This window comes from Cupriavidus sp. SS-3 (assembly GCF_035818815.1).
Classification (GTDB): domain Bacteria; phylum Pseudomonadota; class Gammaproteobacteria; order Burkholderiales; family Burkholderiaceae; genus Cupriavidus; species Cupriavidus taiwanensis_C.
This window is the reverse complement of sequence record NZ_JAYLVT010000021.1, coordinates 1-115,343: the sequence shown is the minus strand read 5'-3', so window position 1 is coordinate 115,343 and position 115,343 is coordinate 1. Positions and strand designations below refer to the sequence as shown.

The following is a 115,343-nucleotide window of genomic DNA, read 5'->3' as shown; positions in this document are numbered from 1 at the left end:
CATCTGGCCGACCTTCAGAACGCAGGCTGCTTTTCTGAAGCAGCGTCGCTGGCCAATGCCTCCGCCCGTCCGATTTGCTTCCGAGATGCTTTTGGCCACGCGTGGGATGGTCACGGCGATCTGCCGGACTGACTACAGCGCGCCGTAAACGCTGGCCAGTCGATCGAGCATTTTCGTGTAAAGCCATAGGGTGCTTGCGGGCCAGCGGCCCGCTTGGCTCACCTTGCATCGAACACCAAGAACAGTTCCCCCAAACTCCATGCCAGACGATACTTCTTCGAGGACGATGCATTACGACCGTACAGAAGCGCAACGAATCATCGAGGCTTACCGTGAGATCTTTCCTCGCATTACCCCGGAGTTAGCGAGCTACTGGGATACCGCGCGTACGCGCCCATGGGCATACCTAACGTCGGATTTCCATCGGGCAACGCTCGAAAAGTACGAGTCCTTCAGCACAACCGTCGAGAAACTCGATACCGAGGTGCAGAGCGGTCGCGCCATATCGGCGCCGGAGCTGGCCGCCCGCATGGTAACGCTTTGCAGGCAGCACGACCTTGGCTTTAGCTTCGGCATCAGTCCCTGGACGGACCACGCTCTGCATCGTACCTACGGCAAAGCCCCGGGGCGCCGCCTGGTCATCATCGTGGGCCACGACTGGTATCCGATCGTGCCCAAGCGTGAGGGTAAGCCACACAGGCTGAACTGGCCCATGCGGCAGGACGGCCTGCATCTCTTGCCAGACAACGACGAGGCCGTCGCAAGACGCTATTTCGCCGCCGTGACCGAGCCCCTACTGTCCGGGAAACTGGGCAACCTCCTATTCGTCAATATCTACCCGGACTACCGCGCGCCCGAGGAGCGTGTCACTGGCCCGGTGAAAGCGGGCTACGCTGGCTGTTTGAACGGCTTCGAGGCACTGCTGGCCGGCACGCGCCCGCATTACCACCCCGACGACGTAACGATCATGTCCTGGGGAGACTCGCCCTGGCGACTGTTGAGACAACGCACGCGGGTCCACCGGCCGGGGGGAATCATGGCCATCACCGAGCAGTTGGCAGGCGGAATCCTGGAGTTTCAATCCGGTGGCCACGCATATCAGTATCTGCCATTCGCCCATCCCAGCGAAGCCCGCAATGCCCACATCGCCTTCCATCTGGCTCATCAACGTTTGGGGTTCGCGAGATTGGGATTTGGAAGCCCTATGTCCACCCCCACGCCGCGCGAACGCCCGGTTCGCTGGGGCCGACGGCCGCCCCTGATTTTTACCACGGCCTAGGGCGAGGGTGCGGATCATTCAAGGCATCGCTTGGCACCGCCACGGTCAGCGGCTCTGACTGTGCCGTTGCTGCCATACGCCGCGACGAAAGTGCCCTTTGATGCATATCGATCGCCATTCACCATTCCGAGCGCCGCTTCTTCTGGTATGCGAGGCCGTCGATCTTCTTGTCCTTCCATAGCCCGAACACATCAGGCCCAAGCGCCAGCTTTCGCTGCGAAATGTACCTCTTGATGGCATCGCGGACGACAGCCGCCCGTGAACGATGTTCGGCCTCCGCTATTGCCGCTAACGCCTCTATTTGCGTATCAGGTAAGTTGACAAAGATTCGGCCCACATCTGTCTCCGATTGCGCAATATGCACCATATACCACACTGCAAGCATATTCAAACTTGGGTTCCCAGCAGAATCGCAGAATTTGCATCCGAAGCCGGCGCACGCGGGCTTTGCGTTTTCACATACTTATGCAGTAGCACGGCAGTTGTTGCAAGTCTTCGTTTCTGGCCAGCCACACGACCGGTGCTGGCGAGACCGATTCTTGTGTAGGGTGCGGAGAAAAAGCTCCTCATCCTCGCCTTGTTTCCATCCAATAAGCGAGTCACAGGGGAAAAGCTCTAGGGATAGATCGATTGGGTAATAGCCTGGCACAGGCCGACTTCCTCGGCTCGGATTTTCTCTGTTCAGCATGATGACGGTCTTGTCGCGGTCTAGGAAGTAGTCAAAGAATGCCCTAATAGACTTGGGCTTTACCGAACTGAACAAAGCTTTCGCGGTAGTCGATCGGCTATGAATGTGTCCTCGTTGTAGTTCTCGCTTAGGCTTCTGGAAATCGTTTGCAGAAAAAATGTCGAGTGCAGCAGGCGTGATGCCCACAACTCGCCACGACCAAGGCTTGGAGCCCATGAGGCTCGTAAGCATCCGCGTTGCGTCGCCATAGTGCAGCTGGTCGGGGCAGGCTTTCAGCGCCTCAAATTGGGCGGGATAGACCGAGTACAGCGCTCGTCGGAGATTCTTGTCAGTATGGATCGTGTTCATGGTGATGCGATCGACGTCAATCGATCAATTTTCTGCCGATTCGCAGTCGGTTTCCAATTGCATTGGCTGTCCGCGCTTTCTTTACATTTCTGGCCCGTCCCTAGTTGCGATAGTTGCCCGATGGTGCGCTGTAGGGCCGAACTATCGGAGTGGGCAGCGTCGGGGGGCAGTGACGACGGGCTAGGTGTCAGGACTGGTCATCCATGGAGCCGTTTTGTCTGACCGCGTCAGAGTCAGCACCACCACTCGACTCACGCACTTGCTCTTCCGGCCATCGGCGTCGCCTTTGGGCTATGGCCTCTCGCTCGCGGCGGCGATCCGATGAAGAAAATGAATCGACCTTGAAACGCGTGTTCCCGCGCGCAAGCCGAGAAAAATCTTCTCGAAACTTCCGAATATCACCGGCCGCTTGAACAAGAGGATCGTTGCCCAGTTGGCTAATGCCAATCTTATCAGCTAGATTCAAGGTGTAACTGTTCTCCTCTCGCAAAGCATCCGTCGGTGAGCGGCGCCAACTGATCTTGACGGTGTACGCCTTGTCTTTTATCGCCGCGTATTCTGCGACATAGCTGGAAAGACCTTGACTAGGTTTGAGTACGCTGATTCGTTGAAACGGGATGTCAAGGTCACCGCGAGCTTCTCCGTTCTCCAGCGGGGGATCAAATTCGATTTCAATATCGTAGGCCGTGGCATTGCCGGTATTGTCGACGTTGAGATCGAAATGCCGAACTGACCAACGGTTCACGTCCAGCGTGGCCACCACGTGGGGCTGCGAGGTGGCTTCCGCCATTCGTTTTGTCTCTTTTGCCAAGACTGTAGTGACGCGCCAGAGAAAGAAGGTAGCTACTGCAGTGACCACGGCCCCTAGTGCCCCTACGAATGCGTAAATATCTGTCATTGCCATCATTTGTTTCCTTCAAGTTTTAGCCTGACTTGGCAACGAAGAATGACTCTGCCCTGTGGTGATGCGCTGGACGCGCGTGCAGTTGCGCGGAAACGGTCGCGGACCCGGTCATCACTGACCTACCATATAGCGTCGCTTACGAAGGCAAGATCGCCCAGCGTCAGCTTTCATCATTCGCCGGCGGGAGCCGCTCCAGGAGGCCCTGCTGGAACGAACTCACCCTGGGGCCGTCTTTCTGGTCCCATTGGCAAATGACCGGATGGCCGAATTGGAACGTCTTGCCGATGTGTGCTGTCTTGTTGGCCACGACTTTTCTTGGCCCGTGTTGATGTGACGCACCCGGTCGCCAACCCGCAACTCCGCGGCGATCATGACGTCGATTTTCTGGACGACACTCTCCGAGCGCCGGCGGCCGGCATCGGTCAAGGCAACCTTCGCCCCACTGAACGCCGGTATGCTGAGGATCTGCCGCGAGCATAGACGATTGGCAATCGCCAGCAGTTCCGTGTCGCTAAACGGCAGTTGTGCGGCCTCGGCCGCTAGATAGAGGTTCACTTCCCTCGCGTTGCTCTTTGCAATGCAATACAGCACCTGCGATTCCGCCTCGTTGAGCGGAGACTCTAAATGGGCTTTCCGCGCTCGTCCATCGGTTCGCGCAGCTTTGATGGAAGCGTAGATGGGTGTAACCATCCAGACTGCGATCTGCACGCCGAGGGCCATGACCAAGATGGGAGGCACCCATGTCCATCCGACGGGCAACGGATCTATGTCGTTTGGCCAAAAGCGCCTCCCGACCAGATAGCCGATTAACGCAATGAACACCGCGCACACCGGCGAGCGTCCCAGTTTCAAATGCTTGAGCAGATCCAGTATTGGCCCCAAAGTAGCCCCTCCCTATTTCTTTGAACTTAGTCAACTTTGTCTTACCACGCGCAGTAGCGGGCTAGGTTTCGGAACCATTGCAATCGACAATATGCCAATCCCTTCCCTGAAAAGCCTCTAGATCTCCCTTTCCCAGGGCATCGCGTCGCAACGCCAAACACAGCATATGGGAAGGGCGGGTCATGGCAACGTAGTGCAATTTCAGACGTTCCTGTAGTGTCGGAGTTTCTGCCGTATTGTCGCTCTTCCCTTTTGGCTTCTTTCCGGTAAGCCACGGTAGCAGTGCCTTCAGTTGGTGCGTCTTCTGAAAGGACTCGAGGACTAGCGTCGCGGTATGCGTCTCCCCTTTCACCCCGTGAATCGATGCGAGGCGAATCGACACTTTTGGATTTTTGTCAGGGTACTGAAATTGATTGACCGTACGTTTCACGTCAACATTCTCTAGCACAGTCGATTCTTCTGTCCACGCGAGAAATTGGAGGGCCGTCCCTTTGGTGATCGCCCCTCCAATGACCCCAGCGGCTAAGGCAATCAAACTTGGGCGGATCGTGTCCTGCCATTGGTCCGCAGACACATAGCCTCGCTGTACGATGAAGGTATCCAGAATCGTCAGATAGCTCCGGCGATCCCCGTCGCTGCTGAGTAGCGTAAGCAGGTGCCGATGAGCGTGGCGTACAGGCGGGATGGTTTGATCTGGACTTGAGAGTTCGATGAGCTTGAGCATCGCCTCCGCGCAACATCGCGTCACTGGATGGGTGCTTCGGGTTTCCTCCAACTCCAGCTTTGCGCGCGCGAGAAACTGGAGGAACGATGCCGGTTTGGGCTGACGACCGGCGAGTTCGGGAAGGTAGTCAGGCGCATAGTGCCCCATGAACCGTGGCAGATGGTCATCTTTATCCGACCGATGAACTCCAGCTACCGCTGTGAACTCGCCTCTCGCGAGCGCCTCGTGATCAAAGGATTTGAGCAAATGGCGCGCATACGCGGGAAGCACATCCAATACCGACGTGTCATCGAACAGAAAGAGTGTGTTCTTGCAGGTGGCGTGCTGGACTTTCGCTGGCGTTGGTCCCTGCCCAACAAGCGCTTGGGGCCGAACCCCCAGCGGCGCAGACACCAAGGCAATCTCGTTCCCAAACCGAAAGCTATTCGGCAGATCAGCCTTTTCGGATCCCGGAAAGCAATCGGTTACTGCACCCCCTGCCTCCGACGCATGATAAATCGCTTGGTTAGAATCGCCGAAGCGTTGACGAATCACAGGATCCTCGCCGTCCACGAGCAGTCGGTGCAGAAATGCTGCTTGCAATTCGCAATTGTCTTGGACTTCGTCAATAAAAACGAAGGGGAAGCGACGACGAATCGTGCTGATGACATGCGGTTGACGATCGAGCAACTCCGATGCCCAAATGAACATTTCATCAAAGCAATAGTACCCCGCCGCTGTCGACGCCCGGCATGCGTCAAGCATGGCTTTGTATGTGGGCGTTGCACTGGCGTACTCTTCCTTCGGTCCTCCCGTGTAATCTGGCCTGGTGTACGTTAGGGACCACCATCCCATATACTTTTTGCCGAGACCGAGTTGAATGTTCCGTGGGATCCGGCGCCATCGATCCTGCAGTGCAATTTCGGTATCAATCGCCCTGATGGGGAATCCCTTGGAACGCAGCCAAGGCACTGCCAGGAACTCATTCACGAACGAATGAATTGTGCCAACGAAGTGTGGGTGGCGCAGCAGGCGTACGCCTGCGCTTGATGCGCTCAAGCGATCGCCAATTTCAGTCCTGGCGGCATTGGTATGCGATAGCACACAGATCCCATTGCGACTCGATGTCCATCGATTGGCGAGAATTGCGAGTTTCGCGACCAGCAAGGTTGTCTTCCCGCTACCAGGACAGGCCTCGACATCGAGCGTGCCCAGGGACCGCATGACGGCAAGCCGGGGATCCTCGCTCCCCTCCGCCGAGAAGGCGCTATCTGGCAACCCCATGATGGCACAGGCCCACGCGATTTCCGTATCGCTGATAGGGCTGAGGCTTGGCGCAATCGGTTCACGCAAGATCGGCCCCCAGTGTCATCGCTGGGCGGTTCGCGTCGTCAAGCGCGTCGTCTGCAGCCTTGGCCTCGGGCGCCGACGTAGGTGGCGGTTCAAACGGCTCAGTCACATGAGCGATAGCATCCCGGATATATTGAGGAAGGCGCCAAAGCAAACGATCCCGCGCCTTCTCGTCCCGCCGCACGTTCGACTCCAACAGTTCCGCCAAATACTGGGCGGCAATCGCCTTCGACACGCCACCGGATCGGGCGAAGGGCTCGTACACGTGCGAGCAACGTTCCTCTTGCGACAGGCTAGCGATCGTCTTGTAGGCATGCAAAGCCACCCACATAACCCGAAATGGCGTTGTCTTCTTCTCGTTCAGCTTGTCATCGGCGTCGGCCAGGGCAGCCGACAACCACAGTTCCTTCTCCAAGCCGAAGTATGCAAGATCGTACTCGAGCGTCCATTCGTCCGCCACGAATGTGCGAACGTGCTGCTCTTGGGCTTTCTCGCGGATCTTTTGCCGCCTCGCATCCAGACCTCCCGTTGGAAAGTCGCTCTTTACCCTCCAGCGGCGCTTCGAACCCGGCAGCGCGGGTATGGTCGCGTTCGCCTCGATCTTCCCCACAATTTGTGGCGCACAATCGGGCATCACATCCATGTCGGTAATGCATGCGACCGGGACTTTTAGCTCGTGGTTAGCCTCTGGCTTTCGACGCATGAAGATACGACCATAACGGCTAAGTCCGACACCCCCCACATTGACGACGGACACTCCAAACCGTTCGAAATCACGTCCCACAAGCCTTGCTAGCGTCGGAAGTAGGATGTTTTCAGCATCCCCCTCGACGATGACGACCCCACGGGCGAAGAACAGGTTTGCCTTCGTCACATCAAGGAACCGTTGCAGGAAACGGTAATCGGTTCTCTCAAGCTTCGTCTGCCCCTCGCCCATCGGATAGGCGCGACCGTCCCGTACAAGTACGAGGTTATCCAGTTTCACGTGGGAAGCCAGATTCGGACTGTGAGTGGTAAGGATGACTTGAATTTGCTGGCCATCCGGCCGCTCCTTAGATGCCTGATCCGCGAGGAAACCCATCAGCCGCAGCTGACGTTGTGGATGCAAGTGAGCCTCCGGTTCCTCAATTATGAGCAGGGGAAAGCCATCCTCCTCCGTGCCTAGAAGCAGAAGCTCACAGGCCATAAACAGGACATTGTTCGAACCCAGGCCACGAGAGTGTGCGTCTTCCGACAGGTCGCTTGAGCCCAATGCGACTTCAAGCTTCTCGAGCAGCGTTCGCAACCGGGTACTGTCGTCTCGATGTCCGTTAATGCGGACGCGCGCATTCAGAATATCTCCAGAGAAGGACAGATGCCTGAGATAGTCATCATTCAGCCGTTGCCGGGTCACTGTGACACCGCGCGACGTTTCGATCAGGTAATTCGTGTAGTCGCCGACGCCTAGCACACTAAGATCTTCTGGCTTCAGCGTGTGGAGCGCCTGGACGTCAAACTCGACGCCGTCCTTGATCTCCTTTGTATGCTGCAGTATCTGGGATAGCCGCGACCCACGCCCTGCCGACATGGCGCGCTCGGCGTCACGCAACGGCCGTAGATAGGTTGCCTGAAGCTGGAAGCGGGCTTCCGAGTCCAGTGAGGGGCCGTCACCAATGGCTCCCGTCCGCCATTCAACCGGCAGGTATCTGCGCAATCCAGAGCCACCCTCCGTCCGCCGAGCAATCCATGTCACAATGAGACGCGGATCGGCAAGGCCGTCTTCGTGGTAGGTCAGATACTCGGCAAATGCGGCTCTGTCGCTTGGCGTCAACGCCGAAAACGTGAGCTGAATTCTGATGTCCCTGGCACGCGCCCCCAGGGGCGTCTGATGAAAATCGGTACTATCCAGTCTGAGCGACTCCTGGTCACGCGTGCCAATCACCAGACGTAGCGCATCGATGATGGCCGTCTTCCCCGCGTCATTTTCCCCGACTAAGGCTGTCAGGCCGGGATTCAGCGACAGCTCAAAGGCTTCATCGCCTGCACCAAACCGGCGAAAATTTTCGATATGAATCTTGGAGATATACACGAATTTGACCTTCTCAGATTCTGGTGACGCAGCAAACCGGTTTAGTACAGGGATCGGTGTTGTCTGCTCAACTCGCGGGAGCCAGGTGGTGCAACAGAACCCGTAGCTTGCCTAATAGCTCGTCAAAAGTTACCACCTCGACATTCTTGCACGCGTTGCGAAAAATTTCGAAGCTGCGCCGCTGCCGTTCCTCCGTTGGCGTCAAGCCGGCAATAATCACGCATTTCGTCGCGTCGGGCCGGGAATCACGCAGCTCCGGCCGAATCTGGTGAGCAAGCCAGTTGCTGTGCAGGGCACTCTGCTGGTACAGCACCTGCGTAATGGCCCCGCTCAGCTCGGCACTTGGTCCATACACCTCGCTGTTCCGGTACGCGGCGTTAAGCATGAGCATGGTCGAAGGCTTCTTGATCTCGACAATCGCCAGCGATTGCCCCAGTTCCCCGAGCAAGAAATCTCCAACTTGCGCCCCTGAGCCACTCAAACTCGACCCTTGGGCGTGAAACTGGGTATGAAGCAGACGAACGGGCCGAGCGAACAGCATCGTCAAGATGAAGATGTTGTTCTCGAAAAATGACTGCCACCGGCCTTCAGGTAGCGTCTGTGCCAGCATCCCCTCATAACGCTCGATCATGCTGGCCAAAGTTACCCGCTCGATTTCGGCATGGAGCTCCATTAGCTCCTCCGGTGCTTCATGGGCAATCAGCGCGGCATTCTCTCGCACGGCCCGAACGGTAGCGCGCCGCTGCGCGCGAACTGCCGCAGTCGATTGACGCGTTCGATCCAGACGCACCTCGACGAGTTCGCCGGTGGCTCCGACTTGGATGATCGGCGGAAAGCGCTCGGGGATTAACTGGGTCAGCAGGGTATTCCGGATGTGGGTGGTCTTCGCCAACTGGACACGACTGCGCACATGCCGATTCGCCCTTTCCAGCGCGCGCCGCAGCATGTCCAATTCTCGCTCGGGCATCACAACCGCGCTGCCTTCGAGCTTGGTCTCACCGTCTTTGGTCACGATGAGCGTGTCGACACCAGAAATCTGCTGGATGCCCAACCAGATTGCATCCAGCTCCTTCGTCAGTCCAAGGCCGTAAGCGCAATCATTGGAGGCACGCCAGGGCAGCGCCGCTTCAATGAGCGACACCGCGGCCACAGGACTATCGGGCATCGCATGCTCTTCGCCACCCTGAAGGATGATCGTCCGAATGCGCCCATGCCGAGGCGTCAGATAGCGCTGCGCATGGGGATTGGTGTGAACGGGATACGTCAGGATGCTTTGCGGCAGAATCCGCGCCAGCAGATGCCACTGCCCCTCCGGCTGCGAAATCCAATCATCCGGACCCTGTTCCGACCGTGCAAAGGTCTGCACGTAGAGATCCCTACAGGCAGCACTTCCATCGGCACCCACTGCCAGCCGGAAGCTTGGATTCATGACTTGGCTGTGATCGTAGACGGCGGCTGACTCGGCGCCACTCACTGGTTCACCTTCCATATGTTCCCCTCACGCGGGTTCTGTTTCGCAACGGATCACTCGGCTAGTCACGATGGGCTGGGAAGGCAGTCCCAAGCTGTCGTGCCCGCCTCACTTCGTCACCGTGCAGATAGGTTGAGGTCGTAGAAATTGAGGCATGACGCAGGTTGTCCCGAACCGTCGTCAGTTCCGCGCCTCGGGCCAGCGCGTGGGTCGCATGGGTATGTCGCATCCAGTGTGGGCTCGCGTGTTTTAGCTTCTCAGCCACAGCCGGATGGTCGTTGGCGATCAGCGCGCCAGCCTGTGCGAAAAATCGCCGCACCACATGCCACAGACGCGTGCTGGTGATACCGGCCTCCGTGTCCTGGCCCAACCCGCCGACGAGCGGCGTCGTAGGGTCCCATCGCGCCGCCGACACCGGCAGGGCGCGCGCGACGAGGTAATGATCCAGCGCCGCCCGGGCCAACGGCGGCAGCGCAACCCGGCCGGCGCGATTGCCCTTGCCGATCAGCTTGAGCCAGGGATCGCCCTGGCCGTCGGTCTCGATGTCACCGAGGCTTGCACCGACCAGCTCGCTGGCGCGCAGCCCGGTGGCGTAGCCAAAGTCCAGCACAAAACGCAGCCGCTGCGCGGCCGGCGCGTCCCAGCCATACGACCACTCCAGGCCGTCGGCAAGGGTGCGAATCAGCAGCCATTCGCCTTCGGTGAAGGCATGCGAGCTGTCCAATGCCGCCGTGCGTCCCCCGCCCCGCACCTTGATGCCGGCAAACGGATTGGCCAGCAGATAGCGTTGCTGGATCAGCCAGCGGAACATCGCGCCCAGGATGGACATGGCATGGGCGGTGGAGCGGGCCGACAGGCCGCCGGTGAACGGACGCCAATCGGGCGCGCTCCGCGGTCTGGCTGACCCAACCCAGCGCGCATGGGGCGCCGGGCGCCGCAGGAAGCTGCGGTAGGCCGTCGCATCCTCGGTGGTGAGCGACGATAACGGCCGCCCGCGTTCGATAATCGCCCACAGGATCAGGCGCTCGGCCTCCTTGCGGTAAGTCCGCTGGGTGGCCGGCGATTCGTGCAGGGCCAGCCACGCCTGGATCGCCGCATAGTCATTGTCCGCATTGAGGGTGCAAGTTGCGCGTGGCGCGCGGAACTTCCCCTGCGACCCATTCACTTCATGCGGCAGTCGCAGTTGCTCCCATGGCACGACCATGCCCCGCGGTGTCTGGGCAATCAGCGCCCGCGCGCGGTCGGTCAGTTGCGGATGCCGGGCGAAGAACGCCTCAACCTGCCGGGCCCCGGCCGTGCCCAGGCCCGGGATTGCGGCCCACCAGCGGCGCCGGCGCGGCACCCGCACGGTCAGGGCCGCCAGCGTGTCGATGCCCTGCGCCCGCAGCGCCGCGACCGCGCGCGGCGCCAGCCACAACCCGATGTCGTCGCTGATGGCCGGTGCCGGCGGCGGCAGCGTGCGCAGCGCCTCGATGGCCTGGTCCGCTGCCCTGCCCTGCTCCGCCCGCTCGGTCGCGGGCATCTCAAACAGTCGGGCCAGGTCCTCGCGCTGGCGGCTGCGGGCATACCCCGCCAACTGGCGCCGGATCCGACCCAGGAGGCCGCGCGACGACTGCCCTTGCGCCCGCGCCTCGCCCAAGTAGCGGATAACGGCTTCCCGGCTCGACAGACCCGTATGCCAGGCGCGTAGCGCGGCGAGGGCGGCGGCATCCGGGAAGCCGGCTTGCGCACTCGGTGGCGGGTCGGTCAGGGTGAGGCGGGATTTCATGCTCGCAAGTTTAGCGCAAGTATGCTGCTATTACGATAAGGATACTTATCGTAATAGCTGTCATTGCTCGCATGATTGCAGAATGATAGCTGCCGATTCCAACCTGGCTTCGAAGGGCAGGTGCGGCTAGTTCCGCGTACTGGTGATGCTCTAGTACTCGATCGGTTCCAGAAGGCGTGTGACCACTGATGCCGCAGTGCTTGCCGCCGTGCCGCTGGCCCGAGGTAAGGGACGCCGGTCCAGCGTGGCACGCGGCCAAGATTGCGGAGTGCGGCGGCCTGTGTACCGTCAACCCCAGGGATGACGGCGTAATGATCCGCGTCGGCAACGACGCGCTCGAGATCGAGCCAATTTCCCCGTCGAATCGCTGCACAACACGTACCCTATCGGCCCATCTGCTGTACGAGAACAGCGATCCATTTTTGCTGCCCGAGTCAGGCGGCACTCTAAACGTCGCTGATGCGTGTTTACACGCTATCGATGATAGGGTCGTCAGGGAGACCGTGCCGTTCCGTCGCAACCGGACCGCTTCCTGACCCGACTGGAGCGGAACCTCATCGAGCGGATCGCCACGACACTCGGGGAGCAAGCCGGAAAGTTTCACCTGTCCCTGCGACAATATGGCTGGAATGCAGCGCTAGCAGACCGTCGGCAGAAGCGGCGGATCGAAGCGCCCTGCCGCTTCCAGTTCGTCCGGCGTCAGCCCGTAGTCCGCCATCTGCGCCTGGATACAGCAGATCGCGTCCGCCCGCTCAGTGTTCGGCTTGGCTTCGGCTTTTCGCCAGTCGTAAGGCGTCCCCTAGTAGGGCAACAGATCGCGCAGTTGGGCCAGGTGTGCCCCCTGGGTCCGATCGGCTACCGTTTCCTGCTCCGGCCACGGTGTTGCCGTGACGCGTAGGGCATAGATTCGCGAGCGCGGCTTCCGGAACCTTCACGTGGAAAGGACGGATGAGTTGCTTCAAATCGCCGTAGGGGCAGATTCCGCCATCGAAGATTGAGGCAATCGTGCGAAAAGAAGCCCCGCGGCGAGCCTCGGGGCATAAGCTCGCTGAGGCGAGCATGGAGACAACGGCTACCGACTTCTGGCATGCACGCGTTCACTATGCTGTACCCGAGGAAAATTACCAATCACTCTGTGCGGACTCTCCCGTACTTTGAAACATCTCGGCAAACTCCCGCCGTGCAGCCGCGCTGTGGCATTCCAACGTACGGAACTCCCTGTCTTTTCGGTTGAGTTGGCGGGCGTCGTCGCCGTAGCATTGCCGGCATTGGCACGGGGATGGCGTGGCCGGGAACTCCCGGGTCGCGCCTGGCAATGATATGACAAGGCAACCATGACCGAACATCACGCGACAAGCACGAACGCCGCGCGTGCGCAGGCCGTACTGCAAGATGTCGAGCGCCGCTGGAACACCGCCGCACTGACATGGAATGCCGACGCGCTGACCGCGCTGTACGCGCCCGAGGCGCTGTTCTTTGGGGGCCGCCCGGGCCACGCTGTGGGCCAGGCGGCGATCCTGGGGTACTTTGCCTCGTACACCGGGACCCTGCGCTCGGCATCGATGTCTCTGGCCGATCAGACCCTGGTTGAACTTGGCGCGGACACGTTGCTGGCGCAGGGGCATGCAAACTTCCGCTTCGTGCTCGTAGACGGGCGCGAAACCGAATCGGCGCTGCGGACAACTTGGGTGCTGGTCAAGCGCCTGGGCGTGTGGCAGATTCTGCAGCACCACTTTTCCCCGACACCGGAAGCACCGCCTATCCAATAGCCGGCGCACCCCTCATCGAGAAGACCCGATGCACGAAGACCAAGCGCCCGCCGACCATTCCGCGCCAACGTTTGCCAACGAATTGCCGCCGTCGGCACCACGACGCCACCTGCATACCCGCGCTGTCATCATGCAAGGCTTTCGCCGTGATGACGGCTTATGGGACATCGAAGGTGAGATGAAGGACAGCAAGACCGCGCCCTGGCCCAGTTGGGAAAGCGGTGAGCAACCGCCCGACGTGCCTATACACCACATGCGGGTCCGCATCACGCTGGACAACACTTATACCGTCCGGGCCATCGCTGCAGTACTGCCTTCGATTCCTTTTCGCGAATGCACCGGGGGCATTCCGCCGCTGCAAGGCTTGGTTGGCGCAAGCATCGCGCGCGGCTGGCGCAAGGCGCTGGAGATCACATTGGGCAGCATCCGCGGCTGCACGCATCTGCGCGAACTGCTCATGAATCTCGGTACCGTGGCCTACCAGACCGTGGGCGGCGAAACGCGGCGCCAGGAATGGGAAGCCCTGCCCGAACCCCACATCAGACCTCCGGCGGCGACATCGCCCAAGCCGCATTGGGACAAGTGCCTCGGCTGGCGGCTTGACGGCGAAGTGATCAGGCGGTTAGCCCCGGATTTCTACCAACCCTCCGGCAACGCTTCGGCGGGCACCAATCCAGCCGCTCCGGACTAACCATCGACGCTGGCGGCCGCCGCCGTGCCAGGTACACCGTGGAATTGCGGCTATCCACAATGAATGCAGGAACTTTGCTCCTTCTAAACAAGCGCGCAATCAAGACTTCAGCGCAAGGACGTTCTTAAACCCACTCCGCAACAAACCACTTGACCGCGCCGCCACGAAAACTGGCGCAAGCCACATCCATCACCGCGTTGGCAAGCCATCGAAGCGGGACCCAATGATGGCATTTTTCTTAGTACGGAACTTGGCGAGGCCACCGCTTGACGATGCCCGCCGGCGGCGTCGAAACTCGTTTGCGCCAACGTCTCACCGCAACTGCGCGGACGACAACGACGAGCTTGCGCGCCGCCTAGCGGCCACTACGAAGGAGAAGCGTGCAGCCACACGCAACCGACGACGATTGTCCTATCGAGCGCCGTGTTGCCACGCACCCTTCACCCAGTTCCTTCAGCACGATCTGCAGCGCACGATGAAGATCGTCACCGACCTCAAGCTGGCAAAGGAGTGAATATCCTATGGGCAAGACCATTATCGAACACCTGGCAGAGTTCTCGGTGAATACCGAAATCGCGCGGCTGCCACCGAATGTCGTTGAAGAATGCAAGCGCGACGTACTCGACGCCATCGGCTGCGCGCTGGCAGGCATTGAACATCCGAAGGGGCGCATCGGCATTGAGGCCGGCCGGCGGCTGGGTGGCACCGGAGGCAGTGCGACAATCATCGGTACATCTCGCAAGTCCACCCCGCACGGCGCGGCATTCGCCAACGGCGAGCTGATCAATGCGTTGGACGCGGACTCCGTGCTGCTGCCTGGCCACGTGAGTCCCTACGTGCTGCCGGGCGCCTTCGCGTCCGCCGAGGTGCACCAGCGCTCGGGAAGTGATCTGATCGCCGCCATCGCCGTATCGCACGAGATTTCCTACCGGTTGGGCGCCGCCATGAGCGGTTATCGCGACACCAAAGATGGTAAGGCCGCGAATACATCGGTCGTTGGCTACAGCAGCACGATTTTCGGCGCGACGGCGTCGGCTGCCAAGCTCAAGGGGCTTAACGTAGACCGGCTGGCCAATGCACTGGGCATCGCCGCCGCCACAGCGCCGGTCAACTCGCAGCGCGCCTGGTTCATGCACACGCCGACCGCGACGATCAAATACCAGATGGCCGGCGCATTGACCAATGCCGCGCTGTCGGCCGCGGACATGGGAGATCTTGGCCACCGTGGTGACCTGAAAATGTTGGATGACGAAGAATTCGGGTATCCGCGCTTTGTCGGTACCTCGCGCTGGTCACCTGAGCTTCTTACCACCGGACTCGGCGAAGAATGGCGCTTCCCCGCCTTCCAGATGTTCAAGCCTTATCCGCACTGCCGCGTCATGCACGCACCCCTGGACCTACTGATCGATCTCGTGGCACAGCACGACATACGCGTCGAGGAAATCAAGGGAATCACTTCCTACGGAGAGGGCTGGGCCTACGAGCTGCCTTGCTTCACAAACCGCGAGATCACCGAGCTGCATGACGCGCAGTTCTGCTTCGCGCATGGCCTGGCTGTCGCTGCTCACCGCATCCCACCCGGCAGACAATGGCAGGATCCGTCCGTCGTGTTCGACCCATCGGTCATGACCCTGATGCACCGGGTAAAGCTGGAAACACACCCGACCTACTTCCAGTCCATTTCGGCGGACATCACCAGCCGCCCGTCACGCGTTGAGATCCGTGCACGTGGCCAGACGTTCGCTGCCGAGAAGCATTACCCCAAGGGCACGCCTTCGGCCGACCCGCAGACCTACATGGCCACGGAGGAACTGGTTTGCAAGTTCCGCACCTTCGTCGATGGTCTTCTTTCAGCCGCAACCATCGACACGGTCCTGGACAGCGTCCTGCACCTGGAGCAGGTCGATGACTTTGGCAGGATCATGCGCCTGCTCGCGCGGCAGTAGGTAAAGTAGAACGCCCCCCTTCCCACGCGTCGTACCGACTCATCTCCCAAGGCAGCGCGCTGTCCACGGGTTCTGGTCGGCGCAATGCGCGCGACCGCTAATGTCTCCTTCAATGGCCCGCGTCATGCTCAGAGAAGAAGTTCGCTGATTCAGAGGCGACTTCGGCAGCGCCATTATCGCGTTGCACGTCGCTTCTTGACGTTTCGCCGCCTATTCTCCAAAGCCGATTTCTCGGCCTCCAGGAGGCCTCTCTTTTCAATCAGGAAGTCCATCAGTACGCGAACCTTGAGGGGCATCTGAGCGCGCGAGGGAACATAGAGGTAGAACCCCGCAAAAGGCTTGCACCACGGCTGAAGGACGCGCATCAATGAACCGTCCGCGATCAGATGGCGCACCGCAATATCCACATGTTGGACGAGTCCGGCGCCTTGAAGGGCCATGCGGATCATGCTGTCGTCATCATTGGTGATCAAAGATCCCTGAGGCACTACAACGAACGCATGGCCATTCGGTTCCGGGGAGCTGAACTCCCACCGAAAGATGGCTCCGCTCGATGTGTGTCGGTACGCCACGCAGTCATGCTCGGCCAGATCTGCGGGAGACTCCGGCACACCGCGGCGCTCGAAGTAGTCAGGCGAGGCAACGACGGCCATCTCCAACGACGGCGAAATCGGGACAGCCACGACATGTTGCGCCAGGCTTTCTCCCATGCGGACGCCTGCGTCACATCCATCCGCCACAATGTTGGAGAACCCGTCATCCAGCAAGATTTCCAGCTTCAACTCGGGATAGCGCGCAAGGAATTCAGCAAGATGCGGTTCAATCAGGTTCCGGGATGCAATCCTCGATGTGTTGATTCGCAACAGACCCGAGGGGGACGTATTGGCTTCGCCCACGCTGCGCACGGCTTGCTCGATCGTCCCGAACGCCGGGCGGATCTGGTCGAACAGACGCTGCCCCTCCTCTGTCAACGACATGTCGCGCGTCGTGCGGTAGATGAGCTTGACATTCAGTTGCTGCTCCAGAGTTTTAAGGCTCTGCGACAGCGCGGCACGCGTGACCCCCATCTCCGCTGCAGCCTTCGTGAAACTACCGTGCTGTGCAATGAGGGAGAACCAAGCGAGCGCAGGTATTTTGGATGGATCCATCGTGCGTCATTGTTAAGCCAGGCTTACATGTGTAGTAGATGTCAGCGCCTTGTCGCTTGTCAATACGCTTCCTACCATACGAACTCAAGCGACAGACTCTCGGGCAATGTCCCAGGGTGAAATGGGCGTCCCATATGACACCCCGGAGGTCTGAAGCTGTGATGAATGCGTGCTTGCTTTCCACCGAACCTCGGGATATCCCTATGCAAAAAGTCAACTTCAAGAACTTCAACGGCCAAAGCATCACCCTGGCCGCCGTAATCAACTTTCCGGAGGGCTTCGACAAGAGCAAGAAGTACCCGGCCATCGTCGTGTCGCACCCGGGAGGCGGCGTGAAGGAGCAGACCGCCGGCCTCTACGCCAGGAAGCTGGCGGAAAAGGGCTTCGTCACCATTGCTTACGACGCCTCCTACCAGGGCGAAAGCACGGGCGAGCCCCGGCAGTTGGAAAATCCCTACGTTCGTACCGAAGACGTAAGTGCGGTGATCGACTACCTGACCACGCTGCCTTACGTGGACCACGCGAACATTGGCGCCATGGGCATCTGCGCCGGCGCGGGGTACACCGCCAACGCTGCAATCAACGACCGCCGGATCAAGTCCGTCGGAACGGTGAGCGCGGTCAACATCGGTTCGATGTTCCGCAATGGCTGGGAGAACAACATCAAGGACTCCGATGCCGTAGCGGTGCTGGAACTCGGCTCGAATGCCCGCACTACCGACGCTGGCAACGCGGCCAGGAACGAGAGTTTCCCGCTGGCCCCCATGCGCAAGGAAGATGCCCCGAACAAAGAGTTGGAAGAAGCATGGGAGTATTACCACACGCCCCGCTGCGAGCATCCGAACGCCCCCGGCTTCATGACTACCCGCAGCCTGACGCAAATCGTCTCCTACGACGCCTACAATAAGGCCGAGGCCTTCCTCACCCAGCCTATCCAGAGCGTGGTGGGCAGCGTGGCCGGCAGCAAGTGGATGAGCGACGATCTTCTCGCTCGCGCAGCCAGCAAGGACAAGCACATGCATATTGTCGAGGGCGCCAACCACATGTCGCTCTATGACGTGCCGAAGTACGTGGATGAGGCCGTATCCGTGCTTACCCCGTTCTTCCAGCGCACCCTGAAGTAACCCCTCCGGCGCGGCTGCGTGTATGAAGCCGCGCTCCCCCCTTCTAAGCAGCTACAGCACGAGACCTGTCTGTCTGGTGCCGGCACGGACGCCGACATACCCTCCATTTCGGCATCGCGCATTTTCACGGCCCTGGGTATTGCTCGCTGCGTCTTTGAAGAGCGGAATCTGAGCCGGTTCTCTCCACACTGAACCAGAACCCGATCAGGAGATAAGCATGTCATCGACCACTATCAAGCACGTCACCTACAAGAACCTCGGCTGGGACACGGCCGCCGACCTTTACCTGCCTCCGAGCTTCGACGAAAGCAAGAGGTACTCCGCCATCGTCAGCACGCACCCTATCGGCAGTTGCAAGGAGCAGACAGCGGGTAACATCTATGCAGCCGGGCTCGCCAAGGAAGGGTTCATCGTGCTGGTGCACGATGCCAGCTTCCAGGGCGCCAGCGGTGGCACGCCACGCTTTATCGAGGACCCGGCGATTCGCGTCTCTGACATACGTTTCGCCGTCGACTATCTGCAATCCCTGCCCTACGTCGATGAGCAGCGCATCGGTGCCATCGGCGTGTGCGGCGGTGGCGCCTACACGATCCATGCGGGTATCACCGACCATCGCCTCAAGGCACTGGTATCGATCACCGGCGTCAACTTCGGCCGCCTGATCCGGGAAGGGTTCGCCAACTTCAAGCCGCTGGAGTCCATTGAGAACATGGCCAAGCTGCGCACCGCCGAGGCGAAGGGCGGCGACCGCAGCGTCGTCAACCTGCTGCCGGAGTCGGTTGAGGCAGGCAGGAAGGCTGGCGTCACGGACATTGACGTGCTCGAGGCCACCGAATACTACAAGACCTCCCGAGGCCAGCAACCCAATGGCGCCACCAGCCAGTTGATGTCCTTCAGCAGTGCCGCCATGGGCTGGGACGCCTTCCTGAACGCCGAGGTGCTGCTGACCCAGCCACTGATGATCGTCATTGGCGACAAGCCCGGCGGTTTCGGCGCCTACCGCGACGGCTGGGAGATCCACGGCCGTGCTGCCTCCACGAACAAGCAAATCGTCGTGGCGGAAGGCTGGTCGCACTACGACCTCTACGACAAGGCCGAGCCTGTGGCCCTCGCTATGGCGAAGGTAGTGCCTTTCTTCAAGGACAACCTCTAAAGACAGGGGCATGCGGCTGCCCCTGAGCATCGCGGACAACGGCACCTGCATAGGTGCCTGAGCCCATAGCCCATAGAAAAGGAATGCAACCATGAAGAACGTACTCGTGCTCGGTGCCAATGGCCAGATCGCACAATGGGTCGTCAAAGCCCTGGCCGGTGACAAGGATGTCAACCTGACTTTGCTCGTGCGCAATCCCAGGAAGCTCGGAGATACCCCCGCGAACGCCAAGGTCGTGATCGGCAGCGTGCTCGACAAGAGGCTGCTTCAACAGGCAATGACGGGCCAGGATATCGTTTATGCCAACCTCACTGGCGACGACCTAGAAGCGCAAGCAAAGCAAGTGATTGCCGCCATGCAAGCCACCGGGGTCACGCGGCTGATCTTCGTGCTGTCGCTGGGCATCTACGACGAAGTGCCAGGCAAGTTTGGCAAATGGAACAACGCCACGATCGGAGAAGATCTCAAGCCCTTCCGCCGCGCGGCCGATGCCATTGAAGCCTCGAGCCTGCAATACACCATCCTGCGTCCTGCCTGGCTGACAGACGAGGACGAGGTGGACTATGAGCTGACGGTCAGGAATGAGCCGTTCAAGGGTACAGTCGTCTCGCGCAGGAGCGTGGGTGACCTTATCACCAGGATCATCGAATCGCCAGCGCTGCACCTGGACGAGAACTTGGGCGTGAGCAAGCCAAACAGCGACGGCGACAAGCCGTTCTTCATGTAAGGGACGTATTGCGGGCATGTGCATCAACTGTGCGTTCCAGCAGTGCAAGCCCCCACAGCCGGCGCGGGTGCTGGTCGATGACCGCGAAACCCACCCTGTACTGCAATGCGTGCCGTGACCAAGCGGAAATGATTCACGGCGCTTTTGCATCTGGCAGCAACGCCACCTCTCATGCAAGAACAACCATGAAACGCCGCATGACGCTTCTGCACTGGTTCCTTATCGCGCTGGGCCTCGCCTTGATAGCGGCACTGGGTGTGCTGCGCTCTGTTACCTGGATCGAGAGTCGCCAGGCACGCCAACTAGAGGAAAAGGGCCCGTATGTGCCCACCGCCACCGCGCCGACCTCGCGCACTGCAGTGGTGTACTTTTCTCGCTCAGGCAATACGGCGTTGGCCGCGCGCCACGTGGCCAAACGGCTGGATGCCAGGCTGTTCGCATTGGAGGCACCCGACTACCGGCTCGGACTGATCGGACTGGTGCATGCGCTCCATGACGCGAACGCGCTCAAGAGCAAGCCGAAGGCGCTCCCCGATATCACCCCACGCACAATCGACCTGACACCGTTCGATACCGTCTGGATCGGCTCGCCAGTGTGGCTGTACAGCCCTGCGCCGCCCATCTGGGCCTTTGTCGAGAATAATCGCTTCGACGGCCAGCGCGTGGTGCTGTTCAACACCTACAATAGCCATTTTGGCGACGATTATGTCGCGGCCTTGAGAGACAAGGTGATGGCGCACGGCGCGCGTTCCTTCGAGCATCGCCATGTGCTCCGCGGACGAATGACGCGCCAACTCACGCCCGACGAGATGCTGCGCGCCATCGACGACGAATGGTTCGCAGCTCAATCCGGGCGTTGATGTTCTTTCAGGGAGGCAAAGCGAAGGGATCCTGAGTCTGCTTTGCAGATGCCCCGCAGCCTTGGGGAAACGCGCCCGCTGGCGCCAGCAGGGGCCAGCCACAGGGCAGCCGCGAGCGTCCTCTGCCGCGCCGTTCCGGATCCCCACTTCCGGAACGGCGCAAATATGCGCTCAACCTCACTGCCTGAGTTCGATCAGCAAGTCCTTCGCGGCCACCCGGTCGCCCTGCTGCACATGCACTGCGGCAATCTCACAATCGCGCTCGGCCGCGATGTGGGTCTCCATCTTCATCGCTTCCAGCGCAAGCAGCGTCGTGCCTGCGGCCACGCGCTGTCCCGGCTGCACCGCCACGGTCACAATGGAGCCCGGCATCGGCGCGGCGATATGCAGCGGATTGTCGGGATCGGCAACGATCCGGCGGTGACGCGCCGGACCGGCTTGCTCGGCGCTGCGCTGTTCGATCAGCGCCGTACGTGATTGCCCGTTCAGTTCGAACTGGACCTTGATGTTGCCCTCCTCGGCATCGGGATGCATCCCCTGCAGGGAAACCATCAAAGTCTTGCCCGCCGCGATGTCGATGGCCACCTCTTCCTGGGGCTGCAGGCCGTACAGGAAGGCCGGCGTGGGCACGACTGAGGTATCGCTATAGGTCCGGACGTGCGCGTGGTAGGCGACCGCCTGCTTGGGGTACATCAGGTAAGACGCAAGCTGCCGGTCGTCAATCGATTGTTCGCACGCCGCTTCCGCCTCGGCGCGTGCGGCATCGAGGTCCACTGCCGGGATCTGGTCGCCTGGCCGGTAAGGCGCGGGCGGCTCGCCGCGCAGGACTTTGCGCGAGAGTTCCGCGGGGAAGCCGTCGGGCGGGAAGCCCAGCTCGCCCTTGAACAGCGACACCACCGACTCGGGGAACGCAATCTCCTTGGCCGGATCGCAGACATCGGCGGCGCTCATGTCGTTGGCCACCATCATCAGCGCCATGTCGCCCACGACCTTGGACGTCGGCGTCACCTTCACGATGTCGCCGAACATCTGGTTGACCTCGGCATACGCACGCGACACCTCGGTCCAGCGATGCTCGATGCCGAGCGAGCGGGCCTGCTCGCGCAGGTTGGTGTACTGGCCACCTGGCATTTCGTGGCGGTAGACATCAGCCGTGCCGGCCCGGATCTCCGATTCGAACGGTGCGTAGTAACGACGCACGCCCTCCCAGTACATCGATGCCTCGTGCAGGCGCTCGAGGTCGAGTCCGGGGTCGCGCTCGCTGCCGGCCAGCGCCGCGGCGATGCTCGACAGGTTCGGTTGCGAGGTGAGCCCGCTCATGGCATCGAGCGCGCCATCGACTGCATCACAGCCGGCGTCGATGGCCGCAAGCGCCGAGGCAGCCGAAATACCGCTCGTATCGTGCGTGTGGAAATGCACGGGAAGGCCCGTCTCTTCCTTGAGCGCCTTCACCAGCGCTGCCGCAGCCTGCGGACGACAGATGCCTGCCATGTCCTTGATGCCCAGCACGTGCACGCCGGCCGCCTGTAGTTCGCGCGCGATGCCGACGTAGTACTTCAGGTCGTACTTGGGGCGCGAGCCGTCGAAAATGTCACCGGTGTAGCAGATTGCGCCTTCGCACAGCGCCCCGCTCTCGCCCACGGCGTCGATGGCCACGCGCATGTTTCGCACCCAGTTCAAAGAGTCGAACACGCGGAACACGTCCACGCCGGCGCTGGCGGCCTGGCGGACGAAGAACTTCACCACGTTGTCCGCGTAGTTGGTGTAGCCGACCGCGTTCGAGCCGCGCAGCAGCATCTGGAACAGGATGTTGGGCACGCGCTCGCGCAGTTGCTCGAGGCGCTGCCACGGGTCTTCCTTCAGGAAGCGCAGCGCCACGTCGAAGGTGGCCCCGCCCCAGCACTCCATCGAGAACAGCTGCGGCAGTTCTCGCGCGTAGAACGGCGCGATCGGGAGCATGTCCGCGGTGCGCATGCGCGTGGCGAACAGCGACTGGTGCGCGTCGCGCATGGTCGTGTCCGTCAGCAGCACACGCTTTTGCTCAAGCATCCAGCGCGAGAACTTCTCCGCGCCAAGCTCGCGCAGCAGGTCGCGCGTGCCGGTCGGAAGGGCGCCAGCGGTATCCAGCTTGGGCAGCACCGGGCTGGGCAATGGCAGCGAAGGCAGCGTGCGGCCATTGATTTCCGGATGCCCGTTGACGCACACATCGCCGAGATAGCGCAGCAACTTGGTCGCACGGTCCTGCCGCTTGGCGAAGGCCAGCAGTTCCGGCGTCTTGTCGATAAAGCGCGTCGTGACCTCGCCCGAGCGGAAAGCCTGATGGTTGATGACGTTCTCGAGGAACTGCAGGTTGCACGCGACGCCGCGGATGCGGAATTCGCGCAACGCGCGGTCCATGCGCCGGATCGACTCGGGCGCCGTCGGCGCCCAGGTGGTGACCTTGACCAGCAGCGAATCGTAGTACGGCGTGATCACGGCACCGCCATAGGCCGTTCCGGCGTCCAGGCGCACGCCGAAGCCCGCCGCGCTGCGGTAGGCGGAGAGCCGGCCATAGTCCGGCAGGAAGCCGTTTTCGGGGTCTTCGGTCGTGATCCGGCATTGCAGGGCATGCCCGTTCAGCGAGATGCCCGCCTGTTCCGGCACGCCGGCAGCGCGCACGACGATCTTGCCGTCGGCATCGCGCGTGTTCTCGGTCATGCCGATATGGCCGCCCTCGGTAATGCGGATCTGCGCCTTGACGATATCGACCCCCGTGACCATCTCGGTGACCGTGTGCTCGACCTGGATGCGCGGGTTGACTTCGATGAAATAGAACTGGCCGGAATCGGCATCCATCAGGAATTCGATCGTGCCCGCGTGCGTGTAGCCAACCGCGCGCATCAGCCGCATGGCCGCGTCGCACAGTTCGGCCCGGCCGGCGTCGTCGAGGTACGGCGCCGGCGCGCGCTCCACCACCTTCTGGTTGCGGCGCTGCACGGTGCAGTCGCGCTCGTACAGGTGCACCAGGTTGCCGTGCGTATCGCCCAGCGCCTGCACTTCGACGTGGCGCGCGTTGCGCACCAGTTTCTCGACATAGACCTCGTCATTGCCGAACGCCGACAAGGCCTCGCGCCGCGCGGCCGGCAGCGCGGTCTCGAGATCCTGCTCGTTCTCCAGCATGCGCATGCCGCGCCCGCCACCGCCCCAGCTCGCCTTGAGCATCAGCGGGTAGCCAATGCCGGCCGCCAGGCGCTTGCACTCATCGAGCTCCTTGGGCAAGGGATCGGTCGCCGGCATGACCGGCACGCCCGCCTCGATCGCCGCATTGCGCGCCGCCACCTTGTTCCCCAGCTTGCGCATGACCTCCGGCGACGGGCCGATCCAGCGGATGCCGGCGTCCATCACGGCTTGCGCGAAATCCGGGTTTTCCGAGAGGAAGCCATAACCCGGATGGATCGCGTCGACCTTGGCCTGCCGGGCGATGCGCAGGATGTCGTCGATGTCGAGGTAGGCCGCCAGCGGCTTCTTGCCCTCGCCAACCAGGTAGCTCTCGTCCGCCTTGAAGCGATGGAGCGCCAGGCGGTCTTCTTTCGAATAGATCGCTACCGTCCGGATATTCATCTCGGCCGCGGCGCGCATCACGCGGATCGCGATCTCGGAGCGGTTGGCAATCAGCAGGGATTTGATCGGGGTGTAGTCCATGGGCGAACAAGGAAGCGGGACATGCCGTGCACAAGCGTCACGGCATGTCAGATGATCGGGGATGCAGCGCTGGGCCTGAGGCCCGCGCTGCTGTCAGTTGTAATGGGCAAAAATGGGGTGCGAATCCATCCAGTCGTATTGCCCTGTCGTAGCCGCCCACGCCCAATTTTTTCGCCTTGGCGACTGTTTATTGCTATCGCAACGCTCGCTTCGCGTCTGACCGGCGCGCGGCTTTCGTTCATCGCCGGCAAGCTCGCGGCTGTCCGCGCCGGCTCCATTTCTTTCGTAGTACATCGCGGTGCCTTCCTCTTCCAGATCCAAGGCGCCTGCCCTTCCACGTAACGCGAGAGCCAAGCGACGGCAAATTTGCAGGCACAACCAGATGCGTGCCCGCCCGATCGTCTTGGCGCAAGAATGGGCGTGTAGCCCGGCGGCAATCCGATCGAGCCGCTCCGCTCACATGGCAACCAGATAGGCTCACATCCTTTGACGATGAAGGCCCGCGCGAGACCCTCCTCGATACCCTTGGGAGCACCGGTGGACAAGCATCGTGCGCCCGTTCAGCCCCAGTTCCATGCTTGCCCCTCGCATGCAAAACTGCGTCGGCTCAGCAGCGTCCGGGCAGATGGGTCGCGCAGGTGGACGGGGCTGAAGGGACGCTGCCACTACAGTGACCGTAGTCCGTCATTGCCTGACAACGCTCTCTTCGACTTCACGCCGGCCGACCTGGCACGCCCCTCTGGCCTGGCTTAGCCGAAGCGTCCCCCGCTCACGTGCAGTACCTCGCCGGTAATGAAGCCCGCGCGCTCGGAGGCCAGGAAGGCAACCGCGTCGGCGATATCTCCCGGACGACCAACGCGCTTGATAGGCTGCATCTGTACGGCACGCTCCTTGATGGTTTCGTACGTAGGCAAGGCCTGCACCATCTCCGTCTCGATAAATCCAGGTGCCACGCAGTTCACCGTGACGCCATAGCGCCCTTCCTCGATGGCCAGTGCCTTGGCCATGCCGATCAGCCCTGCCTTCGCCGCCGAATAGTTGGCCTGCGTAGGATTGCCCAAATGCGCGCGCGAGCTGATGTTTATGACGCGGCCCCAGCCCTGCTCAATGAAATGCGGCATCACGGCCCGGGTCGCCAGGAACGCCCCCTTGAGCATGACCTCCATGACGAGGTCCCAGTCTTCCTCGCTCATCTTCACCAGATACTTGTCCCGCGGGAATCCGGCGTTGTTGACGAGGATGTGCACGCCGCCAAATTGGGCAACCGTTTCTTCCACCAGCCGGCGCACGTCTTCAGCCTTGGTGATGTCGGCGATTACGCAATGGGCTTGCAGGCCATCAGCTCGCAGCGCCGCGACAGTCTCTTCTGCCCGCTCGCGGAGCACGTCCGTCACGACCACGCGCGCGCCCTCTTCTGCCAGCCGGCGCGCCGTTGCCGCGCCCAGGCCTCGTGCCGAACCGGTCACGATGGCGACACGATCCTTGATCTGAAGATCCATTTCCTTCCTTTTCATTTGCCGCGGCGGCGGATGCCATCGCGATAGACAGGCAGTCCGGCACCAGCGCCGAACGGACACCGGAATCGTATAAGTCGGGCCGCACCGAATCAATTGGCAATTGGTGAAGCTGCGGTTCGCCGCCCGCGAACACCGGCCGGCCTGGTTCGCGTTCCGGCAATCGCCGGCTCGCGAATCGGCATTTGAGTCGCGCGGTTGCCGCCTCTACCATCAGTTCCAGCGGTATGGATAACGCAGCGCAAGGCGCTGACAAGAGATCAGACAAGCACCCTCCCGGAGTGGTGCGCTGAAAGGGCAACCCGTTCATGACACCTCCCGCACAAATCACGATGACCCTGGAACGGGGCCTTCATGTTCTTCGTGCCTTCCGTGCCGAACGTACGCCGCTCACGAACAGCGAGATCGTCAAGCGCACCGGCCTGCCGAAAGCGACGGTGTCGCGCCTGACCACCACCCTGATCGCGCTGGGGTTCCTGCGCCGCGTCGCCGGCAGCACTCAGTTCGAGCTGGCCCCGGCTTCCCTCCAAATCGGCGACACCTACCTGGAAACCAACCCGGTCACCGATCGCGTGAATCCCTTCCTGCAGGAACTGGCGGACCGACTCAATGTGTCGGTCGCCCTTGCCGTGCCCGATCAGCTCGACATGCTCTATGTCGCACATCGAACCAGTTCGCGCATTGCGACCCTGCGCCTCGGCGTGGGTTCGCTGCTGCCGATGGGTTGGACGGCGACCGGCCGTGCCTGGCTGTGGGGCTTGCGCCCCGAGGTCCGGCATGAATACCTGGAAACGCTCAAGCGCGCAGATCGCGCGCGCATCGCCGAACTCGAACGCGGCCTCGCTGCGGCTTTCGAGGATCTGCAGACCCTTGGGGTCTGTACCTCCCTGGGCAAGTATCAGCGCAACGCTTACGGGATTGCCCTGCCTGTCACGGTGGGACGTTCGGCCACACTGATGTCGCTGAGCTGCGGCGCGGTTGAACTGGAGCCGGACATGGCAGCCATCACAGAACGCCTCGCGCCTGTGCTGAAGGCCGCGGCAGCCGACCTCGTCGAACTGCTGCGGGATGTCGATACGCGGATCTGACGGTCAATCGGTGGCGCCCTCCCCGGGCGCCACTGCGGCATCAGTGGCGCGTGCTCAGGCGCTCCTCCAGGGCATGCGCCGTCGCAGCGAGCCTCGGGCCCAACTCCCGCTCCATCCTGGCGCGATTCATGCGCGCGCTGCGGCCAACGCTGGCCAGCACCACTGACGGATGTCCCGGCACACTGACAGGCACCGCAACCGAAGCCAGCTCGCGCCCGCAAGGCGACATGCAAAAGCCGTACTGGTGGAGCTGTGACATGCCCTCGGCCATCTGCCTGCGCAGCGAAGGCCAGTCACGGCCGCTCTTGCGTTCGACGTTGCTCTGTAGGTAGAAGCGCTCCCGTTCCGGCAATGCGGCGAGCAGCGCCCAGCCCATCGGGGACGAAGCAATCGGCACGCGGATCCCGGCGGCAAGGTGCGTGTCAAGATAGACGTTCTTGCCAATCTGCGATTCATTGACAATGACATCGAGCCGGTCGCGCGCACCCAGGATGACATGCGTATCGCTGGCGTCGGCGAATCTCTGCATCTCGATGCGGGCGGCGCGTTGCACGCTGTCGCCCGAGACGGCCGCGTAGCCTAGGGTCAATGCGGCCGAGGCAAGCCGGAACTTGCGCCGGCTCTCGTCGTAGCGCACGTAGCCGAGTGCTGCCAGGGAATGCAGCATCCGGGACACGGTAGGGGCCGGAATGCCGGTCTCCACGGCAATCTCCTGGTTGCCCATCCACGGATGCTCGGCGCTGAATGCAGCCAGCACGGCCAGGCCGCGGGCCAGCGGCACCACCCGCACGTCACCCTTGTCGAGATTACGGCTCGATTGCTTCGCGCCTTGAACGGTTGCCATGGCTGTCTCCATTGTTGCCGGCCCGGCCTTCATTGGACCGTGCCGTTATTCCCGTCACGCCTCAAGCGTAATCGGCTGGCAGCGAGGCGCCCAGTTGTGTTCCGCGACGCGGCGATTCGCCAACCGCGATCCAGCGCCCCGCGTGCCGGGTGGCTGGCTCCGGGCAACGCCGGCCCAGTCTGCCCCGCCAGCTGAGATCCCGGCGCCCGCCTCAGACCAGGCGCAGGATATCGTCGACCCGGGCACGCTCGGTGCGGTAGCCATTCACAGGGTGTGCCCTGTCGGCGTAGCCGAAGGAGATGCCGCACACCACCTTGCGCCCCTCCGGAATGGCAAAGTACTTGCGGATGAAGCTGGACTGCATGGCCAGTGCTGCCTGCGGCGTGGTGGCCACGCCATGAGCCTGGGCAGACAACAGGAAGGCGCTGACGAAGCCGCCCGCGTCCACAGCGCCATAGGCACCCAGCTCCTCCGGCACGGTGACGATCGCCACATGCGGCGCACCGAACAGGCGGAAGTTTTCGAACGACTGGCTTTCGCGCTGCTCCTTGTCGCCGCGGCCAATCCCCAGCGCTTCATAGAGCTGAAAGCCGGCTTGGCGACGACGGTCGAGGTACACGCCACGGTATTCGTCCGGAAACGGGAAGTCAGAGTCCAGTTCGGGGTGCTTCCGCACCTGCTCCATCAGCGCATTCCTGAACTTTTCAGTGCTCCCGCCCGAAGTAATTACCAGATCCCAGGGTTGCGTGTTGCACCACGAGGCGGTGCCGCGCGCGGCGTCGACGATGCTGCGGATCACGTCCTCCGGCACCCCATCGCGCAAATAGGCGCGGCACGTGGCGCGCCCGAAGATCAAGCGCCGTAGCGCATCAATATCGGCATGGTGTTCGGTCATGGGGACCAGTCCTTCCAGGAGTTAGTTCGTGCCGGGCGGCGGCCCCGGCGATGCTCGCCAACCTTCCCCGAACACGAGAAGGTTGGCGCCATGGCCCATCAGAACGACTTGCTCGGGCCCAGCAGGTTGTGGGCCACGAACCGGTCAATAAGACTTCGGCAGGCCGAGCTTGCGTTCGGCGATGTTCGACAGGATAAGCTGCGGGGTGACGGGCGCAATGTAGCCGATCCAGGCTTCGCGCATGAATCGTTCCACGTGATATTCCTTCGCGTAGCCGAAGCCGCCATGCGTGAGGATCGATGTCTGGCAAGCGTTCATGCAGGCCTCGGATGCCAGCAGCTTGGCCGCGTTGGCCTCGGAGCCGCAGGAGATCCCTTTGTCGTAGAGATCGGCAGCGGCGAGCAGCATGTGGTTGGCAGCCTCGAGCTCTGCCCAGTTGCGGGCCAGCGGATGCTGGACACCCTGGTTCTTGCCGATCTGACGACCGAAGACGACGCGGTCCTTAGCGTATTGCGTGGCAAGCTTGAGTACCGCGCGGCCGATACCGACCTGCTCGGCGGAGACGAAAACGCGCTCTGCGTTCATGCCGTGGAAGATGTACTTCAGGCCCTTGCCTTCCTCACCGATCAGCGAGTCTTTGGAAACCGGCAAATCGTCGATGAACAACTCGTTAGTGTCGACGGCGGCGCGGCCAAGCTTGTCGATCTCCCGAATCTCCACATACTTGCGGTCGAGCTTGGTGTAGAACAGGCTCAGCCCTTCGCCGTGCTTCTTGACCTCCTCGACCGGTGTGGTGCGCGCGAGAATCAGCATGTGGTCGGCGACCTGCGCGGTCGAAATAAAGACCTTCTTGCCCGAGATCAGGTAATTGCCATCGGGCTGCTTCTTCGCCACGACCTTGAGCTTGGTGGTATCAAGGCCCGTGTCCGGCTCGGTGACCGCGAAGCACGCCTTGTGTTCGCCACGGACAAAGGGCGGCAGCCAGGCCTTCTTCTGGGCATCCGTGCCGAAATGCACGACCGGCTGCAAGCCGAAGATGTTCATGTGGATCGTGGACGCGCCCGCTTGCCCGCCGCACTCGGCCACGGTACGCAAGAAGAGCGCAGCTTCAGTCACGCCAAGATTCGCCCCGCCGAACTCCTCTGGCATGCAGATCCCGAGCCAGCCGCCGCTGGCAACAGCCTCGAAGAACTCGTGCGGAAACTCGTGGTTCTTGTCCTTGTTCCGCCAGTACTCGAGCGGAAAGTCCGCACAGATCTTTTCTGCCGCATCAATAATGGCGAGCTGATCGGCGCTGAGTTTGTAGTCCATCGCTTCACTCCATCAGGTGTCAGATCAGGCCTTGTCGGCAGGGCGCAGCATCATCAGGCCGGTGCGCACGGCAGTGCAGACGATTTCGTCGCGCTGGTTCTTGGCAACGTGCTTGAAGGTGACGATGCCAGAGTCCGTACGGCTCTTGGAGATGCGCGTTTCGATGATTTCCGTCTCGACGCGGATGGTGTCGCCGTGGAAGGTGGGCTTGGGGAAAGCAATCTCGCCAAAGCCGAGGTTGCCCAGCGTGGTGCCCAGCGTGGTCTCGTACACCGTGATGCCGGCCACCAGCGCCAGCAGGAACATGCTGTTGACCAGGCGCTGGCCGTAGAACGTATTCTTGCTGTACTCGGCGTCGATGTGCAGCGGTGCGCAGTTGTAGGTCATGGCCGAGAACAGGACGTTGTCGGTCTCGGTGACGGTGCGGCGGATGGCGTGCTCGATCACCATGCCGGGCTTGAATTCTTCGAAGTAAAGGCCTGCCATATTTCTATCTCCTTGGGTGTTCGCAATCAGTTGTTGAACGATTGTGCGAGCTCGATGATTTCGCGCGCCGTCTTCACATGCGCGATGTCGATGTGCTCGCCGTCATAGATGCACGAGGCGCGACCCTCGGCCTCTGCCTTTTCCAGTGCGTCGATCATTCCCTGGTAGAACGCCACTTCCTCCTCGGTGGGACTGTAGGTCTTGTTGACGATCTCGACGTTGGAGGGGTGCAGCACCAGCTCGCCGCTCATGCCAAGCTGGCGGTCGTTGGCGGACGAGACCTTAAGCCCTTCGAGGTCATGCACCTGCTGCCATACTCCGCCGATGGGCAGCTTGCCCGCGGCGCGGGCGGCCATGACGATGCGCGACTTCAGGTACAAGGTCTCGCGCCCTTCGAGCGACCAGACGGTCTTGAGGGCACGGGCCACGTCGGCGTTCTTGGCCGTGGCGCCGACGATGGCAGGCACGCGCTCGTGCTGGGCGATCTCGTAGGCGTATTGCAGCGAGCGGGCGGTCTCCAGCAGCGGAATCACCCGGGTGTGGCCCACCGGCATGCCGGCGCGGTATTCGGCCTCGGCCAGCATGGACGAGACGGTATGAATGTCCTCGGGGCCGCAGGGCTTGGAAATCACGATGCCCTCGACCACCGGATGGACGATGGCCAGGATGTCTTCGAAGTCGTACAGATGTGCGCTGCGATTGATGCGCACCCAGATGCGCGGTTTCTGCCCGGCCAGCCAGTCCAGCCTGGACTTGACGATCTCGCGCGCCTCGACCTTCTGGGCCGGCGGCACGCTGTCCTCCAGATCCAGGATCAGCGCATCCGCTTTGGATGCCACAGATTTCTCGATCCAGCTCGACTTGTTGCCCGGTACGAACATCATGGATCGAATCGGTTTCATGGCACTTACACTCATCCTGGTCTCCTGGTAATGATTGCTGCCTTACAATCGTTAGATGAACGGCAAAAAATTTTTTGGGAAATCCCGTGGCCTTGATGCTAGATGGGCCAGGTCGTTTTGCTCAAGTAGTGACTGGCGAACCACCGATTCGCATTGCGCGAACCGGCGATGCACGGACGGCTTCAGCCCGCCGGATGGCGTCTCGGCAACCGTTGCAGGCAGCGGAACTTGGCCACCACCTCGTTGCGCTGGTTATAGGCGCGACGCTCCAGTTCGATCAGGCCGGCGTCGGGGCGCGCGGGGTCTTCGCGCTTGTCCAGCACCTCGCTTTCAATATGAATGGTGTCGCCGATGAAGACGGGCCGCGTGAATCGCACGTCGCTGAAGGCAACAGTGCCTGACACCGGGCCCCGTGCCAGTCCGGCCGCACCGATGCCGCATGCCAGCCCCAGCAGGAGGATGCTGTTGACGGCACGCATGCCATATGGCGCGGCTTCGGCATACGCCTGGTCCACGTGCAATGGCTCCATGCCATAGGTCAGCGTGCTGAACAGGAGGCTATCTGCCTCCGAGATGGTCTTGCGGATGGCATGCCGGCTGGCACTGCCAATGACAAAGTCCTCGAAGTAGCGGCCGGTCGCGGCGTCGGACATGGGTGCATTCCCTTGAAAGGCGGGACTTGCATGTGCATGCCACGACGCAGCGTCCCGTCACGCTTCAAGGGTAATCAGCAGGCGGCGAGGTGCCAAGTTGTGTTCCGCGACGCGGCGATTCGCCAATCGCGATCCGGCATCAGGCATGCCGAACGGCTCAGGATGACGCCGGCTCAGGCTGCTCGGTCAGCTGGCGGATCAGCATGCGCGTCGCCGCCGTGATCGCCTTGCCGCGACGCGTGCCGATGCGCACGCTGCGGGTCGCCCAGGGTTCGGGAATCCGTAGCATTGTCGAACGCGTGCTGGCCTCGAGCGAGACCATGCACTCCGGCAGGATGGTCACGCCAAGGCCCGCCTCAACCAGGCTGCGCGCCGCCTCGGGGCCATTGATCGTGAACTTGGGATGCAACACCCGGCCGATCTCGCGCGCGGCGCGGTTGACATCGGACATCAGCGTGGTGTTCGGGTGCATGGCAATGAACGGCTCGCGGATCAGGTCGGAGAAGGCGACCTCAGGCTGCTCGCCCAGCGGATGGCCATGCGGCACCAGCGCGACCAGGCGGTCGACGCGATACGGCAGGCTGTCCAGCGGCTCGTCGTCGATATCCGGGCTGACGATGTACACGGCCAGGTCGACATCCCCCGCCACCACCGAACGCACCAGGTTGGTATTGGCGTCCTGTTTCAGTTCCAGCTCGACCAGCGGGAAGTTGCGGGAGAACTCGCCGATCTCGCGCGCCAGGTACTGGATGATGACGGCACCCGTGGTGCCCACGGTGACGTGGCCACGAACGCCTTCGGAGAATTCGCCGAGTTCCCGGCGCATGTCTTCGAGGTTCTCGAACAGCAGCCGCAGATGGCGCGCCAGGACTTCGCCCGCCGCGCTTGGCGCCACGCCGCTGGGATTGCGCTCGAACAGCTGCACGCCGGCAATGTCTTCCAGATCCTGGATGCGCTTGGTTGCCGCGGAGGCGGCAATGTTCTCGCGGATGGCGGCGCGCCGGATCTGGCGCTCTTCCACCACCGTCAGGAACAGCCGCAGGGTGAACAGGTCGACCCGCCGGGTCAGGCCATGCACGCTCAGCGTGCTCATGGTGTCTCCTTTAATACTGGAACCGGTCTGCCGCCGGGTCAGGCGTCGCGCACATGCTGCGCAGCAGCATTGCGCTACGTGCGCCGTGAATCGCACCGCGAGTATACCGTCATGTCAGGCGGACCTGCACGGCTGCCGCGGCTCGGCGCGCGCCGTTCAGCCCGCGCCAACGCCTCCGCTGCCATGCAGGCTGGAGACTTCCTGCAGGTCCAGGTCGTGTTCCAGGTGACGTAGCAGTTCATCGCTGAGCTGTCCGGCGCGATGCATGCCGAGTAGTTCGGCCCTGGCGGCGGCAAGCCCGGCCAGGACCACGGCGAAGTGGGCAGATCGCGCCTCGTCGGGAAAGACGCTGTCCCTGAAGCGCTCGGTCAGTTGCGCCCGGTAGTTGTACTGCTCCCACAGGCGCGGGTGCAGCAGCTTGCCGTCGGCGTCGAATACCAGCGGGCGAATGGCATCCAGCTGCGCCTTCTCCAGCCGAGCCCAGGCCTGGGGTTCGGTCAGCTTGACGACGCCTTCGCCCGCATTCATCTTGCCGACGTCGAACATGCCGATCAGCAGGCCAATGGTCGCGCCCTGGACCAGTACCGTCACCAGGATCACGGCAAATGCCGCCACCAGGATCAGGTCCCTGCCCGGCATCGCCTCAGGCAGTGCCAGCGCAATCGCAAGCGTCACCACGCCGCGCATCCCCGCCCAGCTCACGATCGTTGCCGAGCGCCAGTCCGGCCGCGCCTGGCGCCTGTGCAACAGGCGGTGCCAGACCGGCTTCAGCGCTTCCGTGGCGAACACCCACACGAAACGCGAGAGCACGACAGCCACGATGACGATGGTGACCGGCATCGCAAGATAGGCCACCGCATCGGCTGTGCCACCGAGCCGGCCAAACACGCCGCGCAGCGACAAGCCGATCAGCAAGAAGACCAGCGCTTCGAGCAGGAACACCATCATCTGCCAGAACGCCGTGCCACGGATCCGGGTCGTTGCCGAGAACACCTGGTGCTGATGCCACCCCAGGATCATGCCGGTGGTAACCGTGGCGATGACGCCGGAAACTTCCAGCCATTCGCCGACGATGTAGCTGATCCAGGCCGACAGCACCGATGCCGTGATGACCAGGTACTCGTCGGTCAGCACCCTGATGATACGCACCAACAGCATCCCGACACCGACGCCGACGGCGACACCGCCCAATGCCAGCACCACGAATTCCGCTGCGGCGTGCTGTATGCTGAACGCACCGGTCAGCGCAGCCGCAACCGCGAACCGGTAGAGCACCAGCCCCGTGGCGTCGTTGAGCAGGCTTTCACCTTCCAGCAATGCCATCAGCCGCCGCGGCAACGCGACGCGCTCCAGCACGGCCTTCGCCGCGACCGCGTCGGGCGGCGAAACGATGGCCCCCAGCGCGAAACAAGCAGCCCACGGCAGCCCGGGAACCACGAGGTGGACCGCCACGCCGACGACCAGCGTCGTGAACAGCACAGCCCCGATCGCCAGCATCAGGATGCCGCGCAGGTTGCGCCGGAACTCATCCCAGACGGAAAAGTAAGCACCGTCCATCAGTAGCGGCGGCAGGAAGACGACCAGGACCAGGTCCGGGTCAAGCTCCACGTCCGGCAGCCCGGGTATGAAAGCCATGGCGATGCCGCCGACGAGGAAAGCGGCCGCAGGGGGAAGCCGGAGCCGTTTGGCAAGCAGCTCCAGGCCGATGATGGCGACCAGCGAGAGCAGCACCAGCTTGAAGGCCAGGACCGGCGACATGGCGTTTCCCCCAGGAGTTCGGCGTTCCGGCCATTATCCATGAAGCGCCGACGGCCGGGTGACGCAAGCGGCTGGTGCGTTCGATTTCCGGAACAGATGCGACATGCGAATTGCCGGGGGCGGTACCCAGGGCTCTAATGGTTCGCGGCGAGCGCCCGGCCCCTTCATCGGCCAGCCAGGCTACTCGCCCTGCCGGGGGCGCCCCAAGACGGACTGGCGGGCGACCCCGTGATGGCCAACCTAACCCCGAAGACCCTGCCATGACGAGATTTCCACGCCAGACCTCCGAAGACCCGATGGCCACCCTGTGCCGCATGGCACTGCAAACGCAGTACCAGGACCTGCCGGCAGACGTGATCCGGCATGCCAGACATACGTTGCTCGATGCCATGGCCGTCACCATCGGCGGCTCGGCGATGGACGGCATACCGGCGATCGTCGAACTGGTGAAGGACAAGGGCGGCAAGCCGGAAACCATGCTGCCCTTTTATGGCGGCAAGGTCCCCGCCGCGGAGGCAGCACTGGCCATCGGGCCGATGCCGCGGGCCATGGATTGCGGCGACCTCCATGAAGAGGCCGGGCACGTCAGCGAGTACATTGTCGCCAGCCTGCTGGCCGCGACGGGATTGAGACGGAACGTGACGGGCAAGGAATTCCTTGCGGCGCTGGCGATCGGCCAGGAGACCCTGATCCGGCTGGGCTCGGCCTACAAAGTCATCAGCCGGGCGGTCAAGGCGAACGACTGTGGCGGCCACTACATCTTTGGCGCGGTCGCGGCGGTCGGCAAACTGCTGGAACTGACCCAGGAGCAGCTCGAGAACGCCCAGGGCATCGCGCGCACCATGACCCAGCCACACACGATGGCCATCTACGCTCCCGCGACGCTGATGGTCCGCGTGCATCACGGACTGGTGTGCCAGGCCGCGATCACAGCGTGCCAGCTGGCCTCGCGCGGAATTACCGGACCGCGCCAGGAGGTGCTGCTAGGCGCCAACGGCTACCTGAACACCGTCCGCTGGCAGACCGAACCCGAAGCGCTGACGCGGGATCTCGGCGAGCGCTGGGAACTGGCCAGCATCATCACCAAGGGTTACAGCGCCTGCTATTTCTCGCATTCCTCCATCGACGGCATCCGTGACCAGATGCGCTGCCACGGCTTCGGCGCGACCGACATCGCGAGCATCCATATCGATGTCTCGACGTCTGGCTGGCGCGCGGTATGCGAACCGACTGAGAAGAAATGGCATCCCCGCACCGTGCCGGAATGCCAGTTCAGCCTGCCCTATGCCGTGGCCACTGCGGCGTTCGACGACAAGGTATTCCTGGAGTCTTACACGCCCGCCGCCAGGGGTCGGGAGGACGTCCGCGAACTGATGACGCGGATCACCGCGTCGGAGGATCCCTCCGTATCCGACTGGGCCGCACGGGTGACCACCAGGCTGCGCGACGGGCGTCTGGTCAGCACGGAATACGTCTACGTGAAGGGCCATCCCGAGAACCCGTTCAGCGAACAGGACTTCATCGACAAGTTCAGGCTATGCGTGCCCTATTCCGCGTACCCGCTGAGCGAAGAGATCGTCGACACGCTCATTGACGACATCCTGCACCTGGAACGGATCGACGACGTGGCGCACGCCCTGCTCGCGCCTCTGACACCCGCCGAAGCCTGAACGAACAGACATGGCAACAACGACTGGAGACAACGCTCAAATGGAAACGCTCGAACAACGCGTCATGCCGAAGGTGTTCCGGCGCCTGGTCCCATTCCTGATCATCTGCTACTTCGTGTCCTTCCTGGACCGTGTCAATGTCGGATTCGCGGCCTTGCAGATGAACAAGGACCTGGGACTGAGCGCGACGGCATTCGGGCTGGGGGCCGGCCTGTTCTTCCTGACTTATTTCCTCTTTGAGGTGCCGTCGAACCTGCTGCTGGTCCGCTTCGGGGCCCGCCGCTGGATCGCGCGCATCATGGTGACGTGGGGCCTGGTTTCGGCGGCGACCGCGCTCGTCACTGGGCCGACCAGCTTCTACATCGTGCGCCTGCTGCTCGGCATCGCAGAAGCCGGGTTCTTCCCGGGCGTGGCCTATTTCCTGACGCTCTGGTTCCCGTCGGCCTACCGCGCGCGCGTGATGGGCTACCTGCTGGTCGCGGCGCCGATGTCCACCGTGATCGGGGCTCCGATTTCAGGCGTGCTGCTGAACCTGGAGGGCGTGATGGGCCTGCATGGCTGGCAATGGATGTTCATCCTGGAAGCGCTGCCCGCGGTCATCCTGGGGTTCATCGCGCTGAAGCACCTGAAGGGCGAACCCGCGGATGCCGCCTGGCTGTCGGCGGACGAGCGCAGCTGGCTGTCCCAGCGCATGGCGGCCGAGGATCGTGAGCGTCGCGCCGAGAGCCACCTGTCGGTGGCGCAAGTGTTCTTCAACCCCCAGGTGTGGCTGCTGTCGACTATGGCCTTCGGCTTCTTCCTGACCATCTTCGGCGTGGGCTTCTTCCTGCCCCAGATCGTCAAGTCGTTTGGCCTGAGCAATGTGCAGACCGGGTTCGTGGCCGCGATTCCGTACGTGATCGCCTCGCTGAGCATCGTGTTCTGGGCCAGGCGATCGGACGCAAAGAAGGAGCGGCACCTGCATATTGCGGTGCCCGCGTTTATCGCCGGGGTGGCGCTGATCGCTGCGGCGCTGGTGGACGATTCGATCCTGAAAATGATTGCCTTCAGTGTGGCTGCCTTTGGCATCTTCGGCGCCCTGCCGGCCTTCTGGGCCATCAACACCACCCTCCTCTCCGGCCCCGCATCCGCCGCCGGCATTGCCTTCATCGGGGCGGTCGGCAACCTGGGCGGCTTCGCGGGGCCGTCGCTGCTCGGCCTGTCGAAGGACCTGACCGGAAGCTATGCCGGCGGGCTCGTGATCCTCGCCGCCGTGGCCTTCGTCGCTGCCGCCATCGCGCTGGGGGTCGGCAGGCGCAGCAACCCGTCCGGCATCGCCCTGGCACCATCCGGCGAATAACCCGCTCACCCCGGGGCGCGGCTTCCGCTCACTGTACGGAACCGGAGTCCGCCTCGGATTGACAGCCCCAATGCTTGCGAGGAATCTGGTCACCATGCCAGTGCATGTCGCCATCGACCGGGCGACGCATCAACGACACTTTTCCCAGGGGACGCACCTGTGACTACCACCCAATCCGATTCCAGTTCGCCGGCCAGCTGCCCACCCCTCGAGCAGGCAGTGGTTCGCCTGATCCAGGACCTGACCTTCGACCAGCTCGATGCGCCGGCGCATGCCGGCGTCAGCCGGCTCATGCGCGACCAGCTCGCGCTGCAGATCGGCACCTCGCAGATGCCCTGGTCGCACCAGGTGCTGGCATTCGCCATCGCCCAGCAACGCCCCGGGCGCAGCCGGGTGGCCGCCAGCACCGCCACCATGAGTGCCGCGGACGCCGCCTTCGTCAATGGGGCTTACGGTCATGGCTTCGAGTACGACGACGCCCACGGCGCCAGCGCCAGCCACCCCGGCAGCTGCGTGATTCCCGCGGCGCTCGCGATCGGCGAGGAACTGGGCTCGACCCTGGAGGAGGTCATCACCGCGATCGTGGCCGGCTACGAGGTCTACACGCGGATCGGCGTGCTAGCGGCGCCGGACCTGCTCAAGCGCGGCTATCACCCGCATGCCGTACTGTCCAGCTTCGGCGCTGCGGCAGTCTCGGCCAAGTTGCGCAGGTTCGATGCAGAAACCACCCTGCATGCGCTCTCCATCGCGCTGAGCCATGCGGCCGGCACCACCGAGTACACCTCCACCGGCGGCTCGGTCAAGCGGGTGCACGCCGGCATCGGGACGCGCAGCGGCATGGTCTCGGCCGACATGGCGCAGGCTGGAATCACCGGGCCGCGCGCCTTCCTGAGCGGCAACAAAGGCTTGTTCCGCACCTTCCTGCAACGTGGCCCGGGCGATCGGGCCGAGGAGCGGTTCCGCCTCGACCAGCCGTTCGAGATCGGCACGGTCTGGCTCAAGGCGTACTGCGCCTGCTATTGCACCCATGCGTATATCGACGCCATCCGCCCGTTCGCGGCGCGCCGCGCCGACATTGCCGATATCCAGGCCCGCATCCATCCCGCCTTCAACGTGGTCGTCGGCACCGCCAACGCCAATGCGTATGAGCCGAAGAACATCGAGCACGTCCAGTTCAGCCTGCCGACACAAATGGCATTTGCCGTGCTCGGCATGGGCAATGGCTACAAGGTGCACCGCGACTACCTGGACGGCAAGCTCGACATGGGCCCCGTGAAGGAAGTCGCACGCGGCATCGGCATTTCGGAAGCACCGGAACTCGAGCAGCGCTACCCCGGCAAGTTCGTCGCCGATGTCACGGTGACTTTCCGCGATGGCTCGTCCGAGCATGTCTTCGTAGAGGACCCGATCGGCTCGCTGGCCAACCCCATGTCGGAAGCTGAGCAGGACGCGAAGTTCGTGGAGCTGACGGTTGACGTGCTCGGCGAAGACCGGGCGCAGACGCTGCTGGCGACACTCAGGAAGATGGATCCGCGCATCAAGGCAGCAGACCTGATGGCCTTGACGCAGTAAGTCATGGCATCGGGCAGGACGCGCGCCGACCCGGCCCAGCGTGCCAGGTTGGCCGCTAATGATAGTCAGGAGATAGCAATGCAGCAGCACTCCGTCAGCCGCCCGTCCGGCAGCGACGTCGACACCCTCACAAGACTGATGTCCGAGCGCTTCACGTGCCGCGCATACCTGGACAAGGCCGTGCCGGACAAGGTGATCCGAAGCATCGTCAACGTTGCGAAGAAGAGCGCATCCTGGTGCAACGTGCAGCCCTGGCACCTGGTCATCGGCTCGCAGGCGACTACGGAACAGTTTCGCAATGCGCTGGTCGAGCACGCCGCCAGCTCGCCCGAGGTCGATTCGGACCTGCCCTTCCCGGAAGAGTATCGCGGCGTCCACGCCGAACGCAGACAAGAAACGGGTTACCGGCTCTATGAAGCGCTGGGCATCGAGCGCCACGACCGCGAGCGCCGCGCCAGCCAGGGCTTCGAGAACTTCAGGCTGTTCGGGGCGCCGCATGTGGCGATTGTCACGATGGCCGCGGATCTGGGACCGTACGCCGCTGTCGATTGCGGCGGGTTTATCGCATCGTTCCTGCTGGCCGCACACGCGCACGGTGTCGCCACCACGCCGCAGGGGGCGCTGGCACGGCATGCCAGGTTCGTGCGCTCGCACTTTGGCATCGGCGACGACCGCAAGATGATCTGCGCGATTTCGTTTGGCTACGCGGATCCCGATCATGCGGCGAACAGCTTCAGGACGAGCCGGGCGCCGGATGAAGAGATCATGCGGCTGGTGTAGCCACCGGCGTTGAGCGGATCAAGCAAGCGAGCCGACCCTGGTCGGCTCGTTCTCCTTGTCGGAGACTTATCGGCCGGCTTTCAGCCGGCCTTTGACTTGGCCTGAGTCAGGGCCACCAGCTTCTTCCACCGTTCCAGCTCAGCCGGCGCACTGGCGCGAACCGCGGCCGAATCCGCGATATCGACCTCCAGCCCCTGCCCAATGCAATAAGACTTGAAAGCAGGCGTCGCGGCCGCCGCCGTCATGGTTTTGGACAGTTGCGCGACAATGGCAGGCGGCGTGCCACGCGGAGCCATGACCCAGATCGGCGAGATCAGCTCATAGCCTTTCAGGCCGGCCTCGTCCATCGTCACGACATCCGGAAGCTGGCTCGAACGCCGCAGGCTGGTGACTGCGAGCACGCGCAATCGCCCCGCCTTGATCAGGGCCAGCGACGAGGCCACGCCCCCGAAGCCAACATCGACCTGGCCGCTCGCCGTATCCACCGCGACCTGCGCCGGCCCCTTGTATGGGACGTGGGTCATCTCAATGCCGGCCATGCTGCTCATCAGCGCCGCCGCCATGTGCGACGTGGTGCCATTTCCGGAGGACCCGAAGGACACGCTCCCGGGCTTGCGCTTCGCCGCCGAGATGACGTCCTGAACCGTGCGGAACCGAGAATTTGCCGCGGTAGTCAGCAGCAGCGCGGACATGCCCAGCCGCGCGACCGGCTCGAAGTCCCTGACCGCATCGTATGGCGTCTTCTCGACCCACTGGTTCGAGTAGTGCGCGGCATATGTGCACAGCAGCGTGTAGCCGTCCGGCACAGCCTTCGCGACGAAATCCGTGCCGATGATCCCGCTCGCGCCAAGGCGGTTCTCCACGACAAACGCAGAGCCCAGGGTCTTCATCAGCTCGGCGCTCATATAGCGCGCCACGACATCGCTGCCGGAGCCAGGGCTGACGGGCACGATGATTCGCACCGGGTGGGAAGGATAGGCCTGGGCGAGCACCGAAGCCGGGAACGATGCGGGGATGGCCGCCAGCGCCGGCAGCGACTGCAGGAAGGTGCGGCGCTTCATCATTGCGTCGCTCCGCTTTGGATGCGGCCGGCGGCCGCCAGGTTGTCGAGCTCTTCCCTGGAAAGCCATTCCGCCAGTGCCAGCGCCGCGTTCTCCGGCGTTGCCGCAGCGGGGGGAGCCGGATCGGCCGGCCGCGTACGCGAAAAGCGCGGCGCCGGGCGCGGGTGCATCACGCCATCGACCTCGACAAAGGTGCCCCGCGCCTTCAGGTGCGGATGTTCAAACGCCTCTTCCGGGTCGAGCACGGGCGCAAAGCACGCGTCGCTGCCTTCGAGCAGCTCCGTCCACTGCGCACGCGTCCGCGTCCTGAACTGCGCAGCAAAAACGCGGCGGGCTGTTGGCCAGTCAGCGCGGTCTGCCTGCTTGCCCAGCGCGGACGGGTCCAACTCCAGTCGTTCAAGCAGTTGTTGATAGAACTTGGACTCGATCGGGCCGATCGACACGTATTTACCGTCGGCGCACTCGTAGACATCGTAGAAAGGCGCTCCCGAATCCAGCAGGTTGGTGCCTCGTTCCGATCCGGTCAGGCCCGCAGCCCGTAGCCCGGTATGCACGGCCAGCAGCGACGCCACGCCATCGACGATGGCCGCGTCGACCACCTGGCCTTTGCCCGAGGAACGCGCCTCCAGGATGGCGCTCACGATGCCGAGTGCGGCATAGACCGAGCCGCCGGCATAGTCGCCGACGACATTGAGCGGTACCGTCGGCGGCTGGCCCTCGCGCCCGATCGCGTTGAGTAGCCCGGTGATGGCGATGTAGTTGATATCGTGCCCCGCAGTCTGGGCCAGCGGGCCATCCTGGCCCCAGCCCGTCAGCCTGCCGTACACCAGCTTGGGATTGCGCGCGAGGCAAGCCTCAGGCCCGAGCCCGAGCCGCTCGGTGACCCCGGGGCGGAATCCCTCGATCAGCGCATCGGCCTTGTCGATCAGCGTGTGAACCAGTTCCAGCTCCGCCGGATCCTTCAGGTCCACCTGAATCGACTTTCGGTTGCGCAACACCAGATCAAATTGCAGCGGCCGCGACAGGCCCAGCCCCGACGGCTCCTTCCGGTCGACGCGGATGATCGTCGCGCCGAGGTCTGCAAGCAACATGGCGCAAAAGGGAGCCGGCCCGATGCCCGCCAGCTCCACGATGCGCACTCCAGCAAGTGGTCCCACGATGGTCTCCTGAAAGCTATGCCTGGTTTCCCGCGCCGCCTGTAAAGGGCGCGAGAGCGGTCAGTAGTGCCGGGGGGGCGATCCGCCTGACTCAGACATCGCCGATGCTCCCCGCGCGTACTTCCGCGACATACCGATCGTGCGCGCCCTCTCCCCGGAACTCAACTCACCAGTCTGTGCCGTTCCGTGCTTTGAGAGGCGGACCCGCCCTGCTCTCAAAGCACGGAACGGCGCACCAGCGCCGATTGCCCAGCCCGCCGGCCGCGCCTATCTTCGAGGCACAAAAGAGGAGACATTATGTTCAGCAGAAGGTACTTCCTGAAATCACTCGCGTCACTAGGTGCCCTTGCCTGCGCACCGTCGGCCTTCGCACAGCCATATCCGTCGCGGCCGATTCGAATTGTCGTGCCGGCCTCGCCAGGCACGGCGGTCGACATTACTGCGCGATTCATGGCCGAGGCGCTGGCCAAGAGCCTGAAAACCCCGGTCCTGGTGGACAACCGTGCCGGCGCTGGCGGGCTCATCGGCACGGACGCCGTGGCCAAGGCTCCCGGAGACGGCTACACGCTGCTGTTCGCCGGTGTTCCCCACCTGACCACGCGATGGTTCACCGACGGGCCTGTCACGTTTGACCCGGTCAGGGACTTCATGCCGATTGCCAAGGTGAGCAGTTCCGCGCTGGCAATCGCGGTCAAGGCCGACTCGCCTTACAAGACCCTGGGCGACCTGATCGCGGCCATGAAGCGCAAGCCGGGCGAGATCACGTATTCGTCCGGCGGGGCGGGCAGCACTTCACATCTCTGCTCGGTGATGCTGAATGACCTGACGAAGACGCGGGCCAAGCATATCCCTTACAAGGGCAACGGGCCCGCTGTCACGGACGTCATGGCCGGCCAGGTGGACTTCACCTGCCAGGGCGCGCCGAGCGTGGTGCCGATGATCAAGGCAGGCAAGCTGCGCGGCCTCGCCGTCACCAGCGCCGGGCGCTGGGGTGATATCCCGGACGTCCCGACATCGGCGCAAGCCGGGGTTGCGGGCTACCAGGTCGCGTCGTGGATCGGCGCTCTGGCCCCCGTTGCGACGCCGGCCCCAATCGTCGAGCGCCTGTCCGAAGAACTGGTGCGGATCGCCCAATCGCCCGCGTTCAAGGAGTTCTGCGCGCGTCAATCGATGTACGTCGATATCGCCGATCGCCGCCAGTTCCTGGCTGACTTGCCGAAGGAGGATGCGCACTGGAAGCGCATCGCGCAGCTCTCGAAGGGATCTTGAGCTCGCCGGCCTCGCCCTCCCCGCATTCAAAGTACGGGACAAACCGGGCTACTCGCTTGGCGCGGCCGTACGACCTCATGTGAAATGGCTTCGGCAGCTATCCGACGTGTGCGCGGCTGCGCCAAGCGTGAACAATATTCAGGAGACAAAGACCATGGGCCTAGAACGCCTTCTTTCGCTGCGCCTGGCCGGTTTCGCGGCCCTTGCCGCCTGCGCTTTCGCGCAGGCCCAGGCCCAGGAAATCCCGATCATGTCCATCCAGTCGGTGACCGGCGCGGCCGCCTTCGCTGGCGCGAGCTACCAGAACGGCATCCGTCTGGCAGTCGACGAAGCCAACACGAAGGGCGTGCTCGGCAGCGCCAGGATCAAGCTGATCGAGCGCGACAACGCGAGCGACAAGGGGCAGGCCATCAACCTGGCCAACCAGGCGATCGACCGGGAGCGGGTGGTGCTGTCGCTCGGGCCCTCGGCAACTTCCGACTCCGTCGGCGTGGCGCCGATCTTCAATGACAAGCACGTCCCCATGATGTCCATGGCCAGTTCGGACGCCATCATCGCCCCCGGACCGTGGGTATTCAAGTTCCAGCAGAGTGCGACGGATATCAGCCCACGGATGGCAAAGTACGTGCTCGAGAAGACGTCGGTGCGCAAGGTCGCGATGGTGTACGACCGCGGCAATGAAGCGCTGATCGAGTATAAGAATTACTTCCGCGACCCGTTCAAGGCGGGGGGCGGAACGGTGGTGGCCGAGGAGGCGGTCGTCACCAGCGACACCAACTTCCTGCCGCTGGTGACCAAGCTCAAGGCCATGGATCTCGATGCGGTGTATCTCGCCACCTATTCCGAGCAAAGCGCCAACATCATCCTCCAGCTGCGCCAGGCCGGCTTGCCCGAGAAGGTGCGCTTCATCGGCACCATCGCACTGGTCACCCCGCGCTTCCTGAACATCGCCGGCAAGGCAGCCGAAGGCACGCTTGCCGTGTCGGAGTTCGTCAACGGCATGGACCGGCCGCTGAACAAGACCTTCGAGGCTGCCTACAAGGCGCGCTACAAAGCCGAGCCTGACGCCTGGGCCGCGACCGGTTACTCGTCCATCCAGGTCGCGCTCGCAGCGCTCAGGGATGCCGGACCCAATCCCGACCGGCAGAAGGTGCGCGACGCCCTTATGAAGGTGCACGACGTGCCGGTCGTGGTCGGCTCGGGCAGCTGGAACCACAGCGATCGCCGCCCCAGGTACGGCAGCATCGTGCTCGTCGTCAAGGACGGCAAGTTCGTCCAGGCTGACAGGTGAGACGCCGTGCTGATCCAGCAACTTCTCAACGGCCTGGTCATGGGCAGCACGTACGCCGTGTTTGCACTCGGCTTCACCTTGCTGTTCGGGGTGAACCACATCATGAACATGGCCTACGGCTCCCTGTTCATGTGGGGCAGCTTTGCCGGCCTGTACGTCGCCACCGCCTTCCAGGCGCCCTTCATCGTGTCGATGCTGGTGGGCATGCTGGCCGGCGGCGTGCTGTCCATCGCGCTTGACCTGGTGGCATTCCGCCCCTTGCGGCGCCGGCATGCGCCCGACTTTTCCTACATCCTGGCCTCGATCGGCGCCAGCCTGGTACTGCTGGCGCTCGCGCAGAAGGTGTCCAACACGTCGGTGATGCAGTTCCCCGGCGGGACCTTCCCGATCGTCGTGTACGAGTTCCTGGGGCTGCAGATCCAGCTGCTGCAGATCATCATCGTCGGCGCCGGCGTTGTGATCGTTGCTGGCCTGGTGTACGCGCTGTACAAAACCGGCATGGGACGCAGGATTCGCTGCGTGGCCTATTCGGAGGGTACCGCACGGCTGCTGGGCATCAACGCCGAGTGGGTCAACGCACAGGTGTTCTTTATCTCCGGCGCCCTGGCGGGCCTTGCGGGCGTGCTGATCGGCGTGGCCTTCAACTCGGTCCACTTCATGATGGGCGAGCCGTTCCTGATGCGGGCCTTCGTCGTCATCATCCTCGGCGGCCTCGGCAGCATCCCAGGCGCCCTGGTGGGCGGGATCCTGATCGGTGTGGTCCAGTCGCTGGCCTATGCCTATATCTCGTCGGCCGCCGCTGACGGCATCGCCTTCGTGGTCCTGTTTCTCATCATCCTGATCCGCCCGACCGGCCTGTTCGGCCAGGCCAGCGCGGTCATGCGGGTGCAGCGTCTATGATTGACTACCTCCTCTCCTACCAGTCGGTCCTCGACCACATCCTGATCTACACCCTGCTGGCCATGAGCCAGGCGATCGCGCTGCGTGCCGGCACGTTCTCGATCGGATCGGCCGCGTTTGCCGCCATTGGGGCGTACACCACCGCCATCCTCATCACCCGCCTGGGCTGGTGGCCCCCGTTAGCGATGGCGAGCGGGGTCGCCCTGGCTGGCGGGATCAGTCTGCTGATGGCCTTCCCGCTGTCGCGGCTGCGCGGCGTGTTCCAGGCCGTGGCGACGCTGGCGCTGGTGCAAGTGGTTGTCACCGTCGCCATGAACTGGGACGACGTGACGCGCGGCGCGCTGGGCATCACCGGCATTCCCAAGGCCGCGACCACCGGCTGGCTGGTCCTGATCGTGGCCGTGGTGATGGCGTTGGTGCACACGCTGGGCCGCTTCAGCCTGGGGCGGGCCATGGACGTGATCCGGCAGGACGAGACGGTTGCCGTGTCGCTTGGCATCTCGGTGGCCTACCACCAGCGCCTGGCCATGACGCTCTCCGGCCTGCTGGCGGGAATGGCGGGCGCGCTCCTGGCCTGCAATTCGTACGCCGTCAATCCGGAAGAGTTCGGCTTCCACATGCTGGTGCAAGCGCTCGCCATGGCCGTGCTCGGCGGCCAGACCTCCCTGTGGGGGCCACTGGTCGGGTCCACCGTGCTGACGCTGCTGCCCGAGCTATTCCGGGTCTTCGAGGAATTCCGCAATGTGGCCCAGGGCGCGCTGCTGATGCTGATCATCATCTACCTGCCGCATGGCATCGCCGACACGCTGGCCGGACTCGCACATGACCGACGCGTGAAGCGCGAGGCAGCGCAGGGTGTGCGGACAGTTTCCCAACAAACGGGAGGACTAGACGCATGAGCTCCACCATGAACCCCATGCTCAGGCTCGACGAGGTCGCGCGCAGTTTCGGCGGTGTCCCGGCGCTGAGCGGACTGAGCCTGTCTGCCGCGCCCGGTACCATCACGGGCCTGATCGGACCCAACGGCGCCGGCAAATCGACGGTGGTGAACCTGGTGATGGGCCTGCTGCACCTCTCCTCCGGCCGGGTGCTGCTGGATGGCCAGGATGTCTCCACCATGGAGGCGCCCCAGCTGGCACGCGCCGGTGTGGCGCGGACCTTCCAGAACATCCGCCTGGTGCCGCAGGCGACGGTGCTCGACAACGTCCTGGCCGGATTCCACCGGCACCAGACCACCGGCTTCTGGGCCAACCTGCTGGGCCTGCGCGCGGCGCGCGCGGAGACGGCCGCGCACCGCGCCGAGGCCATGGCCCTGCTCGAACGCTTCGGCATGGCCGAACTTGAGGAGCACCGCGCTGGCAACCTCTCCTACGGGCACCAGCGACGCATCGAGATGATGCGAGCGCTGGCGATGAAGCCGCGCCTGCTGCTGCTGGACGAGCCCGTGGCCGGCATGAACGACGTCGAGGCGGCCAGCCTCGGCCGCATCTTCCACGAGGTGGCGGCCGAAGGCGTGGCGGTGCTGCTGATCAAGCACAACATGCGCTTCATGACGCAGGTCTGCTCCTACCTGTACGTGCTCGCGTCCGGGCGCCAGATCGCCGAGGGCCAGCCCGAGGCGGTCCTGCAGGACCCGGTCGTGATGCAAGCCTATCTGGGAACCTGAATGACGAGCCATCCACCTCCCATTGCCACGCCGGAAGCCGTTCTCGGCCTGGCCGGCACCGACGCCCTGTCGATCACGAACCTCGAAGTGCACTATCGCGGCATCACCGCGCTGCGTGGCGTGTCGCTCACGGTACGGCGCGGCGAGATCTTCACGCTGATCGGCCCCAACGGGGCCGGCAAATCCAGCTTGGTCAATGCGATCTGCGGCATCGTGCCCGGCTCCGGGTCGATCCGCTTCGACGGCAGCCCGCTCGATGCCCTGCCCGCGCACCGGCGCTCGCGCCTGGGCGTGATCCAGGTGCCCGAAGGGCGCCGCGTCATTGCGCCGCTGTCCGTGATGGACAACCTGCTGCTGGGCTGCGAAGCGGCCGGAGTGCGTGGCGGCGGCTTCGAGGCCGACCTGCAACGGGTCTTCGAGCTGTTCCCGATCCTGGCCGAACGCCGCAACCAGGCCTCCGGCACCATGTCCGGCGGGCAGCAGCAAATGCTCGCCATCGGCCGCGCGCTGATGGGACATCCGCGCGTGCTGCTGCTCGACGAGCCGAGCCTCGGCCTGGCACCCGTGATCGTCGCCGACGTGTTCCGCGCAGTGAAGCGGCTCAATGCCGAGGGCATGACGATCCTGCTGGTGGAACAGAACGCCCGCCTGGCGTTGGAGACCGCCCACCGGGCTGCGGTGCTGGAACAGGGCCGTATCGTCCGGCAGGGCATGGCGGCCGACCTGGCCAACGACCCCGTGATCGCGGACCACTACTTCGGCCAGGCGGCCGCTACCTGATGCGAAACGAATCATGAGAAAGATGACTGTCCTGCTTGATGGCCTGACGCATACCGAGGGTGCTCGCTGGTACCGCGGGCGCTTCTGGTTCAGTGACTTGTACACCTACCGCGTGTATTCCGTGAAAGAGGACGGGTCGGACCTGCGCACCGAACTCGAAGTGCCCGGGTGCCCGTCCGGGACCGGCTGGCTGCCGGATGGACGATTGCTGGCGGTGTCGATGCACGACCGCAAGCTGCTGCGCCGCGAGCATGACGGTACGGTCGTCAAGCACGCAGACCTGTCTCCCCACCTCGAGTTCGAACCGAATGACATGGTGGTGGACTGCAACGGCCGCGCCTGGGTGGGAAACCTGGGGTTCGACGTCATGAAGCTCGCCCCGCGCCGGCCCGCGCGGCTGGTGCGCGTGGATCCGGACGGCTCGGTGACCGCGGTGAGCGAACCGCTGCATTTCCCGAATGGCTCGGTCGTGGTGGACGGCGGCCGCACGCTGGTCGTCGCCGAGTCGTTTGGCAACCGCATGTCGGTTTTCGATATCCGGCCTGACGGGACCCTGTCCGGGCGCCGGGACTGGGCGCGCTTCGGCGCGGTGCCCGAGAACCCCGATCCGATCCAGGCTATGGCCGAGATCGTGGTGGCGCCCGATGGCATCGCGCAGGCGGACGCCGAAGGTGCGATCTGGGTTGCCGACTTTATCAGGACGCGCGCGATCCGCGTGCTTCCGGGCGGTGAGATCGTCGACGAGGTTTCGACCGGCGACCTCAACTGCTATGCCTGTGCCCTGGGCGGCGAGGACGGGCGCACGCTGTTCCTGTGCGCCACGCCGGCTGAGTTCAATCCGGAGATCCGCAGGAACCATCCGCTGAGCCAGGTGTTGTCAACCCGGGTGGACGTGCCCCTCGCTTGATGGCGTTGCATCGGCCGGCTCATGTAGGGATGCCTGGCACATCTGCCGATTCGAATGGAGCGATCGCACGATCGCTCCGAAGACAAGGAGTTCAATATGGGAAATGAAACGGCAACTGCCGCGGCCAACAAGTCCGACACCGGACTGGCCAGGGCACTGGCATGGATCGGCTCGGGACCGAAGCGCCTGCTCATTGGCGGGCGGTGGGTAGAGGCGGCATCCGGCAAGACCTTCGAGGTCATCAACCCGACCACGGAAGAACTGCTCTGCCATGTGGCCGAAGCCGACAGTGCCGACGTCGATGCGGCGGTGGCCGCGGCGCGCCACGCCTTCGACAAATCGCCCTGGGTCGGCATATCGCCGCACGCGCGCACCCGCGCGTTGCTGCGTATCGCCGATCAGATCGATCGGCACGCCGACGAGCTTGCCGCGATCGAGACCCTCGATAACGGCATGCCACTGTGGTTCAGCACAGCCGTTGCCACCACGGCGGCCGACATCTTCCGCTATTACGCCGGCTGGTGTACCAAGATCCTGGGCTCCACGATTCCGTCAGATGCTTCCGGATTCGTCTATACGCTGCGCGAGCCGCTCGGCGTGTGCGGCCAGATCATTCCATGGAACGTGCCGATCCTGATGGCGTCGATCAAGCTGGCAAACGCGCTGTGCTGTGGCAACACATTGATCCTCAAGCCAGCCGAACTGGCCTGCCTCACGTCCTTGCGGCTGGCCGAACTGATCCAGGAGACCGACCTGCCGCCGGGTGTCATCAACGTGCTGCCCGGCTTCGGCGCCAGCGCCGGCGCAGCGCTGGCGCTCCACCCGGATGTCGACAAGATCGCCTTCACTGGCTCCACTGCGATCGGCAAGCAGATCGTGCAGGCCTCCACCTCGAACCTGAAGAAAGTGACGCTGGAACTCGGCGGCAAATCGCCGAACGTGATCTTCGCCGACGCGGATCTCGACAAGGCCGTCCAGGCCGCGGTCAAGACCTTTTGTGGCAATTCCGGCCAGGTGTGTTCGGCGGGTACGCGGCTGTTCGTCCATGAAAGCGTGCATGACGAAGTTTCGGAACGCGTCACCCGCCTGGCCGCCACCTACACGGTGGGCGATCCGCTCGCGCCGGACACCAAGCTCGGCCCGCTGATCTCGGCCAGACAGCGCGACCGGGTGCTGTCCTATATCGAGGCCGGCCAGGCAGGCGGCGCCTCGCTGCGACTGGGCGGCTCCCAGTGGAGCAGCGGCGGCTATTTCGTCGCGCCGACCGTTTTCGATGGCGTGACCAACGGCATGCGCATCGCGCAGGAGGAAATCTTCGGGCCCGTCCTCTCCATCATTCCGTTCCGGGACGAAGACGACGCCGTGTTCAAGGGCAACGACACCACCTATGGCCTCTCCGCTGCCGTATGGACGCGCGATGTTGCGCGCGCGCACAAGGTGGCGCGCGCGCTCAAGGCCGGGCGTGTGTGGATCAACACCTATGGCGAGGCCGATCCCGCCATGCCGTTCGGCGGCTACAAGCAATCCGGCTGGGGGCGCGAATTCGGCCAGGAATCCATCGACGCCTATACCCAGGTCAAGGCCGTGATGCTGAGGATGTAAGCGGCACGGGCGCGGGGGCAAGCCCCCTGCCCTTCACAAGAATATTTCAGGAGATATTGCATGAGCAGCACGACATACGGCGTGCAGACGCCGGCGTTCGTCGGCGGCACCAAACGCCTCCTTATCGGCGGCGCATGGGTGCCAGCCGCTTCCGGCAAGACCTTTGACACGGTCAATCCCGCCACGGGCGAGGTCATTGCGTGCCTGGCGCAGGCGGATCGGGCCGACATCGACCGGGCGGTCGCCGCGGCGCGCCAGGCCTTCGAGGGCCCCTGGAGCCAGTGGTCGCACAGCGATCGCCAGCGCCTGCTGATCCGCATCCACGACGCGGTGGAGAAGCATTTCGACGAGCTGGCATTGATCGAGACGCTGGACATGGGCGCGCCGCTGGCACGCACGCGCGGCCTCAAGTCATTCCTGCTGCAGCTGATTCTGTTCTACGCGTCGCAGACAGCCGCTGGTGGTGTGCAGACTCCGCTCAACGCGCTGCCCGGCAAGTTCGCGACGCTCAAGATCAAGGCGCCAGTGGGCGTGGTCGCCGGCATTATTCCCTGGAACGGCCCGCTATTGAGCCAATGGTGGATTCTCGGCGCGACCCTGGCCACCGGCTGTACCGCGGTGCTCAAGCCGGCCGAGGATGCTTCGCTGACCGCGCTGCGCATGGCCGAACTGCTGCTGGACGCAGGCGTGCCACCCGGGGTTATCAACGTGGTGACCGGCTACGGCGGCGAAGCGGGCAGCGCCCTGGCGGAACACCCTGGCGTGGACCGCATCGCCTTCACCGGCTCGCCCGAGACCGGGCGCAAGATAGTCCAGGCGTCGGCCGGCAACTTCAAGCGGGTGTCGGTGGAACTCGGCGGCAAGTCGCCCGATATCGTGTTCGACGACGCCGACCTGGACAAGGCGGTGCCGGGCGTGGCCATGGGCGTGTTCACCAACACCGGCCAGATCTGCGCCGCCGGTACGCGCGTGCTGGTGCAGCGCCGGATCTACGACGAATTCATCGATCGGCTGAAGGCCTTCAGTGCCTCGCTCAAGATCGGCAACGGCCTCGATCCGCAAGTGCAGCTGGGGCCGATCGTCTCGCAGCGCCAGCTCGATCGCGTGATGCACTACGTCGACGTCGGCGGCCAGGAAGGCGCGGAGCTCGCCTGTGGCGGCCGGCGCCTGGGCGGTGAGCTGGCCGCAGGCTATTTCGTCGAGCCGACCGTGTTTACGGGCGTGCACAACGACATGACCATTGCACGCGAGGAGATCTTCGGCCCGGTCGCTTCGGTCATGCCATTCGACACGCCGGACCAGGCACTGCGCATCGCCAACGACACCAGCTATGGCCTGGCCGGGGGTGTCTGGACGCAGAACCTGTCCACCGCGCACAGGTTTGCGCAGGACATCCAGGCCGGAACCATCTGGGTCAACTGCTATGGCGTGCTGGATCCCCAGGTCGGTTTCGGCGGCTACAAGCTGAGTGGCTATGGCTGGAAGGGCGCCGCCGAACAGGTGGACAGCTACCTCTACCAGAAGGCCGTCTACATGAATCTTGGCTGAGGCCCCGGACCTGGGCGCCTGTCTGTCTGAATACCGTCTATACGGAGACATCTATGCGTGGTGTTGTATTCAAAGGTGATCGCAAGCTCGAAATCATGAACTTCCCCGACCCGACTCCGGGCCCGGGCGAGGTAGTGATCGAAATGAAGGCGTCGGGCATGTGCGGCAGCGACCTGCACTTCTACCGGCACAGTCCCGCCGAGGTGATCCGGTCCCTGGGGTTCAAGGACCTGTCGTCTCGCGGTATCGACGAGAACGCGCCAATCATCGGCGGCCATGAGCCGTGTGGCGTGGTCGCCGCGATTGGCCCGGGCGTGAACCCGAGTGCGTTCAAGGTCGGCGATCGCGTCATGGTGTTCCACTACGAAGGCTGCAGTTTCTGCGACTCCTGCCGCACGGGCTGGACCCAGTTGTGCGATCACGGTGCCACCGTGCACGGCGTGATCGCACACGGCGGCCATGCCGACTACATGAAGGTGCCGGTCTCGTCCCTGGTCCACCTGCCGGAAGAGGTGTCCTTCGCGGGTGGTGCGGCCATTTCCTGCGGCACGGGCACCGCTTACGGTGCGCTGCTACGGCTGGATATCAGCGCGCGCGACACCCTGGCGGTGTTCGGGCTGGGCCCCGTCGGCCTGTCTGCCGCCCAGCTCGCGGCCGCGATGGGCGTCGAGGTCATTGGGGTGGATATTTCGCCGGATCGCGTCAAGCAGGCCAAGGCGTTCGGGGTCGCCCATGCCATCGATGGGAGCCAGGTGGATGCCGTGGCGGAAATCCTCCGGCTCACCGGTGGCAAGGGCGTGAGCTGCGCAATGGACTGCGCGGGCAGTGAAGTGCCCAGGCAGCAGGCCGTGCGCTGCACCCGGACGTGGGGGAAGATCGCCCTGGTGGCGATCGGCGGGAATCTCAACGTCGACGCGATGAAGGACCTGATCGGCAAGCAACGGACCGTGATCGGCTCCTACACATTCTCGGAGGTAGGCATGAAGGAATGCGCCCACTTCATCGCCCGTCATGGCGTTGAAGTGGACAAGCTGTTCACCGACCACTGGCGGCTCGAACAAGCCGACGAGGCGTATCGTCGCTTCGACGCGCAGGCCGGGGGCAAGGGCGTATTCCTCTTCTGAGCGCGGTCCCCTCATTGATCCGGCCAATGCGCGCCATCACATGGCGCGCATCCCCCCTTGGTTTCCGCGTTCACACGGCGGTGTAGCCCCCATCCACGGGCAGGGTCACGCCGGTGACGAATGACGCGGCATCAGACAGCAACCACATGGCGGCCTGCGCCTGTTCAATCGGCTCGCTGGCGCGACCGAGCAGGTGCAGGCCGTTCACCCTTGCCTCGTGATCGGGCTTGGTCTTCAGGTAGTGCAGGTACATCGGCGTGCGTGTCGAGGAAGGCGCAATCGCATTGACGCGGATGTTTTGGAGGCCATAGTCGGCGGCGGCGGCTTTGGTCATGCCGGTGATCGCATGCTTGGACGCGGTGTATTCGGCCGCGCGGGCGGTGTAAATCAGTCCATGGATCGACGAGCAGTTGACGATGGCGCCGCCGCCGGTCTTGAGCATGGCCAGAATCTCGTGCTTCATGCAAAGGAACGTACCGATGACGTTGACGTCGTGGCAACGCCGGAAGTCCTCCTCGGTCAGCTCGGCCAGCAGCTTGCCGGCATTGGGCACACCGGCATTGTTGAATGCGCCATCCAGTCGGCCATAGCTTCGTACCGCCGCCTCGACCATGGCCATGACATCCGCCTCGGACGATATGTCCGTCTCGACGAACTGCGCCCGCAGGCCCGCATCGGTAAGTTCCTTCGCCAGAGCCTCACCGTTGGCACCCCGGTCCGCGATCGTCAGTAGCGCCCCGTTTGCGGCCAGCAGCCGCACTGCGGCCTCGCCGATGCCACTGGCGCCGCCAGTGACGATCATCGATTGTCCTTCGATACCTTTGATACCTGTAATACCCATCGGATTCTCCATGGATTCGCCCCGCAGCACTTCAGGCCTTGTCTGCCATATGACCAATAGTCTGTGGTATTGACCTGCTTCGCGATCGTGTTGGAAGCCAATGTCCCGTACCTTGGAAGAAGAAGGCAGTGGCGAGCCGCCGGAAGCTGGACCTGGAGCCGCTTCGGTGGCTGGCAGGCAATGAACGGCGGAAAGGTTGGTCTCCGTTCCGGGGGCTGAACTTCGACGCCCGGAACGGCTACGCGGGGATTGTTGCTTCGGAGGAGGGAAACAGTGGAAGACGAGCCTCGCGGCTAGCCGTTCCTGCGGATGGCCGCAGCCGCAATGCCGGCGGATGCCTTCAGCGCCTGGCTCGTGGGCCAGGCGCGCACTACCTGGCCGCTCAGAACGACCGCGGAAGCCCCAGCACGTGCTCCGCGACGAAGGAGTAGATCAGGTTGGTCGAGATCGGCGCCACCTGGTACAGGCGCGTCTCGCGGAACTTGCGCTCGACGTCGTATTCGCAGGCGAAGCCGAAGCCGCCGTGGTACTGCAGGCAGGCGTTGCCGGCCTCCCAGCTGGCCTTGGCGGCCAGGTACTTGGCCATGTTGGCCTGGGTGCCCATGGGCTCGTGCTTGTCGAACAGTTCACAGGCCTTCCAGCGCATGAGGTTCGCGGCCTCGATCTCGATGAACGACTCGGCAATCGGGAACTGCACGCCCTGGTTCTGGCCGATGGGGCGGCCGAAGACCTCGCGTTCCTTGACATACTTGGTCACGCGGTCTATGAACCAGTAGCCGTCGCCAATGCACTCGGCCGCGATCAGCGTGCGCTCGGCATTCAGGCCATCGAGGATGTACTTGAAGCCCTTGCCCTCTTCACCGATCAGGTTTTCCTCCGGAATCTCCAGGTCTTCGAAGAACAGCTCATTGGTCTCGTGATTGACCATGTTGGGGATGGGCCGCACAGTCAGGCCCTTCTTCTTGGCCTCGTGCAGGTCCACCATAAAGATCGACATTCCTTCGCTCTTCTTCGTCACATCGGCCAGCGGCGTGGTGCGCGCCAGCAGGATCATGAAGTCGCTGTGCTGGACGCGGCTGATCCACACCTTCTGGCCGTTGACCACGTAGCGTCCGTCCTTCTTGACGGCGGAGGTCTTGATCTTGGTGGTGTCGGTGCCCGTGGTGGGCTCGGTCACGCCCATCGACTGCAGGCGCCATTCGCCCGAGGCGATCTTCGGCAGGTACTTTTCCTTCTGCGCCTTCGAGCCGTGCCGAAGCAGCGTTCCCATGTTGTACATCTGGCCGTGGCAGGCGCCGGAGTTGCCGCCGCAGCGGTTGATCTCTTCCATGATGACCGACGCTTCGGTCAGGCCCAGGCCGGAGCCGCCGTACTCTTGCGGAATCAGCGCTGCCAGCCAGCCGGCATCGGTAAGCGCGTTGACGAACGCCTCGGGATAGGCGCGCTGCTCGTCCACCTTGCGGAAATACTCGTCGGGAAACTCGGCGCAAAGCGAGCGCACGGCATCGCGGATGTCTTGGAAGTTGTTGGATTGAGTCTGTTCGATCATGGCGAGTCTTTGGCGGTCAACGTCGTTGCTCTTGCCGGGAACACCTCGGGCCATCCCAGCGTGATGCGGCAATAGTCGCGGCTATCCGCCGTTCGGACAATCAGCCTTTGCCAAAGCGCGCCTTCAGGCGCGCTTAAGCCCGCTTTAGCCCGCGTTTTCGCAATCGCCAAAGTCGACCATTGGCATTGTCAAATAGCGCAAAACCCGCTTTGACGACATGCTGTGCGCAATTTCCTGACGATCACATAGGAACAAGGACATGGCAGTCTGCTACCACCATCTCAAGCAACGTCCGTTCGCCCCCGTCCGCCAGACCTACACCGAGCGCGACACCATGCTGTATGCACTCAGCCTTGGACTGGGCAGCGATCCGCTGGACGAGGCAGCCCTGCCCTTTGTGTTCGAAGGCGCCCTCGGCGGGCTGCGCACGCTGCCGTCGCAGGCGGTGGTGCTCGGTTATCCCGGCTTCTGGGCGCGCGAGGCCGACACCGGCATCGACTGGGTCAGGCTGCTGCATGGTGAACAGCGCATGCGCCTTCACCGTCCGCTGCCGGCCAACGCAGACATCGTCGGCCATAACCGCATCACGCACCTGACCGACAAGGGCGAAGGCAAAGGCGCCATCATGGTCACCGAACGCCGCCTGGAAACGGCCGCGGGCGAACTGCTGGCGACGGTGCAGCAGGTCAGCTTCCTGCGCGGCGACGGTGGCTACAGCCAGCTCGGCGGCGGCCAGCCCAGCGACGAGCCGCTGCCGGCGCTGCGCCCGACGCCGGAAGACCGCGCGCCGGATTTCACCGACACGCAGGCGATCCGCCCCGAGGCCGCGCTGCTGTATCGCCTGATGGGCGACTTCAACCCGCTGCACGCCGACCCGGCGGTGGCCAGGGCCGCTGGCTTCGAGCGCACGATCCTGCACGGCCTCGCCAGCTACGGCCTGGTGGCGCATGCGCTGGTGCGCCAGTGCGCACAGGGCGATCCCACCCGCCTGCACGCGCTCGATATCCGCTTCACCGCGCCGGTGTTCCCTGGCGAGACCCTAGTCACCGAGATCTGGCGCATGCCGGAGAACCCCAACCACTACCAGGTGCGCGCCCGCGTGGCCGAGCGCGACAAGGTCGTGCTCAGCCACGGCTGGGCCGAGATCGCCTGATCCGCGCCGCCCTATGCATCCCTCTATGCATCCCGCTACCGTGGACAACAACAACCTGCCCGCCGCGCTGCAGGCACTGCTGCAACCCGGCGACCATATCTGGTGGGGCCAGGCCACCGCCGAGCCGCTGACGCTGACGCGCGCGCTGGTCGAGCACCGCCACGCGCTGGCGCAGGGCGGCCGGCTCAGCGTCTTTGTCGGCATCGGCCAGTCCGACACGCTGCAGCCGGCCCAGGCCGACGTGATCGATTTCTTCGGCTATGCCGCCAGCGGCCCGCACCGCGTGCTGGCCAAGGCCGGCGTGCTGGACATCGTGCCCAGCCACTATTCGCACCTGCCCGGGCTGATCCGGGAAGGCGCGCTGCGTGCCGACGTGGTACTGGTGCAGGTGTCGCCGCCCGACGAGGAAGGCCGCTACAGCATGGGGCTGGTGCATGAGTACATTCCCGCCGCGCTGGACCAAGCCCGCGTGATCATCGCCGAGGTGAACCCGGAGGTGCCGTGGACCTATGGCAGCCGCCATCTGACCGTGGACGAGATCGACCTGCTGGTCGATGCCGCGCATGCGCCGATCAGCCTGGAGCGCAGCGCCCCCGGCCCGGCGGAACTGGCGATCGCCGGCCACATCGCCGGCTGGGTCGAGGATGGCGCGACCCTGCAGATGGGCATCGGCAACCTGCCCGAGGCCGTGGTGGCGGCGCTGCACGACCGCCGCGACCTGGGCCTGCACAGCGGCGCGGTCGGTGACGGCATTGCGGCGCTGGCCGAAGCCGGCGTGCTGACCAATGCGCGCAAGAGCATCGATACGGGCGTTGGCATCGGCGGCATCCTGATGGGCAGCGAGCGCCTGCGGCGCTGGACGCACCGGAATCCGCAGCTGCAACTGCGCGAGACCAGCTATACCCATCACCCCGAGGTGCTCGCCAGCATCGACAAGCTGACCGCCATCAACTCCGCCATCGAGGTCGACCTGACCGGCCAGGTGAACGCCGAAGTCGCCGCCGGCGTCTATGTCGGCGCCGTCGGCGGTGCCGTGGACTTCCTGCGCGGCGCGGCACGCAGCCGCGGCGGCCTGCCCATCGTGGCCCTGCCGGCGACTGCCAAGGGCGCAAGCCGCATCGTCGCGCAGCTGTCCGGCCCGGTGAGCACGCCCCGCTCGGACGCGGGCCTGATCGTCACCGAGCACGGCGTGGCCGACTTGCGCGGGCAGACGCTGTCGCAGCGCGTGCGCCGCATGCTGGACATCGCCGCCCCCGAACACCGCGAGGACCTGGAGCGCCAGGCCCACGCCCTGCTGCGCCAGTGCGGCGCCGCTTTCGTGGCCGGTGCGGGCACCGCCTGACCGACTGCCTTCTTCATCTACCCAAGAGAGATTTCCAAGGAGACTTCCATGCGCCGAGCCGCTATCGTCACCCCCCTGCGTACCCCCGTCGGGACCTTCGGCGGCAGCCTGCGCCCCGTGTCCGTCGAGGAACTGGCCGCCACCACCGTGCGTGCCGTCGTGGAACGCAGCGGCATCGACCCCACGCGTATCGACGACGTAGTGTTTGCCCAGTCCTACGCCAGCAGCGAAGTGCCGTGCGTGGGCCGCTGGGCCGCGCTGCAGGCCGGCCTGCCGGTAGAGGTGCCAGGCATGCAGCTGGACCGCCGTTGCGGCGGCGGCCTGCAGGCCATCGTCACGGCCTCGATGATGGTGCAGAGCGGTGCCGCCGACGTGGTGATCGCTGGAGGCGTCGAGAGCATGAGCAATATCGAGTACTACACCACCGACATGCGCTGGGGCTCGCGCTCGGGCAACGTGAAGTTCTACGACCGCCTCGACCGCGGCCGCGAGCGCTCGCAGCCCGTCGAGCGCTTCGGCAAGATCTCCGGGATGATCGAGACCGCCGAGAACCTGGCCCGCGACTACGGTATTACCCGCGAGCAGGCCGATGCCTTCTCCGTGCGCAGCCACGAACGCGCTGCGGCCGCATGGGAATCCGGCCGCTTCGATGCCGAAATCGTTCCGGTGCAGGTGCCGCAGCGCAAGGGCGATCCGGTGACGTTCGCGCGCGACGAAGGCTTCCGTCCCGGCACCACGATGGAAAGCCTGGGCAAGCTGCGCGCGCTGATGCCGAACGGTACCGTCACCGCCGGCAACGCCAGCCAGCAGAACGATGCCTCGGCCGCCTGCCTGATCGTGGCCGAGGACAAGCTGGCCGAACTGGGCCTGACCCCGATGGCGTCGCTGGTCGGCTGGGCCGCGGCAGGCTGCGAGCCGTCCCACATGGGCATCGGACCGGTGCCCGCGGTGAAGAAGCTGCTCAAGCGCCTGAACCTGACGCTCGACCAGATGGACCTGGTGGAGCTGAACGAAGCCTTTGCCTGCCAGGTGCTGGCCGTGCTCAAGGGCTGGGACTGGAACGACCAGGATGCGATCGAGCAAAAGCTCAATGTGAACGGCTCGGGCATCTCGCTAGGTCACCCGATCGGCGCAACCGGCGTGCGCATCCTCGCCACGCTGCTGCACGAACTGCAGCGCCGCGGCGGCCGCTATGGGCTGGAAACCATGTGCATCGGCGGCGGCCAGGGTATCGCTGCGGTGTTCGAGCGCTACTGAGCCACCGCATTAATCCTGGCCAGGGCACGGCCCTGTTCTCGGCGTGACGAAGACGGCCGGTCTGTGCCTGCCGTCCCGCCATCTAGGAAAACCTGAAATGATCCGCGATAACGACATCCTCGAAGCCCTGCTCGACAGCGTGCGCCGCTTTGTGCGCGAACGCCTGGTGCCCGCCGAGGCACTGGTCGCCGAGACCGATGAAATCCCGCAGGACATCGTGCAGGACATGCGCGACATGGGCCTGTTCGGCATGACCATCCCCGAGCGCTTCGGCGGCCTGGAACTGACCATGGAAGAGGAAGTGCGCGTGGTCATGGAGCTGTGCCAGACCTCGCCGGCGTTCCGCTCGCTGCTGGGCACCACTGTGGGCATCGGCTCGCAGGGCATCCTCATGGACGGCACGCCCGAACAGCAGGCCGCCTGGCTGCCGCGCCTGGCCACCGGCGAGGTCCTGGCCTCGTTTGCGCTGACCGAACCGGATGCCGGCTCGGACGCCGGCTCGCTGCGCACTACCGCAATCCAGGATGGCGACCACTATGTGGTCAACGGCACCAAGCGTTTTATCACCAACGCGCCGCAAGCCGGCATGTTCACGCTGATGGCGCGTACCAATCCCGATATCAAGGGATCGGCCGGGGTTTCGGCATTCATCGTCGATGCTAAGACGCCGGGCATCAGCTTCGGCAAGCGCGACGTGAAGATGGGCCAGAAAGGCGCGCATACCTGCGACGTCGTCTTCGAGAACGTGCGCGTGCCAGCCGCCAACCTGATCGGCCTGAAGGAAGGCCAGGGCTTCAAGACCGCGATGAAGGTGCTGGACAAGGGGCGCCTGCACATCGCCGCCGTCAGCGTCGGCGTGGCCAGGCGCGTGCTGCGCGACGCCCTGAACTATGCGCTGGAGCGCACGCAGTTCGGCCAGCCCATCTGCGAATTCCAGCTGATCCAGGCCATGCTGGCCGACAGCCAGGCCGAACTCTATGCGGCCGAATGCATGGTGATCGACGCCGCTCGCCGTCGCGACGAGGGCCGGAACGTTTCCACCGAAGCCTCGTGCTGCAAGATGTTCGCCACTGAGATGGTGGGCCGCGTGGCGGATCGCGCAGTACAGATCCTCGGTGGTTCCGGATACATCGCCGAATACGGCATCGAGCGATTCTACCGCGACGTGCGCCTGTTCCGCCTTTATGAGGGGACCACGCAGATCCAGCAGGTCATCATTGCCCGCAACATGATCCGCGAGGCCCGCGACGCCTGAAGGTCGCCCGTGGCCGGCCCGGAGCAACGGGATTGCACCTCACTTTCGACGCAAATACACTGGCGTCGTTCTGCTTGCGCCCCGCCCTGCGGAACCGCTTTCCACCCGCACAAGGATTTCCGTCAGATGCCACCGGACCGAGAACCCGCACAACGGATCAGCGACATCCCGCGCCACTGGGCCATCCAGGCACCCGGGCATGTGGCGGTCTTCGAGGATGGCCGCACCACCACTTTCTCGCAGCTGTGGGCGGGTATCGAGGACGCGCAGCGCTATCTGCAGGCGCAGGGCGTCGGCACCGGCGACCGGGTGCTGATCACGGCCGAGAACTGCCTGGCGGTGATCACGCTGGTGTTCGCCTTGTCGGAACTGGGGGCGTGGCCGGTCGTCGTCAATGCCCGCCTGACAGAACGGGAAATCGAGGTGATCCGGGCGCACTGCCAGCCACGCCTGATGTTGTTCACCCACGCTGCGTCGCCGGATGCGCTACGGCACGGCGTGCGCTATCGGGCCCGGGAGATTGCCCCGGCCGGTCTGGGCCCGCTGATGGCGAGCGCTATCGACGAAACCAGCGAGCGCGAGCTTGAAGCGCTCGCGCGCGACGTCGCCGCGCTGATCTATACATCCGGCACGACCGGGCAGCCCAAGGGCGCGATGGTCACGCACCGGGGCCTGCTGCACTTTGCGCGCGTCACGGTCGATTCCCGCCGCATGCAGGCCGACGACTGCGCCTACGCGGTCATGCCCATGTCGCATGTCTTCGGGCTGGGGACGCTACTGCTCTCGACGCTATACGCCGGCGCCAGCCTGTACCTGTGCGCGCGCTTCAATGCGGAGGATGTCACCGCGGCAATCCGGCAGGGTGCCATCACGCTGCTGCAGGGCGTACCGATGATGTTCAGCCGTATCGTCGCGCACGTGCGTGCGAGCGGCTTGCCGCTGCTGCCGTCGCCGCGGCTGCGCTATCTCTACACAGGCGGCGGGCCGCTCGATTCGACGCTCAAGCAGGAGGTCGAGACGATGTTCGGCCAGCCGCTGCACCATGGCTACGGGATGACCGAGTATGCGGGTTCGCTGTTTGTGACACGCATGGACCGGCCGCGCACCGATTGCTCGGCGGGCGAGATCGTCGAAGGCGCGGAGCTGCAGGTGGTCGGGCCGGACGGCAAGCCGGCGCCGGAGGGCGAAGCGGGCGAGCTATGGGTAAGAGGTCCCGGTGTCATGCGCGGCTACTATCATGCCCCGGACCTGACCGCCGAGGCCTTGCGCCCCGGCGGCTGGCTCAACACCGGCGATATCGGCCGCCTGGATCCCGACGGCGCGTTGTTCATCGTCGGCCGCACCCGGGAGCTGATCATCCGCTCCGGCTTCAACGTCTATCCGAATGAAGTCGAATCGGTCCTCAACACGCATCCGTCCGTACGCCTGTCGGCCGTGGTCGGGCAGCCCGCCGCGGACGGCAACGAGGAAGTGATCGCCTTTGTCGAAATCAAGGATGGAGAGAAGTTCGATGCGGAGGCGCTGCACGCGTACCTGATCGATCGCCTGTCGCCATACAAGCGCCCGGGGAAGATCCTGCGCGTGGCCGCGATTCCGGCGACGGCCAGCGGAAAGCTGCTCAAGCACCAGCTCCGGCAGACGCTCGTCGCGCAGAAGTAGCGGAATCAGGCGCTCGCGGGCGCCTTCAGTCCTGGCGCCCGAGGCCATCCTCGACCAGCAGATCCACCAGCTTGCGCGCAAACAGCGGCAATGCGCCGAGATCCGCAACGCAAATCTGCAGCTTGCGCTCGGCCCATTCATCGTTGAGCTGGACGATCCGCAGCGCCATCGTATTCGCATGGCGGCGGGCGGTGGTTTCCGGCAGCACGCCGACACCGACATTCGCCTCGATCATCCGGCAGGCGGTCTCGAAGTTGCTGACCTGGACGCGCCAGCGCAGCTCACGCTGCAAGTCCGCCGCGGCCCGCTTGAGGAAATTGTGGATCGCACTTTCTTCCGGCAAGCCGATGAAGTCGTAGTCCAGCGTATCGACGAAATCCACGCTGTTGCGCTCGGCCAGCGGATGGCTCAGTGCAGTGGCAAGGACCAGGCGGTCATTCCGGTAGGGCATGACTTCGAGCCCCTCGGTGCGCACGTTGCCGGCGACGATCCCGATGTCCACGATCCCGTCCTGCACCGCGCGCACGATATCCGGGCTCAGCCTTTCGTGCATGTCGATGGTCACGTCGGGGTGGTTCACCAGATAGGTGCGCAGCACGGCTGGCAGGAACTCGCTCATCGCCGTGGTGTTGGCAAAGACGCGCACATGGCCTTTCACGCCTGCCGCATACTCCTGGAGATCGCCGCTCAACTGCTCCAGCTGGCGGAGTACGCGGCGCGCGTGGGCAAGCAACGTCTCCCCCGCCCCGGTTACCTTCACGCCCTGGCTGCTGCGGCTCAGCAGCTTGACGCCGACGTGTTCCTCCAGGTTCTTGATGCGGGTGCTGGCCGCCGCCAGGGACAGATGCGAGCGTTGCGCACCGCCGGTCAGGCTCTGGGCCTCCGCAATATGCGTGAATAATTTCAGATCGACCAGATCAAAGCGCATCACATTCATCCCAAACGTCGTACCGGATTATCTCCCACAGCAGCGCGCAGTACACCTGAGCGGTGCGATTTCCGGACCCGCTGGGCGTGAATTTCCACCCTCCTCCAGGCCTGACCGTGTTCCAGTCCGGTCGCACGGGCGTAGCCCCACAAACGTTAGGTAGATTTTGCGCGCCCGATGAAGTAACTTCCATGGGGAATATCCCCACAACCCGGCTCAGGCCCTCATAAGTCATGACAAAACGCCAGGCCAACGCCACCACTGTTGACACCCGCGAGAAGCTGATGCGCCTCGCGGCCCGCGCCTTTGGCACGCAAGGCTATGCCGCCACGACCATGCGCGGGATTGCCGACCAGGCTGGCATCGAAGCGGCCAGCATCTACTACCACTTCTCCTCGAAGGAAGAGCTGCTGGACGCGGTGATGGAACACGGCGCCCAAAGCATCGTTGCGCACACGCAGGCGCGCATCGCGGCGCTCCCGCCAGGCGCCGATGCCGAGCAGCGCTTTCGTGCCGGCCTGCTCGGGCTCTTCAGCGCGATGATCAAATACGGCGACTACACCCTGGCGCATGGGCGCCAGCTGGCCGAGTTGCCGGACAAGGTGCGCGAGCGCCATCTCAAGCGACGGGCCCAGCATCAGGCGTTCTGGAGCGGCATGCTGGAAGACCTGCGCACCGAAGGGCACCTGCGCGAGGACGTCGACATCGCCCTGTGCCGCGTGTTCGTCCTGAGCACGATTACTTCCGTGCAGACCTGGTTCAACCCGAAGAAAGGTTCGCCCGAAAAGGTGATCGACGAACTATGCGCGATCCTGTTTGAAGGCGTCCGGCCCAAGCAGGTGCGCAAGCCGGCGCGGCGGGCGCAGGCCGTGGCTTCGTGAGCCAATACGGCAGCAGCACCTCCCGATCGCGGACCAGGTTCCCCCTCTCGGGCACGCGGGAGAGGGGGAGAAAGCCCCCAGCTTGCAGGCATGGTTATCCTGCCTTCGCCTGAGACAGCGCCACCAGCTTCTTCCAGCGCTCAAGTTCGGCCGGCGCATTGGCGCGGGCTTTCGCAGCGTCCTGGATGTCGACCTCCAGCCCCTGGCTGATGCAGAACGCCTTGAAGGCCGGCGCCGCGGCGGCTTTAGTCATGGCGTCGGACAACTGCGTGACGATTGCCTGCGGCGTGCCGCGGCGGGCAAATGCCCAGATCGGAGTGACCAGTTCATAGCCCTTGAGGCCGGCCTCGTCCAGGGTGGGCGCGTCGGGAAAATAGCTCGACCGCTGCTTGCCGGTCACGGCCAGCACCCGCAAGCGCCCTGCCTTCACCAGCGGCAACGACGTGGCCACGCCGCCGAAGCCGGCATCCAGCTGTCCGCCGGCCACATCGATTGCGACCTGCGCCGGCGCCTTGTAGGCAACGTGGTTCATCCGGATCCCGGCCATATTGCTCATCAGCTCCGCCGCCATCTGCGGCGTGGTGCCATTGCCGGGGGAGCCATAGGACAGCCCGTCCGGCTTGCGTTTCGCGGCGGCAATGAGGTCCCGCACCGTGTGCAACGGCGAGTTCGCCGCAGTGACCAGCACCATCGCCGAGGTCGCCAGGCGGGCGACCGGCTCGAAGTCGCCGACCGCGTCATACGGCGTCCTCTCCACGAACTGGTTCGAGTAGTGCGCCGCGTAGTTGAACAGGATCGTATAGCCGTCGGCGGGCGCCTTTGCCACCAGATCGGTGCCGATGATCCCGCTGGCGCCCATGCGGTTCTCGACGACGAACGACCCGCCCATCGTCTTCGCCAACTCCGCGCTCATGTAGCGCGCAACGACGTCTGTACCCGAGCCCGGGCTCAGCGGCACGATAAAGCGGACCGGGCGGGACGGGTAGGCCTGCGCAAGTGCCGACAGCGGTAGCGTTGCCAGCGCGGGTAGCAACTGCAGGCAAGTACGGCGTGAAATCATTGCGTTATCTCCTGTTGGTTCAGCCGGCGGGGCAATGGTCAGACGATCCCCGTTTCGCGCAATGCCTGGATCTCTTTCTGGCTGAGCTTGAGCAGCCCTCGGTAGATCTCCTCGTTGGCACCGCCCAGCTCCATCGCCGGCCGGTCGAACTGCGAAGGCGTCGCCGAGAACCGGATCGGCAGGCCCATGCCCACCGCATCCACCGGGCCGAACTCGGGGTGGGCCAGGTTCATCAGCGCGCCGCTGTCATGCAGCCGCTGGTCGTGCAGCACCTCGTTGGGCTTGCGCACCGGCGCGCAGGGCACGCCGCGGTTGTCCAGCAGTTCGCGCACCACCTCGGCCGAGCTGCGCTGCTTCGTCCAGCCCGCGATTACCTCGTTGAGTGCCGAGGCATTGCGCATGCGCGGCCCGCGGCCGCTGAAACGGGGGTCCTCGAGCAGCTCGGGCTGCCCGATCGATTCCAGCAGCCCGCGCATCCAGTCCGGCTGGAACGCGACAATCGCCACGTGCCCGTCCATCGTCGGGTAGACCCCGAACGGCGCGAGCCGGTCATGGTAGTTGCCAGTGCGCGAGGGATAGCCTTCCCGTCCCATGACGTCAAAGTGCTCTTCAGCCACCCACGATGCCAGGCAATCCAGCATCGATACCTGCACACGCTGGCCCTCGCCGGTGCGGCCTCGATGGATCAACGCGGCCAGGATGCCATTGACGACATACATCGGCGCGACCAGGTCCGCGATCGGCAGGCCGCAGCGCGTCGGCGGGCCATCGGCGTAGCCAGTGACCTCCATCAGGCCGCTGAGCGCCTGGACGATGATGTCCATGCCCTTGAGCCCCGGGAACGCACTTGGCTCGCCCATCGCCTTGATCGACGCATAGACGATGCGCGGGTTACGCTCCCTGACCTGCTTGTAGTCGATGCCGAGCTTGGCCGTGGTGCCCTCGCTGAAGTTCTCGAGCACCACGTCGCATTCCTCGGCCAGCCGCATGAACAGCTCGCGGCCCTGCTCCGATTTCAGGTCCAGCGTGATGCTCTTCTTGTTGCGGGCGCGGTTCAGCACCGTCAGCGATACCTCGCCGTCTTCACGCTGGCCAAAGTGGATGCCGTGGCTGCCCACGAACGGCGGGTTGGTCCGTGCGATGTCCCCACCACCGGGCGCTTCCACGCGGATCACCTCCGCGCCCATGCCGCCAAGCAGCAGCGAGCCATACGGTCCGGCAAGCGCCACGGTCAGGTCCAGTACGCGGATGCCTTCAAGTGGCCGCGATTGATTTGCGTGCACTGCTGTCTCCTTTCTTGTCGGCCCGGCGTCATCCGGCCGGGCCCTTTCCACTTCCATTGCCTTACAACTGTTAGTTCCACGAGGGCATCATGCTTTCCCGGCCTTTGGCCGGGAAAGGTCCCCGTAACCCTTATTCGATGCTAGTGGAACCTGGCGGTTGCGCTCAAGTAGTCACTGGCGAATCACCAGTTCGCATTGTGCGAATTGCTCGCGGTGCGGATCGTGCTGACAGGCGATGCCGGGCCTGCGCATGGACTGGTTGCCTCGTCTGATGAAACGACGGTTGATGGAATCGATCCTGATCGCCGGCCCTTCGCAGGTCAATCAAGGCTCACAAGACGTTCCGTGCATCAAAATCGTCTGGTCGGATCGCTACTGGAAACCGCCTCTCGGTCGCCCGGTTCAGGCGACCGAGAGCCGCCGTTCGGAAGAGCGGCGGATCGCAAGCCGCCTGGCCGCATCCATCGACAAGCCGAAGCGATCGTAGAAAGCGCAGTCGAGGTCACTGGTGGCGGGCCAGCCGGCGAAGCGCCCCAGCGCGGACACCGCAACATCGCCCGCCATCGCTTCGAACAGCACCCGCATCAGCCGTTGCGTGCGGCAAAGATCGGTCAGGGCCGTCCCCTGCGCGAACAGCGTGCGGCGCACCTGCGCAGTCGACAGATTCAGCCGCTCAGCGATAAAGGCGGCGCTCCACGCGTACTGTGGCTGCAGGAAAACACGTTTGCAGATACGGTGATGCAGGGAAGCGTGCAGCGCCGCCGGCACCATGTCATGGATCGCCAGGATACAGGCGGATGGCCGCACGCTGCTGCCGTCCAGGTGCAGGTCGATAGCGTCGAACGGCTCGATGGTCACCTGCTGCCCGGGCAGCAGCAGGCGTTCATATCCGCGCCGCCTGATCACCAGCCTGCCGTGCGTGACGGCGACAGCCAGCGGGAAGGCCAGCAACAGCCGGTGCAGGCTGACGTGCATGTGGGACTGCAGATGAACACGCATGGTGGGTCGAAAAGCGGTCAGGGACTGAATATCATCGCCGCCGGGCCGGTTTCCCGCCTATGCAATTTCCGAATGCCCCGTTTGCCGTCACGACATGGCGCCGCTATTCGTCGGTACTGGCAACTGCGTCGAGCAATGCGCGCGTCTTCGCGGGCGTCAGCGCATAGATCCTGGACACGATTGAAGTGAATGTGGGCAAGACCCTCCGCAGTGACGTGCCGCGAAGGTAAGGCGCAAACTCAGGCCGTGGTTGTACGCGGGAACACCGGACCGCGCTTCTCGCGGAATGAGGCCACGCCTTCCTTGACCTCGGGACCGCCGAAGCCAAACATCTCCAGCGCCAGCGAGGCGTCGAAGGTCGGGCCTGCCTGGCGCAGCCAGTTGTTCAGCGCATACTTGGTCCAGCGGATCGCCGATGGCGCGCCATAGGCAAGACGGGTGGCGATCGAGACCGCCGTGTCCTGCAGGTCCGCCTCGTCTACGGCCAGCGACACCAGGCCCATCTGCTCCGCCTTCTCGCCGCTCACCGGCTCGCACAGTAGCAGGTGGTACTTGGCCTTGGCCATGCCGCACAGCAACGGCCAGACGATCGCGGCGTGGTCACCGGCGGCAACGCCCAGGCGAGTATGGCCATCGACCAGCCGCGCAGTGCGGGCCGCCACCGAAATATCCGCCAGCAGCGCCGCGACCAGCCCCGCACCGACCGCGGAGCCGTGGATCGCCGAAACGATCGGCTTGGAGCAATTGATGATGTTGTAGACCAGGTCCTTCGATTCGCGCCAGACGCGGGCGCGCGCATCGAAGGAATCGATCATTTCCTCCACCATCTCGAAGTCGCCGCCGGCCGAGAACGCTTTGCCCGCGCCGCACAGCACCACGGCGCTCACGGTCGGGTCGGCGTCGATGTCGCGCCAGACGCGGGCGATCTCGTCGTGGCCCCGGGCATCCAGCGCGTTCAGGCGCTCGGGACGGTTCAGCGTGATGCGCAGGACGCCATCGCTCAGGCGGTCGAACGCCAGGCTCGAATAGTTCTCATAGGCCGCACCCGCGGCAGCGTTGCTCTTCGACATGGAATCTCCTGAATAAAAGTGCGGGGGCGTGTGCAGCGAACAAGGAAATACACACGCCCCCGTCAATCGATGCGGCGTCAATACGCCATCAATGCGCTGCGGCGGCGCGAATCTCATCCAGCGCCGGCGGATTGTCCAGCGCGGACAGGTCGCCGGCAGGCACGCCGGTGTAGACGCTGCGGATGACGCGCCGCATGATCTTCGAGCTGCGCGTCTTCGGCAGCTGCGCCACTAAGTGGACCACGGACGGGCGGAACGGACGGCCCAGGCGGCCATCGACATGCTTGCTGACAGCGGACGCCAGCGCTTCCTGCGACAGCGCCATGGCGGCGGATGGCACCAGGAAGACCACCAGTTTCTGTCCCTTGACCGGATCCTCGACGCCAATCGCGGCGGCCTCGGCGATCTCCGGCAGTTCCAGCAGCACGTCCTCGATCTCCGCGGGCCCGAGCCGCTTGCCCGCCAGCTTGATGGTGTCGTCGGAGCGCCCCATCATGAACCAGGTACCGTCGTCGCGGCGCAGCGCCAGGTCGCCGTGCACCCAGATGCCCGGCACCGTGCGCCAGTACGCGTCCAGGTAGCGCTCGTCGTCCTGCCAGAACGACTGCGTCATGCCGACAAAGGGCCGTCGGATCGCCAGTTCCCCCACGGTATTGGTCAGCGACCTGCCATCCGCGTCGACAACGTCGGCAGCCACAGACGGCGAGGCGGTGTTGAACCCGGCCGGGCTGATCGGCTTCACGATCACGCTGGACAGCAGCGCGCCCGAAACCTCGGTGCCGCCGGTGTAGTTGATGACGGGACTGCGGCCACTGCCGAACGCCTTCTGGAACCACAGGAAGTGCTCGGGATCGATGCCCTCCCCTGCCGTGATCAGCAACCTGACCGTCGACACATCGCCTTGCGTGGCGATGGCCTCGTTGGCGGCCAGGCCCCGGATCAGCGTGGGCGCGGAGCCGAAGTGCGTCACCCCGTAGCGTTCGATGATCCGCGACATGCGCGACCAGTCCGGGAAATCGGGGGCACCGTCGTAGCAAACCAGCGTCGCGCCGCGCAGCAGCGCGCACGACATCACCAGCGTGCCGGCCACCCAACCCATGTCCGCGGGCCAGCAGAACACATCCTTCGGACTGACATTGAAATGGATGGCCGAATCGTGTGCGATCTTCATCGGGAAGCTGCCGTGGGTATGCACGGTGCCCTTGGGCTTCCCGGTGGTGCCGGAGGTATAGATGATCATGAAGGGATCGTTCGGCGACATCCGTGCCGGCGCTGCGTCAGGCTGCGCACCGGCCACCTGTTGCCAGTCGAGCACCTTGTCGCCGAAGGCGATGGCCTCGCCCGCATGCTTCCAGATCGTGGTGCCGATCTCCGGCAGGCGCGACATGGCCTCGTCGACCAGGCTGCGCGTATCGACCCGCTTGCCCCGGCGCGAGAATCCGGTGGTGGCCACCAGTGCGCTGGCCGAGCACGACGACAGGCGCGACACGATCGCATCGACGCCGAAGCCGCTGAACAACGGCACCGTCACCGCGCCGATCCAGGCGATGGCCAGCGAGGTCACCGTTGCCTCGACACCGTTTTCCATCAGCAGGCCGACCCGGTCTCCTCGCCCCACGCCAAGGGCCTTCAGGCCGCCGGCGAAGGCAGCCACCTTTTGCGCCAGTTCGGCATAGCTCAGGCGCTGGACCGAGCCGTCCTCGCGCTCGGCCACCACGGCGGCATGCGACGCCATCTCCGGGTCGTCGGCCCACCTGAGGGCGGACCTGACCCAGTTAAGCTGGCCACCCGGGAACCATTTCGGGAACGGCTGCCCCTTGGACGCGTCGAGGTATTGCTCGTACGGAACATCCCAGACCATCCCGCAGAAGTCGTTGACGGCATTCCAGTAGGCGTCGGGCTTCTCGTTCGAGAAGGCCAGCAGTTCGTCGTAGTCCTTCAGGCCCAGGCGCGCGACCAGCGCCGACACGTTCGCCGTGGCGATATCGTCTCCCGTAGGGATCCAGTCATTGTGCAGAGAGTCACTCATCGAAAATCCAGCGTATTGGTTGCACGGTTACAGCGGCGCGATGTGGGCGAGGCAGGCCCATGTAGCATCGGGAACTCCACGCAGCGCCATCTCCATCGCATGGAACCAGCGTGCTCGACGCCCCTACGCAAGTCAATCGTCCCGGCAGAGTTGTGCCGTACTTTGGAATGCCGCGGCGCGGCATGCATCCGGGAGTTGGCGCAGATTACCCCGCGCGGGTGACGGCGTAGTCGAATTCGTTGTCCCGATTTTCATTTCCGAAGTACGGAACGCGATCCAGGCCTACGCATGACGGATCCTGCGGGACGGATACACGACCCCGCTACCGGCGCACTAGGCCTCGGTACCGACATCGCGCAGCAGCACCATCAGTTCCACCGCGGCGGCCTTGAGTTCCGGCACCATGCTCGCCCGTATCGACTCGACGTCCGGCCGAAGCTCGACCGCGCCGCAGTTCAGCGCCATCAGCATGCCGGCGCGGCCCACCCTTAGCGGCAAGGCAATGCCATATGCGTTGCGCTGGTATTCACCGACCGACATGCAGACGCCGGTCTCGCGCAAGTCATCGAATGCGGCTTCGATGTTCTTCCTGATCTCTTCCGCCTGCGGGCCCTCAGCCTCGACCAAGGTTGCCACGTAGTCAGCCCGTGCGTCCTTGGGCAGCCCCCACAACCAAGCGCGGCCGATCGCTGTCAGGCCCATCGGCAATAGCGAGCCCACGCCCAGCCGCAGCGTGGCGATGCGCGTGCTGGTCCGATAGGCAATGTAGAGCATGTCGAGCTGGTTAGGCACGGCAAGTGCAACGGACACGTTGAGCCGGTCAGCCAGTTGCTGCATGAACGGCTGGGCGAGCCGCGTCACCGCGTTGGTTTCCAGGTACGCGTGCCCGATGCTGAGCGGACCACCGGCCAGCTCGAATTGCGGCCCGCCCGCCACCCGGCGCAAGAAGCCCAGGCTGACCAGCGTCACCGTCAGCCGGGACACCGTCGACTTCGAGAGCCCCGTTCGACGCACCAGCTCGCTGTTGGTCAGGGGCACCCGCTCCGCGCGAAAGGCGCGCAGCACCTTGAGGCCACGCTCCAGCGTCATGGTGACCGGTGAGGATTGAGTCATTGCCACTCCGGGAGCCTTACAAGGTAGGGAACACACCATCAGGCCGGCGGACGCGCCCCGTCTGCTGCTCTTCGATGGCGGAAAGGAACAGCCGCCGCGTGAGAAGATCGACCTGGCGGATCAGGTTCAGGCGCTTGGATTCCGTCATGGACTCCGGTGCGGTTTCCAGGCACGCGTTACTCACGTGCCGTCAGCCGCTCCTGCAGCAATTGCGCCGTGGCGACCAGCCGCGGCCCAAGCTCCCGCTCGATACGGGCACGCGTCATGCGGGTGGTACGGCCTACGCAGGCCAATGCCAGGGGAGGCTGGTCCGGCACGCAGAGTGGCACGGCGACCGTAGCCAGCTCCGGTTCCCACTCGCCGAGCGACATGCAGAAGCCCCGTGCGTGGACCTGGGAGATCTTCTCAGCCATGCGCCGTCGTAGCGTCGGCCACTCGCGGCCGGCCTTTCGCTCCACGTTGCCCTGCAGGTAGCAGCGTTCGAGTTCCGGGATCGCAGCCAGCAAGGCCGATCCCATCAGGGACGACGCAATATGCAGCCGCGTACCCGGAGTGAGGCGCAGGTCCAGTACTACCTGGCTGCCAACACGGCTGTCGAGCACGATCACATCGAGCCGGTCTCGTGTGCCGAGCACCACGTTGGTATCCGTAGCTTCGGCGAACTTCCGCATTTCGACGTTGGCTTCCCGCCGGACCGCGGGGTCGGCGATGGCTGCGTAACCGAGCGACAACGAGGCCGCCGTAAGGCGGTACTTGCGGCGCGCTTCGTCGTGGTGCAGGTAGCCCAGCGCGACCAGCGACTGCAGCAAGCGGGACACCGTCGCCGCGGGGATGCCGGTTTCGAGGCAGATTTCCTGGTTGCCCAGCCACACCTGCTCCGGGCCGAAAGCTGCCAGCACGGCCAGACCGCGTGCCAGCGGCATGACCCTCACCTCGCTTTCCGCCGTGGCGGATCGGCCCAGTCTTCGAAAAATCGTGCCGATATCGTACTGGTGATCCCTCGACCTTGCGCCGGCTGGCTGCAACATGGGCTTCTCCGTGTGCATGAGGCGTAGTTCCGTCCGGGGCGGTCCCGCATCCGGACTCGGTCACCTGACAATCGTTAGGTAAATTTTGAATGGCGGATCGGATGAATGCCATGGGGGTTAACCCACTTCACATGCGCCCCTGCGGTGCCGCGCGCTGCACCCTCCGGGAATCCGAAAGGCGCCAAAGCTACACACCTGTCGCGACCTTCCGTTCCGCACCTGCGGAATGCGGACAAGCGAAGCGATTGCGTGTGATTTCATGAAAGCCGTTAGGCCTGAGCGGATGTTCCGTGCCACCGGCATCGCACGGCCCTGCTGCTTGGTGAAGCCGCGATCCGCCTGGCAAGGCAACGTGGCTCGCCAGGCAGAAATCGAACGACTTTAGAACTTGTGACGCAGGCCGATAGCCACGCCCAGCATCGAACTTCCACCGCTTGGCAGTACGTAGCTGGAGCCAAGGGCAAGGCTGGTGAGGTAGCCGGTCGCCAATGAATCAAGTGTCAGGCCGGCGTTCTTGGCGTATGCGGTGGTCAGATAAACATCTGTACGCTTGGAAAAGGCATAGTTCGAAATAAATGCGATCTGCCAGGGATTGGGCGCATTTTTGTTGCCGTACAGATTCTTCAGATTATCGTACGAATACTCAAGCGTAAAACCCAGGGCAGAAGTTGCCTGATAGTTGGCGCCAATCCAGTAGTAATCGTCGCGCACCATCACGGCATCCGTTGCATTCTTGCTTTGCCCCCAACGGTAGCCGCCCATGATTTTCGCCGTGCCAACGGTATAGCTCGCAGCAACCGATGCTTTCTTGACGGAACCGCTGGCAATGCCAATCGACGGATTCCACTGATCGTAGCCGATGGTCCCGGCAAACGGGCCGAACGCGTACATCGCGGCTGCGCCATATGCGCTGTCGCGGCGGAACTGCCCGGGAACCTCTCCGTTGCCGCCGAATGCAGGCACTGCTGCGGCGACTTGCGGCTGGGTCAACCCAACACCGAACGACCAGTGAGCCCATGCTGACAGAGGACCGAATTGCCCCGTGTACTTGACGGTATTGTCCTCCCGGTAGTTGCCACCGTTCTGCAACACCGTCGGTTCGTAAAGCGTCGCGAAGGCAGCCGGGGCAAAGTTAGCCAGCGCATCAAACATCGAGGTGTACTGACGGCCAAAAGTCAGCTGCCCGAGGCTGGCGCTCTGCAGGCCGACAAAAGCCTGGCGACCAAACATCCGACCACTTTGCTGGCCAAGACCCGTATCCGCGGCAAAGCCGCTTTCGAGGACGAAGACCGACTTCAGCCCACCACCCAGGTCTTCCGTGCCACGAATACCCCAGCGCGATCCGGACAGACCGCCCGAGCCCATACGGTAAGCACTATTGGCGGGCCCAGGGTTGAACCCGTTTGTTGCCTGCGGCACCGCGCCAACGTGATTGACATACTCGACGTTGGCATCGACCACGCCATAGAGCGTGACACTTGTCTGCGCAAATGCGCTTCCCGCGCCAGCGAGCATTGATACCATAGCAATGCACTTCAACTTCATAAGCGCCTCCTCCTTCTTTCCTGATTTGGACGTGGATTTCCCGTCCGGTTTGGTAACGACTTTCGCTACTCATCTTTTTTCGACACTACGAAGTCACTGAAACGCGTTCGAGAAAGGGTTTCGAATGACGTCCCAATTTTTGACTTGCTGCACACAGACTTCGGCGGCTAAGCATAGAAATGGACGCCGGCAAGTTCAACGCAGGAGCCGTGGATGTCCCGTACAGTGGAAAAAAGGTCGATGGTGAGCTGCTGCGAAAGCTGAACCGGAAGCAGCTTCCTCCTGGGGATGACAGCTGAAGAACGGCATCAATACATGCTCGAGGTGCAGCAGACTCGCGAATGCGCCGAAGCCGCAGTCGCGCTTTCAGCCGAACAGGGGTTTCCGTTCTGGCTGGCATGGGGAACCATGCCTGCGGGGTTGGGCATCGCCGAACAGGGAAGCAGAGAGGAAGGCATCGCGCAGATGCGCGATGGCCTAACTTCCTACCAGGCTGCGGGCGCTGCGTTCGGTTGTCCATACTTTCTCGCCCTACTGGCGCAAGCCCATGCGAATGCGGGCCAAGCCAATGCGGGTCTGGGCGTGCTAGCCGACCCGTTAGCCGGAGCGAGCAATACGGGGGAACGCTACTATGAAGCGGAGTTGCATCGGCTCGAGAAAGAACTGTTGCTCCAACGCTTCGGCACACAGCCCTGCATGTCGTCGGACCACGAAGCACCGGAAGCGTTTTCTCATAAAGCGATCATGATTGCCCGCCAGCAAGGTGCGAAGTGGCTTGAGCTGGGCGCGTCGCTCAGCCTGGCGCGGCTATGGGGACAACTCGGCAAGACCGAAGCTGCGCGGCAGGCGCTGGTCGGGATACAAGGGGCATTTACAGAATGGGTCGACACCGCCGACTGGCAGCAAGGCAAGAGACTGTTGGATGCCCTGTCGCCCGAGCATGACGCGTAGCGGACGCTACTCAGGCGCTCCCCAGAGAAGGCTGGTACCCGACCGTCTTCCTTCTGTCCCCCGCTAGCGGATCGCCCCCGCGCTGCGCAGGGCCGCAAGTTCCTCCGCAGAGAGTCCCCAGTCGCCCAGCACCTCGTCCGTGTGCTGTCCCGGCCGGGCCGGTGGACGCTGGATGCTCCCCGGCGTGCGGCTGAAGCGCGGCGCCGGCGCGGGCTGCACCACGCCATCGACTTCAACGAAGGTCTTGCGCGCCTGCAGATGGCGGCTGTGCGGTGCCTCGCCGAGCGAAAGAATGGGCGTGATGCAAGTCTCTGTGCCAGCCGCGAGCACAACCCACTCGTCTCGCGTGCGCGTGCGGAAAGCGGCGGCAAACTGCTCGCGCATCGCCGGCCAGCCGGCGCGGTCATGCTGGCCCGGCAGCTTGTCGGCATCCAGCCCCAGCAGCTTCACGGCGTTCCGGTAGAAGCGCGTTTCATTGGCGCCAATTCCGACATACTTGCCGTCCTTCGTCTCGTACACGTTGTACCAGGGAGCGCCCGAATCGAGGCGGTTGGTGCCCCGCTCGTCCGTCCAGTAGCCGGCCGCCCGCAGCCCATAGATCAGCGTCATCAACGACGCCGATCCGTCCACCATCGCGGCATCCACCACCTGCCCCCGTCCCGACATGCGGCTTTCGAGGATGGCGCTCACCACGCCCAGCGCCAAGTACAGCGAGCCGCCGCCGAAGTCACCGGCCAGATTGAGCGGGATAGACGGCGACTCGCCAGCCTTGCCGACGGAATGCAGCACGCCCGTCAGCGCGATGTAGTTGATGTCGTGCCCCGGCTCCTGGGCGAGCGGGCCGTCCTGCCCCCAGCCGGTCACGCGGCCATAGACCAGCCGCGGGTTGACCTTATGGCAGTCCTCGGGGCCAATCCCCAGCCGTTCCGCTACGCCGGGCCGGAAGCCCTCGATCACCGCGTCGGCCTGGCTGACCAGCCGCAGTACGGTCGCGACTGCTTGCGGGTGCTTGAGGTCCAGTGCCGCGCTGCGGCGGCCGCGATTGAGCAGGTTGAAGCGTGCCTCGACCGGTGCGCCCCCGTCGGACGGGGACGGGCGATCAATGCGGATGATGTCGCCACCCAGGTCGGACAACAGCATGCAGCAGAACGGCCCCGGACCGATGCCGCCCAGCTCAACGACCTTGATTCCCGCCAGGGGACCTGTTGGCTTTTTCTCCATGGTTTCGTTCTCCTAGGTGCCTTTGCTTGGTTCTACGCCCAGATCTACGTTCGAGCCCTTTCCCGGCCGCTGGAAGGCTACCCCGCCCTGGGCTTCGTCCCACGGAGCCGATTCAGCCAGTTGGTAGTCTCACACCCGCCGATATGCGACCTGCATTCCCATCGGCAGTCCATTCACCTTCCCTACTGCCGTACATGACGCAGGATAGTCGAGAAGCTTGCAACCTGCGCCTCGCGGACGTCCCGTACTTCGGAATACCGCAGAACCACGCACCCGTGCCCTTTGGGCTACGGATACCCCATCCCCTTCGAGGCCCAGCACTTTCATTTTCGAACTACGGGACAGTTTCGCGTTGCACTTTGACGCCGGCGCGCAGTGCCGCACAGACTACGGAGGACTGACAGGAAGCCTGCGCCGCGGGGTGGGTGCAACAACCCGCCTCAACCGAGGGCAGCCGAACCACCACCTGCAGAACGCAAGTGAGTTCGCTCAGCGGCACATTGGCGACGACAAAGGAGACAACATGAATCAGACAGCATTGCCAGCCCGCAGTGGTTTGCTAGTAGTTAGCTTGTGCTTTTTGACACTGGTGGCGGACGGCTATGACCTCATCATCTATGGCGCGACCGTTCCGCGCCTGCTGGAAGAGCCGGGCTGGAACTTGGGCCCCGCGGCAGCGGGGATGATAGGAAGCTGGACATTGGTGGGCCTGATGGTTGGCATGGGGGCGGCGGGTCCGATGACCGATCGCATGGGCAGACGGAACCTGATCATGATTGGCGTGCTGTGGTTCTCCATCGGCTCGATCCTCTGCGCGATCGCGCCTTCCTCGTTCTCCCTGGCGGCTGCCCGCTTCGTTACCGGTATCGGCTTGGGCGGCGTGGTGCCGTCGGCCGTGGCGCTCACAGTTGAGTACGCGCCGACGAACCGGCGCCAGTTGTACAACGCGCTCACGCTCACAGGCTACTCGGTTGGCGGCATCATCTGCGCCTTGCTCGCCATTGCCCTGCTTCAGGCACATGGCTGGCGCACGCTCTACGCCCTCGGTGCGCTCTACGTGCTGATCCTGCCGGTGATGTACCGTCTCCTGCCTGAGTCAGTGAATTTCCTGGTGGACCGCGGCCGCATGGAGGAAGCGCGCCAACTCGCCACCCAGTATTCCCTCGATCTCGCCCAGATTTTGCGCGACCAGCAGCAGCACCGCTTGCAGGATGCCACAGCGGGAGCGCGTGGATACCGTCAGTTGATGTCGGCCGAGTTTCGCTTCTCCGCTCTCCTTTTCGCCTTTGTGTGCTTCTGCGTGCAATTGATCGTCTATGGGCTTAATACGTGGCTGCCTCAGCTGATGCGTAAGGCTGGCTATCCGCTGGGTTCGTCCCTGCAATTCCTCCTGGTGATGCAGTTTGGCGCCGTCGTTGGCATGGTCGGAGGCTCCTGGCTCGCTGATCGTGTCGGGTCCAAGCGAGTGATCATCCCGTTCTTCCTCCTTGGCGGACTGTCGCTGATTGCGCTGAGCCAGCAGCTGGACTTCGCATGGCTGATGCTCGCAGTGTTCGGTGCGGGGATCGGATCCATCGGCACCACTACCCTGATCTACGGATACATTGCTGCGCATTTCCCCGCTTCCTGCAGGGGCTCGGCGATTGGGGCAGCGCAAGCTCTGGGGCGGTTCGGTTCCATCCTCGGTCCGCTGATCGGCGGGTGGATCGTCGGTTCGAATCTGGGACTGCAATGGAATTTCTATGCGTTCGTCGTCCCGGCCGTCGTTGCAGCAGTGTTCGTGCCGCTGATCCCGAAATCCGGGTGTACAGGCCCTGCTCACGGATACGGCAATGGGAAGACTGACCGTATCCGTGCATCGAAAGAAGCGGGGTGATCTTTGTCGGTATTTCGGCAATTGGCGGCTGCAACTGCTTCATCCCTGCCGGCATTTTTCGAGAACGCTCGCCCCGCAGAGATGGGGCGGGTCGAGCATCTGCTTGAGCGGGTGCTTGGGGTCCCGATGACCGGGCACCTTCAGTCCTGGCGCTCGACACTGTCCTCGACCAGCAGATCCACCAACTTCGGTGCAAAAAAGGGCAAGGCGCCGAGGTCGGCAACGCATACCTGCAGCTTGCGCTCGGCCCAAGCGTCGTCGAGTTGGACAATGCGCAGCGCCATCGTACCGGCGTGACGGGACGCAGTGCTTTCGGGCAGTACTCCGACGCCAACATTGGCCTCGATCATCCGGCACGCGGCTTCGAAGTTGCTGACCTGGACGCGCCAGCGCAACTCACGCTGCAGGTCCGCGGCGGCCCGCTTGAGGAAATTGTGGATCGCGCTTGCCTCCGGAAGGCCGATGAAGTCGTAGTCCAGCGTATCGACGAAATCCACGCTGTTGCGTCCGGCCAGCGGATGGCTCAGCGCGGTGGCAAGTACCAGGCGGTCGCGCCGGTATGGCATGACTTCGAGCCCTTCGGTGCGCACGTTGCCGGCAATGATGCCGATGTCGGCGATCCCCTCCAGCACCGCGCGCACGATGTCCGGGCTCAGCCGCTCGTGCATATCGATGGCCACGTCCGGATGGCTGACAAGATAAGTGCGAAGTACGGCCTGCAGGAGTTCGCTCATCGCGGTGGTGTTGGCGAAGACGCGCACATGGCCTTTCACGCCTGCCGCATACTCCTGGAGATCACCGCTCAACTGCTCCAACTGGCGCACTACCCGGCGCGCGTGGGCGAGCAGGGTCTCGCCTGCTCCGGTCACCTTCACGCCCTGGCTGCTGCGGCTCACTAGCCTGACGCCAACGTCCTTTTCGAGATGCTTGATGCGGATGCTGGCCGCGGCCAGCGACAGGTTTGATCGCCGCGCACCGCCGGTCAGGCTCTGCGCCTCCGCAATATGCGTGAACAGTTTCAAGTCGACCAGATCAACGCGCATCACATCCTTCCCACGCGTCGTACCGGATTACTTCTCAATGCAGCGTGCAATTTCTCCGGACTCGCCAGGCGTACACGGGCGCGGGATTTCCGACCAGGCCGGCAGCATTGAAGCGCCCAGCATCTACTACCACTTCAACTCGAAAGAAGCGCTGCTTGAGGAGGTAATGGAACACGGTGTCCAAAGCATCTTTGCACACTGAAGGCGTCTGACTGAAGGGCGTTCTCAGGCCGGCCCGGCGGGCGCGGGCCGTGGCTTCATGAGCAACTCGAGCTGGCCGATGAGCGGACCGGTTGCGTTGCGGTAGTCACTGTCTAACCACCATTTCGCATCGCGCATTGCTCCGATGCGAGTGCTCCGTCAGACGATGCCCCCCTCCCGCATGGCTCGCACCTGGGCGAGGTCATAGCCCACCTCTGCAAGCACTTCTTCGGTGTGTTCCCCAACCGTGGGTGGACGGCGCACCACATCGGGCGGCGTGCGCGACAGCATCGCCGGCGGCGCCACGATCGGCGCCTTGCGCGGCAGGCCCGGGTAGTCGAGCCAGATGTAGGCGCCCGACTCCTGGATCGAGGCATCATCGAGCGCCTCGCGTGGGGAATAGATCGGCGCCGCCGGAATCTTGGCCTTCTCCAGTTCCAGCAGTGCCTCGTCGCGGGTGCGGGTGGCGCACCATTGGCCCATCAGCCCGCTCAGCAACTCGCCGTGCTCGCCGCGCTGCAGGTCGTCGCGAAAGCGCGGATCATCCACCAGTTCCGGCGCGCCAATCAGGTTGGCCCAGCGCCGGAACAGTGGCTGCCCGATCACCTGCGCGATGATCCAGCCGTCGGTCACGCGGAAAATGTCCGAGGGTCCATAGGAGGGGCTGCGATTGCCGATCGCCTGCCGGTCGAGGGCAAGCGTGGCCTCCTCGATCAGCGCCCCGCTGGACAGGTTCAGCGCCGTCTGCAGCAGAGAGGCCTCGACACACTGCCCGCGGCCGCTGCTGCGCCGCTCATACAATGCCATCACGGTGCCGAGCGCACACGACAGGGCAGTGGAGAAGTCGACCACCGGCACCATCGCCTTGGTGGGGCTGTCAGGCGTGCCCGACATATAGACCGCTCCGCTGAGCGCCTGCCCCACGCCATCGAATCCGACGCGGTGGCCAGCGCCTTCATGCGAGCCAAAGGCGGTCGAAGCGGTCAGGATGATGCGGGGATTGACCGCGCTGAGCGTGGCGTAGTCCAGCCCCAGATTCACCAGCGTCTTGGGCGGCATGTTGGCCACCACCACGTCAGCCGTTTCCACCAGACGGCGCACCACCTCGCGCCCCTGTTCGCTGCCGATATCCAGTGTGACCGAGCGCTTGTTGCGGTTGCACTGCAGGAATAGCGCCCCCTCCCCCGAATCCGTGACCGGCACGATGAACCGGTCTTCGCTGCCGCCTACCCGATCGATGCGGATGACATCAGCGCCGTAGTCCGCGAGCAGCGCCGCGCAGAACGGGCCGGCAATGAAGCGTCCGAAATCGAGGACGCGGATACCTTCAAGAACCTTGGACATCTCGTTAACTTCCAGTTGACTCGTAGCCTCATCTGAGTGAGACAAGGCTTGGTGGATCGATCGTGACCCTCGGCCCTTCGCCAGTCAACCAAGGCTCCCAAGGCGTCCCGTACTTTGAAATTGCCGTGCCGAATGAATGCCCAGTGGGCGTCGGAAACGGCGCATCGTGTCGCGCCCCCCAGGCGACCGAGAGCCGGTTTCCGGCTAGCGGTGGGTCGCCAGCTGACAGGCGGTCGCTATTCGTCGGCACTACCGACGGCGTTCAGCAAAGCGCGCACCTTGGCCGGCATCAGCCGGCGCGCCGGCGTCAGCGCATAGATCTTGGATGGCGATGAACTGAATGCCGGCAAGACCCGCACAAGGTCACCGCGCTTGACGTAGTCCTCGACAAAGCTCGACGCAATGCGCGCCACCCCCAGCCCGTCAATGGCGGCCCGCACCCGTATCTCCGCATTGGAGGTTCGGATGCGTGGTTGCACGGATATCCGCACCACCTCCTTCCCATCCTGGCAGAACTCCCAGTACTGGTCGTCCGGCTCGGCGAGAGCAGGCCATGCTTCTAGGTCTTGTGGCGCCTGGGGGAGCCCACGCGCCTTGCACAGGGAAGCGGATGCATAAAAGGCCCGCTCCATTGCCACCACCCGCTTGCTCACCATCGAGCTGCCTGGCAGTTGCGTGGTGGTCCTGACAAAGGCAACGTCGTACCCCTGCTCGATGAGATCGGGCACCCCTCGCGATTCATCGATCTCGACGCGCAGGTCGGGATACGTCTTGAGGAGCCTGGCGAGTGCCGGGGACAAATGCAGCCATCCGCTCTCGTAGGGCGCGCTCACCCGCAGCGTTCCCCAGACTTCCGGCGTTGCCGACTTCGCATCGGCCGCGACGTCACGCAGCGCCGCGAGCAGAGGCGCCGCGCGCGCATAGACCTCCTCGCCGGCTTCCGTGACGCGCACGCGGCGGGTGGTTCTCTCCAGCAGCCGGATGCCAAGCTGTTGCTTCTTCCACTACCCTGCAGAAGTTCTCCCAGTCGCGCCAGTCGCTGGCTTCTTCGGTATCTTCCGGCGTCATGTTCAATCGATCCGTCTTTGCCACATCGCAAATATGCCGCCGCAAACGGCGACCCACGTCACAAAATAGAAGCCATCCAGCGTGCTGAGGAAGCTTGCCTGCTGCGTGACCATGCGGCCGATCTCATGCAGCGCCAGGCTGGCGGCTTCATTGCTGGTGTGGCCCGTGCTCTCGAATGCATGGACCATCCGATCGCGCGTGGCCTGGTAGATCGCGTCGAACGGGTTCACGAACTCGGCAAGACGAGAATCATGAAGAGCGAACCGGTGCTGGTCCAGGATGATCATGGTCGCCGTGGCAAATGAATAGGTCAGTTGCTTGACGATGTTCTTGAAGCGGTAGCCGTGGTTGAACTCTTCTACCGCGAAGATCCGGAAAGTGACGTTGGCCACAGGCAATGCCACGAACAACAACAGCATGCCGCGCAGGACCAGTGGCAGCACCAGCCACGACACGCTGGCGCCGGGCGGCATATGCCCCATCCAGCCGCCGATCAGAGCCGCCAGCAGGAAGCCGGGAGCGATCATCCATTTCTTGTGCTGGACCAGCGATGCGTACCGGAAGTACGCGAATGCCAGGGGCAGCGAGAGTAGTGACGTGACGCCAACCAGTTGCCCGGCGTTCTCCACCGGGTAGCCAAGCCCGCCTTCCAGTAAGCGCGAAACCAGGTAGCCCATTGAGTGACTCAGATAGTAAAAGAGCATGTACAGCACGATCCCGACCTGGAACGTCTTTTCACGCAATGCATGGAGGCGAACGAGGGGCCGGGGGTGATGCCATTGGTGCCAGACGAACCACGCCAGCGCCAGCAGGCCGGCCACGCTCAGGAGCACGAGTGCGGGCGAGGCGCTGAACACCTCAAAGCGCACCTGCTGCATCACGATCAGCAGCGCGCCCAGTCCGGAAGCAAACAGGATATACGGCCAGAAATGCGCGTCGCCGCGCGCTTCGGAGTGCACCTTGCCGGAATGCGGCACAGCAAACCAGGCAAACAGCGCCAGAGCAGCACCGCCGAGCGCCGTGCCGGCGAACAGCGCGCGCCAGCCGAAGTGTGCGATCAGATAGCCGCCGGACAGTGGCGCAAGCGCGCTCGCCAGCAAGATCATCACCAGGAACACCTGCATGGCGGCCGGGCGCTGCTGCGGGTTGAAACTGACCTGCAACTGGATGCGGCAAGCGCTCATCATCGGGGCGATGAAGTACCCCTGCAGCCCACGAGCCACTGCCAGTTCCATCGACGATTCAGACAACGCGGACGCCACCGAGCCGGCGGCGAACAACAGCAGGCTGCCGCTGACATAACGCCGGTAGCCGGCGCGCTCGACCCACCACTGCTGCTGCAGGATGCCAAGCACAGAGGTCATGGCATACATCGTCGACGCCCAGACCAGTTCATCAGGCGACGCATTGATGCCGCCCGCGATGTACCGCGTGAAGAAGCCGAACATCGCGTTGTCGAAGTAGTCGAGCCCCGTGGCGAGCGCGATCGCCCAGGCGAACACATTCATGCGCGACGGCTTCCCTTCGATCTTCTGCAACCCGGCCGGCGTGGTATTCATGCCTTTACTTCCTGCTTGCCTTGGTGGATCCGGGCTCTATGCCAGCACCACCTCATCGCATGAATCCAGCGTGAGAGCCATGCGATTGCTTGCATCAGACGCCGGCGAACACCGGCAGCCTCTGCCCGCCACGTTCGATCATCCGGGCCTGGACCGGGCTGCCGATCTGCAGCGTCTCCGGCGGCCCTTCGATCTGCGTGAACAGGAAATAGCCCTCATCCATCTCGACGAACCCGACCGTGTACGGTGCGATCGCCGCAAAGGCCGGCGTTGGCCCGCGCATCACCGTGCTGAAGGAGTACAGCTTGCCGTGGCCCGCGGAGACTTCCCACGCGAGCTTGTCGGCGCTGCAGTGCGGGCAGAAGGAATGGGCCGGCCATACCGCTTGGCCGCATCCGCCACAATGCTGGTACTTCAGCAGTCCTGCACCCAGGCCTTCCCAGTAGGGCTTGGCATCGAGAAGCTGGTACGGCTGCGGCCAGCCATCTTGCGTTTGGATCATCACTTGCTCCGATGAGGTTCAGGTGGAGGAAGACAGCAGCAGCACGCTGCCGGCAGCCAGCATGCCCCCGGCGCCCTGCACCAGGACAGTCCCCGGCCGACGGCTGGGCGACTGGCCGAGCGGTTCGCCACGCAGCTGGCGCACTGCCTCGACCATGCTGTCCATATTGCAGGAGATGCCCGGCTGGCCGAACGACAGCCAGCCGCCGTTGGTATCGGTGGGCAAATCGCCATCCAGGCCAGTACGCCCTTCGCGGTACACGTCGATGCCGCGGCCCTTCCTCGCGAAGCCCAGGTCTTCCATCACGATCGGTCCCATGTGAGCGAAGTTGACCGAGATCTGCGCCATGTCGATGTCAGCGGGCGTCAGCCCCGACATGGCATAGGCCTGGCTTGCCGCCGCCGCCGTCGCCGTATAGGTCAGGTTCGGCATCTGCCCGAGTTCCGGGAACTTGCACGACCGCATGTTCATGCGGTCCCCCAGGTACTCATGCGTGGTGGCCGACCCATAGCCCATCAGGTAGACCGGGTTGCGCGCCGCCTTGGCCCGTTCCGGCGAAGTGATCACCAGCGCGCCGCCGGTGCCGCCGCCCCAGGTGGAGCACATCCAGCGCCGCAGGGGCGTGGCGACGTACGGCGAAGCCAGTACGGTGTCGCGGTCGATCTCGCCAAACCTGGCCTTGGCGGCGTGCGGGTGATGCACGCCCCAACGCTGGTTCGACACCGCCACCTCAGCCAGGTCGGCTTCGGTGAGGCCGTACTCATGCAGATAGCGGCAGGCGGCCTGGCCGTACAACGCCGGGATGATCGGACCGTACGGCACCTCGAACTGCGGATCGGCATCGGCCTCGGCGCCCATCGCCACGGCATCGACGAACAGCTCGGTCGCGTCGCTTTGCAGGCAGAGCACATACTCGGCCTGGCCCGCCGCGATCATCTCGGAAGCAACCGCCAGCGTCGCCGTCAGCCCCGCGCCGTGCATGGTGATCTCGCTGGTGCGCTTGACCGCCATCTGCATGTGCGAGATGAAGATATTGCTCCACTGCGAGCGCTTGTCCGCCCAGGGCGACCGTCCCGTGTACACGGCGTCGACCTGGTCCTTGCTGATGCCTGCGTCCTGCAACGCGCGCCGGGTGGCTTCGGCTGCGAGCTGCAGGGGGTCCTTGCGATCCGCCCGGGACGCATAGGCATCGCCCATCCCGATGATGGCTGCCACTGGCTTGGTCGACATGGCCGCCATGCCTCAGGCCGCCTTCAGTTCGGGCAGCGACGATGCGATCAGCGCGTCGAGGTCTTCGCGCTTGCGCAGCATCAGCAGGCTCCATTCGCCTTGCTGCAGCAGGTCGCCGTTCTGGTTGATCGCGCTAATGCGGAACTTGATCACGCCGTACTTGTCGTCCTTCTCCTTCTTGCCGATCACCTCGCACACCGCGTAGATGGTGTCGTTGATATACACCGGGTTGCGGAAGCGCATATTGTCGATGCCGTAGTTTGCCTGGATGCCCAGGCCAAACTGGATCAGGCCCGTGACGATCGAGTACGTGAGCGAACCCTGCACCAGGCGCTGGCCGAACCGCGTCTTTGAGGCGTAGTGCGTGTTGGAGTGAATCTCGATCCAGTTGCCGGTGAGTGCGCAGTAATTGACCACGTCGGCTTCGGTGACGGTACGTCCGCCGGAGCGGAACACCTGGCCAACCTGCAGCTCATCAAAGGTCTGGTCGATACGGTTGTTGATAACGCGCTTGGTCGTGTCAGTCATTTCGATGGTTCCTTGAAGTCGTTGCGCGCTCAGCCCATGCGCATGGACTTGGCGATGATGGTCTTCTGGATCTGCGAGGTGCCGCCGCCGATCGTGCACTGGATGCTTTCGCGCAGGTAGCGCTCCATGTCGGCTTCCGGCAGGTTGGCGTAACCGCCCAGCACCTGCATGCCGGTCAGCGCGCAGGCCTTCAGCGTCTCGGAGCCGTAGAGCTTGGCCATCGACACCTCGCGGCTGCAGGGCATGTGCTCGGCCGCCATCTGCGCGGCGCGGTAGCACAGCAGGCGGGCCGCGTCGACCTCGGTCTGGCGGTCGGCCAGCATGTGCTTGAGCACCTGGAAGTCCCACAGCTGCTTGCCGAACTGGATACGCTCATGGGCGTAGCGCACGGCGTTGGAGACGGCCTCCTGCGCGTTGCCCACGTAGGCCGCGGCCACCGAGCAGCGCTCCAGCTCCAGGTGTTCGGTGATGATCTTCCAGCCCTGGCCCTCCTCGCCCAGCATGGCGTCGGCGGGCACGCGCACGTTGTCGAGGAAGATCTCTGTCGTACCGGTGGCATGGCGCGACAGCGTGGGCAGCTTGTTGATGACCAGGCCGGGCGTGTCGTTGGGGATCAGCAGCACCGACAGGCCACCGTGTTTGTTGTCCGGGTCAGTGCGCACCAGCATGGCGATGACCACGTCCTTGGCGGCCGCGCCGCTGCACCACAGCTTTTGGCCGCTGACGATCCAGTCGCCGTTGGCGTCGCGGCGGGCGCGGGTCTTGGTGTTGGAGGCGTCGGAGCCGGCATCGGGTTCGGAGATCGACACCGAGAAGCGGATCTTGCCCTCGATAAACGGCCTGATGTACTTGTCCTTCTGTGCGGCCGTGCCGTACTTGGCGATGTTCATCGCGGTGAAGGTGGGCACCAGGATCGCGGCGGCGAAGTCGAAGCCGTACTTGCCCAGGCCCTCGGCCATCAGCGTGTAGTCGAAGATGTCGCCGCCAGCGCCGCCCTCCTCCTCGCTGAACAGCAGGCCCAGCCAGCCCTGCTTGGCGATCTTCTCGTAGGCCTCGTAGGGGTAGTCGCGGTTCACATCGCACTTGCGGATGTACTCGACTGTGACCTCGTTGTCCATGAAGCGGTTCACGGTATCGAGCCACAGGACCTGCGATTCATTCAGGAAATTCGGTTGCACTGTATTGCCTCCAATGGTGTGCGTTGGCATCTGCCTGCATGGCAGCGGTACGTCGCTGCGATGCGTGTTGGAAGCGTAGTGGTGTGCAGCCGGCAAACCAACTGGCCTTTTCCGAAGCGTCGATTCGGTGAAGTCGAAGTGACTGGCGGGTACCCGTGGCTCGGCGGCAAGCCGAGGCAGCGCCGCGGTTTTTCGGTAAGGGTCAGCCCTGCTCGGATGCCGGCGGCTCTCCGCGTGGACGGTCGAGCAGTTGCTTCATCAGCGCGGCGGCAGGCGGGCTGAGGACACGGCCGCGCGCGGTGGCGATGTGGGTGGTGCGTACCGCCCAGGACTCGTCAATGGCCACGCAGGCGACCTGGTCGAACAATTCATGGCTGAACAGGCACTCCGGCAGCACGGTCAGGCCCAGGCCGGCCTGTACCAGGCTGGTGGCAACGCCTGCGCTGACCACGTGGAAAGACGGTGCGAACTCGGCGCCCAGCCGTTTCGCCGCGGCGCGGAACATGCCCACCATCGATTCCACCGGAATCAGCCTTTCCGGCAGCAGGTCTTCGAACCTGACCGTCTCGCGCGCGCTGAGCGGATGCGTGAGGGGCACCACGGCGGCCAGCCGGTCGCGGCGGTACGGTGTCACGTCGACACCGCCCAAGTCCAGTTCATGCGCCATGGCGAACACGCCAATGTCCGCATTGCCGCGCGACACCGCATCGACAATCGCGATGTTCTCGAGTTCATTCACCACCAGTTCCACCAACGGGAAGTCGCGCGCGTAGTCGCCCAGTTCGCGGGCGAGGAACGGCACGATGATGGAGCGCGCCGACGCCACCACGAGCTTGCCGCGCATGCCCTCGGTAAAGGCGGAGATCTCGGAGCGCAGGTTCTCGATGCTGTCCAGGATCTGGCGGGCGTAGCGCACCAGCACGGCGCCCGCGGGACTCGGCACCACGCCCTTGGGCCCGCGTTCCAGCAGCTTGACGCCGGCGATGTCCTCCAGATCCTGGATACGCTTGGTCGCCGTCGAAGCAGCGATGTTCTCGCGGATCGCGGCGCGTCCGATTTGCTGCTCTTCGACGGCGGAAAGGAACAACCGCAGCGTGAAGATATCGACTTGCCGGATCAGGTGCAGGCGGTTGAATTCGGTCATGGGAACACCTGACGCACGTTAGATAAAGTCTGAACGTCGGATCGAATCGGCGCCACGGGGGTTAACCCCCCGTCGACGAGCGCATTGCCGGCACCCAGGGGCCGGCTGTGCTGAGCGCTGCATTCCGCAGCGCAACTGGCTGGCGATGACGTGCGGTGCGCATGCGTGCACAGCCATGCGCGCCGCCAAGCGCATTCCAGCAGGCGCTTCTCTGAGGTGCCGGGAACCGGCCCGAGCTTCAGAGCGTTCCCTTGCACTTTGAGACGGCAGCAGGCACTGCCCGTCAGGCCAGGACGATCGTTTTTGACTCCATGAACGCCGTCAGCCCTTCCACGCCCCCCTCCCGGCCAATGCCTGACTGCTTGAAGCCGCCAAAGCCGATCGAGAAGTCGGTACGCGGACCATTGTGGCCGACAGTCCCTGACCTGATCTGCCGCGCCACCTGCATCGCCCGGTCCCGGTCGTTGGTGAAGACCGCCGCGTTCAGGCCGAACGGTGTGTCGTTTGCCATCCGGATCGCACTGGCTTCGTCATCGGCCGGAATGATGCTCAGGACCGGGCCAAAGATCTCTTCCTGCGCGATCGTCGAACGGTTGTCCACGTTGCCGAAGACGGTAGGCTCAAAGAAAAAACCTCGTCCGAGATGCGCTGGCCGCTTGCCGCCGGTCGCAAGCACAGCTCCCTGCGCCACGCCTCCGGCGACGAAGCGTTCGACCGTATCACGCTGCCGCGCACTGGCCAGCGGCCCCGATGTCGTCGTCGCTGCAAACGGATCGCCAAGGACGATCCGCTGTGCGATGTCCGACAGGGCTTCAACCATCAGGTCGTGCTTGGCGCGCGGCACGATCACGCGCGTCAGGCTGTGACAGATCTGGCCAGTGTTGTATCCAAAGTACGAATTGCCAAGCGTATTCGCCGCGCTCTCGACATCGTAGTCATCGAGAATGACGGCCGGCGACTTGCCGCCGAGTTCCAGGGTGACACGTGCCACCCGATCGCCGGCAATCGACGCAATCCGACGTCCGGCGGCGGTGGATCCGGTAAAAGTGATCTTGTCCACGCCGGGATGGCGGACCAGCTCTTCTGACACGTCCCGGTCCGCCGTCACAACGTTGATCACGCCCAGCGGGAGCCCGATCTCTTCGCAGATCTCCGCCAGCATGTAGGCTGAACATGGTGCCTCGGGCGGCGACTTGATCACCAGCGTGCAGCCGGCTAGCAGCGCTGGTGCCGTCTTGTAGGCCATCAGGCCCGCCGGGCCATTCCAGGGGATGATCTCGCCCACCACACCCACGGGCTCATAGACGCGATAGCTTTCGTTTCCGGTGACCGACCGATGCGGTTCGCTGAAGGGAAACGTCGATGCCATCGCCGCGTACTGCCGGAAGGCACCGCTGATGAACAGCCCGATGCGGGGTTGGGCGATCTTGTAAACAATCCCGGTCTCGATCGCCCACACGCGGGCAAAGTCGTCGTTCCGTGCTTCCAGCCCGTCAGCGAACTTCTCGAGATAGACTGCCCGCTCCTGGGGCGTGAGGCGTGGCCAGGGGCCCTCGTCAAAGGCCCGCCGGGCCGCGGAAATGGCATGCTGCATATCCACGGACGAAGCTTTCGCTACCGTTGCCACGACTTCTTCCGTCGAGCAATCGAGCACGTCAAAGGTTTCCGAAGTGGAGGGCTGCACCCATTCGCCGCCGATATACAGCCGGCGCGGATGCTTCAGTTCGATAGTCCGATTCGTCATGTTGACTCCCGCTGCCGTGGTCAACGGCAGGATTCAGAATTTGGCTTGCACCTGGTACAGGATTCGTCAGAAGACGAAAACACCTTTGCCGCCAGATTGCTTATTGAAGTCGGCATAGGCCTCACTGGCCTGCTCGAGCTCCCATTCGCTGGTGAAGAGCTTGTCCACTTCGACGCCGTGGTCGGCGATGAAATGGGCGCAGCCCTTCATGCTGATCTCCGAGAAGGTGAAAGACCCCATCAAGGTCCTCTGCTTGCCAATCAGGTCCTTCATCACGTCCAGCGTCATGTTCCCGCCGACGGAGACGAGCACCACGCGCCCCCAGATCTTTGTGCTGCGAACCGCCTGGCTTCTCGGTACCTCACTGCCCGCGCACTCCACCGCACACGACACGCCCCTTCCGCCCGTAAGCTTGTGAATCTCCTCGACGGGATCCACCTTGCTCGCATCGATGGCATGTACAACGCCGAACGCCTTCGACTGCTCGACGCGATCCGGATGGATATCCACGCCGAACACCTCGACCCCCATGGCTGCGGCGAGCTGTGCCGTCGACAGGCCAACCGGGCCAAGGCCATAGATGGCAACCGTATCGCGCGCGCTGATATCAAGGCGCTGCAGTGCACCGTAGGCCGTACCGGTGCCGCAAGCCACGGCTGCGCCGGCTTTGAAGGACACCTCCTGCGGCAGATGCACCAACGACGATACAGGCACTTTCATGTAGTTAGCGTGCCCACCATCGCTCAACACCCCATAGATGCGAGCGCCGTGGTCGCATAGCTGAGTCCAGCTCGTCCGACAGTGGTCACACAGGCCGCAACCCGCGTAGTGGAAGACGATGACGCGGTCACCGACCTTGAAGGTCTTCGGATCTACGCCCGGTCCAAGCGCAGCCACTACACCGCATGGCTCATGTCCGCCGATAATCGTGTCAGACTCGATACGATCCTTTAGCCCGAGCATCGCCAGGGACTCAGCCATGCCGTGGCGGTAGTAATGCAGGTCGGTTCCGCACATACCCGACGCCTTCATTTCGATGATCGCCTCTCCGGGTCCGGGAACGGGATCGTCGAAATCGAGCACCTCAACCTTGCAGTTCCCCTGAAAAACCATGCCTCGCATTGAACAGTCTCCGAGTCGTTGTCGTGGCTCGCAGTCGAAACTGCGGCACTTCTAGTCCATGCAAGTTAGTCGCGCGTAACGCACCTTGCAATTGGCGCTTTTCGAAGCCTCGGTTCGATATCCGCGAAGCAAATGCCCTCACACCGACGCCTTGTCGCAATCGGTGCTGTGGCGTCAACGACTGAAGGCGGGCTCGACCGGAGTCACGCCTGCCTTGCTTACAGGTTTTCCTTGTAGAACGGAATCAGCCTGGCGAGCGCCTTGGACACGGGTTCGGGCTTGTCATAGAGGTCGTAGTGCGACCATCCCTCAACCACGACCAGTTCCTTTTTCTGGGATCGTGCGCGGCCAATGATTTCGCATCCATCCCGGTACGCACCGAAGGCGCCGACCTTGTCCCCCACAACCACCATCAGCGGTTGAGTGAGCAGCACCTCCGCGAGATGGAACGCATCCCAGCCCACAGCTGCCCCCTGGTGGGAGAAGAGCGACCGATTGGCGCCGTGCGGCTTCCGGCCCCGCGGGGTCCGGTAGTACTCCGTGGCCTCGAACACATCGATTTCCGTGAGACCGCGCTTCTTTGCCTCTTCCGGTGACGACGGCAGCAGGTCGTCGACACGCAGTTTTGCGCCGCGCGCTTCGGCGGTGCGTTGCTTTGCCATCGCTTCCAGCGCGCCGACAGGATCGTATCCGCTGAAGCCTTCGCGCATGAGCCTGCCGTAGTTCACGCCAGTGACGGTGCCCACCGCCTTGATGCGCCGTTCGGTCATTGCAGCGTTGATCGAATAGCCGCCACCGCCGCAGATGCCCAGCACGCCGATACGATCTTCATCAACGTAGTCGAGCGTCACCAGATAGTCGGCGACAGCGCGGAAATCCTCGACACGCAGGGTGGGATCTTCGATGTAGCGTGGCTCGCCACCGCTGGCGCCCTGGAAGCTCGCATCGAATGCAAGGACAACAAAGCCTTCTTTCGCCAGGGCCTCGCCGTAGACGTTACCGGAGGTTTGCTCCTTGCAGCTACCGATCGGGTGCGCGCTGATGATGGCCGGGTACTTCTTCTTCGCGTCGAAGCCCGGTGGGAAATGGATATCTGCTGCGATATCCCAGTACTGGTTCTTGATCTTGACAGTTTCCATTCGGTTCACCTCGTTGGGGATGTGGTTGAACGATGAGTTCGCAGGAATGAATGTAGGCATTCAACTGAAGCTAAACAAGTACGTCATCCGGACCACAGTGGTAATCATCACTTAACAATCCTCCGTCTGATGGGGGCGGGATAAGCGCATCGCAGGCGCCCCGGTATCCGCGCCGGAAATCCTCTGGCTTCGCCTGCAGACAGCCTTTCAAAGTACGGGACGTATGCTTGCAGACCATTGCGATGCTGCGTGGCTTCGATGTGCAATCGACATACATAGGAGAAGAACCACATGACCGCGCCGCCCCGCAAGCCAGTTGACGCCATTACTGCCACCGCCTGGGGACCGCTGCGCAACCGGCGGTTTTCGGTGCTCTGGTCGGTGTGGGTCGCCGCCAACGTGTGCGTCTGGATGTGCGACGTTGCCGCGGCATGGTTGATGACCACCCTGACCGACAGCAAGACCCTGGTCGCACTGGTGCAGACAGCCACGGCATTGCCCGCATTCCTGTTGGCGCTTCCCGGTGGCGCACTGGCGGATCAGGTGGACAGACGGAGGTGGTTCCTCGTCACACTCTTGTGTACGGCGGCGACTACGACCGCGCTGGCGGTAGTGACTTACACCGATACCCTCAACACCCCTTTGCTTTTGGCTCTGGTCTTCGCCGGAGGTGTGGGTGCCGCACTGCGCTGGCCAGCGTTCTCCGCCTTGCTGCCCGAAGTCGTGTCACGTCCGGAATTGCCGCAGGCAATGGCGTTGCATGGCCTTGCCGTGCACGGCGGACGCGTGGGAGGGCCCCTCGTCGCCGGTCTGTTCCTGGCAATGTGGGGCGGCGCCTCGGTGTTTTTCCTCGGTGCGCTGCTCTCGCTTACGTCCGCGCTGGTGATCTGGAAATGGGACTATGAAGGGCCGCCGCGCAAGCGTCGCACGGTGCGTTTCCCGCAGGCGATACGAGCCGGCCTGCGTTACGCATGGCGCAGTTGCCGCCTGCGCGCCGCAACCGTGCGCATCTGGGTACTCTTTACGACCGTGACGGCACTGATGGCATTGCTGCCGCTGCTCGCGCGCGCGTATGGTATCGGCAGCGCGATGGTCTACACGACGCTACTTGCATGCGTGGGCGCCGGGGCCATGACGGCTGTGATGGTGCTTCCACGGCTGCGGGCGCGCTTCGGGTCGCAAAGAATCGTCACGGAGGGTTCGCTCGTGCTCGGCATGGCGATTGCAGGCGTCGGGCTAGCTCCGCACGCGTGGCTGGCAGCGCCAATCCTGCTGATCTGCGGCGCTGGGTGGATTGCTATCGGCAATTCCCTGAACGTCAGCGCTCAACTGGCTCTGCCAGACCGTCTTCGCGCACGGGGAATGGCAGTTTTCTTCATGGCCGCCATGGGCGGCGGTGCAAGCGGCGCCGCCGCATTCGGCGCGCTGGCCGACCACATCGGCGTGCGTGCAGCGCTGCTTGTACTCGCGCTCATGACGTTTGCACTGGCCTGTTTGATGCGTCGCCGCTGGTCGATCGCATTCGCGGATGGCCGGGGTCAGGCACAGAGTTGAGCCAGAGGTTTGGCTCGTGACCTGCAGCCGGACATGGATCCTGGCTTGAGCCGTTGGTGTGCTGTCGTTACCTGTCGGACCAGGCCCGGAACTACCGTTCCACCTGGCGTCGCCACTTTCCTCAGTGAATGGTCAACCCACCCGTCGGACTGAGTGTCGCCCCCGTGAGGTAGTGCGCGGCATCCGAAGCCAGGAATGCCACCACCTGGCCAATGTCTTGCGGCGCCGCCACGCCGAGCGGGCTGCTCGCAATGATCTTTTCGTATTGCTTTCGGTGGCGCTCCGACACCCCGCCCTCCTTCTCGAACGCAGCCTGCCAGGAGGGGCTGTCGCGCACCACGGTCACGCACACGCAGTTCACGCGGATCCGATCTCTGGCCAGTTCCTTGGCAAGCACCTTGCTCGCACTGATCAGCCCGCCGGCGAAGGTCGCGACCGCTGTCTGGGTGGGCGTGGGGACCCTGCCCCCCTCGGAGGTCACAAACACGACGCTTCCGCCTCCGCGCTGGCGCATGAAGGGCAACGCCGACTGTACCGGGAGCAGCTTCGCAGCGGTGTTCTCTGCCACCACAGCGCAAACACGCGACAAATCGATATCGCCGAACGGTGCCCTGACATCGTGGCGGCGTGCCTCGTCGTCGTTGCCCCCGGCGTTCGCGACAATAATGTCGATGCCACCATGACGGAGCGCAGTCTCGGCTGCCACCGCGTCCATATCCGACTTCGAACGGACATCGCCGGACAGGAAGTCCCCGGTTCCTCCGGCTTGGCGGATCTCGGCGAGCACGGCCTCGGCCTTCGCTGCCGTTCTGCCGCTGATGACGACGATGGCACCGAGAGCAGCAAGCTCTAGCGCGATCCCTTTCCCAATCCCGCCTGTACCGCCGGTGACGATGGCGACCTTTCCTTCAAGACTCTTCATCTCGGGGAACCTCTATTTGTTGAAATGGTGATTGTTTGAGCCATATGCTCTGACCCTGCTCAGGTCACCTTCGACGAGTGCAGCGCCTCGATTTGCTGCGCATTCATGTGTAGCCAGTCGCCCAGTACGCTATCGGTGTGCTGACCCAGCCGGGGCGGCAGGCCGGCCTCCGGCTCGGGAGTATCCGACATCTTGATCGGATTGCCCGCGACCTGGATGGCACCCCATGCCGGGTCCTGCAGGGTCATCAGCATTTGACGCGCGGCAACGTGCGGGCATTCGAAGACATCTGCAATGTCATTGACCGCCGAAGACGGTACCCCGCCTTCGCGCAGTGCTTCGACGGCCTCCGCGCGGGTGCGCGTAGCCAGCCATGTGTCGATATGCGGGTTGAGTGCGTTGCTGTTCGCGCTGCGGGCCATCCCGTCCTGGAAGCGCGCATCCTCCAGCAGCGCGGGCATGCCGATCACCTCGCAGAAGCGCTGCCAGATATGATCCCCAAGCACGGCGATGACGATATACCCGTCGCTGGCGCGGAAGGTGCCAAATGGCGCGGTCACTGCATGCAGTCCGGGGGGCGCCGGCTTATGGAACGCCGAATACATCGCGACCGAGATTTCGTTCTGTACCAGAGAGGCGTCATAGAGTGAAATGTCGACCTTCTTCCCCAACCCGGTTCGTTCGCGCTGGTAAAGCGCCAGCAGCGCGCCCTGTGCGGCAAGGATCCCGCCCTGCAGGTCGGTCATCGAGAAGCCGAGGTAAGTCGGTCGGTCTCCCTGGCGCTCGGGACGGTACATTAGCCCACTGAGTGCCTGTCCGATGATGTCGAAGGCCGCGTAGTCCGTGTACGGGCTCGGCAGCACATCTTCATGCCCGAAACCGGAAATCGCGACATAGATGAGGCGCGGATTATGCTCGCGAAGCGCGCTATAGCCAATGCCGAGGCGGTCCATCACGCCGGGCCGCAGGTTCTCAAGGACAATGTCCGCCTCGCATGCCAGTTGCGCGAAGATCCGTTTGCCCTCGGGGTGCTTGAGGTCCAGCGTGACGCTCTTCTTGTTCCGGTTGCTGCGCAGGAAGGACAAGCTCTGCACGGAGCCGTCCTCGGCGCTCTTCACCGGGGTGGTACTGCGCGCAAAATCCCCGCCGTCACGCGACTCCACTTTGACGACCTCGGCACCGGCGTCCGCGAGCCACATCGAGGCAAACGGTCCGGCAACAAAATTCTCAACCGCCAGGACTCGCACGCCGCTCAGGGGTCGCTCGGAGTTGTTCGTGCTGGCCGCGGTGGCAGTATTCTCGTTGGCGTTCATGGTTAGTCGGGCTGGTAATTCATCTCGGTGAAAAGACCCTTCCAGATCCCCACCTCTTCAGTCAGCTGCTTTGAAAAAGCGGACGGCGAAGACGTCACCACGGTGCCGGTCAGCCGTGTCTCCACCGCGTCCTTGAATTGCTTGTCGGCGGACAAGGTCTGGAGATCGCGCGCAATCCGGGCAACCACAGCGGACGGCGTAGATTTCGGCACGAAGACCCCAGCCCACAGTAGCGGCAGGTAGCCCTTGTAGCCCACAGCCTCGGACAGCGTTGGCACATCGGGCAGGTTCGGATAGCGCTCGGTACTGATCGCTGCAAGCGGTTTCAGATTTCCCGCATCCATCTGAGCTTTCATTGAACTTGGCGTGTTCATCATGAACTGTGCGTCATTGCGTATCACCGCAAGATTCATGGCGCCAACGCTGTTGAAGTCGAGCTTCGTGTACCGCATGCCTAGCGATTTGTTCAGCAGTCCCATCGTCAGGTCGAAGATCGACGTTGGGCCTGCGCCGCCGAAGAACAGTCCGTCGGAACTGCTTTTACTCAACTTGACCAGATCCCGCATCGTTTTCGCCTTGAGCGCGGTTTCGGCATTCACCGCAACCACGAGCTGATAGTTGATGACCTTGTACACGGGTACCAGGTCGACCATCGGGTCGAACTTCAGGTTCTTGGTGGTGAACTTGGGCAGGATGGAGCTTTGCGTGCCCAGCAGGATGGTATGGCCATCCGTGGCGTTCACGACATACTCCGTGCCGATCACGCCGCCCGCCCCGGGCTTGTTCTCTACGATCACGGGCTGCTTCCAAATGCCCTCCAGCCGTTGGGCAAGAATGCGCGCCAGGATATCGCCCGACGAGCCGGCTGCCAGCGCGATCACAATCTTCACCGGCTTGGTCGGCCATTGCTCGGCCGCTGCGGTCCGTGGCAGCAGAAGTGCCGGGCAGCCCGCGAGCAAGGCAGCGCCGGCCAGGCGCAGCCATTTTCGCCGGCCGGTCGGTTTCAGAACGTCACTCATGTCTCTCTCCATTGTTATATGTCATCTAGTCGTCAAGACTTGGACCGCTTGGCCAGGAGCGCAAGATCCGCGTTGTCGTGACCGACGTCCCGCGCCGCCGACAGCGGCGGCGGGCGCTTGCCATTGAACGACAGCGGCAAGCCGACGGCAGCGAGCTCATCGTCCGACGGCTTGCCGATAATGCCAAGCGCTTCCGTTTGCGGGTGCTCCACCAGTTCTTTGGTCGTCTGGATCGGTGCGCACGGTAGTCCGGCCACGCCCAGCCGCTCCTGCCAGTAGGCACGCGGATACTCGCGCAGGCGGTCTCCGATTAGTCCGTCGATCAGGGCCCGATTGCGCAGGCGCGCCGCATTCGTGGCGAAGCGCTCGTCGCCAGCCCACTCTGGGCGGTCCAGCGTCTCGCAAAGCCGCGCGAACAGCGCGTCGTTCGCACAACTGATGATCAGATCACCGTCCGCAGTCTGGTAGGCGCGATGCGGCACAATAAAGGCGACGCCAGATCCATGGCGCGAGCCCGGCTCGCCGTCGGCGTTGTAGTTGGCGACGCCGATCGACATCCAGGCAATGGCAGTCTCCAGCAGCGAGCTGTTGACGGTCGCGCCGGCCTGCTTCTGTTGTCGGCGAAACAGTGCGGCGAGAACACCAATGACGGCCCACATACCCGTGCCGAAGTCGACAATGGACACCCCGGCACGCACCGGCGACTGGCCCTCCTCGCCCGTAATGCTCATGATTCCCGCGAACGCCTGCATCAGCGGGTCATACCCAGGCGCGGTATTCAGCGGCCCCTGGTGGCCAAAAGCCCCGATCTCGCAGCAGATCAGCTCCGGCTTGGTCACACGCAGGCTATCGGCATCGAGCCCGTACTGCGCCGCCGAGCCGGGGCGAAGGTTATGAAAGAAAACGTCGGCGCGCTCCGCGATGAGTTGGTGGAGCGTGGCAAGATCATCGGGATCCTTGATGTCAAGGCTGATGAAGCGCTTGCCGCGGTTGATGGCGTGGAAGGCCGCGCCGCTGCCCTTCCACTTGCTCGGCCCCCAGCCGCGCGCCGAGTCGCCCGAGGGCCGCTCGATCTTCCAGACATCTGCGCCGAGCGCTGCCAGGATCTGGCCGGCGAACGGCGCCGAAGCGCTGTCACTCAGCTCGACCACCACCACACCGTCGAGAGGCAAATCATGCATTGCTGATACGCTCCTTGGTTTGATATGCGTTGTATTGCGTCCGCTTTGACCGGACGCATGCGCGAAGAGTAGAGGCGCGTCGCCGTCTCGCCAACTGGCCTTTTTCGAAACGGCGATTCGGAGGGATTGAAGTGGCGAGTCGCAGTGGCCTGGTCCCTTAGGCCTACTCGGGCGCGGCAGCACGCTCGCGGACCCGCCCCGTTGCTTATCAACTCAGTTTCCCCGCGTGACCATTTATCCAAAGCGCCGTTATCGGCGCTTTTATTGTGCGCCGCTGTCTGAATCCATACTTTGGATTAAGGGCGCCCTACCGCGATGGGGATTTCTCGCTCAACGCTTATGGGTACCCCCTCGACGCTTTGCTACGACACACCGCCCCAATTCAGATGAACCGAGATGGCGGAATGCACGGTCGAGCGGGACCTGAGCGTCGCGCCAAATCCCGAGTCAATCAGACGTTCCATCGCGGTCAGGCACCGCTTGCTGCCAAGGCGAATTTCCTACATTGGCTCGTGGATCAAATCAATGCTGATGGATTTGTCAACTAGCTCGCCGGCCTCCGGCACCCGATAACCGACGCTCCGATATATGACATCCTCTGGGTCACCGGACACCGGACACCGGCTGCGCTCTCGCTTCACTGGCTGGGGCCGTGCGGACGCTGGTAGCCGCCACATTGACGACCACCGGTTGGCCCCACATGCCAAAGCGCGGAGCCAAGCAATCGCGCCGTTCTCCATCGCGACTCCGCCGAGTTTCCCACAGCTTGTATCCGGTTCCGACAAACACGGCCCGGCTACCGGCTGCTGGCACATGCAAAACCAAGTAGAAATTGAGCAGGACAGACGCTGGCACAAGGTCGATAGGCACCGCACGATAAGGATGGTCCGCCAGTACCGCAGGCTCCGTGTCACGATGCAGGATCCACGAACTCTCACCTTCGCTCACCTCTGCCAGCACGTCGCCGGCCCGCCAACGCCGCGCCATCTCAGCGCGCAGGAACTTGTCAGACCGGGCTACGCCCTGCTTAACCGAGAGGCCTAGCCACCGAGACCCGTCGATCTCCGCGTGAAAGGCATTAAAGTAGAGTACTGTCGTCATGCCGCCGCGCTCGCATCGAGACTGCTGAGCGCCGTGCCGATTACACAGTGTTCGGCTACATGCACAAACGCGATATCCCAGTCGTCTGCCGCCGCTGGCACCAGTAAATCTCCTGAAAGTACACTGTCACGCGCACCTGCCGCTCGGCCAGTGTTGGCAGTGCCGGAACGCATATAGGTAGCGCCTGGCCGCCCATTCTCCAGGCCGCCTTCTGCCTGCATGAGGTGCAACTTCATCCGAGCATCTTCGAAGAGCTTCTCCAGCGATGCCTCATTCGATGCATCGTCCATCGACGCGTGTGACTACGCCTTGGCATCCACGCACGCATCGCACTGTGGAATGAACAGGTCGCAACGCTCGAATAGGTGCGCCGGCACGACGCCGTCCGGCATAACCGGCTTCTTGCAATATTGTTCGATAAGGACTCGGCACTCCTGCTCATACTCCACGGCAACAACGACTTCGCGCATCAGGTTCGGGCCTACAAACAGCGCCCCGTCGCGTGGCGCTTCTGCTCGCCCTTCACCTCCGTGTGAATGGCCTTGGTATGTGCCAGCAGCGCATCGTTGCTCACGCGGCCTCGGGGGCAAACTCACTGCGGGGGGTGTTATGGGGATGCGCACGAATACGCTCGCAGACGAAAAGTTCGCGCGATGCGAGCGCAGTGAGGCCCAGCGCTCGGCAGATGAACGCACGTCTTCAGCGTAGAAGGCTGCGCTGAAACGGACGTAGTGGCATTCCGGCAACACTCTCGAACGCCACGAAGCCTCGACAGCACTCTTCGTTGTCGAAACTAGCCACTGCGGCACTTTCCATGAGTTCAATCAGAAAACCGTCAAACACGATGGGCGTTCCGCGCTTGAGAATTCTCACGATGGTCGCATAGAGGCAGAGGGTCACGGCCCGCACGGACAAACGGTTCTGGCTGCGACGCAAACATTGCAGTTCCTTTGTCGCCCAGACATGTCGAAGGTCGTCCGTCAATGAGTAAATCCCGAAGTTAAGCCCATCATCAAAGAAATAGCGGAGAACGTGAAGGGCTGCAACGTGATGATCCTGCGATTCAACCCTTAGCAGTCTACCGTCCCGCCACACCCTGGAGCTGTGTCGCTCTGGACATGATGCCATTCTTGATAGCAGCCATTTCGTCAGCATGCGCAGCGTAGCCCGATACACGAGATCGATGTACCGACGTTCGTCCTTCCGACGCCTCGATTGAAACAATAGTGTCCCGTCTCGTCGTAAACACCAACTGAGTATAGTTACATAGTGCTTAGAGTTCTCCAGGCTTGGCGGAAGGACAGGGGAAAGACGAGCGCATAGCGCGTACGCAAGCGCTTCCCGACTCTCCCAATAGCGGCCAATCATTGCGTCAGCGGATCCAACCTCACCGTGAGCCAGATGTAGACGGTTTGCCCAAGCCATTAGATTCTCGAACCTTCGGTGAAGTTCTGCGTCGTGATCTCGGAATTCACGATGCATGAGAGGAAAGAACTCCCCGCCGGAGATCGATGCTCGGCAGGCTTTGCAGTAATAGGGACTCGATGTGTTACAGGCTTCAATCACGCCAGGTAGTGCACGCCCACAACTTTGACAGCGAGAAGTCAACGGTACCGCGTGGACGGGACACAAGGGTAGCGCAGCGCATTGAAACCAAAAGCTGTGGTATCCGGATTCCAAACACAATGGACATATCCTCAGCACCGATGAAAACAACGCACCCAAGAGGCAGGACGCGCGCCCGGTCATGGCGCTCGTTTCCTCGACCGGGCGCTGCAGAATGACGGAAGCGCTCTCCAGCGCCGCGGCTAGTACCTTGGACGCGTCAAAGTAGGATCGATGCCCTCTGCCCCAGTAACGTTTGACATGCAGCACCCTCAAGTCGCCCTCGCTTAGGTCATTTAGCTGAACCCAGCGCATCAGTACAGACAACGTCGATTCATAAGGTAGCGGACCCCATTGGACGCCTGTCCAAGCCCGCAGTCCTCTGCCCGCTTCGGCAGCGACCATAATGAGCAAAACATCCTAGTCGTCTAACATTCCGGCCGCATGCGCTGCCGCCGCATCCCAGTACTTCGTTTCCAGACTCCCATTTTTGAAGTCGTCGTCAGCAACGCGAACGACGAAATACGACAGTGCTTCGAAAATTCGACGACTAAGCAAGTATTCTTCCACTTTTTTGTTCGCCCCCTCTACAATCTCTATCGCTCTAATCAAACCTAGGCCTGCAAAGGCATTCCACAGGTTTTCCCAATTGTTCTCGAACCGATATCCATCTGCAACCGCCTGCGGAAAAAAGTACTGAGCCCACGAGCATCCAGACCCATTCGGCCAGACCTTGATGTCAACAGCGCGGAGCAAGGCTTGAAGGGATGCTTTGTTGTAGCCTCGCAACCTCACTCGGTGAAGGCCAAACCGATCAGCACACGCACCGGCTCGCCCGCGCGTCTGCATGGAATCCAGCTTCGCCTTCAAGTACGGGTCCTCCCCACAGGTCACCACGATCAATGAATATCGTTTCGCCACAAGTTCATTTTGTATGTCCTTGAGAAAATCAAAGTCCTCCGGCAGAAACGCCTGAGCTTCGTCCAATAGCAATACCACCGTGTTCCACAGCGTCGTACTAGCCAAAACTTCCAAGCTATCGCAGACGCGTGCTTTAAGTCTAGGAGTTTCTCCGCTGAGAGTCGGATGATTTATTGACCGAAGAAATTCTATGAAAAAAGCACGAATGGAAGGCACCTGCCTGTTCGCTGCGGAGTAGTGCAGTGTCGCAATACTGCTTCCAAAATCATTCGGCAATTGTTCACGCAGCGCGCGCAAGAGCGAGGTCTTCCCCTCACCCTTTACCTCTGAGACGTAGAAGCTTCGACGCTGCAATATACACAGCTTGCATGCCGCATAAGCGTGTCTTATCGGTGGCGTCCACAATGGGGTATTGCTCTCGTGTGCGAGAAGCGGATGTGTACCGGTTTGCAAACGACTACGGATATCATCGAGAATAGCTTCAGACATCATCGTTTCCCCTGGTATTGCGAAATGCTCCGAATACCCCCCGCGGTTCCCTGCTGCCGCGCTGAGCAGATGACGCGGTTGGCTTCTCCACCGGGTCGTACGCGATCTCACGCTGTAGTTTGGCGATTTCCAAAGCTTCGCGTTTACTTCGCTTTTTGGGCTTCTGATCGATGAGTGCTTGACGCCTCGCCTTTAGAATCTCATGCACAAGCCGAGGGTCTCGTTCGGCTGGGCGGGCAAGGGCTTTCCGATTCATGACTCGCCGAGCCAGAATCGAGTACTTCCAATCGGCCCAGCGGGCGTCCGGATTTAGTTGTCCAAGATCCTGCCCCGTACGGAGGACGACGGCCCATGCTTTGCGAATGTCCATCCGCTGGACTTGAAGTTCCACCTTCTGTCCAATCAGCGTGAAATCAGAGGAAAGTCGCTCATTTGTATAGCGGCATCGGTCAAATTGAACGTAGGGCCGGACGCCTTTCTTCACGGAACCACGGACAGTGGCCACCACCTTATGCATCAGTAGTCGTAGCTCTGGCTCGCTCGCGTTTGGCAAAGGCTGTGGTAACCAATCGAGTTCCGGCCGTATCGCATAGTCTTCCAGTATGTCGTGAATAGTGCTGCGAAAGAATTTTTCCGGCGTAAATACCGTGTGATGCTCTGCGATGACGGCATCGAGGATTGCCGTAAGATCCTTGTCACGCAGCGTGTACAGTGCCGCCTCCTTCTCTGGCTCGCGGCGCCGCGGGTCATGCGGCCCACTGCCATAGGTACACCTCAGTCGATGGAGGCCCCGCTCAGCCAGCTTTCCATTGAGTCGTTCAATGAAGGGGCGGAGCCACCAGGCACGCGGAACGCCGAACTCAACCGCGCAACCAAGGACATCGATGACGTTGTTCACAAAGTCATCGGCAACGTTCGCCCACCCATTGTCAACTTTAAGTAGGCAACACCCCTGGCGGGCGTATAGGAGAATCAGATTCGGTAGGAGTGAAGCCTGTTCAGGTACAACCTCGCGCATCAATGGTGCGTCGTCGTCCTGTGCTGCCGGCATCAACGAACTAAGGACAGTCTGGAGGGCTGTATCGGACGACGGCTCGGCCTCATAAGCGACGTGATAGCCACATACGCCCCCAGTGCACGCGTCGGCCAGCAAACCGACATACCAACGCGCGACAAGCAAACGATGTAGGTGGCCATAGCGGTCCTCGAACTCGATGTACCCAGGCGCATCCTGCCGGACATAATCTAATTCCAAGATCGAAAATGGCATCCACGCTTGGATCAAGCGTGGATGGCCCCTCCCGATCCTCAAGTGCCACGCGGCCTCCTCCCCACTGCGCTCCCGGATGTATGCATTAGGCTTGGTTTTCAACAGCGCTTGCAAATAGTTCCGCAGCGCAGAGTAGCCATGATTCTTCGTATTCAAAGGCCATTGACCCGGCTTGAGTTTTCCTTTCAATTCCTCGCAAAACTCCTTGTGAATATTGGCGATTGATTTCCTGGCCTCAACATATTCGCCGTCGTCATTCTGCCCAAGAAACTGTTTTGTGACTCGCGTACGCAGCCAGGGAAAGCGATCGAATAGCTGGCCCAGGGCGCCAGCGAAGCCGCTTGAGCAGCTTGCACCCAATGCAAAGTTGCGCTCTGCTGACTTAGTCCGCCTGTACGTCACGACGTGAAGTCCTGGATGAAGCGCACGAAAACCGAAAATCCGCTTATCGGGGGCGATGGCAAGACAGCGCCTGATGATGCGACGAAGGTTATCGTCAAAAATCATCGTTTGCGTTGCAATATCTCTACAGCTGCATCCTGCCATGTAGAGAGCGATCGCCTCCTTCTTGCGCGCTACGACACGACGTGCATTTTCATCGAGGTGAGATACGTCGATATCTGGCCAAGCTGCGGTATCCTGCAATTCCGCCGGAATCATAGAGCGTCTCGCGCCTGTTTTCATTTTGCACTCCTTGAAAGCAAGGAACGCCGCGAAAACAATTGCTTCTTGAGTTCGGTTCGCAAAGCCCCTACCGCCAGTTGCTGTGCAACGGCAGCGAGCATAATGGCAACATCAATGCCCGGCTGAGCAATAACTTCGCTCAGCGCAATGGTATCGCGGTCCTCAAGGAGACCCGAGAGCACCAACAGCTCTTTGCCTGCGTACTTGCCATGTGCACGGGTACGTGCTGCACAGAGGAATCTCCAATTTTGCGGAAGTAGCCCGGCAGCGCGAATTTGTGCTTCGGACTTAATGATGATGGGATACGGGCACTGATCTTCCTTTGGCAAACCGCGGCGGCTGAAATACCAGCGCTCAACGGTTTCATCCACAAAATGGACGTCCACGGCGTCGGAAGCGGAAACATCGCCGGAATAATCTGAGCGCAAGATATATCGGCGAATCTCGGGGTTCCCCTCCGCCAACATCAGGTGCCAGAAGCAAACTTGCCCAAATACCGCCAACCTCTTGTCGTTCTTGGGGGACTCAAAAACGTACAGGTTGCGCAAGCCTCGTCCGGGCAAGTCAATATAATGCCGCGCAGCCATCGTTCGCGGCATAACTACCGCGTGTGCCTCGTGTTTCATCGCGACTCCTCATATTCGTGAGGGATGAGACCAGGCCTTGCGCGGCAGTAAAACATTCCCCTTGACTTCTGGGAAGAAATGAAGCAAAGTCAATCCAAGCTTGCGGGGATGTTTCGGGTATGTGCGAGCAAAGCACTGGCCGGGATTCTTTCAGGTGATAGTCTTCTCCTCGTCGTGTCGGACGATTTAGATTTCGGCGCGAGATCAGCCGTTACTGATCTCGCGCCGTGCTGTTTTCAAGCACGAGCAATTGACTCGTGATTGTATCTGTCATAGTCGCCTCCCCAAAAATTTCAAGCTTTATCGGCCGAGCCAGAAACCTCGCCAAGACTCGCCAAGATGATTTAGAGACGCACGACGGGAGGAGGCACCCGCGCATTTTGGTCAGCATATAAATAAAATATTTTTGATTATCCATGGCGCACAAGTTTCTCGCATTTTTGAGGGAAGCTTGACCCATTTTCAGAAAACCTCATATTCCCTCGGCGTCAGAAGGCACGAATGCGTCGCATTTTTGCGTGATCGACGCTCCATATGGCCTTTTGAGCACCGCGGACGTGATCGCGACCAAAGTGGCCCGTCGACCACGCGCGCGACATTGTCATTTGTGCTGAATACCAGCCTCGATTAGGATATTGGAACGTCATACTGACGACCCTCCCGGAGGCGTTCTGATGCCGGCTCTGCCATTGCAGCTTAGAAGTCACACGTCGTGGGAAGGATCCCTTGACGATTTGGCTGTCACCGCCGCAGGTCTGCTAGGCACACAGGCTTGGCAAGGTCAGATGCTGCGCCCCCCGTCGCGCTCTGTAGTCGTGGACTATCGTTCTGCAGGACTAATATCCCCTGCCATTCGTAAGCGCTATCAGTGGCGTCATCTGGTACAGCTGGTCGTCGCTTGCGTGCTAGTGCAATCCGGCCATAGCCGGAAGTTGGCAGCGCAGCGCATGCAGTCGTTGGATCCATCGGAGTTGATTGCCCTGCTCGCCGCGAAGGGCGGGTCTACTCTCGCCGACCTGGGCGAACCAGGCTTGAGTACCGTTGACCAGGAACGCGCCCTAGCGCTGGTTCACGAAACCGTCTGCCTACTCGCAGTCGGCTTGGTCGATCATTTCCAGCGAGCACGCTCGGGCCGCTTGCTCGTCCATGACGCAGAACTCTCGCCCGCCCTGCTTGCAGCGATGTCGCGGATGGCCAGCCTACACGTTATGTTCGGCATGCCGGTCAGATCCGATGGCGCACACACCATAGTTGCGCAATGCCGCCACGCCTTGCGCGCCCGCGACTGGGGGATACCCGTCTTTGACGCCCCAGGCTGTCGCTTCCATGGCATTCGCTTGCTCGATGCCCTGACTTGTCTTCCGACGATCGAATGCATGGATTTGGCACGTCAGGCCGGTTCTGAGATCGACCTGGACGAGCAGCAGGCGTTTGCCCAACTGCATTCGGTTTGCGACCAATTTGGGACGCGTGGCAGTGATGTTTATTCTACGTTGCGAGAATTCATCACGAGACATCCCATATCTTCCGCGGCAGAGATACGCCGATTCTTGAGTACGCGTAGCTTGCAATTGGCGGCCCCCTTTCTGGCCGCCTGTTACGAATCGGTGCAACCTCACCATCTCGTAAAAGGTGTCGTGCTACGCTGCGCGACTTGCGGAGCCCCCACCGGAAACTCAGTAGTTGAAGGGCATGTGTGTTGCACGGTGCGTCAATGTAGTGCCTTTGACGTCCCGGTGCCATTCCAATCGGTGAGACAGGTGCCTATCCAAGACGCCTTGATTGCGAAGCCGCATATTCTGGTCTACTGGTGTGGCCCGGGCCAGGACGAGATCGCTCTGTATGACACGGCGGCCGCAAATCCCCCCGGGCTTGTCGCTACACTGTATCCAGCCCGCGATAAATGCGACGTCAGCTTGGATAACAATGCCATCGGAATCGATGTCAAAAGCCATGCCAATCCATTCCTCCTTGCGGACACGCTGAACCGAAGCGTAGGCGGCTTGGATCTATTTCCCAAAAAGATCATCGCTATCAACGATCAGGCCCTGTCGCGTTTCCCGGGATACTTAGAGATTTTGCGCCGCGAATGCAATAGGACGGACATCGAATTTGTGGCGGTAAGCGCGCTTCGCCGAAAGCTGAGGACACGCTCGTGATCGTCAAACGACTGCAATCACTCGGCTTACATCGGTTGGATCTATTGTGCGCCTACTTCGTCCACGAGCTCGATCTGCACACGCTGCAGCACGCCCCCGCACTGCTCATGGGCTTTCGCAGCGTGGCACGCACACCATTGCTGCGCGATCGGGAGGTTGAACTAGACAACCTTCGCCGAGTTTGCAACGGGCTCTCGACAGTTGCTGCGCTGAAAGCCGCAGCGGTGCGTTACAACGACTCAGCGCTGGCGCCTACCCACCGCCGTCAATTTCGGATTGACGAGCGCTCCCTGGCCATCAAGCCGAAATTTGACATTGCCGCGCCCGAGCTTAGCGAAGCGTTGGCCGCACTAAAGGTACCTCACACACCCGACGCTCATGAGCAGACGTTAGCGGAGTCCGGAAAGCCAATCTCCATTCACGTTCAATTTGGTGGCGAATCGCGCCGCTACCCGATTCAGTCATTGCCCGCCACGTTGCCGTTGCCTCGCCCTCACGAAGCGAGCCGGCCATCGCAGCGGCAGCACTCGATACCGTGGACTGAACTGCTGGCAGAAGCGAGTGAAATGGACGCCATTGATAAGCGCCTTCAATCACCGCGGCCGGGCAACTGGCAGCAACGATTGCAAGCCGTTGCGCTCCATAGCGTGGACAGAGACGGTTGCTTCAACGTCGAGTCGACGTTAAGCCTTGAAGGCCTGAAGCATCTTATAGGACTACCTGGGGCAGGAAAGACAACGCTTCTGATGTGTTTGCTGCGCTATCTTGGCCGCCGCGGGATTAAGATTGCCGTATTCTTCCCCTCCATAGAGGTATGCCGCCAGTATCTGGACGACTTGCGTCGATACGATGTCCGCGGCGGCCTGCTGGTCGGGCAGTCGCGCGAAACGCGACTTCGACACGCTCACAAACTTGCAGAATCGCTGGCGACCGGCGATCCTCTGCGCGGTTTCGGCACATCTTGTGACAGTGCCCATCTATTTGAAGGCGTCTGCGCTCTACCGTCCCTCACGGAAGCACCGGGCTCCGCCTTTGGCATTGCCGATTCCTTCTGCACCAGAGTTCTTCAAAATCCCGTCAACGAAAGCACTGCCAAAGCCGGTAGCACCCAAACCTTAAAGCGCAAGCTTTGCCCTGTGTGGTCGTTGTGCGGGTACTCTCGCGCTGCCGCAGAGCTGCCAAGCACCAACGTTTGGTTCGGGCACATCTTGTCGGCGGATACCCGAGTCCCAGCGCATACCACCCCTCTCGATGAGCGCTACTTCGAACTGATTGCGCGATCTTTTGACCTCGTGATTTTCGATGAGGCTGACCGAGCCCAACAGGATCTCGATCGAGGTGGCATTGCCGAACTTAGTCTTTCCGGCCACGATCGCTCGTTTCATCGACAGATTCAAAGAAGTACTCTACAGCCCATTGCATCGGGACAAAATGCGGTGCTGCATGGCGTGGAATACGCACAAATGGCAATCGAGATTGCGGAGTTCGAGAAGCTCAATGTGGCGTTGACGCATGCCATCCTGCGTCTAACCGAAGATCTACGCAAAGTGTTTGACGGCTTGTTGATGTCCCCTTTGCGAATTATCGGCGACTGGCTCTCTCCCAAGCGACTCAGTTCCTTGAGCGACGGCTTCGGAGCGGATCCGCAGGCACAGTCAAAGGATGCGTTATGTGAACTGTGGGAGAGTGCCGCCATTCAAGCTTTCCAGCTACGCGGTACGCGATCTGCAAGCGTTACGATTCCTGTCGATGTGACAACGCGCTTAGTAAGCGCTTTTCACATGTCATTGGATGAAGCCGTGAGCTTGCACAGCGATCTTTGCCAATTGATGACCGATTGGCTCGCCGAGTCGAGCCTGCAAGAGCTGTCAAACCTCAGCAAGCAGATTGCTCGACGGTTGCATGACGTGAGAAGAATGTCGAGCGACGCGGAGGCCCAGCAACTGATTGGCCTGCTTCTGCCAGTCACCTTCACAATCCTGAGCTACCGTCGCCTCTCCCCAAGGCTTAGCGACATGACAGCACAGGGTCTGCTTGATCCTGTTCGAGTCGACCAGCTCGCATCGCGGTCCTTGCTGCTGGCGTCGCCCGACAATATCTTGGGCAGCTTGAGCGGGGTTCGCTTCTTCTCAACCCCCTCTCAACGCGACCCGTTGGGACATGCTATCGACGTGCAACTACAGTACGTCGTGTTCGCAGGGGCCCCTCGATTGCTAATGTACCGGCTACATGAGTGGATTCGACGTCAGGATGGCATGCCAGATGGTCCCGCAGTACTGCTTACAAGCGCGACCAGCTACCTGCCACCCAGCCCCGCCCACCATATCGCGGTGCCGCCTCACTACGTACTGCAGCGAGTCTCTCCTGAACGCGATGATGCCCCGCCCTCCAAGTACGAGTTTCGCCCAATTTCAGATGGACACGCCTCGGATTCGGCTGTTTTCTTGCGCTTCAGTGGCGAGCGCTCAGACAGCGTACGCATGGCAAATCTTGAGAAAATGGCGTTCGCCTTGCTTGACGGCGGACTAACAGACTCACAAGTCGCTCGGGATTGTGCCCATTTTGATGTTCGCCATGGCATCTCGCGACGCGCCGCATTTGTTGTCAACAGCTATGATCAGGCTCGCCGACTGAAGCAGTTCATCGATCAGCGTCTACCTGCATGGCGCGGCCGCGTCATTGCGGTCGTGGATGACTTACCAGACATCGGATCAACTGAAGGGTATGTGACATCATCTCGCGTTGAATGCCTGGGTGATGATGAATCGTGGACGTTGCTCATATTTCCTTCTGGTGCGCTAGGTCGCGGCACAAACATTGTTTTCACATCCGGCCCTCGTCAGCGCGACGCGGCGATTGGATCGTTGTACTTTTTGACACGCCCACATCCAGCGCCCAATGACATGAGCTTGCCTGTAAGCATGGCTGCGAGAGCCACGCTCGACTTCGATCTTTGCGACGACGACTCCACGTCAGTGGAAGAGATCGGCAAACGACTGCTAGCGGCTCGACGGCAGGCCTATCAGAAGGTAGGCAAGCTACTGCGCCGACCGCTATATGCACGTGCACTTGGCGATCTGTTTGAGCCATTCACTGCAAATATCGCAGTCTCATTGTTACAGACCATTGGCCGTGCGATGCGCAACGGCTGCCCTGTTCAGTGCTTCTTCATTGATCGTGCATGGGCAGAACGCTCAACCAGGGGCGAGGCGGATACGGAAACAAGCAGCATGCTCGTTCAACTACTGCGGTTGCTCGAGCGCGGTGCGGCATCAGAGGATCCCCAGGAAGCTGCCCTCTACCGCGCGCTCTACGGCGCCTTCCTTGAACCGCTATCGCAGACCAAGGGCCTGAAGATCGCCTCCATGGGCGATGACGGTAACCTCGCTGAACCTTGGACGGATAACCCTCTTTGGGTTGCAGACTCCCCCATTCAACCTGAGGCAGGATTATGACGACCGCCGACCGAGATGTGGCTTTCGCGCTGGAATTTTCAGAAAGCGCTCCCCCACTGGTCCACAGCGTTGCGGCTATCCGGTGGTCCACAGACGTCCTTCGTATAATGAAGCAAATTCGTGATGAGGCAACGAGTCGCGCAAAAGAGAAGGATGACGAAGCGTACGTTCACCTGCCCTACGCCAGTCTACGCGCCCAGCTTCAACTGGAAATTGAAGATTGGACCTTCTTGAAGGAAGACATCGGACTACGCTCCTTCCCAGAGCTCACGAAGGAGCCAGAACCATGGGGCCTCTTGCCATACTCCAAGGCACGGGACTCTGTCGAATGCGTGCGTGACGCTTTTGCTCGTTGGTCGGAAGGTGCACTATCCCACTTCTGCCAAGGCCGAGACGCCTATATCCTTGGCATCTCTGCACTACGAAAGCTCAATGAGATCAATCAAGTCGTACGATTCATGCAGTCGCAAGTACGAGTGTTTCCATGGAATATAGCAGGCAAAGCGGGGATGCTCTCTCCGTTTGATGTCTCGGCAGGTTTGCTGGCATCGCAGCTTGCCGGCAAGGAACTCTTTCCGGAGTTAGGCCCGGTGGTGCGGGTCGTCGGAAGTCCCAATAGAAACAAGGCGGAGCTCATGACGCGCCCCCACTACGCGGCCGGCGGATACTTCAGCTTGGTGTGTGAAATCTCCCTCGAGACACTTCCCGGAGCGACTAAGCCCATCGTCTATTTGAAGTTCAAACGACGCCGGTGGGCCGATAGCTTGAATAGTCGCTATCCCGCGAGTCCGACTATTGGGGGATATGTGTTTCCCCACCATGCTCGACCGATTAGTGCGTATCGCTTTAGCGTAATGCGGCGCAAAGGCGCTTGGGTTACCGATCATGGCTATCCGGTCTACGAACATGCACTAGACCTAGTAAAGGGCTATCAGGACGAAGACGTACTTCAGTATCCTTGCGACGAACGCGCCAGTGTAGTTGTCATGGTGAAGGCTGAAGTTGCCGAGGCAAGTCGCTCCAACCTACAGGCTGGGGTCCCTCTCGTCGATCAAGCCGATGCGTTCGCAGCCATCGCACACACGCTCGAAGGATTGGGTCTACGGCCGTTTCTGGGATTCCAATCGAGTAAGCCAATACGTCACAAAGCTCCGCCCTTGGGTGTCATGAAGGCCGAGGTAGCGGTTGCTCGACTGCTCGCCTTACACGGAATCGACGATGCCGACACCGAGAGCGCAATTGAGAACGCCACCTCGGCGCCGTCGAGTCGTTGGTTCAAATTACAGCCTCCAATCCCTGATCCTTCGCACGATCGCGTCGTTGCGGCCATGCAAATGCTGGTCAAGGACACAGCGTATGTAGCGGATGTGGGAAGACAAAGAATTTACTTCTTAAGCCATTCAGCCGATGACATCGAGTGGGTCAAATTGACCGCGAAAGCAATCCTTGGAAACAATACGGAAGTAATCAGTGCACCGTTGCCGATGAACACGTACGGACCAAGAAGTCTTCTGCCAGTTGACACAGGATCGAAGAAGCAACGATTCGATGCACGGGTGCGCGAATGGCAAAGATACGCCGATCAAGTTGGCGTGCCGGATCGCTCGATGTTCCTTATCCAAGCGCCTCTATTCTATGAGACCCCGGAAGGGCAGAAAAAGCCCGATGACAAGATCAACAAATTGGCCGCTAGAAAGGCGCTGGGCAGCAGGGGCTGCACGGTCCAGTATCTGTTACCCAGTGAGCCCGGAAGGATGGATCGATTCCTCCCTCGCCTACAGGCTTCAATACTGGATTTGGCGTTTGGACATGCTGGCTTCGTTTGGGGCCTGAAGCAAGCCCGTGACGCATGCTTCGGTTCCGAAGCGGATGCACCACAGTGGGCTTGTGCAGTGAGCTCGTTGCAGGTAAGTACGGAATGGGATCGTCAACAGTCGGTTTTCGTTGCTACGCGATTGGAATGCGCCACGGGTGAGGCTTGGGTGCGCTTTGCCTATGCTGATGCCGAGCACGTAATGTCGCCTTGGATGCGGTTTGACCAAGGCGCGACGTATCTCGCATCTCGAAGAGTCGAGTTTCCTCGCATGAATGCCGATCAGCGCATACTTCTGGCCAATTTTTTCGCTAGCACATTCGACGACATTACATCGCTCGACGCCAACGCCGTAGTGTTTATTGACTCTACGCGTACTGCTCGTCTGGCCTCTTGGCTCGGTGACGTGGGTGTGCGCACATCCCAACGCCAAATTGCGCCTGGAATCGTGTTGTCACAGCGTTGGCCGATGCTTCGTGTCTTGAGGGTACGTGAGCAAGCCCCATCGATCGGGCAAGAGAAAATTCACGGGCATAGCACTGAACACGGGATGCTCGTCCGATCCTGGACATCCACGCAAAGGCTGTTCGAGGTCGACGGTACGTCGGCGCCAACATTTTGGTCATTGGCCAAACCTTCAACACACCATAAGCGTGGCGCAAGTTGCTATCGCTCAATTGTGCTACCCGCCTTATCAAAACCAGACGAGGCGACTGAACCGTTTGCAATGTTTCCTGCGCAACCGGACAAACAGCATTTGACCTCACGAGCTGTGGAATTCGTGATCCTCCAGAAGCAGCCACATGACTCGAACCTACAACTCGCATCTTTTGCCCAGCATTTGCGCGCCGGAATGTTGACGGCGAGGAACGAGCCATGGGTCACGACCCCGACTCCTCTGAGAATCATCGAAAAGCTCTCAGAATACATGCGCGCATAAGAGTTTTAGCGCTTCAGAACTAGGACCTTTGCTGCAAGAGTTCGCCAGCGCTGGGATATGAAACTGGATCCACGGCGTCATGGCTTCATTGGTGCCGGAATGTGTGGCTGAGCCGGTCGCGCAAGCGAGGCAAGTTGGCCACCCAACCTTTGGTGACCACGTCTTGCGCCGGCAGTCGTTCGCTGGGATGCGCGGCGAAGTATTGCTCGCTCGCCTGCATCAGGCGCGCGGCTTCGCGCGGGAAGCTCGATTGCACCACCATGGCGGCCAGCCGGAATACGTTGGCCTCACGCTGGTTCAGTGCGGACCCAGTGCGCTCGCGTGCAACGGTAGCGCAGCGACGTAGGAGTTCAGCTTCGACGTCACGGGAACTCATGCTGGATCCTCCGATGGGTGGCCCCAACAGATGCCTGCCAATGCACTTAAAAGTGATCTAATGTACACTTTGCGAGACTGTTTCATCCTGGTCCGCGAAGTTTATAACGCGGCTTACGTGTACCAAACTCGTCGAGACGCGGCGCACAGACCTGTATGAACTGCCATGGCGCCAGTTACTACGGCCTAGCGGGAGAAGCAGACTTTATCGCGCGCTAACGGAGGGGCCGTCGATCGCTATCACGGACTCAAATTGCCCGAGCATTTGCGCCTTATGCACCTCCCTACTTTTGCCTCCAGTTTTACGTTCCTCTTACTTTTCCACGTCATGTTTCCGCACGTAGATCGTGGGAGAAAAAATGCCGCGTATTCCAAGGCCAGGCCGCTAGGGTAGCAGTCAAGCCAAATCTCAGCCGACAACTTTACGTTAGAGGACTAAGTTCAAATGTCCGAGTTTGGCTGGCGTAAGCTTGACGGCTTCCAGCGCGCGGGAGCCCGTCATGCCAGCAGGAGCCATTACCATGACGATGCGGCAGATCGACCGGCTCAAGGTCGTTCAAGCGCTGGCAGACGGCCATCTCAAGACCGGGATTGCCGCATCCAGGCTGGGACTAACGCCCCGACAGACCCTGCGCCTGCTGTCGCCGACCGCTGGTAGTGCCCGAGGGCGAAGACCGGGACGCCAGCCACGGCTGATCCCGGCCATCGGCCAACTTGGGTCGGATTTCGGACAAAGCCATGCCGGCCAGATCCACTGCCCTCGCCGCTCGCCTTATAGTCTCGCGCTACACCAATCGACAGGACCGACCGATGAAAACACGTGCAGCAGTTGCCTGGGGTGCGGGAAAGCCGCTGACCATCGAAGACGTCGACCTCGACGGCCCGCGCGCCGGCGAAGTGCTGGTGGAAGTGAAGGCCACCGGCATCTGCCACACCGATTACTACACGCTGTCCGGCGCAGACCCGGAAGGCATTTTCCCGGCGATCCTTGGCCATGAAGGCGCCGGCATCGTCACCGATGTCGGCCCCGGCGTGACCTCGCTCAAGCCGGGCGACCACGTGATTCCGCTGTACACGCCGGAATGCCGCCAGTGCAAGTTCTGCCTGTCGCGCAAGACCAACCTGTGCCAGGCAATCCGCGCGACGCAAGGCAAGGGCCTGATGCCGGACGGCACCTCGCGCTTTTCGATCGACGGCAAGCCCATCCTCCACTACATGGGCACCTCCACCTTCGCCAACCACATCGTGGTGCCGGAGATCGCGCTGGCGAAGATCCGCCCGGATGCGCCGTTCGACAAGGTCTG

94 protein-coding genes (1 of these 94 running past the window's edge) are annotated in these 115,343 nt (G+C 62.7%); 37 read left to right on the top strand and 57 right to left on the bottom strand.

What is annotated here, in order from left to right; all coding sequences use genetic code 11:
• Positions 1 to 132: the 3' portion of an H-NS histone family protein gene (locus tag U9J39_RS25200; RefSeq protein WP_326348439.1), read on the top strand. 99 nt of this gene lie to the left of the window's left edge; only the last 132 of its 231 coding nucleotides appear in the window; the start codon falls outside the window, past its left edge; the stop codon is at positions 130 to 132.
• A gap of 154 nt (positions 133 to 286) precedes the next feature.
• Positions 287 to 1,279: a hypothetical protein gene (locus U9J39_RS25195; RefSeq protein ID WP_326348438.1), complete on the top strand. Its 993-nt coding sequence runs from the start codon at positions 287 to 289 to the stop codon at positions 1,277 to 1,279.
• A gap of 118 nt (positions 1,280 to 1,397) precedes the next feature.
• On the opposite strand, the gene U9J39_RS25190 is transcribed toward U9J39_RS25195, so the two are convergent.
• The 7 genes from U9J39_RS25190 to U9J39_RS25160 form a co-directional block, all read right to left on the bottom strand.
• The gene (locus tag U9J39_RS25190) at positions 1,398 to 1,616 is read right to left on the bottom strand and encodes a ribbon-helix-helix protein, CopG family (RefSeq protein ID WP_326348445.1); all 219 of its coding nucleotides are present in this window, start codon (positions 1,614 to 1,616) and stop codon (positions 1,398 to 1,400) included.
• Positions 1,617 to 2,502: 886 nt separating this feature from the next.
• Positions 2,503 to 3,219, bottom strand: coding sequence for a hypothetical protein (locus U9J39_RS25185; RefSeq protein WP_326348437.1), 717 nt, complete (start codon positions 3,217 to 3,219; stop codon positions 2,503 to 2,505).
• Between the two features lie 216 nt (positions 3,220 to 3,435).
• Entirely contained in the window at positions 3,436 to 3,939 is a 504-nt protein-coding gene (locus U9J39_RS25180; RefSeq protein WP_326348436.1) for a hypothetical protein, read from the bottom strand.
• Positions 3,940 to 4,162: 223 nt separating this feature from the next.
• The gene (locus tag U9J39_RS25175; RefSeq protein ID WP_326348435.1) at positions 4,163 to 6,157 is read right to left on the bottom strand and encodes a UvrD-helicase domain-containing protein; all 1,995 of its coding nucleotides are present in this window, start codon (positions 6,155 to 6,157) and stop codon (positions 4,163 to 4,165) included.
• Positions 6,150 to 8,222: an ATP-dependent nuclease gene (locus U9J39_RS25170; RefSeq protein WP_326348434.1), complete on the bottom strand. Its 2,073-nt coding sequence runs from the start codon at positions 8,220 to 8,222 to the stop codon at positions 6,150 to 6,152. Before U9J39_RS25170 ends, U9J39_RS25175 begins: the two co-directional genes overlap by 8 nt.
• A 67-nt stretch (positions 8,223 to 8,289) precedes the next feature.
• Positions 8,290 to 9,711, bottom strand: coding sequence for a Shedu immune nuclease family protein (locus U9J39_RS25165; protein ID WP_326348432.1), 1,422 nt, complete (start codon positions 9,709 to 9,711; stop codon positions 8,290 to 8,292).
• Between the two features lie 43 nt (positions 9,712 to 9,754).
• Positions 9,755 to 11,461, bottom strand: a complete 1,707-nt coding sequence (locus U9J39_RS25160) for a site-specific integrase (protein ID WP_326348431.1) — start codon at positions 11,459 to 11,461, stop codon at positions 9,755 to 9,757.
• A 1,334-nt stretch (positions 11,462 to 12,795) separates the two neighbouring features.
• Here U9J39_RS25160 and U9J39_RS25150 point away from each other — a divergent pair.
• The 3 genes from U9J39_RS25150 (at position 12,796) to U9J39_RS25140 (ending at position 15,867) form a co-directional block, all read left to right on the top strand.
• A complete protein-coding gene (locus U9J39_RS25150; RefSeq protein WP_326348430.1) occupies positions 12,796 to 13,230 on the top strand; it encodes a YybH family protein in 435 nt (144 codons plus the stop codon).
• A gap of 28 nt (positions 13,231 to 13,258) precedes the next feature.
• The gene (locus tag U9J39_RS25145; RefSeq protein ID WP_326348429.1) at positions 13,259 to 13,921 is read left to right on the top strand and encodes a DUF2889 domain-containing protein; all 663 of its coding nucleotides are present in this window, start codon (positions 13,259 to 13,261) and stop codon (positions 13,919 to 13,921) included.
• A 521-nt stretch (positions 13,922 to 14,442) separates the two neighbouring features.
• Positions 14,443 to 15,867 carry an MmgE/PrpD family protein gene (locus tag U9J39_RS25140; protein WP_326348428.1) on the top strand — a complete coding sequence of 475 codons (1,425 nt, stop codon included), beginning with the start codon at positions 14,443 to 14,445 and terminating at the stop codon, positions 15,865 to 15,867.
• 173 nt (positions 15,868 to 16,040) lie between these two features.
• Here U9J39_RS25140 and U9J39_RS25135 read toward each other — a convergent pair whose 3' ends face one another.
• Entirely contained in the window at positions 16,041 to 17,015 is a 975-nt protein-coding gene (locus U9J39_RS25135) for a LysR family transcriptional regulator (protein WP_326348427.1), read from the bottom strand.
• A gap of 203 nt (positions 17,016 to 17,218) precedes the next feature.
• Between U9J39_RS25135 and U9J39_RS25130 the strand changes: the two genes are divergently transcribed.
• The 4 genes from U9J39_RS25130 to U9J39_RS25115 all read left to right on the top strand — a co-directional run bounded on the left by U9J39_RS25130 (position 17,219) and on the right by U9J39_RS25115 (position 20,879).
• Positions 17,219 to 18,139: an alpha/beta hydrolase gene (locus U9J39_RS25130; RefSeq protein ID WP_326348426.1), complete on the top strand. Its 921-nt coding sequence runs from the start codon at positions 17,219 to 17,221 to the stop codon at positions 18,137 to 18,139.
• Between the two features lie 217 nt (positions 18,140 to 18,356).
• Entirely contained in the window at positions 18,357 to 19,292 is a 936-nt protein-coding gene (locus U9J39_RS25125) for an alpha/beta hydrolase (protein WP_442784926.1), read from the top strand.
• Positions 19,293 to 19,383: 91 nt separating this feature from the next.
• Positions 19,384 to 20,019 (top strand): SDR family oxidoreductase, encoded by a 636-nt coding sequence (locus U9J39_RS25120; protein ID WP_326348425.1) that lies wholly within the window; start codon positions 19,384 to 19,386, stop codon positions 20,017 to 20,019.
• 197 nt (positions 20,020 to 20,216) lie between these two features.
• A complete protein-coding gene (locus tag U9J39_RS25115; protein WP_326348424.1) occupies positions 20,217 to 20,879 on the top strand; it encodes a flavodoxin family protein in 663 nt (220 codons plus the stop codon).
• A gap of 177 nt (positions 20,880 to 21,056) precedes the next feature.
• Here the strand turns inward: U9J39_RS25115 and U9J39_RS25110 are convergent, their stop codons facing one another.
• The 3 genes from U9J39_RS25110 to U9J39_RS25100 all read right to left on the bottom strand — a co-directional run bounded on the left by U9J39_RS25110 (position 21,057) and on the right by U9J39_RS25100 (position 26,059).
• Positions 21,057 to 24,560 (bottom strand): pyruvate carboxylase, encoded by a 3,504-nt coding sequence (locus tag U9J39_RS25110; protein ID WP_326348423.1) that lies wholly within the window; start codon positions 24,558 to 24,560, stop codon positions 21,057 to 21,059.
• 93 nt (positions 24,561 to 24,653) lie between these two features.
• Positions 24,654 to 24,881: a hypothetical protein gene (locus U9J39_RS25105; RefSeq protein WP_326348422.1), complete on the bottom strand. Its 228-nt coding sequence runs from the start codon at positions 24,879 to 24,881 to the stop codon at positions 24,654 to 24,656.
• A gap of 428 nt (positions 24,882 to 25,309) precedes the next feature.
• Positions 25,310 to 26,059, bottom strand: a complete 750-nt coding sequence (locus U9J39_RS25100; protein ID WP_326348421.1) for an SDR family NAD(P)-dependent oxidoreductase — start codon at positions 26,057 to 26,059, stop codon at positions 25,310 to 25,312.
• A gap of 347 nt (positions 26,060 to 26,406) precedes the next feature.
• Here U9J39_RS25100 and U9J39_RS25095 point away from each other — a divergent pair, with 347 nt between their 5' ends.
• Positions 26,407 to 27,162 carry an IclR family transcriptional regulator gene (locus U9J39_RS25095; RefSeq protein ID WP_326348420.1) on the top strand — a complete coding sequence of 252 codons (756 nt, stop codon included), beginning with the start codon at positions 26,407 to 26,409 and terminating at the stop codon, positions 27,160 to 27,162.
• A 40-nt stretch (positions 27,163 to 27,202) separates the two neighbouring features.
• On the opposite strand, the gene U9J39_RS25090 is transcribed toward U9J39_RS25095, so the two are convergent.
• From U9J39_RS25090 to U9J39_RS25055, 8 genes are all read right to left on the bottom strand, one after another.
• Positions 27,203 to 28,006: an IclR family transcriptional regulator gene (locus U9J39_RS25090; RefSeq protein ID WP_326348418.1), complete on the bottom strand. Its 804-nt coding sequence runs from the start codon at positions 28,004 to 28,006 to the stop codon at positions 27,203 to 27,205.
• Positions 28,007 to 28,217: 211 nt separating this feature from the next.
• Positions 28,218 to 28,901, bottom strand: coding sequence for a nitroreductase (locus tag U9J39_RS25085; RefSeq protein WP_326348417.1), 684 nt, complete (start codon positions 28,899 to 28,901; stop codon positions 28,218 to 28,220).
• Positions 28,902 to 29,045: 144 nt separating this feature from the next.
• Entirely contained in the window at positions 29,046 to 30,212 is a 1,167-nt protein-coding gene (locus U9J39_RS25080) for an acyl-CoA dehydrogenase family protein (protein WP_326348416.1), read from the bottom strand.
• 24 nt (positions 30,213 to 30,236) lie between these two features.
• A complete protein-coding gene (locus tag U9J39_RS25075) occupies positions 30,237 to 30,698 on the bottom strand; it encodes a MaoC family dehydratase (protein WP_042877232.1) in 462 nt (153 codons plus the stop codon).
• Positions 30,699 to 30,724: 26 nt separating this feature from the next.
• Positions 30,725 to 31,600: an HpcH/HpaI aldolase/citrate lyase family protein gene (locus tag U9J39_RS25070; protein WP_326348415.1), complete on the bottom strand. Its 876-nt coding sequence runs from the start codon at positions 31,598 to 31,600 to the stop codon at positions 30,725 to 30,727.
• Positions 31,601 to 31,782: 182 nt separating this feature from the next.
• Positions 31,783 to 32,253 (bottom strand): MaoC family dehydratase, encoded by a 471-nt coding sequence (locus U9J39_RS25065; protein ID WP_326348414.1) that lies wholly within the window; start codon positions 32,251 to 32,253, stop codon positions 31,783 to 31,785.
• 157 nt (positions 32,254 to 32,410) lie between these two features.
• Positions 32,411 to 33,346, bottom strand: a complete 936-nt coding sequence (locus U9J39_RS25060) for a LysR family transcriptional regulator (RefSeq protein ID WP_326348413.1) — start codon at positions 33,344 to 33,346, stop codon at positions 32,411 to 32,413.
• 156 nt (positions 33,347 to 33,502) lie between these two features.
• Positions 33,503 to 35,104: a Na+/H+ antiporter gene (locus U9J39_RS25055; RefSeq protein WP_326348412.1), complete on the bottom strand. Its 1,602-nt coding sequence runs from the start codon at positions 35,102 to 35,104 to the stop codon at positions 33,503 to 33,505.
• 260 nt (positions 35,105 to 35,364) lie between these two features.
• Here U9J39_RS25055 and U9J39_RS25050 point away from each other — a divergent pair, with 260 nt between their 5' ends.
• The 4 genes from U9J39_RS25050 to U9J39_RS25035 all read left to right on the top strand — a co-directional run bounded on the left by U9J39_RS25050 (position 35,365) and on the right by U9J39_RS25035 (position 40,465).
• Positions 35,365 to 36,774 carry an MmgE/PrpD family protein gene (locus U9J39_RS25050; protein ID WP_326348411.1) on the top strand — a complete coding sequence of 470 codons (1,410 nt, stop codon included), beginning with the start codon at positions 35,365 to 35,367 and terminating at the stop codon, positions 36,772 to 36,774.
• 40 nt (positions 36,775 to 36,814) lie between these two features.
• Complete coding sequence (locus U9J39_RS25045; protein ID WP_326348410.1) at positions 36,815 to 38,113, top strand: MFS transporter; 1,299 nt, start codon at positions 36,815 to 36,817, stop codon at positions 38,111 to 38,113.
• Between the two features lie 159 nt (positions 38,114 to 38,272).
• Positions 38,273 to 39,685, top strand: coding sequence for an MmgE/PrpD family protein (locus tag U9J39_RS25040; RefSeq protein WP_326348409.1), 1,413 nt, complete (start codon positions 38,273 to 38,275; stop codon positions 39,683 to 39,685).
• Between the two features lie 78 nt (positions 39,686 to 39,763).
• Positions 39,764 to 40,465 carry a nitroreductase gene (locus tag U9J39_RS25035; protein WP_326348408.1) on the top strand — a complete coding sequence of 234 codons (702 nt, stop codon included), beginning with the start codon at positions 39,764 to 39,766 and terminating at the stop codon, positions 40,463 to 40,465.
• 80 nt (positions 40,466 to 40,545) lie between these two features.
• Here the strand turns inward: U9J39_RS25035 and U9J39_RS25030 are convergent, their stop codons facing one another.
• Both U9J39_RS25030 and U9J39_RS25025 read right to left on the bottom strand, forming a co-directional pair.
• A complete protein-coding gene (locus U9J39_RS25030; protein ID WP_326348407.1) occupies positions 40,546 to 41,529 on the bottom strand; it encodes a Bug family tripartite tricarboxylate transporter substrate binding protein in 984 nt (327 codons plus the stop codon).
• Positions 41,526 to 42,683, bottom strand: a complete 1,158-nt coding sequence (locus U9J39_RS25025; protein WP_326348406.1) for a CaiB/BaiF CoA transferase family protein — start codon at positions 42,681 to 42,683, stop codon at positions 41,526 to 41,528. Before U9J39_RS25025 ends, U9J39_RS25030 begins: the two co-directional genes overlap by 4 nt.
• 297 nt (positions 42,684 to 42,980) lie before the next feature.
• On the opposite strand from U9J39_RS25025, the gene U9J39_RS25020 reads away from it, so the two are divergent.
• The 10 genes from U9J39_RS25020 to U9J39_RS24975 all read left to right on the top strand — a co-directional run bounded on the left by U9J39_RS25020 (position 42,981) and on the right by U9J39_RS24975 (position 53,770).
• Complete coding sequence (locus U9J39_RS25020; protein ID WP_326348405.1) at positions 42,981 to 43,952, top strand: Bug family tripartite tricarboxylate transporter substrate binding protein; 972 nt, start codon at positions 42,981 to 42,983, stop codon at positions 43,950 to 43,952.
• A 154-nt stretch (positions 43,953 to 44,106) separates the two neighbouring features.
• Entirely contained in the window at positions 44,107 to 45,243 is a 1,137-nt protein-coding gene (locus tag U9J39_RS25015) for an ABC transporter substrate-binding protein (RefSeq protein ID WP_326348404.1), read from the top strand.
• A 6-nt stretch (positions 45,244 to 45,249) separates the two neighbouring features.
• A complete protein-coding gene (locus U9J39_RS25010; protein ID WP_326348403.1) occupies positions 45,250 to 46,143 on the top strand; it encodes a branched-chain amino acid ABC transporter permease in 894 nt (297 codons plus the stop codon).
• Positions 46,140 to 47,042 carry a branched-chain amino acid ABC transporter permease gene (locus U9J39_RS25005; RefSeq protein ID WP_326348402.1) on the top strand — a complete coding sequence of 301 codons (903 nt, stop codon included), beginning with the start codon at positions 46,140 to 46,142 and terminating at the stop codon, positions 47,040 to 47,042. The genes U9J39_RS25010 and U9J39_RS25005 overlap by 4 nt, the downstream gene beginning before the upstream one ends.
• Positions 47,039 to 47,809, top strand: a complete 771-nt coding sequence (locus tag U9J39_RS25000; RefSeq protein ID WP_326348401.1) for an ABC transporter ATP-binding protein — start codon at positions 47,039 to 47,041, stop codon at positions 47,807 to 47,809. Before U9J39_RS25005 ends, U9J39_RS25000 begins: the two co-directional genes overlap by 4 nt.
• Positions 47,810 to 48,589: an ABC transporter ATP-binding protein gene (locus tag U9J39_RS24995; protein ID WP_326348400.1), complete on the top strand. Its 780-nt coding sequence runs from the start codon at positions 47,810 to 47,812 to the stop codon at positions 48,587 to 48,589.
• A 22-nt stretch (positions 48,590 to 48,611) separates the two neighbouring features.
• Positions 48,612 to 49,496, top strand: coding sequence for an SMP-30/gluconolactonase/LRE family protein (locus U9J39_RS24990; RefSeq protein WP_326348398.1), 885 nt, complete (start codon positions 48,612 to 48,614; stop codon positions 49,494 to 49,496).
• Positions 49,497 to 49,592: 96 nt separating this feature from the next.
• A complete protein-coding gene (locus tag U9J39_RS24985) occupies positions 49,593 to 51,098 on the top strand; it encodes an aldehyde dehydrogenase family protein (RefSeq protein WP_326348397.1) in 1,506 nt (501 codons plus the stop codon).
• 60 nt (positions 51,099 to 51,158) lie between these two features.
• On the top strand, positions 51,159 to 52,646 hold the full coding sequence (locus U9J39_RS24980; protein ID WP_326348396.1) for an aldehyde dehydrogenase family protein: 1,488 nt from the start codon (positions 51,159 to 51,161) through the stop codon (positions 52,644 to 52,646).
• 53 nt (positions 52,647 to 52,699) lie between these two features.
• Positions 52,700 to 53,770, top strand: coding sequence for a zinc-dependent alcohol dehydrogenase family protein (locus U9J39_RS24975; protein ID WP_326348395.1), 1,071 nt, complete (start codon positions 52,700 to 52,702; stop codon positions 53,768 to 53,770).
• A 70-nt stretch (positions 53,771 to 53,840) separates the two neighbouring features.
• Here the strand turns inward: U9J39_RS24975 and U9J39_RS24970 are convergent, their stop codons facing one another.
• Together U9J39_RS24970 and U9J39_RS24965 are read right to left on the bottom strand one after the other, a co-directional pair.
• A complete protein-coding gene (locus tag U9J39_RS24970; protein WP_326348394.1) occupies positions 53,841 to 54,623 on the bottom strand; it encodes an SDR family NAD(P)-dependent oxidoreductase in 783 nt (260 codons plus the stop codon).
• 370 nt (positions 54,624 to 54,993) lie between these two features.
• Positions 54,994 to 56,160: an acyl-CoA dehydrogenase family protein gene (locus U9J39_RS24965; RefSeq protein WP_326348393.1), complete on the bottom strand. Its 1,167-nt coding sequence runs from the start codon at positions 56,158 to 56,160 to the stop codon at positions 54,994 to 54,996.
• A gap of 259 nt (positions 56,161 to 56,419) precedes the next feature.
• Here U9J39_RS24965 and U9J39_RS24960 point away from each other — a divergent pair, with 259 nt between their 5' ends.
• From U9J39_RS24960 to U9J39_RS24940, 5 genes are all read left to right on the top strand, one after another.
• The gene (locus tag U9J39_RS24960) at positions 56,420 to 57,313 is read left to right on the top strand and encodes a MaoC/PaaZ C-terminal domain-containing protein (RefSeq protein WP_326348392.1); all 894 of its coding nucleotides are present in this window, start codon (positions 56,420 to 56,422) and stop codon (positions 57,311 to 57,313) included.
• A 25-nt stretch (positions 57,314 to 57,338) separates the two neighbouring features.
• Positions 57,339 to 58,655 (top strand): acetyl-CoA hydrolase/transferase family protein, encoded by a 1,317-nt coding sequence (locus U9J39_RS24955; RefSeq protein ID WP_326348391.1) that lies wholly within the window; start codon positions 57,339 to 57,341, stop codon positions 58,653 to 58,655.
• Between the two features lie 48 nt (positions 58,656 to 58,703).
• On the top strand, positions 58,704 to 59,912 hold the full coding sequence (locus U9J39_RS24950) for an acetyl-CoA C-acetyltransferase (RefSeq protein ID WP_326348390.1): 1,209 nt from the start codon (positions 58,704 to 58,706) through the stop codon (positions 59,910 to 59,912).
• Positions 59,913 to 60,009: 97 nt separating this feature from the next.
• Positions 60,010 to 61,167 carry an acyl-CoA dehydrogenase family protein gene (locus U9J39_RS24945; protein WP_326348389.1) on the top strand — a complete coding sequence of 386 codons (1,158 nt, stop codon included), beginning with the start codon at positions 60,010 to 60,012 and terminating at the stop codon, positions 61,165 to 61,167.
• Between the two features lie 126 nt (positions 61,168 to 61,293).
• On the top strand, positions 61,294 to 62,826 hold the full coding sequence (locus U9J39_RS24940; RefSeq protein WP_326348443.1) for a class I adenylate-forming enzyme family protein: 1,533 nt from the start codon (positions 61,294 to 61,296) through the stop codon (positions 62,824 to 62,826).
• Between the two features lie 25 nt (positions 62,827 to 62,851).
• Here U9J39_RS24940 and U9J39_RS24935 read toward each other — a convergent pair whose 3' ends face one another.
• Positions 62,852 to 63,754 carry a LysR family transcriptional regulator gene (locus tag U9J39_RS24935; RefSeq protein ID WP_326348388.1) on the bottom strand — a complete coding sequence of 301 codons (903 nt, stop codon included), beginning with the start codon at positions 63,752 to 63,754 and terminating at the stop codon, positions 62,852 to 62,854.
• A 233-nt stretch (positions 63,755 to 63,987) separates the two neighbouring features.
• Between U9J39_RS24935 and U9J39_RS24930 the strand changes: the two genes are divergently transcribed.
• Positions 63,988 to 64,635 carry a TetR/AcrR family transcriptional regulator gene (locus U9J39_RS24930; protein WP_326348387.1) on the top strand — a complete coding sequence of 216 codons (648 nt, stop codon included), beginning with the start codon at positions 63,988 to 63,990 and terminating at the stop codon, positions 64,633 to 64,635.
• Between the two features lie 94 nt (positions 64,636 to 64,729).
• Here U9J39_RS24930 and U9J39_RS24925 read toward each other — a convergent pair whose 3' ends face one another.
• The 9 genes from U9J39_RS24925 to U9J39_RS24885 all read right to left on the bottom strand — a co-directional run bounded on the left by U9J39_RS24925 (position 64,730) and on the right by U9J39_RS24885 (position 74,762).
• The gene (locus U9J39_RS24925; protein WP_326348386.1) at positions 64,730 to 65,695 is read right to left on the bottom strand and encodes a tripartite tricarboxylate transporter substrate binding protein; all 966 of its coding nucleotides are present in this window, start codon (positions 65,693 to 65,695) and stop codon (positions 64,730 to 64,732) included.
• Between the two features lie 38 nt (positions 65,696 to 65,733).
• A complete protein-coding gene (locus U9J39_RS24920; RefSeq protein ID WP_326348385.1) occupies positions 65,734 to 66,978 on the bottom strand; it encodes a CaiB/BaiF CoA transferase family protein in 1,245 nt (414 codons plus the stop codon).
• 402 nt (positions 66,979 to 67,380) lie between these two features.
• Positions 67,381 to 67,953, bottom strand: a complete 573-nt coding sequence (locus U9J39_RS24915; RefSeq protein ID WP_326348384.1) for an AraC family transcriptional regulator — start codon at positions 67,951 to 67,953, stop codon at positions 67,381 to 67,383.
• Between the two features lie 263 nt (positions 67,954 to 68,216).
• Positions 68,217 to 69,047 (bottom strand): enoyl-CoA hydratase/isomerase family protein, encoded by an 831-nt coding sequence (locus U9J39_RS24910; RefSeq protein WP_326348383.1) that lies wholly within the window; start codon positions 69,045 to 69,047, stop codon positions 68,217 to 68,219.
• An 88-nt stretch (positions 69,048 to 69,135) separates the two neighbouring features.
• Positions 69,136 to 71,076, bottom strand: coding sequence for an AMP-binding protein (locus U9J39_RS24905; RefSeq protein WP_326348382.1), 1,941 nt, complete (start codon positions 71,074 to 71,076; stop codon positions 69,136 to 69,138).
• 333 nt (positions 71,077 to 71,409) lie between these two features.
• On the bottom strand, positions 71,410 to 72,189 hold the full coding sequence (locus U9J39_RS24900; RefSeq protein ID WP_326348381.1) for an IclR family transcriptional regulator: 780 nt from the start codon (positions 72,187 to 72,189) through the stop codon (positions 71,410 to 71,412).
• Positions 72,190 to 72,205: 16 nt separating this feature from the next.
• A complete protein-coding gene (locus U9J39_RS24895) occupies positions 72,206 to 72,337 on the bottom strand; it encodes a hypothetical protein (protein WP_326348380.1) in 132 nt (43 codons plus the stop codon).
• 28 nt (positions 72,338 to 72,365) lie between these two features.
• Positions 72,366 to 73,217 carry an IclR family transcriptional regulator gene (locus U9J39_RS24890; RefSeq protein WP_326348379.1) on the bottom strand — a complete coding sequence of 284 codons (852 nt, stop codon included), beginning with the start codon at positions 73,215 to 73,217 and terminating at the stop codon, positions 72,366 to 72,368.
• Between the two features lie 381 nt (positions 73,218 to 73,598).
• Positions 73,599 to 74,762, bottom strand: a complete 1,164-nt coding sequence (locus U9J39_RS24885; RefSeq protein ID WP_326348378.1) for a porin — start codon at positions 74,760 to 74,762, stop codon at positions 73,599 to 73,601.
• A gap of 288 nt (positions 74,763 to 75,050) precedes the next feature.
• Between U9J39_RS24885 and U9J39_RS24880 the strand changes: the two genes are divergently transcribed.
• The gene (locus U9J39_RS24880; protein WP_326348376.1) at positions 75,051 to 75,713 is read left to right on the top strand and encodes a hypothetical protein; all 663 of its coding nucleotides are present in this window, start codon (positions 75,051 to 75,053) and stop codon (positions 75,711 to 75,713) included.
• A gap of 63 nt (positions 75,714 to 75,776) precedes the next feature.
• Here U9J39_RS24880 and U9J39_RS24875 read toward each other — a convergent pair whose 3' ends face one another.
• Positions 75,777 to 76,934, bottom strand: a complete 1,158-nt coding sequence (locus U9J39_RS24875) for a CaiB/BaiF CoA transferase family protein (RefSeq protein WP_326348375.1) — start codon at positions 76,932 to 76,934, stop codon at positions 75,777 to 75,779.
• Between the two features lie 523 nt (positions 76,935 to 77,457).
• Between U9J39_RS24875 and U9J39_RS24870 the strand changes: the two genes are divergently transcribed.
• A complete protein-coding gene (locus U9J39_RS24870; protein WP_326348374.1) occupies positions 77,458 to 78,810 on the top strand; it encodes an MFS transporter in 1,353 nt (450 codons plus the stop codon).
• A 140-nt stretch (positions 78,811 to 78,950) separates the two neighbouring features.
• On the opposite strand, the gene U9J39_RS24865 is transcribed toward U9J39_RS24870, so the two are convergent.
• The 12 genes from U9J39_RS24865 to U9J39_RS24805 all read right to left on the bottom strand — a co-directional run bounded on the left by U9J39_RS24865 (position 78,951) and on the right by U9J39_RS24805 (position 92,612).
• Positions 78,951 to 79,853: a LysR family transcriptional regulator gene (locus U9J39_RS24865; protein WP_326348373.1), complete on the bottom strand. Its 903-nt coding sequence runs from the start codon at positions 79,851 to 79,853 to the stop codon at positions 78,951 to 78,953.
• A 360-nt stretch (positions 79,854 to 80,213) separates the two neighbouring features.
• The gene (locus U9J39_RS24855; RefSeq protein WP_326348372.1) at positions 80,214 to 81,398 is read right to left on the bottom strand and encodes a CaiB/BaiF CoA transferase family protein; all 1,185 of its coding nucleotides are present in this window, start codon (positions 81,396 to 81,398) and stop codon (positions 80,214 to 80,216) included.
• A gap of 236 nt (positions 81,399 to 81,634) precedes the next feature.
• Positions 81,635 to 82,351, bottom strand: coding sequence for a substrate binding domain-containing protein (locus U9J39_RS24850; RefSeq protein ID WP_326348371.1), 717 nt, complete (start codon positions 82,349 to 82,351; stop codon positions 81,635 to 81,637).
• A gap of 117 nt (positions 82,352 to 82,468) precedes the next feature.
• Positions 82,469 to 84,025, bottom strand: coding sequence for an MFS transporter (locus tag U9J39_RS24845; protein WP_326348370.1), 1,557 nt, complete (start codon positions 84,023 to 84,025; stop codon positions 82,469 to 82,471).
• A 94-nt stretch (positions 84,026 to 84,119) separates the two neighbouring features.
• Complete coding sequence (locus U9J39_RS24840) at positions 84,120 to 84,527, bottom strand: Zn-ribbon domain-containing OB-fold protein (protein ID WP_326348369.1); 408 nt, start codon at positions 84,525 to 84,527, stop codon at positions 84,120 to 84,122.
• A gap of 18 nt (positions 84,528 to 84,545) precedes the next feature.
• Entirely contained in the window at positions 84,546 to 85,757 is a 1,212-nt protein-coding gene (locus tag U9J39_RS24835; RefSeq protein ID WP_326348368.1) for a thiolase family protein, read from the bottom strand.
• Between the two features lie 12 nt (positions 85,758 to 85,769).
• Positions 85,770 to 86,285 carry a MaoC family dehydratase gene (locus tag U9J39_RS24830; protein WP_326348367.1) on the bottom strand — a complete coding sequence of 172 codons (516 nt, stop codon included), beginning with the start codon at positions 86,283 to 86,285 and terminating at the stop codon, positions 85,770 to 85,772.
• 29 nt (positions 86,286 to 86,314) lie between these two features.
• Positions 86,315 to 87,463 (bottom strand): acyl-CoA dehydrogenase family protein, encoded by a 1,149-nt coding sequence (locus U9J39_RS24825; protein ID WP_326348366.1) that lies wholly within the window; start codon positions 87,461 to 87,463, stop codon positions 86,315 to 86,317.
• Positions 87,464 to 87,665: 202 nt separating this feature from the next.
• A complete protein-coding gene (locus U9J39_RS24820; protein ID WP_326348365.1) occupies positions 87,666 to 88,607 on the bottom strand; it encodes a LysR family transcriptional regulator in 942 nt (313 codons plus the stop codon).
• 283 nt (positions 88,608 to 88,890) lie between these two features.
• Entirely contained in the window at positions 88,891 to 90,351 is a 1,461-nt protein-coding gene (locus tag U9J39_RS24815) for an aldehyde dehydrogenase (protein ID WP_326348364.1), read from the bottom strand.
• Positions 90,352 to 90,417: 66 nt separating this feature from the next.
• Positions 90,418 to 91,473, bottom strand: a complete 1,056-nt coding sequence (locus tag U9J39_RS24810) for a zinc-dependent alcohol dehydrogenase family protein (RefSeq protein ID WP_326348363.1) — start codon at positions 91,471 to 91,473, stop codon at positions 90,418 to 90,420.
• 218 nt (positions 91,474 to 91,691) lie between these two features.
• Positions 91,692 to 92,612 (bottom strand): alpha/beta hydrolase, encoded by a 921-nt coding sequence (locus tag U9J39_RS24805; RefSeq protein ID WP_326348362.1) that lies wholly within the window; start codon positions 92,610 to 92,612, stop codon positions 91,692 to 91,694.
• Positions 92,613 to 92,903: 291 nt separating this feature from the next.
• Between U9J39_RS24805 and U9J39_RS24800 the strand changes: the two genes are divergently transcribed.
• Entirely contained in the window at positions 92,904 to 94,166 is a 1,263-nt protein-coding gene (locus U9J39_RS24800; protein ID WP_326348360.1) for an MFS transporter, read from the top strand.
• A gap of 121 nt (positions 94,167 to 94,287) precedes the next feature.
• Here the strand turns inward: U9J39_RS24800 and U9J39_RS24795 are convergent, their stop codons facing one another.
• The 10 genes from U9J39_RS24795 to U9J39_RS24750 all read right to left on the bottom strand — a co-directional run bounded on the left by U9J39_RS24795 (position 94,288) and on the right by U9J39_RS24750 (position 105,297).
• Positions 94,288 to 95,088: an SDR family NAD(P)-dependent oxidoreductase gene (locus U9J39_RS24795; RefSeq protein ID WP_326348359.1), complete on the bottom strand. Its 801-nt coding sequence runs from the start codon at positions 95,086 to 95,088 to the stop codon at positions 94,288 to 94,290.
• A 59-nt stretch (positions 95,089 to 95,147) separates the two neighbouring features.
• Entirely contained in the window at positions 95,148 to 96,401 is a 1,254-nt protein-coding gene (locus tag U9J39_RS24790; RefSeq protein ID WP_326348358.1) for a CaiB/BaiF CoA transferase family protein, read from the bottom strand.
• A gap of 2 nt (positions 96,402 to 96,403) precedes the next feature.
• Complete coding sequence (locus U9J39_RS24785) at positions 96,404 to 97,420, bottom strand: Bug family tripartite tricarboxylate transporter substrate binding protein (protein WP_326348357.1); 1,017 nt, start codon at positions 97,418 to 97,420, stop codon at positions 96,404 to 96,406.
• A gap of 32 nt (positions 97,421 to 97,452) precedes the next feature.
• Positions 97,453 to 98,601, bottom strand: a complete 1,149-nt coding sequence (locus U9J39_RS24780) for a CaiB/BaiF CoA transferase family protein (RefSeq protein ID WP_326348356.1) — start codon at positions 98,599 to 98,601, stop codon at positions 97,453 to 97,455.
• Positions 98,602 to 99,698: 1,097 nt separating this feature from the next.
• Positions 99,699 to 99,992, bottom strand: coding sequence for a hypothetical protein (locus U9J39_RS24775; protein ID WP_326348355.1), 294 nt, complete (start codon positions 99,990 to 99,992; stop codon positions 99,699 to 99,701).
• Positions 99,993 to 100,004: 12 nt separating this feature from the next.
• Positions 100,005 to 100,172, bottom strand: coding sequence for a hypothetical protein (locus U9J39_RS24770; RefSeq protein WP_326348354.1), 168 nt, complete (start codon positions 100,170 to 100,172; stop codon positions 100,005 to 100,007).
• Between the two features lie 229 nt (positions 100,173 to 100,401).
• Positions 100,402 to 100,686 carry a hypothetical protein gene (locus U9J39_RS24765; protein ID WP_326348353.1) on the bottom strand — a complete coding sequence of 95 codons (285 nt, stop codon included), beginning with the start codon at positions 100,684 to 100,686 and terminating at the stop codon, positions 100,402 to 100,404.
• 1,041 nt (positions 100,687 to 101,727) lie between these two features.
• Positions 101,728 to 102,717, bottom strand: a complete 990-nt coding sequence (locus U9J39_RS24760) for an ATP-binding protein (protein ID WP_326348352.1) — start codon at positions 102,715 to 102,717, stop codon at positions 101,728 to 101,730.
• The gene (locus U9J39_RS24755) at positions 102,710 to 104,671 is read right to left on the bottom strand and encodes a hypothetical protein (protein WP_326348351.1); all 1,962 of its coding nucleotides are present in this window, start codon (positions 104,669 to 104,671) and stop codon (positions 102,710 to 102,712) included. The genes U9J39_RS24760 and U9J39_RS24755 overlap by 8 nt, the downstream gene beginning before the upstream one ends.
• On the bottom strand, positions 104,668 to 105,297 hold the full coding sequence (locus tag U9J39_RS24750; protein WP_326348350.1) for a hypothetical protein: 630 nt from the start codon (positions 105,295 to 105,297) through the stop codon (positions 104,668 to 104,670). The genes U9J39_RS24755 and U9J39_RS24750 overlap by 4 nt, the downstream gene beginning before the upstream one ends.
• A 947-nt stretch (positions 105,298 to 106,244) precedes the next feature.
• Between U9J39_RS24750 and U9J39_RS24745 the strand changes: the two genes are divergently transcribed.
• From U9J39_RS24745 to U9J39_RS24735, 3 genes are read left to right on the top strand one after another with little or no spacing between them, the layout of a single operon-like run.
• Positions 106,245 to 107,456 carry a restriction endonuclease-related protein gene (locus U9J39_RS24745; RefSeq protein WP_326348349.1) on the top strand — a complete coding sequence of 404 codons (1,212 nt, stop codon included), beginning with the start codon at positions 106,245 to 106,247 and terminating at the stop codon, positions 107,454 to 107,456.
• A complete protein-coding gene (locus U9J39_RS24740; protein WP_326348348.1) occupies positions 107,453 to 110,911 on the top strand; it encodes an ATP-binding protein in 3,459 nt (1,152 codons plus the stop codon). The genes U9J39_RS24745 and U9J39_RS24740 overlap by 4 nt, the downstream gene beginning before the upstream one ends.
• Positions 110,908 to 113,664, top strand: coding sequence for an RNaseH domain-containing protein (locus tag U9J39_RS24735; RefSeq protein WP_326348347.1), 2,757 nt, complete (start codon positions 110,908 to 110,910; stop codon positions 113,662 to 113,664). The genes U9J39_RS24740 and U9J39_RS24735 overlap by 4 nt, the downstream gene beginning before the upstream one ends.
• Positions 113,665 to 113,749: 85 nt before the next feature.
• Here the strand turns inward: U9J39_RS24735 and U9J39_RS24730 are convergent, their stop codons facing one another.
• Positions 113,750 to 114,040 carry a hypothetical protein gene (locus U9J39_RS24730; protein ID WP_326348346.1) on the bottom strand — a complete coding sequence of 97 codons (291 nt, stop codon included), beginning with the start codon at positions 114,038 to 114,040 and terminating at the stop codon, positions 113,750 to 113,752.
• A gap of 809 nt (positions 114,041 to 114,849) precedes the next feature.
• Here U9J39_RS24730 and U9J39_RS24725 point away from each other — a divergent pair.
• Positions 114,850 to 115,343 (top strand): alcohol dehydrogenase catalytic domain-containing protein (locus tag U9J39_RS24725; protein ID WP_326348345.1); only part of this gene is annotated, 494 nt, incomplete at its 3' end.

Excerpts from the sequence above, each read along its gene's own strand:
- U9J39_RS25195 (WP_326348438.1), top strand. The coding sequence starts at position 287 with ATGCATTACGACCGTACAGAAGCGCAACGAATCATCGAGGCTTACCGT.
- U9J39_RS25185 (WP_326348437.1), bottom strand. The coding sequence starts at position 3,219 with ATGGCAATGACAGATATTTACGCATTCGTAGGGGCACTAGGGGCCGTG.
- U9J39_RS25180 (WP_326348436.1), bottom strand. The coding sequence starts at position 3,939 with ATGGCCCTCGGCGTGCAGATCGCAGTCTGGATGGTTACACCCATCTAC.
- U9J39_RS25165 (WP_326348432.1), bottom strand. The coding sequence starts at position 9,711 with ATGGAAGGTGAACCAGTGAGTGGCGCCGAGTCAGCCGCCGTCTACGAT.
- U9J39_RS25160 (WP_326348431.1), bottom strand. The coding sequence starts at position 11,461 with ATGAAATCCCGCCTCACCCTGACCGACCCGCCACCGAGTGCGCAAGCC.
- U9J39_RS25150 (WP_326348430.1), top strand. The coding sequence starts at position 12,796 with ATGACCGAACATCACGCGACAAGCACGAACGCCGCGCGTGCGCAGGCC.
- U9J39_RS25145 (WP_326348429.1), top strand. The coding sequence starts at position 13,259 with ATGCACGAAGACCAAGCGCCCGCCGACCATTCCGCGCCAACGTTTGCC.
- U9J39_RS25140 (WP_326348428.1), top strand. The coding sequence starts at position 14,443 with ATGGGCAAGACCATTATCGAACACCTGGCAGAGTTCTCGGTGAATACC.
- U9J39_RS25135 (WP_326348427.1), bottom strand. The coding sequence starts at position 17,015 with ATGGATCCATCCAAAATACCTGCGCTCGCTTGGTTCTCCCTCATTGCA.
- U9J39_RS25130 (WP_326348426.1), top strand. The coding sequence starts at position 17,219 with ATGCAAAAAGTCAACTTCAAGAACTTCAACGGCCAAAGCATCACCCTG.
- U9J39_RS25125 (WP_442784926.1), top strand. The coding sequence starts at position 18,357 with ATGTCATCGACCACTATCAAGCACGTCACCTACAAGAACCTCGGCTGG.
- U9J39_RS25120 (WP_326348425.1), top strand. The coding sequence starts at position 19,384 with ATGAAGAACGTACTCGTGCTCGGTGCCAATGGCCAGATCGCACAATGG.
- U9J39_RS25115 (WP_326348424.1), top strand. The coding sequence starts at position 20,217 with ATGACGCTTCTGCACTGGTTCCTTATCGCGCTGGGCCTCGCCTTGATA.
- U9J39_RS25110 (WP_326348423.1), bottom strand. The coding sequence starts at position 24,560 with ATGGACTACACCCCGATCAAATCCCTGCTGATTGCCAACCGCTCCGAG.
- U9J39_RS25100 (WP_326348421.1), bottom strand. The coding sequence starts at position 26,059 with ATGGATCTTCAGATCAAGGATCGTGTCGCCATCGTGACCGGTTCGGCA.
- U9J39_RS25095 (WP_326348420.1), top strand. The coding sequence starts at position 26,407 with ATGACCCTGGAACGGGGCCTTCATGTTCTTCGTGCCTTCCGTGCCGAA.
- U9J39_RS25090 (WP_326348418.1), bottom strand. The coding sequence starts at position 28,006 with ATGGCAACCGTTCAAGGCGCGAAGCAATCGAGCCGTAATCTCGACAAG.
- U9J39_RS25085 (WP_326348417.1), bottom strand. The coding sequence starts at position 28,901 with ATGACCGAACACCATGCCGATATTGATGCGCTACGGCGCTTGATCTTC.
- U9J39_RS25080 (WP_326348416.1), bottom strand. The coding sequence starts at position 30,212 with ATGGACTACAAACTCAGCGCCGATCAGCTCGCCATTATTGATGCGGCA.
- U9J39_RS25075 (WP_042877232.1), bottom strand. The coding sequence starts at position 30,698 with ATGGCAGGCCTTTACTTCGAAGAATTCAAGCCCGGCATGGTGATCGAG.
- U9J39_RS25070 (WP_326348415.1), bottom strand. The coding sequence starts at position 31,600 with ATGAAACCGATTCGATCCATGATGTTCGTACCGGGCAACAAGTCGAGC.
- U9J39_RS25065 (WP_326348414.1), bottom strand. The coding sequence starts at position 32,253 with ATGTCCGACGCCGCGACCGGCCGCTACTTCGAGGACTTTGTCATTGGC.
- U9J39_RS25060 (WP_326348413.1), bottom strand. The coding sequence starts at position 33,346 with ATGAGCACGCTGAGCGTGCATGGCCTGACCCGGCGGGTCGACCTGTTC.
- U9J39_RS25055 (WP_326348412.1), bottom strand. The coding sequence starts at position 35,104 with ATGTCGCCGGTCCTGGCCTTCAAGCTGGTGCTGCTCTCGCTGGTCGCC.
- U9J39_RS25050 (WP_326348411.1), top strand. The coding sequence starts at position 35,365 with ATGACGAGATTTCCACGCCAGACCTCCGAAGACCCGATGGCCACCCTG.
- U9J39_RS25045 (WP_326348410.1), top strand. The coding sequence starts at position 36,815 with ATGGAAACGCTCGAACAACGCGTCATGCCGAAGGTGTTCCGGCGCCTG.
- U9J39_RS25035 (WP_326348408.1), top strand. The coding sequence starts at position 39,764 with ATGCAGCAGCACTCCGTCAGCCGCCCGTCCGGCAGCGACGTCGACACC.
- U9J39_RS25030 (WP_326348407.1), bottom strand. The coding sequence starts at position 41,529 with ATGATGAAGCGCCGCACCTTCCTGCAGTCGCTGCCGGCGCTGGCGGCC.
- U9J39_RS25020 (WP_326348405.1), top strand. The coding sequence starts at position 42,981 with ATGTTCAGCAGAAGGTACTTCCTGAAATCACTCGCGTCACTAGGTGCC.
- U9J39_RS25015 (WP_326348404.1), top strand. The coding sequence starts at position 44,107 with ATGGGCCTAGAACGCCTTCTTTCGCTGCGCCTGGCCGGTTTCGCGGCC.
- U9J39_RS25005 (WP_326348402.1), top strand. The coding sequence starts at position 46,140 with ATGATTGACTACCTCCTCTCCTACCAGTCGGTCCTCGACCACATCCTG.
- U9J39_RS25000 (WP_326348401.1), top strand. The coding sequence starts at position 47,039 with ATGAGCTCCACCATGAACCCCATGCTCAGGCTCGACGAGGTCGCGCGC.
- U9J39_RS24995 (WP_326348400.1), top strand. The coding sequence starts at position 47,810 with ATGACGAGCCATCCACCTCCCATTGCCACGCCGGAAGCCGTTCTCGGC.
- U9J39_RS24990 (WP_326348398.1), top strand. The coding sequence starts at position 48,612 with ATGACTGTCCTGCTTGATGGCCTGACGCATACCGAGGGTGCTCGCTGG.
- U9J39_RS24985 (WP_326348397.1), top strand. The coding sequence starts at position 49,593 with ATGGGAAATGAAACGGCAACTGCCGCGGCCAACAAGTCCGACACCGGA.
- U9J39_RS24980 (WP_326348396.1), top strand. The coding sequence starts at position 51,159 with ATGAGCAGCACGACATACGGCGTGCAGACGCCGGCGTTCGTCGGCGGC.
- U9J39_RS24975 (WP_326348395.1), top strand. The coding sequence starts at position 52,700 with ATGCGTGGTGTTGTATTCAAAGGTGATCGCAAGCTCGAAATCATGAAC.
- U9J39_RS24970 (WP_326348394.1), bottom strand. The coding sequence starts at position 54,623 with ATGGAGAATCCGATGGGTATTACAGGTATCAAAGGTATCGAAGGACAA.
- U9J39_RS24965 (WP_326348393.1), bottom strand. The coding sequence starts at position 56,160 with ATGATCGAACAGACTCAATCCAACAACTTCCAAGACATCCGCGATGCC.
- U9J39_RS24960 (WP_326348392.1), top strand. The coding sequence starts at position 56,420 with ATGGCAGTCTGCTACCACCATCTCAAGCAACGTCCGTTCGCCCCCGTC.
- U9J39_RS24955 (WP_326348391.1), top strand. The coding sequence starts at position 57,339 with ATGCATCCCGCTACCGTGGACAACAACAACCTGCCCGCCGCGCTGCAG.
- U9J39_RS24950 (WP_326348390.1), top strand. The coding sequence starts at position 58,704 with ATGCGCCGAGCCGCTATCGTCACCCCCCTGCGTACCCCCGTCGGGACC.
- U9J39_RS24945 (WP_326348389.1), top strand. The coding sequence starts at position 60,010 with ATGATCCGCGATAACGACATCCTCGAAGCCCTGCTCGACAGCGTGCGC.
- U9J39_RS24940 (WP_326348443.1), top strand. The coding sequence starts at position 61,294 with ATGCCACCGGACCGAGAACCCGCACAACGGATCAGCGACATCCCGCGC.
- U9J39_RS24935 (WP_326348388.1), bottom strand. The coding sequence starts at position 63,754 with ATGCGCTTTGATCTGGTCGATCTGAAATTATTCACGCATATTGCGGAG.
- U9J39_RS24930 (WP_326348387.1), top strand. The coding sequence starts at position 63,988 with ATGACAAAACGCCAGGCCAACGCCACCACTGTTGACACCCGCGAGAAG.
- U9J39_RS24925 (WP_326348386.1), bottom strand. The coding sequence starts at position 65,695 with ATGATTTCACGCCGTACTTGCCTGCAGTTGCTACCCGCGCTGGCAACG.
- U9J39_RS24915 (WP_326348384.1), bottom strand. The coding sequence starts at position 67,953 with ATGCACGTCAGCCTGCACCGGCTGTTGCTGGCCTTCCCGCTGGCTGTC.
- U9J39_RS24910 (WP_326348383.1), bottom strand. The coding sequence starts at position 69,047 with ATGTCGAAGAGCAACGCTGCCGCGGGTGCGGCCTATGAGAACTATTCG.
- U9J39_RS24905 (WP_326348382.1), bottom strand. The coding sequence starts at position 71,076 with ATGAGTGACTCTCTGCACAATGACTGGATCCCTACGGGAGACGATATC.
- U9J39_RS24900 (WP_326348381.1), bottom strand. The coding sequence starts at position 72,189 with ATGACTCAATCCTCACCGGTCACCATGACGCTGGAGCGTGGCCTCAAG.
- U9J39_RS24895 (WP_326348380.1), bottom strand. The coding sequence starts at position 72,337 with ATGACGGAATCCAAGCGCCTGAACCTGATCCGCCAGGTCGATCTTCTC.
- U9J39_RS24890 (WP_326348379.1), bottom strand. The coding sequence starts at position 73,217 with ATGTTGCAGCCAGCCGGCGCAAGGTCGAGGGATCACCAGTACGATATC.
- U9J39_RS24885 (WP_326348378.1), bottom strand. The coding sequence starts at position 74,762 with ATGAAGTTGAAGTGCATTGCTATGGTATCAATGCTCGCTGGCGCGGGA.
- U9J39_RS24880 (WP_326348376.1), top strand. The coding sequence starts at position 75,051 with ATGACAGCTGAAGAACGGCATCAATACATGCTCGAGGTGCAGCAGACT.
- U9J39_RS24875 (WP_326348375.1), bottom strand. The coding sequence starts at position 76,934 with ATGGAGAAAAAGCCAACAGGTCCCCTGGCGGGAATCAAGGTCGTTGAG.
- U9J39_RS24870 (WP_326348374.1), top strand. The coding sequence starts at position 77,458 with ATGAATCAGACAGCATTGCCAGCCCGCAGTGGTTTGCTAGTAGTTAGC.
- U9J39_RS24865 (WP_326348373.1), bottom strand. The coding sequence starts at position 79,853 with ATGCGCGTTGATCTGGTCGACTTGAAACTGTTCACGCATATTGCGGAG.
- U9J39_RS24855 (WP_326348372.1), bottom strand. The coding sequence starts at position 81,398 with ATGTCCAAGGTTCTTGAAGGTATCCGCGTCCTCGATTTCGGACGCTTC.
- U9J39_RS24845 (WP_326348370.1), bottom strand. The coding sequence starts at position 84,025 with ATGAATACCACGCCGGCCGGGTTGCAGAAGATCGAAGGGAAGCCGTCG.
- U9J39_RS24840 (WP_326348369.1), bottom strand. The coding sequence starts at position 84,527 with ATGATCCAAACGCAAGATGGCTGGCCGCAGCCGTACCAGCTTCTCGAT.
- U9J39_RS24835 (WP_326348368.1), bottom strand. The coding sequence starts at position 85,757 with ATGTCGACCAAGCCAGTGGCAGCCATCATCGGGATGGGCGATGCCTAT.
- U9J39_RS24830 (WP_326348367.1), bottom strand. The coding sequence starts at position 86,285 with ATGACTGACACGACCAAGCGCGTTATCAACAACCGTATCGACCAGACC.
- U9J39_RS24820 (WP_326348365.1), bottom strand. The coding sequence starts at position 88,607 with ATGACCGAATTCAACCGCCTGCACCTGATCCGGCAAGTCGATATCTTC.
- U9J39_RS24815 (WP_326348364.1), bottom strand. The coding sequence starts at position 90,351 with ATGACGAATCGGACTATCGAACTGAAGCATCCGCGCCGGCTGTATATC.
- U9J39_RS24810 (WP_326348363.1), bottom strand. The coding sequence starts at position 91,473 with ATGCGAGGCATGGTTTTTCAGGGGAACTGCAAGGTTGAGGTGCTCGAT.
- U9J39_RS24805 (WP_326348362.1), bottom strand. The coding sequence starts at position 92,612 with ATGGAAACTGTCAAGATCAAGAACCAGTACTGGGATATCGCAGCAGAT.
- U9J39_RS24800 (WP_326348360.1), top strand. The coding sequence starts at position 92,904 with ATGACCGCGCCGCCCCGCAAGCCAGTTGACGCCATTACTGCCACCGCC.
- U9J39_RS24795 (WP_326348359.1), bottom strand. The coding sequence starts at position 95,088 with ATGAAGAGTCTTGAAGGAAAGGTCGCCATCGTCACCGGCGGTACAGGC.
- U9J39_RS24790 (WP_326348358.1), bottom strand. The coding sequence starts at position 96,401 with ATGAACGCCAACGAGAATACTGCCACCGCGGCCAGCACGAACAACTCC.
- U9J39_RS24785 (WP_326348357.1), bottom strand. The coding sequence starts at position 97,420 with ATGAGTGACGTTCTGAAACCGACCGGCCGGCGAAAATGGCTGCGCCTG.
- U9J39_RS24780 (WP_326348356.1), bottom strand. The coding sequence starts at position 98,601 with ATGCATGATTTGCCTCTCGACGGTGTGGTGGTGGTCGAGCTGAGTGAC.
- U9J39_RS24775 (WP_326348355.1), bottom strand. The coding sequence starts at position 99,992 with ATGGACGATGCATCGAATGAGGCATCGCTGGAGAAGCTCTTCGAAGAT.
- U9J39_RS24770 (WP_326348354.1), bottom strand. The coding sequence starts at position 100,172 with ATGCGCGAAGTCGTTGTTGCCGTGGAGTATGAGCAGGAGTGCCGAGTC.
- U9J39_RS24760 (WP_326348352.1), bottom strand. The coding sequence starts at position 102,717 with ATGTCTGAAGCTATTCTCGATGATATCCGTAGTCGTTTGCAAACCGGT.
- U9J39_RS24755 (WP_326348351.1), bottom strand. The coding sequence starts at position 104,671 with ATGAAAACAGGCGCGAGACGCTCTATGATTCCGGCGGAATTGCAGGAT.
- U9J39_RS24750 (WP_326348350.1), bottom strand. The coding sequence starts at position 105,297 with ATGAAACACGAGGCACACGCGGTAGTTATGCCGCGAACGATGGCTGCG.
- U9J39_RS24745 (WP_326348349.1), top strand. The coding sequence starts at position 106,245 with ATGCAGTCGTTGGATCCATCGGAGTTGATTGCCCTGCTCGCCGCGAAG.
- U9J39_RS24735 (WP_326348347.1), top strand. The coding sequence starts at position 110,908 with ATGACGACCGCCGACCGAGATGTGGCTTTCGCGCTGGAATTTTCAGAA.
- U9J39_RS24730 (WP_326348346.1), bottom strand. The coding sequence starts at position 114,040 with ATGAGTTCCCGTGACGTCGAAGCTGAACTCCTACGTCGCTGCGCTACC.